A 115,343-nucleotide genomic window follows, 5' to 3' on the forward strand; every position below is an offset into this window, starting at 1 on the left:
GAAATTCCTTGTCGGGTAAGTTCCGACCTGCACGAATGGTGTAACCATGGCCACGCTGTCTCCACCCGAGACTCAGTGAAATTGAAATCGCAGTGAAGATGCTGTGTACCCGCGGCTAGACGGAAAGACCCCGTGAACCTTTACTACAGCTTGGCACTGAACATTGAACCTACATGTGTAGGATAGGTGGGAGGCTTTGAAGCAGAGACGCTAGTCTTTGTGGAGCCGTCCTTGAAATACCACCCTTGTAGTTTTGATGTTCTAACGTTGGCCCCTAATCGGGGTTACGGACAGTGCCTGGTGGGTAGTTTGACTGGGGCGGTCTCCTCCCAAAGAGTAACGGAGGAGCACGAAGGTTGGCTAAGTACGGTCGGACATCGTACGGTTAGTGTAATGGTAGAAGCCAGCTTAACTGCGAGACAGACACGTCGAGCAGGTACGAAAGTAGGTCATAGTGATCCGGTGGTTCTGAATGGAAGGGCCATCGCTCAACGGATAAAAGGTACTCCGGGGATAACAGGCTGATACCGCCCAAGAGTTCATATCGACGGCGGTGTTTGGCACCTCGATGTCGGCTCATCACATCCTGGGGCTGAAGTCGGTCCCAAGGGTATGGCTGTTCGCCATTTAAAGTGGTACGCGAGCTGGGTTTAGAACGTCGTGAGACAGTTCGGTCCCTATCTGCCGTGGGCGTTTGAGAATTGAGAGGGGTTGCTCCTAGTACGAGAGGACCGGAGTGAACGAACCGCTGGTGTTCGGGTTGTCATGCCAATGGCACTGCCCGGTAGCTACGTTCGGAACTGATAAGCGCTGAAAGCATCTAAGCGCGAAGCAGGCCTCGAGATGAGTTCTCACTAGACTTTTAAAGTCTCTGAAGGGCCGTTGAAGACTACAACGTTGATAGGCAGGATGTGGAAGTGGTGCGAGCCATTAAGCTAACCTGTACTAATTACCCGTGAGGCTTAACCATACAACGCCAAACGCGTTTTATGACAGCGTAACAGACAGAAGTTAAGAAACTAAAGTAGACATTTACTGATATCAGAATTCCAGATTTATTAATTTGCTCAAAAGAGCGAATTAAAACCAAATTTGCTTGGTGACAATAGCGTTTTGGACCCACCTGACCCCATGCCGAACTCAGTAGTGAAACGAAACAGCGCCGATGATAGTGTGGCATTTGCCATGTGAAAGTAGGACATTGCCAGGCTCCAAATTAAAGAAAGCCCGATTCGAAAGAGTCGGGCTTTTTTGCGTCTGGAGCTGTCAGCTTTCAGCCGTCAGACGTCAGCTGAAATGTGGGGTTGTATAGTGCAGAGACTCCCTCAGCAACAAAACGTGTAGGAAGTACGTCAGTGCCGAATCTAGGCCGTAACAAACACATTCATGGCTAAAGCCATTCCTACAACGACACTCTTCCTAGAACCTAGCAATTCTTAGTGCCTCCGGCGGGATCTTATTGCTTAGGGGAGACTCTGACCAAAACACCTCCACCGAGCGGCTGAACGCTGAAAGCTGATAGCTCTGTGTTGGGTTTCACTTCGCTCTACCCAATCTACCAGACCTTAAAACGTTACCCTTTTTAACTTTACTCTCGAAACTCGCGAACTAAAAAAGCCCAGCAGGCTTCCCTGCTGGGCTTCTTAATGTATAAGCAGTTGTTGACTATTGAATCATGCTGTAAATAAGCGCAAATACAGCAAGAGAGCCAACTGTTAATACGAACAGTGTGCTCAAGCGGTTTCTGTATTTGTGTAAGCTAGGTACTTTATAAACGGCAATCATTGGCATGATGAAAAGTATCATGGCAATGATTGGGCCTGATAACTGATCCATCATGTCTAAAATACTTGGGTTGATCACTGAGCAATACCAAATAGCGAAGAACATGATAACAGTGCCAATCTTATCAACGAGTTTAGGGTTCATATGTGCTTGCTTACTAACAAGACCGTTGAAGCTTTCACGGGCACCTAAGAAGTGACCTAAGAATGAAGACGTAATCGCAATAAAGGCAACTAATGGTCCTAAGGTCGCAATAAATGAGTTATCAGTGATATTGGCAAGGAATGACAAGATAGAAACGTTATCAGCTTTTGCTTGTACCATTTGTTCAGTAGATAGTGACAGCACACACGAGAATACAAACAGTAAAACAAACACAATTAATAGTAGGCTGGTACGCTTCAGAATTGCTTCTGACTTCATTTTAGCATTGTTGCCGTAGTGAGCACGCTGTACATGCACAAAGCTTGATATTGCAGCTGCATGGCTAAATGAAAATACAATAATAGGTATTGATAACCAAAGTGTTTTCATGAAGCCCGAAAACTCAGGTACAGATACATCTGGCATTTGCCAGCTTGGGATTAAATAAATCGATAAGAAAAACAAAATAGCGACAAGTGGATAAACAAGTATCGAAAAAGCACGTAACATCAATGCTTCGCCACCCAGCATTAAGCTGATCATACCGCCAACGAGTACACCAGATAACAACACGCGTGGTGGCGACTCCATGCCTAACTGATTAACGATAAAGCTATCAACGGTATTTGTTAGGCCAACACCATAAATAAGTAAGATAGGGAAGATAGAGAGAAAATACAGTAAAGAGATCAAGCGCCCCGCATTTATGCCAAAGTGCTCTTCTACTACATCAGTAAAGTCAGCTTCAGGCTTTTTTGATGATAAAACAAATCGGGCTAAGCCTCTGTGGGCTAAGTAGGTCATCGGAAAAGCAAGGCATGCCATGATAATCAATGGCCAAAATCCGCCGATGCCGATATTAATTGGTAAGAATAAAATCCCAGCACCGACTGCGGTGCCAAATAAACTTAACACCCATTGGGTGTCATGAAGATTCCATTTTGAGTTACTACTTGTTGTCGATGCATCATACGGCATAGCATCTTGATGTGTGTTCATTAGCACTCCACTATTAGAATAATAATTGTCGCGCAGCATATAGAAAAGCGACTAAGAATGCATGTTTTAGCGTTGTGTTTAGATAACTATGCTGTAAGGAGAGACTTACAAAGGAAGAGAACTGGGCTCATTTAGAAAAGCCCAGTTGTGGTATTTATTCTGCTGCTGCAAGTGCGCGAGCTTTAATGTCTGCGGCGAATGCTAAACCTTTCTTAAAACGTGCCTCAGCTGCTGTGATTTCGCTTTCATCGCCATTAGCGGCAAGCACCCCTTGTGAAAGCGCTTTATATAGTGCGCTAATTTGTGACTCATAGCCGGCTTCAATTGCTTTTTCAACAGTCGTCATGGTTATTCCTTTAATAGATAAGATAGCAAAATACTATAGGAACAAGGACTTATTGGCTAGATAGGAGTGCCTATAAAGTAGGGAATATTAAAGTTTATGGCTCAATGCTGGGTTTCGCTGTGCTCTACCCAGCCTACGATATTTAACGGAAATCTTTAGTTCTGTAAGGCCGATACGACAAAAAACGGATTCAGATATTCTTCTTTACTGTTATACAGTAGTGGGCTGCCATCGAGTTTGCTAACCGTTGCACCTGCTATTTCGGCAATCGCATGACCTGCTCCCGTATCCCACTCACAGGTTGGGCCAAGGCGTGGGTATATATCAGCACTACCTTCGGCAACAAGACAAAGTTTTAGCGAGCTGCCTTTTGAAACCATTTCTACATCTTCAAACTGTTTTACGAATTCTGCTAAATCAGGAGAAGGGTGTGAGCGGCTTCCGACAACACGGATCAGCCCTTTATTTGGCTTACGGGTTACCTTAAGTTCGATACGCTCATCACCTTTATCTTTAAAGGCACCAATTGCTTCAGCAGCAATATACGACACACCTAATGCCGGTGCATCGACAACTGCCAATACTGGTTTACCTTTTTCAATCAAGGCAATATTCACGGTGAACTCGCCATTCTTTTTAATGAACTCTTTGGTGCCATCAATTGGGTCTACTAACCAGTAGCGTTGCCAAGTTTGACGGATATCCCAGCTAATATCAGCGCTTTCTTCGCTTAGAATTGGTACATCAGGGGTGAGGTGTTGTAAGCCATTCACAATCACTTTGTGAGCTGCTAGGTCGGCGTCGGTAACTGGGCTTTCATCAGCTTTGTACTCAACATTAAAGTCCTTTTCGTAAATCCCCATTATTGCACTACCTGCTTGGCGTGCGAGGAGTAATATTTCTTCTAGCAGTTCCGTTTGATTCATGACTTAACCTATAATTTGCTGTTGTTTTAAATACGCTACCAGTTCTTGCACCGATTGGTCTAGGGTGTTTTTGCTGGTATCGATTTTAATTTCTGGCGATGCAGGGATTTGGTAGTCTGAGTCTATACCGGTGAAGTGCTTAATTTCACCTGCACGGGCTTTTTTATAAAGCCCTTTAGGGTCGCGGGTTTCACACACTTCAAGCGGGGTATCTAAAAATACCTCAATAAACTCACCATCCTCTACTAAGTTTCTTACCATATCGCGTTCGCTTTGGAACGGCGAAATAAATGCGGTTAATACCACAAGACCGGCATCGACCATCAACTTTGCGGTTTCGCCTACGCGACGAATGTTTTCAACGCGGTCTTCATCAGTAAAGCCAAGATCTTTACACAAGCCATGACGCACATTGTCGCCATCGAGTAGGTAGGTGTGAACGCCTAATTGGTTTAATGCGCTTTCTAGTGCGTTTGCAACAGTGCTTTTACCTGAACCTGAAAAACCAGTGAACCATAGAATGGTTGGCTTATGCTTTTTTTGCTCACTACGCTGTGATTTGCTAATGGCGTAATTATGCCAAACGATATTTTCATCCATTGTCTTTACTCTCGTTATTGAAATGGGAATACCAGTGGTATGAGTGTTAAAACCGTAATCGAGTAAATAATCGATAAAGGTAAGCCCATGGCAATATAATCTTTAAGGCGGTAGTTTCCCGCGCTGTAAACCATCAAGTTAGTTTGATAACCAAATGGCGAAATGAAGCTAGCCGATGCACCAAATGCGACAGCCATAATAAAAGGCAACGGTGATACATCAAAACCAACGGCTAGTGCATACGCTACCGGAAACGAAAGCGCAGCAGCGGCATTATTGGTAATGAGTTCGGTAAACAAAACCGTCATTAAAAATATTGCGATAAATGCCCCGTAGGGCCCAAAGTCACCTAAAACGTATAACATGGCTGATGAAATTTCACCGGCAAGCCCTGTGCCTATCATGAGTTTGGCAAGGCCAATAGCACTACCCACTACTGCGAGTAACTCAATCGGAAAACGACGTTTTACTTCACTTAGCTTGATTGTGCCCGTTAGCATTAAACCGATAAGAAGAACGAGTAGGCCTTTCACTAAGGGAACAAGGCCAATAATACTTAACCCCAATACGGTTGCAAAACTCGCTAACACAATATTTGATTGCTTAGGTTTTAAATGGGTTTGTAAATCAAGACCTGAAATATAAACAAACTCGCGCTTTAAATTGGGTAGCGAGTAAAACTCTTTGCCAGGCGCAAGGATCAATGAGTCACCCGCTTGCAATTGAACTTTACCTAAGCCGCCTTGTAAACGGTCATGGCCGCGACGAATAGCAATAACGGCTGCATGAAACTGCTCACGAAAGCGAACTTCTTTAATTGTTTTACCAATGTATTTTGAAGAATGGCTAACAACAACTTCAACTAGGTGCTCAACGTCTTTCTCATGTTTGTCGTGCACAACTTTTAAGCCATCAAATTGGGTAAGCAGAGGCACTGACTTTATGTCACCTACAAACAGCAGTACGTCACCTTCTTTGATAACTTGTTTTGGTGTAACCGCGCAAATTCGTTTATCACCACGGATTATTTCGGCTAAGAACAAGTCTTTTAATTCACGAAGGCCATTCTCTTCAACACTTTTACCAATTAATTTCGAACCTGTTTCTACTTTACCTTCAAGGTAAAAGGGCACCACTTCTTGGTCGTTTTTACCGTTATCTGGTAAATACTTGAGCATCACCAAAATAGTGATAAGTCCGACGCTCAATGCGCCTAAACCAATCAAGGTAAAATCAAAAAAACCAAGGGGCTCCATTCCTGCTTCAACGGCAAAGCCATTAACAATTAAATTGGTTGAAGTGCCAATCAGCGTAATTGTGCCACCTAAAATGGCGGTATACGATAAAGGTAATAAAAGCTTAGAAGGTGAATGGGTCGGGCTTTCTTTTATTGCACTAATCAGTGATGCCACTACCGCAGTATTATTAGTAAATGATGATAAAAAGGCAGTTGATAAACCTAGTTTTGTCACCGAACTTGTCAGGCTGCCTTTCGAAAGAGACTGAGCAAGCTTTTGCACTAGCGTGGTTTTTTCTACAGCTATCGAAACGAGTACAAGTAGAATAAGCGTAATTAAAGAAGGGTTTGCATAGTTAATTAGCATATCTTCAAGACTGATCAGCCCTGCTAAATAACTAATACCAATAGCGCCGACAAATAACCATGCTGGTTTTAGTCGAGTGCCAAAAAGACACCCCACTAATACCAGCATAATGCCTGTTAATACCAGCTGTTGATACATGCTTTTTACTTCCTATAACAGGCGAATAATGATCATTTAAGCTTAGTTATATCAAGCGCTTGCCAATGAGGGAAGTGCTTGCGTACTAAAGCATTAAATTCAACTTCAAAGTCGCTAAAGCTACTTTGCTGCTCTTCAGTGCTAAGTAATTGCTCAATCATACCTGCCGCAACGGTTAAGTTTGATAGGCGATCAATTAAAATAAACGCACCTGTTTCATGGTTGTTGTGGTACTCATCGGCCAAAATTGTTTCAGTAAGCTCTAAGGTTACAATAGCAATTTCGTTAAGTTGTAATGAGTCAGCTTGACCATGCTCAAGGGTATTTACATCAATGGTGTGATCGATCTTTCTAACCACTGCTGAGGTGTTTTTGCTGCCTAACTTAAAGTTGTAGCTTTTACCTAATACTAACGGTGCTTCATGCATCCATACTAATTTAGCTTGAATACGGTTAGTAACAGCCGCTTTTGAAGCTGCTGGCACAATAACATCACCACGACTGATATCAATTTCATCATTTAACGTTAAAGTGATTGCTTGACCTGCTTCAGCCGTATCTAGGTTACCATCGAAAGTCACAATTTCTTTAATGCTTGAGCTTTTACCAGATGGTAAAACTTTTACTGCATCACCAACACTGAACTTGCCAGACGTTAAAGTGCCTTGGAAGCCACGAAAATCTAAGTTAGGGCGCACAACATATTGCACAGGAAGACGTGCTTCAAAACCGCTATCAATTTCAGCCGCTGGTGAGTCTTCAAGTAACTCAAGCAGTGGTTTATCTGTGTAGTAAGGTGTGTGTAGAGAGCGTGTTACTACGTTGTCACCCTTGAGTGCTGACATAGGTACAAACTTGATATTAGTAACATTTAGCTGCTCTGCAAATTTTAGATAATCCGCTTTGATTTTCTCATACACGGTTTCATCGAAATCGACGATATCCATCTTGTTGATTGCAACAACAAACTGCTTAATGCCGAGCGAATCGCAGATAAAGCTATGACGTTTAGTCTGCACTTGTACACCGTAACGAGCGTCGACTAAGATAATCGCCACATCGCTGGTTGATGCGCCGGTAACCATGTTGCGCGTGTACTGCTCATGTCCTGGCGTATCAGCAATGATGAACTTACGTTTTGCTGTTGAAAAGTAACGATAAGCAACGTCAATCGTAATACCTTGCTCACGCTCAGCTTGAAGGCCATCTACAAGTAGTGCTAAATCAAGCTCTTCACCCGCATTACCGACTTTTTCATTGTCTTTATGTAGTGCAGCAAGTTGGTCTTCATAAATTTGATGGCTGTCATGTAAAAGGCGGCCAATCAGGGTCGACTTACCGTCATCTACACTACCACAGGTAAGCATGCGTAAAAGGCTTTTGTCTTGCTGACGCGCAAGGTAGGCGTCGATGCCTAACTCTCTTACTTCATTAATTGTGTCGTTTGTTTTAGACATTAGAAATAGCCCTCACGTTTTTTCTTTTCCATTGAACCCGCAGAGTCGTGATCAATCACGCGGCCTTCACGCTCAGAAGAGGTTGAAAGCAGCATCTCTTCAATAATTTCAGTTAAGGTTCCTGCCGTTGATTCCACTGCACCTGTTAGCGGGTAACAACCAAGGGTACGAAAACGAACAGATTTCATTTGTGGTACTTCACCTTCTTCCAATGGCATGCGCTCGTCATCAACCATGATTAGCGTGCCGTTACGCTCTACAACAGGGCGTTCTTTAGCAAGGTAAAGTGGAACCATTTCAATGTTTTCTTGGTAGATATACTGCCAAATATCAAGTTCAGTCCAGTTAGATAATGGAAATACACGAATGCTTTCACCCGGGTTAACTTGGCTGTTGTACGTATTCCAAAGCTCTGGACGTTGGTTTTTTGGATCCCATCTGTGGTGCTTATCACGGAATGAGTAAACACGTTCTTTAGCACGAGATTTCTCTTCGTCACGACGTGCACCACCAAATGCAGCATCGAAGCCGTATTTGTCTAACGCTTGCTTTAAGCCTTGCGTTTTCATGATATCGGTGTGCTTTGCTGAGCCGTGTACAAACGGATTAATATCAATCTCTAACCCTTCAGGGTTTTTGTGGACGATTAAATCAAAACCATACTCTTTAGCTAGACGGTCACGAAACTCAATCATTTCCTTAAATTTCCAGTTGGTATCAACGTGTAAAAGTGGAAATGGAATTTTTGCTGGATAAAACGCTTTACGTGCTAAGTGTAATAACACTGATGAATCTTTACCGATTGAGTAAAGCATCACCGGGTTTTCAAACTCAGCAGCTACTTCGCGCATGATTTTGATACTTTCAGCTTCTAATTGCTGAAGGTGTGTTAAAGCCATTGTTAGTCGTCCTACTAAAATGATTAAAAGTTAAATTAAGCTACGCCAGTGATTGGCTGGGCAAAGCTGCTGGTTTGCTCGGTTTTACCAAACCATGCAAGCTGATGGTGCAATGATGCAACTTCGCCAATAATTAATAAGGCTGGTGAAATAATGCTATGGCGCGAAATCAAATCGGCCAGCTCACCTAATTGCCCTGTAACCACTCGTTGTTCTTTACGTGTGCCGTTTTCGATTATGGCAACGGGGGTGTCTGCACCGCGGCCGTGTTTCAATAATTGTGCTTGAATATGCGGTGATTTAATCACTCCCATATAAATTGCTAATGTCTGATTTGGCTTTGCGAGTGACTGCCAATCTAATTCTTGACCATCTTTTTTACAGTGACCTGTTACAAACTGAATGGCTTGCGCATGATCTCTGTGGGTAAGTGGAATACCAGCATATGCACTACAACCTGCAGCGGCAGTAATACCCGGTACAATTTGGTAACGTACTTGATTAGCGGCTAGCACTTGCACTTCCTCACCACCACGACCATAAATAAACGGGTCGCCACCTTTAATACGGCATACTTTTTTGCCTTGTTTGGCAAAATCGACCAGCATCTGATTAGTATCTTCTTGTGCAACACTATGATCGCCTAAACGTTTACCTACGCAAACTAAGTCGGCATCACGGCGTACTAAATCCATAATTTCATCAGAAACCAAGTAGTCATAAACAACGACGTCGGCTTGTTGCATTAATTGCAGTGCTTTTAGTGTTAATAACTCTGGGTCACCTGGGCCTGCACCAACAACATATACTTCGCCTTCAGGCTCTGGCTTAGCATCTAATAGTTGCTCTAATTGCGCTGAAGCAGCTTCGGTATTACCCGCTTGTACTTTGCTTACCACTGATGAATCAAATACGCCCTCCCAAAACTGGCGACGATCAGCAAAGTGTTTAAAGCGCTGTTTTACTTTATCACGGAAGCTACCTACTAATGTAGCGAGAGGACCAATATGTTGTGGAATAAGTGTTTCTAGTTTTTCACGTAAACGACGTGCTAAAACTGGTGCTGTGCCTGCACTTGAAATCGCAATTGTGATTGGATCACGGTCAACAATTGATGGAAAAATAAAGCTGCACTTAGGTTGGTCATCCACCACGTTAACGAAAATATTGCGCGCATTCGCAAGTTCGAAAACATCTTTGTTAACACTGTCTATATCAGTTGCGGCGATTACCAGCATTTGCTGATCCAGATACTGCTCTTTAAAAGTATCAGAAATCAGGTTTACTTCATCTTGCTTAGCAAGAGCGAGCAACTCATCGCAAAACTCAGGGGCGACTAGTGTCACATTGGCACGTGCTTTTAAAAACGCACGGCATTTGCGTAACGCGATATCTCCACCGCCGACTACCAGTACTGGTTTGTCGTCTAATTTGGTAAAGATTGGTAAATATTGCACTTTGTTCTCACCCCTAAAACACATCAACGAAACTGCTTATTGCAGGCAAGCAGAATATAGTGCTCTAAAAAAAGTAAAAAATAATTAAAACCAAGTTTATATAACTAAAAGTTATACCCGGTGGTTTGTTTTGGCTTAAGACTTAGTTAACAAGGGATTGCGACGAGTTACAAGTAAATAAGTAGCCTTATGGTGATTAGTTATGATTTATAGCCGAATGATAAAAATTTGCTACTATAGGTCACTAATATGGCAACACAAATATAAGAGCTATGACTAAAATGCAAACAAGCGCTGCCCAAGCGGTGGCACTGATGGACTTAACAACTCTGAACGACAGCGACACAACAGAAACCATTAATAACTTGGTTGCCAGTATTGAACCAAAGTTAGGTATTCCTGCTGCGGTCTGTGTGTATAGCCAGTTTGTAAGCGACGCTAAGCTTGCACTCGCTGAGCGTGAACTACAGCAAGTCAAAGTAGCTACAGTTACTAACTTTCCTAGTGGGGAGCAACCGTTAGAGCAAGTGATAAATGAAACGCTGTTTGCTATTGAGCGCGGAGCTGATGAAATTGATTTAGTGATCCCCTATAAAGCTTTAATTGCAGGTGATGAACGCAAAGTTTCAGAGTATGTTAAAGCGTCAAAAGAGGCATGTAGCAATAAAGCGCAACTCAAAGTAATTATAGAAAGTGGCGAATTAAGCGATGATCTCATCTCAACGGCCACTAAACTGGCAATTGAGGGCGGTGCTGATTTCGTTAAAACCAGTACCGGTAAAGTGACTGTTAATGCAACTCTAGCTGCAACAGATACCATGTTAAACACCATAAAAGCGAGTGGTAAAAAAATTGGTTTTAAGGCTGCGGGCGGAGTCAGAACAGTCACCGATGCTGCTGAGTATTTAGCGTTAGCTGAATCAATTATGGGTGAAGCGTATTTACAACCCGAGTTATTTCGTTTTGGCGCTTCAGGGTTATTAAAAGATGTGTATGCAACATTAAATGAATCGTGAAAGTGAACGAGAGAAAATAGCACTTGAGCATGGTGCAGCAAAGTTGTTTTTGCGCTGCTACGAAAAGCAGTTTGGTGTAAGCATGCGAAATATTTGGCATAACACACCGAGTAAGCCAGACGTGAGTTGTTATAAAGGTGATGAGCGGCTCGATATTGAAGTCGCCCATTTATATGCCAGTGAAACAGAAGCAATGGCGGTGTTAGGTAGGCCGCTGTCTATCTCAATGCAACGAGATCTTGCTGAAATGGCTTTAGCTCCAAGTAACGAGCGTCTGCACTGTGCTTTGCATCGGTTGTTGGCACAAAAAGCCAAGAAACATTACGAATCTACGCAGCCTTGGTTATTAATTCGAAATGCCAGTACTATATGGCATCTTGATGATTTTAAGTCAGTACTTACTCACCTTGATGTGCCTAAGTACCATCCATTTCAACAAATTTGGTTGTTATGTGATTTTTATCGTGGTGAGCTATTACAAATTTTATAACTAAGGTTTTAAACAGCCAGTGCTGGTACTGGCTGTTAGTTTGCTTAATTAAATTTAAAAATACTGCCAAGGCTTTCTAAACTTGATTTGTTCGTTTTGGCAATACACCCTGAATCATCAAGAGATTTTTTAGTCGTCTCATCCGCAAGGCCTGTCACTTTCAGCTTATTTTCTTGCTGATACTCAGTGAGTGCAATCACCGTTGCTTCATCGTACTCTACGTCTTCTACTTCATATTCTTCGTAGTGAGGCTGCCTTTTTAAATAACCTAAACAAACCAAGTTCAGTCGTGACATGGCTAAGTCTGTTTTTTCGTAGTAAGGCATTCTGTGAGTTGGAACATTAACCGATGCAACTGGCGCTTTAGCTGGTGCTGCAGCTGCGGTTACTTTTAGTGGTGCAGGTGCGGTATGGCCTGCTGCAATGGTGTTATCGCTATTATAGCGATAATAAGTTGTTGGTACTTTTGATTCCAAAAACTCAACGGCTTTGACGATGACTTCACGCAGTGCTTTTTCTTTTGGCGTGTTTGACCAGCTACTTAAGTTACCACCAACGAGTGCACCACCAAAGTTGGTAGCAGCTGATGTAAAGTCAAAATCTTTACTGCCACCCTCAACACTGGTAGCGGCTAAAATACGTGAAGTTCGCGTGTCGATCAAGCGCAAATCTATCGCCATGTGCGAACTTGAAAAACCCGCCGACACTGAGCTAAATACGTCACCGATAAAGCCACCACTGCCTACGCGGGTGCCCGAATTGTCATCATCGAATTCAGTAACAGCGGCAACTACGACAATTTCGGCACCTTCAATTTCACCATAAGCAGCACCTGAAGCTGCACTCACACGGCCTGATACAGCAAGGTCTTGTTCTGATAATACGGCATCAAGTGCTTGTCGTTCTAAGACAATAAAGCGATTGGTGCTAACTAATGCGGTTGTTAGTTGATCAGCCATACCTTCACCAATTTCTTTACGCCACCAACGTGAATCGTTTGATTTGTCAGTAAAGCGGGCAACAGCGATCCGAGCTTTTGGGCCATTGTATTGCTGCTGTGTCACTTCGTTTATATCTGGGCTATTGTTATTGCTTGTGGTGGTCGAAGTACTTTGGCATGCAGTCAGTGCCGCAGCAAGTAACGTAATCGAAATCGCTTTGTGTGTTTTGGTGAGCATATGACTTTCCTTAACTTATATCTCATGCAGTAAATAACGCCGCAATATGGGCTTTGTTGTTATTAATGTTTATATGGATAAGCTATAAAAATCAGTGTTTTATTGATAGCACTCAGACGAAAAGTTTATTCACTGATGCGAAATTCAACGCGTTTTTGATATTTTTCTCGGTACTGTTTTGGTGATAAGCCAACATAGCTCTTAAAGCTTCGCGCAAAATAGCTTTGCGAACTAAAGCCCGCTTGCTCTGCTACTTTACCAATCGCTAAATGGCCATCGACTAGCTGTTTCTTTGCAAACTCTAAGCGAGTATTGCGTAAATAGTCAGAGGGAGTTTGTGAATACAAGGCTTTCATTTTTAGTTGCAGAGCACGGGAGCTTAAACATAAGGCTGAGGCTAATTGCTCAACCGAAAAGTTTTCATCTTGATAATGGGCTTGTACTACTTGCTTGAGTTTTTCAGTGAAGGAATAATCTTTATTTTGTACTGTCACAGCGGCTGTATCACTATTCAGAGGAGCTGCCAGTTGTGCTGTTAGATGCTGGTTTAAAATTTGTCTAAGATTAAGCAATCCTTTTACTCTGCTTACTAGTAAAGTGGGCTCAAAAGGTTTGCTCAAAAAGTCATCGGCTAATAAATCAAGTCCTTTCAAGCGGCTGTGGGTATCTGCTTTAGCTGAAAGTAATAACACCGGAATATGGCTGGTGGCCGGGTTTGCTCTGAGTGCTGCTAACAGTTGATAGCCATTCATATTCGGCATCATTACATCACTGATAATGAGCTCTGGTAGGTCTGATTGGCATAAATCAAGCGCTTGCTGACCATCAGCTGCACAGATGCAGTTAAATTCTGCATTAAACAAAGCAAGTAGTAGTTCAGCCATTTCCTTATTATCTTCAACAATCAGTAATGTCTGTTGTGAGTCGCGTAGTTGCGTAATGCTATTAACCTGATTTTCAGCACACTCAACCATAGGCAATGACACAGTAAAGCAACTTCCCTCAGCAATTTTACTGCTTACGCTGATAGACCCACCGTATTGCTCTACAAGTTGCTTTACTAAGCTCAGGCCAATACCACTGCCAGGCTCTGATGATGCTACGCGGGTAAAGCGCTGAAAAATCGACTGTTGATGTTCACTGGCAATACCCACACCTGTATCAGTAATTTTAAAAATCAGTTGTTGCTGCACTTCATCAAGTTGAATATCGACTTTACCGCCGTTAGGCGTGTACTTAAGCGCATTACTTATCAGGTTACTGAAAATAGAATGAGCATGTTCGGGAGCAAGGTTAATCTTACATGTTGTTGAGGTAGTATCATCAAAGCTAAATTGCAGTTGTTTTTGCTCAAACAGAGCACTGAAATCTGCCACTAAGTCTGTTAAAAAGGTTGTAATGGAATAAGGGCTAACAGTGTAAATAGCTGTACTAGGGCGTTGACTCAATTGTAAAAGTTGATTGATCAGTTCAAGTAAGCGTTGGCAGTTACGTTTTATACTAGCCAGTTGATTTTGAGCTTGGGGGTCTGTATTACTTCGCTGTAACTGGCTGATCGGGGCAAGTATTAAACTCAATGGTGTTTTTAGCTCATGGCTAATGTTATCTAAAAATTGATCTTTTAATTTGTTTAGCTCAATCTCTGTTTGTTTTTCTTGCTCTGCGAGTTTGCGTTTGTACAAGGAATTTAAAAGAAGCCAGGTCAGTGATAAAGCACAAATAAAGTAAATAGCATAGGCTAATTTACTTTGCCACCAAGGAGGCACAACAGTTAATGTTAGTAGCTTTTTGCTGTCACTCCATTGCCCATATTGATCTTTCACTTTTATTAATAATTTGTAGTTCCCAGCAGGGAGCTGAGGGTAATTAATTTGTCTAAGGGATGCATCTGTATATAAAAATTGTTCATCAAAGCCAGCAAGCTTGTAGCCGTATTGGTAGTGCTTTGGTGTCGATCCGTTTTTTAATGCACTAAATTTAAAGCCGATAACGCCAGCAGATTTTGCAAACGCAAATGTCTGAGTTGCACTCGCAAGGGTATTTGCTTGCTTATCGAAGTGATTACTCTTAATGACTCTGTTGTTTAATAATAATTCGGTTAAAACAGGGGTAGGGGGAGAGTGCGATAACTTTAGTTGCTCAGGGTAAAAATGATTATAACCATTGATGCCACCAAAAAATAACTCGCCATCGTCTGCTTGAAAGCTCGCACCCAGTATAAAAGATTGGTGCTGAATGCCATCTTCTGGCAAAAACTGCTGCATTTGCTCTGTGGTGTGGTTATAGCGAGTGAGTCCGCCATTGGTTGCTAGCCAAAGCATACCTTGCTTATCGGCGAGAATGTCAAAAATGTTATCGTTCGCCAAACCTTGTTGCTCAGTAATTTGTTTCACCCTGAAGTTATGCTTATTAACTTGATTCAAGCCTTGCATGGTGCCAACCCAAACACTATCGCCATTCAATAATAAAGAGGTGACCATGTTATGGCTGAGCCCAGCTCCGTTAGAGCCTTGCTCATCTAATAAACTAAATTGCTTAGTAGTGATATCCAGTTTATTGAGCCCTGCTCGAGTGCCGACCCAAAGTGAGTGCTCTTCACTATCGTAAGCAAGAGTAAATACGGTGTTACTGGCAAGACTGTTTTGAGAATCACTATGTTTATAGTGAGTAACTTTGCCTGATTTTGGCTCAAAGCGAGTTAACCCTTGGTTACTCCCAAGCCAAAGAGCACCAACTTTGTCGCTAGTTATTGCATATACGCGGTCACTGGCTAGCTGGTGGCTTTGCATAGTGAAGGCTTTAAATTCATCACGACTATCTTGATACTTAATTAAGCCACCACCGTAAGTACCTATCCATAACTGCTTGTTAGCATCTTCATGAAGGGCAAATATATTATTATTTGGCAGGGCATTTTTATAATGTTGGTAACCAAACGCTGTTTGACGGTTGAGTCCGTCACGGGTGCCAATCCATACCTCGCCATTGGCTCTTTTTATTATTGAGCGAACAAAATTATGACTTAGTGAATTTGGCTGTGAGGTTTGTAACTGATGAGAAAACTGCTGTTGCTTAGGATCATAGCGATGCACACCATAACCATCGGTGCCCAACCACATAATGCCTTGTGAATCTTGATAAAGAGATAGGAGAAAGTCGCTAGTCAAGCCATTGGGGTTTTGCTTGTCATGGTCGTATCGAATGTATTGGTCTTGTAAGTCAGCATCTGCAGGTAAAAAGTATAGACCTCGCCCGTAGCTTGTAAGCCAAAGGTTTTGCTGTTGGTCAATAAGGCTGTCAGTGATCCAGACACCATTTAACTGTTCGATTTGCTCACTGGTTTGCGTAAGTAAATCTAATGAATATAAGCCTTGCTTTGCACCAATAAGCAGTTTTTCATGATTCAACAATTTTAGATGCCAGAGCGGTGAAGTGATTTGAGTATGTTGAGTAAATTGCTCTGTGCTTGGGTTAAATGAAATAAGTCCCATATCAGTGGCAAGCCAGATGAGTTCATCGGTAATAACAATGTCACGTACAAGCGGCAACTGCTGATCTATTTTGTATTGGAAATGTTCAAATTCTTGGTTTGATATATCAAAACGAGTTAACTTACCATGTTCGTGACCTAGCCAAAGAACATCACCTTTAGCCAGTACCATTGACCAAATTTTATCTTCACTTAGTCCTGCCTCATTAGAAGTCGAATAAACCTCAAATTGGCCAGTCTCAGGATTGAGTTTATTGAGTCCTTTGCTGGCGGTCGAAAACCACAGCTGATTATTACTGTCCTTGGCACAGCCTGTGATCCAATTTCCAGAAATACTTTTATTATTGCTGTTAGCTTTGAAGCGTTTAAATTCATAACCATCAAAGCGGTTCAAACCTCCCTGTGTGGCAAACCATAAAAAGCCTTGCTGATCAGTTATGCTGCAAGTGATAGAGTTTTGACTTAGACCTTGTTGGCTATTAAAAGTAGCTAGGTGTAACGAGCGAGCATTAGCCTGCTTACATATCAAGGTGACGAGGCATAACAGTACAATATTAAAAGAGAGTTTAAATGGCAGCACACTGATCCATGTAGTTTTTTAGTTCCTATATCGGGTTTATAATAAACTGCTTTTTAATCAATGTTAATATTGATTTTTAAACGAACTGATGAGATTTTAACTAATGGGTATCTTTTACTCTTGTGTTAATGAATTGCGTAAGTATAATAGGCATCCACTTTGCAGGGGCGTAGTTCCAATTGGTAGAACAGCGGTCTCCAAAACCGACGGTTGGGAGTTCGAATCTCTCCGCCCCTGCCACTTTTTAAACAATGTGTGTTGAGTCTGAATTTAAAAATCGGTTTAAACAAGTCAGTTTTTAAGTTTAGATTTTAATGGATTAACCCTGCCAGAGCGCAGGGTTGTTGTGTCTGTAGTTAAGGTAAAAATATTATGAGCACGAATGTAGAAACACCATCAAGTGCGATGGATTCAGTAAAGTGGATTGTAGCAATTGCGCTACTAGCAGGCGCAGTCGTTGGTAACCACATGTTTGCAGACCAATCTGTATTATTACGTGCTATTGGTGTAGTGGTTGCTGTTGCAGCTGGTTTAGGCATTGCCTCACTAACTGAAAAAGGTCGTACTTTTCTTGCGTTTGCAAAAGAGTCACGTATCGAAGTACGTAAAGTTGTGTGGCCAACTCGCCAAGAAACAACACATACGACATTAATTGTAATGGTTGCAACTGTGATTATGGCACTTATCCTTTGGGGATTAGATGGCATTTTGTTCCGCGCAGTAGGCTTTTTAACTGGATTGGAGATCTAATCCCATGTCGGATGAGAAGAACGAAAAGAAACTACGTTGGTACGTAGTGCAAGCTTTCTCTGGTTACGAGAAGCGTGTAGCACAAACTATTCTTGAGCACATCAAGATTGAAGGTTTGGAAGATAGTTTTGGTGAAGTATTAGTACCAACTGAAGAAGTTGTTGAGATGCGCGCTGGTCAAAAGCGTAAATCTGAGCGCAAATTCTTCCCAGGTTATGTACTAGTTCAAATGGACATGAACGATGCAAGCTGGCACTTAGTGAACAGCACAGCACGTGTTATGGGCTTCATTGGTGGTACGTCTGATCGTCCAGCTCCAATCAGCCAAAAAGAAGCTGATCGCATCTTGAACCGTCTGCAAGAGAACTCTGAAGCGCCTAAGCCTGCAACATTATTTGAACCAGGTGAAGTTGTTCGTGTTATCGATGGTCCATTTGCTGACTTCAGCGGTGTTGTGGAAGAAGTTGATTACGAGAAGAGCCGCGTAAAAGTGTCTGTTCTTATCTTCGGTCGTTCGACACCTGTTGACCTTGAATTCGGTCAAGTTGAGCAAGACAAGTAAGTAAGAAATTAAAGCTGCCAAAATTGTTTAATATTTTGGCAATAAGCTTGAAAAAGGCCGCTGATTAACTTATAATCAGCGGCCTTTTTGTGTTAGGGCAAGTTATAACTTGTTTTATCACTAAAAAGTGAGAACCAATTTTTAAACTGGGAAGCCGTTAGAGTACGCGTCCTCGCGCGCACAAGGCTATGACCCACCAAATGAGGTATTTATTATGGCTAAAAAAGTTGAAGCTATTATCAAGCTACAAGTTGCCGCTGGTATGGCTAACCCTAGTCCTCCAGTAGGTCCAGCACTAGGTCAACACGGTGTAAACATCATGGAATTCTGTAAAGCGTTCAACGCACGTACAGAGTCTATCGAAAAAGGCGCTCCAGTTCCTGTAGTGATCTCTGTTTACGGTGACCGTTCTTTCACGTTCGACATGAAAACTCCACCGGCTGCTTACTTACTTAAGAAAGCTGCAGGTATCAAATCAGGTTCTGGCCGTCCTAACACTGAAAAAGTGGGTACAGTAACTCGTGCTCAACTTGAAGAAATCGTTGAGACAAAACGACCTGACCTTACAGCGGCTGATATGGACGCTGCAGTTCGCACTATCGCAGGTTCTGCGCGTGCGATGGGCTTGAACGTAGAGGACTAAGATAATGGCAAAATTAACTAAACGTATGCGTACAATCCGCGAAAAAGTGGATGCGACTAAAGATTACGAAATCAACGAAGCAGTTGCTCTTTTAAAAGAGTTAGCGACAGCTAAATTCGTAGAAAGTGTTGACGTTGCTGTTAACCTTGGTATCGATGCTCGTAAATCTGACCAAAACGTACGTGGTGCAACTGTACTACCTAACGGTACTGGTCGTGAAGTTCGTGTTGCTGTATTCACACAAGGCGCTAACGCAGATGCTGCGAAAGAAGCTGGTGCTGAATTAGTGGGCATGGAAGATCTTGCTGAACAAGTTAAGAAAGGCGAGATGAACTTTGACGTTGTTGTTGCATCTCCAGACGCTATGCGTGTTGTTGGTCAACTAGGTCAAATCTTAGGTCCACGTGGTCTAATGCCAAACCCTAAAACTGGTACTGTAACGCCTAACGTTGCAGAAGCAGTTAAAAATGCGAAAGCAGGTCAAGTTCGTTACCGTAACGACAAGAACGGTATCATCCATACTACTATCGGTAAGGTTGATTTCACTGCTGAGCAACTTCAACAAAACCTTGAAGCTCTTATTGTTGCGCTTAAGAAGGCTAAACCTTCTCAAGCAAAAGGTACTTACGTGAAGAAAGTAACTATCTCTACAACAATGGGCGCAGGTGTTGCTGTTGACCAAAACTCTCTAAGCACAGTTGTTGCTTAATTAAGAGTTTACATGGCGCGAAATTTGAACTATAATTTTGCGCCATTTTGTTGAGAAAGTTAATTTCAAAACAAGTAAAGAATTCGGGTTGAAGTCCATAATTTCGTAATGCTCTCGGGTAAAAACGATAAATTGGGCTTCCGTCCAAGACCGTAGGCGGCTTCGGCCTTAATATTTTACCTACGTAGACGGTGTGAATCCCCAGATAGATTTTTCCTAATCTTCTGGCTCTCGCCGTAAAAAGCATCTCCATCTTAGATGGGGAAGAGTAGAACAGGGAAGCCAATTTCGGCAACCCATTAAACCAGGAGTAACACCCATGGCTTTAAATCTTCAAGGCAAAAAAGCAATTGTTGCTGAAGTCAACGAAGCAGCCACTGGTGCTCTTTCTGCAGTTGTTGCAGATTCTCGTGGTGTAACAGTTGGTGCTATCACTGCCCTTCGTAAAGAAGCTCGTGAAGCTGGTGTATGGATGAAAGTTGTTCGTAACACTTTAGCTAAACGTGCTATTGAAGGTACAGATTTTGAGTGCCTTTCTGACTCACTTGTTGGTCCAAGCTTAATCGCTTTCTCTTCAGAGCACCCAGGTGCTGCTGCGCGTATCTTCAAAGATTTCGCGAAGAAGAACGAGAAATTCGAAGTTAAGACGGCTGCATTTGAAGGTAACGTAGTAGACGCAGCTATGCTAGCAACTCTACCTACTTACGACGAAGCTGTTGCACGCTTAATGAGCGCTATGAAAGAAGCGTCTGCAGGTAAATTGTGTAAAACAATTGAAGCAGTACGTGTACAGAAAGAAGAGCAAGCTGCTTAATTTTAAGCTGTTTTTTTGTTCACTTTCGGTGTAATATTTTTTTTGGGCTATATTTAGTCCGTAATAATTAGGAAATTTGTAATGTCTGTAACTAAAGACCAAATCCTTGATGCTATTGCTGAAATGTCAGTAATGGACGTTGTTGCTCTAGTTGAAGCAATGGAAGAAAAATTCGGCGTAACTGCAGCAGCTGCTGTTGTTGCTGGTCCTGCTGCTGAAGCAGCTGAAGAAAAGACTGAGTTCGACGTAATCCTTACTGGCGCTGGCGCTAACAAGGTTGCAGCTATCAAAGCTGTACGTGGTGCTACTGGTCTTGGCCTTAAAGAAGCTAAAGCACTTGTTGAAGCAGCTCCTGCACCTATCAAAGAAGGTGTATCTAAAGAAGAAGCTGAAGCACTTGCAAAAGACCTTACTGAAGCTGGTGCTGAAGTTGAGGTTAAGTAATCTAGCTTACGCTAGGTTCGCTGCCTGAGTAATCAGGCAAGGGCTGGTGATTATTTAATCACCGGCCTTTTTGCGCTATGGAGCGATGCAATCCTGTAACGCAAATAAAATCTAATTTTCTCTTTACTTTCAAGTTGTTACCTTAATCGGTGTTGAAAGTGGCAGAGCAAAATAGAACAACAATTTAATGTTGTACATCTTGGCATAGATGCCAGTTAAGTCTGTTCTTACAAGAACAGGTCGGGTCAAAGATCAGCAAGCTGAGGAACCCCATGGCTTACTCTTATTCTGAAAAGAAACGTATCCGTAAGGATTTTGGTAAACGTCCACAAGTTTTGGATATACCTTTCTTACTGTCGACGCAGTTAGAATCGTTTAAAAAATTCTTAGTCCCTGACGCTGATGGCGATCACGGTTTGGAAGCTGCATTCCGTTCTGTGTTTCCTATCAAAAGCTACTCGGGAAATTCTGAGCTTCAATACGTAAGTTATCGTATTGGTGAGCCAGTATTCGATGTAAAAGAATGTCAAATTCGCGGTGTGACTTATTCTGCTCCACTTCGCGTAAAATTGCGTCTTGTGGTGATGGACAAAGAAGCACCAGGCACAGTTAAAGACATTAAAGAGCAAGAAGTTTACATGGGCGAAATTCCGCTCATGACTGATACCGGTACCTTTGTTATCAATGGTACAGAGCGTGTTATCGTTTCTCAGCTACACCGTAGCCCTGGTGTATTCTTTGATAACGACCGCGGTAAAACTCACTCGTCAGGTAAAGTGCTTTATAACGCGCGTGTAATTCCTTACCGTGGTTCATGGTTAGACTTCGAGTTTGATGCAAAAGATAACCTTTATGTACGTATTGACCGTCGTCGTAAATTACCGGCGTCAATCATCTTACGTGCACTAGAGTACTCAACGGATGAAATCCTAGAGATATTCTTCGATACAACTACGTTTGAAGTTGCTGACGGTAAAGTTCTTATGGAACTTGTTCCTTCGCGCTTACGTGGTGAAACTGCCGCTTTTGATATCAAAGGCGAAGACGGTGAAGTCCTTGTTGAAGCGGGTCGTCGTATTACTGCGCGTCACATCAAGAACATCGAGAAAAAAGGTATTAACCAATTAGAAGTACCGCATGAGTACATCATTGGTCGTGTTGTAGCTAAAAACTATGTTGATGAGTCAACAGGTGAGATCATCGCAAACGCGAATGACGAGCTATCACTTGAGCTAATGGCTGAATTGGTTAAAGCAGGTCACACTAAGATTGATACTCTATATATCAACGAAGTTGACAGCGGCGCCTACATGTCAGATACATTACGTATCGACACAACAAGCAACCGTTTAGAAGCATTAGTAGAAATTTATCGCATGATGCGCCCAGGCGAGCCACCGACGAAAGACGCGGCTGAAGCCTTATTTGATAACTTGTTCTTCTCTGACGAGCGTTACGATTTATCAACAGTTGGTCGTATGAAGTTCAATAGCCGTGTAGGTTATGACTCAGATACTGGCCCTGGCACATTATCGAAAGAAGACATCGTAGCTGTTATGAAAGTGCTTATCGCTATTCGTAACGGTGTTGGCGATGTTGATGATATCGACCACTTAGGCAACCGTCGTATCCGTAGTGTTGGCGAAATGGCTGAGAACCAATTCCGCGTTGGTCTAGTACGTGTTGAGCGTGCTGTACGTGAGCGTTTAAGCTTAGGTGACCTTGACGCTGTAATGCCACAAGATCTTATTAACGCTAAGCCTATTTCGGCAGCGGTTAAAGAGTTCTTTGGTTCATCTCAGTTATCACAGTTCATGGACCAAAATAACCCGCTTTCAGAAGTAACGCATAAGCGTCGTATTTCTGCATTAGGTCCGGGTGGTTTAACACGTGAACGCGCTGGCTTCGAAGTTCGAGACGTTCACGTAACTCACTATGGTCGTGTATGTCCAATCGAAACGCCTGAGGGTCCAAACATCGGTCTAATTAACTCACTGTCTACGTACGCACGTACTAATGACTATGGTTTCTTAGAAACACCTTACCGTAAAGTGGTAAACGGTGTAGTTACTGATGAAGTAGATTACTTATCAGCCATTGAAGAAGGTCAGTTTGTTATCGCTCAGGCGAACTCAAACTTGAACGAAAACAATGAGTTTGTTGATGAACTAATTCCATGTCGTCACAAAGGTGAATCAACCTTTATGGGCAAAATGGACCAACAATATATGGACGTATCACCACAACAGGTGATCTCTGTAGCGGCAGCACTTATCCCGTTCCTAGAACACGATGATGCTAACCGTGCATTGATGGGTTCAAACATGCAACGTCAAGCCGTACCAACTCTTATCGCGGACAAACCGCTGGTAGGTACAGGTATCGAGCTTACACTAGCGAAAGACTCTGGTGTAACTATCGTTGCTAAGCGTGGTGGTGAAGTAATGTATGCGGATGCAAGCCGCATCGTTGTAAATGTACATGAAGATGAGCGTGTTCCTGGTGAAGCGGGCATCGATATTTACAACCTTACTAAATACACTCGCTCAAACCAAAATACATGTATTAACCAAAAACCAACTTGTATGGTTGGTGAGCCGGTAACACGTGGTGACGTATTAGCAGATGGTCCTTCGACTGACCTTGGTGACTTAGCACTTGGTCAAAACCTTCGCGTGGCATTCATGCCATGGAACGGTTATAACTTCGAGGATTCAATCCTACTATCAGAGCGCGTAGTTCAAGAAGATCGTCTAACGACTATCCACATTCAAGAACTACAATGTATCGCACGTGATACTAAATTAGGTCCAGAAGAGATCACAGCAGATATTCCTAACGTAGGTGAATCTGCACTAGGCAAGCTTGATGAGTCAGGCGTTGTTTATATCGGTGCTGAAGTTAAAGGCGGCGATATCCTAGTAGGTAAAGTGACTCCGAAAGGCGAAACGCAATTAACACCAGAAGAAAAGCTACTACGTGCTATCTTCGGTGAGAAAGCGTCAGACGTTAAAGACAGCTCTTTACGCGTACCAAACTCTGTAACTGGTACTGTAATCGACGTACAAGTTTTCACCCGTGACGGTGTTGAAAAAGATAAGCGTGCGTTAGAAGTTGAAGACATGCAGCTTCGCGAAGCGAAGAAAGACTTCAACGAAGAGTTCCGTATCTTAGAAGCAGGCGTATTAGAGCGTGCTCGTAAGTTACTTGTTGACGCTGGTCTGAACGCAGATTCAATTGCATCACTAAATGCTGAAAAGCTGCTTACTCAAAGCCTTGCTGAAGAAGATAAGCAAGCTGAACTTGAGCAACTAGCCGCTCAGTACGATGAGCTTAAAGCTGAATACGATAAGAAGTTTGAAAACAAACGTCGTAAGATCACTCAAGGTGACGACTTAGCACCAGGCGTACTTAAGATTGTTAAAGTATACCTAGCTGTTAAACGTCGTATCCAACCGGGTGATAAGATGGCGGGTCGTCACGGTAACAAAGGTGTTATCTCGACTATCGTACCAGTAGAAGATATGCCATACGATGACAAAGGTCGTACGGTAGACATCGTTCTGAACCCGCTAGGTGTACCATCACGTATGAACATCGGTCAGATCCTAGAAACTCATATGGGTCTTGCTGCACGTGGTGTGGGTGAGCGCTTAGAAGAAATGATGAAAGAGCAGCGTGAACTGCACGAAATCCGTAGCTTCGTTAAGAAAGTTTACGAATTAGGTGATTGTCGTCAGAAAGTCGATATCGACTCGTTCTCTGATGATGAAGTTCGTCGCTTAGCTGAAAACTTGAAAGGTGGTTTACCGATCGCAACTCCAGCCTTTGATGGTGCTCGTGAAAGCGAAATCAAAGACTTACTTGAGCTTGGTGGTTATCCAAGAAGCGGTCAAGTTACACTTTATGATGGCCGTACTGGCGATCAGTTCGAACGTCAAGTAACTGTTGGTTACATGTACATGTTGAAACTTAACCACTTGGTTGATGACAAGATGCACGCACGTTCAACTGGTTCTTACAGCCTTGTTACTCAGCAGCCGCTGGGTGGTAAAGCTCAGTTCGGTGGCCAGCGTTTCGGTGAGATGGAGGTGTGGGCACTAGAAGCTTACGGTGCTGCATATACTCTACAAGAAATGCTAACAGTGAAATCGGATGACGTGAACGGTCGTACTAAGATGTATAAGAACATCGTAGATGGTAACCATAAGATGGAACCAGGTATGCCAGAATCGTTCAACGTATTGTTGAAAGAAATCCGCTCACTGGGTATCAACATCGAGTTGGAAGAAAATTAAGCCATTTAGGTGCGGCGTAAGCCGCATCTGTTAGGCCGAATAGAATGTAGGGGCGATTGTTTCGCCCTCAAGATTAACCTCCGACAGGAGAGCTAAGGTGAAAGACTTACTTAAGTTTCTGAAGCAACAAAATAAGACCGAAGAATTCGATGCAATTCGCATTGGTCTTGCTTCGCCAGATATGGTTCGTTCATGGTCATACGGTGAAGTAAAGAAACCTGAGACAATCAACTACCGTACTTTCAAGCCTGAGCGCGACGGCTTATTCTGTGCCCGTATTTTCGGCCCAGTGAAAGATTATGAGTGTTTATGTGGTAAATATAAGCGCCTTAAGCACCGTGGTGTTATTTGTGAAAAGTGTGGCGTTGAAGTAACGCTAACTAAAGTGCGTCGTGACCGTATGGGTCATATTGAGCTTGCGAGCCCAGTTGCGCACATTTGGTTCTTAAAATCATTACCGTCACGTATCGGCTTAATGCTAGACATGACACTTCGTGACATCGAGCGCGTACTTTACTTCGAATCATTCGTAGTAACTGAGCCTGGTATGACAACGCTTGAGCGTGGTCAGCTTTTAGGTGAAGAAGAGTACTTAGATGCACTTGAAGAGCACGGTGATGAGTTTGAAGCGAAGATGGGTGCTGAAGCAGTATTAGACTTGCTTCGTGAACTTGATCTTGGCCAATTAATTGCTGAAATGCGTGAAGAGTTACCAACAATTAACTCTGAAACTAAGCGTAAGAAGATCACTAAACGTCTTAAATTAATGGAATCTTTCCACCAATCAGGTAACAACCCTGAGTGGATGATCATGACAGTACTTCCAGTACTTCCGCCTGATCTACGTCCATTAGTACCTCTAGACGGTGGTCGTTTTGCGACTTCTGATCTGAATGACCTTTACCGTCGTGTTATTAACCGTAATAACCGTCTTAAACGTCTATTAGATCTAGCAGCACCAGACATTATCGTACGCAACGAAAAACGTATGTTACAAGAAGCGGTAGATGCGCTACTTGATAACGGTCGTCGCGGTCGTGCGATTACAGGTTCTAACAAACGTCCTCTGAAATCGCTTGCTGATATGATCAAAGGTAAGCAAGGTCGTTTCCGTCAGAACTTACTTGGTAAACGTGTAGATTACTCTGGCCGTTCTGTAATCACAGTAGGTCCTACGCTTAAACTACACCAGTGTGGTCTTCCTAAGAAGATGGCACTTGAGCTATTCAAACCATTTATCTACGGTAAGCTAGAGCGTCGCGGCATGGCTACGACTATCAAAGCTGCTAAGAAGATGGTTGAGCGTGAAGTAGCAGAAGTATGGGATGTACTAGACGAAGTAATTCGTGAGCATCCAGTATTACTGAACCGTGCACCAACACTTCACCGTTTGGGTATCCAAGCGTTCGAACCTGTGCTTATCGAAGGTAAAGCGATTCATTTACACCCATTAGTTTGTGCGGCATACAACGCTGACTTCGATGGTGACCAAATGGCGGTACACGTACCGTTAACGCTTGAAGCACAATTAGAAGCACGTGCTCTAATGATGTCTACTAACAACATCCTATCTCCAGCGAATGGTGAGCCAATCATCGTTCCTTCACAGGACGTTGTATTAGGTCTTTACTACATGACTCGTGATCGCATCAATGCGAAAGGCGAAGGTATTGTATTTAAAGATCCTAAAGAAGCTGAAAAAGCATACCGCAGCGGTAACGCTGAGTTACATGCACGCGTAAAAGTACGTATCAGCGAGACAATCAGTAATGAAGATGGTGAAACAGTTGAGCAAGTATCTATTGTTGAAACAACAGTAGGTCGTGCGATCCTTTCACTAATCCTACCTAAAGGCATGCCGTTTGAGTTAATCAACCAAGCCCTAGGTAAGAAACAAATTTCTGGCTTATTAAACGAGTGTTACCGTCGTCTAGGTCTTAAAGATACAGTTATCTTTGCTGACCAAGTAATGTACACCGGTTTCCACTACGCAATGAAGTCAGGTGTTTCAATCGGTATCGATGACTTAGTTATCCCACCGGTTAAAGCAGAAATCATTGAATCAGCGGAAGCTGAAGTAACTGAAATCAACCAACAATTCCAATCAGGTCTTGTAACGGCTGGTGAAAAGTACAATAAAGTTATCGATATCTGGTCACGTGTAAATGAAAACTTATCACGTGAGATGATGGCAAACTTATCAAAAGACACTGTAATCAACGCTAAAGGCGAAGAAGAAGAGCAATCTTCATTCAACTCAGTGTTTATGATGGCAGACTCAGGTGCACGTGGTAGCGCCGCTCAGATCCGTCAGTTAGCGGGTATGCGTGGTCTAATGGCACGTCCAGATGGTTCAATCATCGAGACACCAATCACGGCGAACTTCCGTGAAGGTCTAAACGTACTACAGTACTTCATCTCAACGCACGGTGCGCGTAAAGGTCTTGCCGATACAGCACTTAAAACAGCAAACTCGGGTTACTTAACGCGTCGTCTAGTAGACGTTGCACAAGATTTAGTAATCAATGAAGACGATTGTGGCACAGAAGATGGCTTAACAATGAAACCGCTTATCGAGGGTGGTGACGTTGTAGAAGCGCTTCGCGAACGTGTTCTTGGTCGTGTTGTTGCTGAAGATGTATTAATTCCAAATACTAACGAAGTACTTGTTGAGCGTAATATCATGCTTGACGAAAAACTGTGTGACCTTCTAGAAGAGCATTCAGTAGATGAAGTACGCGTTCGTTCAGTAATCACTTGTGATAATGACTTTGGTGTATGTGCTAAGTGTTACGGTCGTGACCTTGCACGTGGCCACATCATTAATCCAGGTGAGTCAGTAGGTGTTATCGCGGCGCAATCAATCGGTGAGCCGGGTACACAGCTTACGATGCGTACCTTCCACATCGGTGGTGCAGCATCTCGAGCGTCTGCTGAAAATAGTGTACAAGTTAAAACTAACGGTACATTGAAGTTACACAACGCGAAGTACGTATTAAACACAGACGGTAAGATTGTTATCACGTCTCGTTCAACAGAGATCACTATCATCGATAGCTTTGGTCGTGAGAAAGAGCGTTATAAAGTACCTTACGGTGCGGTGTTATCTGTACAAGATAATGCAGAAGTTCAAGGTAACGATATCGTTGCAACTTGGGATCCGCATAGTCACCCAATCGTTCTTGAGCATAAGTCAAAAATCTCGTTCAGCGACATTGATGACTCAAATACCGAAGCACAAACAGATGAGTTAACTGGTTTAACTCGTGTTGTTGTTAAAGACTTAGGTAAAGCAAATGCGAAAGAACCTAAACTAATCATCGAAAGCGATGAGCGTGGTCTGCAAGAAACACGTCTACCTTCATTCACAACGATTGAAGTAACCGACGGTGCAACTGCAAACCCAGGTGACGTACTTGCACGTATTCCGCAAGAAGGTTCGAAGACTCGTGATATCACGGGTGGTCTACCTCGCGTAGCTGACTTATTCGAAGCACGTAAACCGAAAGATCCTGCAATTCTTGCAGAAATCACAGGTACTATCAGCTTCGGTAAAGAAACAAAAGGTAAGAAGCGTCTTGTAATCACTCCAGCTGAGGGTGACGCATACGAAGAGATGATTCCTAAATGGCGTCAACTTAACGTGTTCGAAGGTGAGCAAGTGTCTAAAGGTGAGGTTATCGCCGATGGTCCAGAGTCACCACATGACATCTTACGCTTACGTGGTGTAACTCATGTAGCTAACTACATCGTTAACGAAGTGCAAGAGGTTTACCGCTTGCAGGGCGTTAAGATCAATGACAAGCACATTGAGACAATTATTCGTCAGATGCTACGTAAATGTATCATCCTTGACGGCGGTGACACTGAGTTCTTAGCCGGTGAACAAGTTGAAGTGGCACGCGTTAACATCGCGAACCGTGAACTTGAGAAACAAGGTAAGATCCCAGCGAAGTTTGAAATCCAGTTAATGGGTATCACTAAAGCGTCACTTGCAACAGAATCTTTCATTTCTGCAGCATCATTCCAGGAGACAACTCGTGTCCTAACTGAAGCAGCTGTAAATGGTAAGAGCGATGAACTTCGTGGTCTGAAAGAGAACGTAATCGTGGGTCGTCTGATCCCAGCTGGTACAGGCTTTGCGTATCACCAAGACCGTTTGAATCGTCGCAAGCAAGGTGAAATCGTTGAAGAGCAAACAGTAAGTGCTGAAGAGGCGACTCAAGCACTAACTGACGCACTTAACGCAGATATCTCTGGAAACCAATAATCTCAGCTTAATCAATAGATTAAGAAATCGTAAGGCAGTTATCTTCTGCCTTACGATGAGTTAAGGTTGACAGGTTAAACTTTGCTCATTAAAATTCCGCCACCCATTTGCCTGCACGTTTTGTAACGAGCATGTAAACAGGGCGGATTTTTTTATTTTTTCAGTAGTAATTTTAATTTCAGGAGCTATTTAAATGGCAACTATTAACCAGCTAGTGCGTAAGCCACGTCGTAGCAAAGTTACTAAAAGTAACTCAGCTGCACTTAAAGCTTGTCCGCAAAAGCGTGGTGTATGTACTCGTGTATATACAACTACACCTAAGAAACCAAACTCTGCATTACGTAAAGTAGCGCGTGTTCGTTTAACTAACGGTTTCGAAGTAACATCTTACATCGGTGGTGAAGGCCACAACTTACAAGAGCACAGTGTAATCCTTATCCGTGGTGGTCGTGTTAAAGACTTACCAGGTGTGCGTTTCCACACTGTACGTGGTGCACTTGACTGTGCAGGCGTTAGCGACCGTCGTCAAGCTCGTTCTAAATACGGTGCTAAACGCCCTAAGGGCTAATGGTTCTCCGTTAGTAAGGCCAAGCACTAAATTTTTAAATTAATTGTTTTGGGTATTGACTCTAAAAGAGCAAACCTGAAGATACCGGAGATACAAAATGCCTAGAAGACGCGTAATAGGTCAACGTAAAATTCTTCCAGATCCTAAGTTCGGATCGGAACTTCTTGCTAAATTCGTTAACGTAGTAATGTTAGACGGCAAGAAATCTACTGCTGAAAAAATCGTTTATGGTGCGTTAGACGTGGCTGCTGAGAAATCAGGCAAGTCGCACCTTGAAATCTTTGAAGCTGCACTTGAAAACGTTCGCCCACAGGTAGAGGTTAAATCTCGCCGTGTTGGTGGTTCAACGTACCAAGTACCAGTTGAAGTACGTCCAGTACGTCGCAACGCATTAGGTATGCGTTGGTTAGTAGACGCTGCACGTAAGCGTGGCGAAAAATCTATGGGCTTACGTTTAGCTCAAGAAATCGTTGACGCTGCTGACAACAAAGGCACTGCGGTTAAGAAACGTGAAGACGTTCACCGTATGGCTGAAGCGAATAAAGCATTCGCTCATTACCGTTGGTAATCTGCCCTTAACCTTTAAGAGGATCATATGGCACGTACAACTCCACTTGAGCGCTATCGCAATATCGGTATTTGCGCTCACGTAGATGCAGGTAAAACCACCACAACAGAACGTGTTCTGTTCTACACAGGTCTTTCTCATAAGATCGGTGAAGTACATGATGGTGCTGCAACTATGGATTGGATGGAGCAGGAACAAGAGCGTGGTATCACAATCACTTCTGCTGCAACAACGTGTTTCTGGAAAGGGATGGACGCTCAATTTGACGACCATCGCATCAATATCATTGATACTCCAGGACACGTAGATTTCACTATCGAAGTAGAGCGTTCTTTACGCGTACTAGATGGTGCGGTAGTTGTTCTTTGTGCTTCATCTGGTGTACAGCCGCAAACTGAGACAGTTTGGCGTCAAGCGAACAAATACGAAGTTCCTCGCATGATCTTCGTAAATAAAATGGATCGCACTGGCGCTGACTTCTTAACTGTTGTGGACCAGGTGAAATCTCGTCTTGGAGCAACGCCTGTTCCAATTCAGCTACCAATTGGTGCTGAAGACGACTTTAAAGGTGTTATTGACCTTATTAAGATGAAAGCCATTAACTGGAATGCCGAAGATCAAGGCATGACTTTCTCTTATGAGGCCATTCCGGCAGAGCTTCTGGAACTTGCAGAAGAATGGCGTTCTCACATGGTTGAGAGCGCTGCTGAAGCATCAGAAGAACTAATGGACAAATATCTAGAAGGTGAAGACCTGACTGAAGCTGAAATTAAAGCAGCTTTACGTCAGCGCACATTAGCTAACGAAATTGTTCCAATGACGTGTGGTAGTGCATTTAAAAATAAGGGCGTTCAAGCTGTGCTTGATGCTGTTATCGAATATATGCCTGCTCCAACACAAGTGAAACAAATCCAAGGTATCGTTGAAGATGGTACTGAGGAAGAACGTCCTGCTGATGACAACGCACCGTTTGCCGCACTTGCTTTTAAGATTGCGACAGACCCGTTCGTTGGCACCTTGACCTTCTTCCGTGTTTACTCTGGTACTGTTAAACAGGGTGACGCGGTATACAACCCAGTTAAAAGTAAGCGTGAGCGACTTGGTCGTATCGTTCAGATGCATTCAAACTCACGTGAAGAGATCAAAGTAGTCTACGCAGGCGACATCGCAGCGGCTATTGGTCTTAAAGACGTAACAACAGGTGAGACACTGTGTGATCCGAACTCAGTCATTACGCTTGAGCGTATGGAGTTCCCTGAGCCAGTTATCTCTGTTGCGGTAGAGCCTCGCACAGTAGCTGACCAAGATAAGATGGGAATCGCGCTAGGTAAACTAGCGGCAGAAGATCCATCTTTCCGAGTACAAACTGACGAAGAATCAGGCCAGACTATTATTTCTGGCATGGGTGAACTTCACCTTGATATCATTGTCGACCGTATGAAGCGTGAATTCAGTGTTGAATGTAACGTTGGTAAGCCACAGGTAGCATACCGTGAAGCTATCCGTTCAGCTGTTGAAGTTGAAGGGAAGTTCGTACGTCAATCAGGTGGTCGTGGTCAATATGGTCACGTCTGGCTTAAACTTGAACCGATGGATATTTCGGAAGATGATGCGCCAATTTATGAGTTCGTTAACGAAATCGTTGGTGGTTCTGTTCCTAAAGAATACATCCCTGCGGTAGACAAAGGTATCCAAGAGCAAATGACTCAAGGTGTACTGGCAGGCTACCCATTACTTGGCGTTAAAGCGACTCTGTTTGATGGTTCATTCCATGATGTAGATTCGAATGAAATGGCATTTAAGATTGCAGGTTCAATGGCGATGAAGAAAGGTGCGCTTGAAGCAAACCCAGCTCTTCTAGAACCAGTAATGAAGGTTGAAGTTATCACTCCTGAAGAAAACATGGGTGATGTAGTTGGTGACTTAAACCGTCGCCGCGGCATGATCGAAGGCATGGAAGAAGCATTCGGTGGTCTTAAGCAAATTAATGCGCAAGTACCACTTTCTGAAATGTTTGGTTATGCAACTGATCTGCGATCTGCAACACAAGGCCGTGCATCATACTCTATGGAGTTTTTGAAGTATGCAGAAGCCTCTAAGAATGTTGCAGATGCAATAATTGCAGCTCGCGCTGTTATATGATTTAGCTTGTCTGGCCCAATAGTGGGTCAGGCGTTAATTTCTTTATAGGAATTTTTTAAGATGGCAAAAGAAAAGTTTGAACGCGTAAAACCGCACGTAAACGTTGGTACAATCGGCCACGTTGACCACGGTAAAACAACTCTAACAGCAGCAATCACAAACGTACTTGCAAAAGTATACGGTGGTGTAGCTAAAGACTTCGCATCAATCGATAACGCTCCAGAAGAGCGTGAGCGTGGTATCACAATCTCAACTTCACACGTTGAGTACGATACTCCTACTCGTCACTACGCACACGTAGACTGTCCAGGACACGCCGATTATGTTAAAAACATGATCACTGGTGCTGCTCAAATGGACGGCGCAATCCTAGTAGTTGCTGCGACTGACGGTCCTATGCCACAAACTCGTGAGCACATCCTACTTTCTCGTCAGGTTGGTGTACCTTACATCATCGTATTCATGAACAAATGTGACATGGTTGACGACGAAGAGCTACTTGAGCTAGTTGAGATGGAAGTTCGTGAACTTCTTTCAGAGTACGACTTCCCAGGTGATGACTTACCACTAATCCAAGGTTCAGCGCTTAAAGCGTTAGAAGGCGAGAAAGAGTGGGAAGACAAAATCGTTGAGCTTGCAGAAGCACTAGATTCTTACATCCCAGAGCCAGAGCGTGACATCGATAAGCCATTCATCATGCCTATCGAAGACGTATTCTCAATCCAAGGTCGTGGTACTGTTGTAACTGGCCGTGTTGAAGCTGGTATCATCAACGTGAATGACGAAGTTGAAATCGTAGGTATCAAAGAAACTACGAAGACAACTTGTACAGGTGTTGAGATGTTCCGTAAGCTTCTAGACGAAGGTCGTGCGGGTGAGAACATCGGTGCACTTCTACGTGGTACTAAGCGTGAAGACGTTGAACGTGGTCAAGTACTAGCTAAGCCTGGTTCAATCACTCCACACACGAAGTTCACTTCAGAAGTATACGTACTTTCTAAAGATGAAGGTGGTCGTCACACTCCATTCTTCAAAGGTTACCGTCCACAGTTCTACTTCCGTACAACTGACGTAACAGGTGACGTACAGTTACCAGACGGCGTTGAAATGGTAATGCCTGGTGATAACATCAAGATGACTGTAGAACTAATCTGCCCAATCGCGATGGACGAAGGTTTACGCTTCGCTATCCGTGAAGGTGGCCGTACAGTTGGTGCTGGTGTTGTTGCAACTATCGTTGAGTAATATCAACAGATAGAGCTTCACAGCTTATAAAAAGGTCGCCTAGGCGGCCTTTTTTAATATCTGTAGAAAAGCTATCAGCTGTCAGCTTTCAGACGTCAGTTCACACAGATTGGTGGGGTTTTTTAGTGTGGTGTCTCACTCATCATTCGGCCTGTTCATTCTTTGGGTAGGTTGGTTTGAGCGAAGCGAAACCCAACACAATCCATGCAAACCTGTTCTTTTATAAACCCAAACCATCATAAAGCACTCCCAAGGTTATACTTGACCTAGAACCTAGAACCTAGAATCTTTTCCCTCGCTAACTCACACCTAGCAACTAGCCCTATTATTTCCCCTAAAACTAAATACTTACCTTCTTGCATTGCTTGTGCTGTTTCACCATTTCGTCATGAAAAGTCACTTTTTTAGTAACAATGCGTTCTTAGTATTACTGCGCTAATTATCCAAGTGCAGCTTAGTTAGCACTCAAATTCTTAAAATAATGTACTAACGGAACGTAACGATGAAAATTAATAAAATTGCTACTGCAATTGGTTTAACGTTGGCATTGTCAGCCACGGCCAATGCAGGTGTGTTACCAGACAGTCAAAAACAAAATGATTGGTATAGTGCTGCTGAAATAAAATTAACAGAAAAAGAAGCGGCGGCCCAGGTTGAGCAAACGTTTAAAGCTAAAAATGTCATTCTATTTGTTGGTGATGGTATGGGTATTTCAACGCTTACTGCATCGCGTATCATGGCGGGTCAAATGGAAGGTAAGTCGGGCGAAGAAGGCTTATTAAGCTTTGAGGAGTTTCCTTACTCTGCGCAAATCAAAACGTATAACGTTGATGCGCAAACACCTGACTCAGCAGGCACAATGACAGCAATTATTTCAGGCGTTAAAACTGATGTTGGTGTAATTGGTGTGAACGAAAACATCGAGCGTGGCAAGTGTGCAACAGTTGTGGGTAACGAATTAATTACTGCTACAGAGCTTGCGGAAATCAAAGGTCTAGCAACAGGCGTTATCTCAACGGCGCGCATTACACACGCAACACCTGCAGCAACGTATGCAAAATCAGCCGATCGTAACTGGGAAGATGTATCAGACATGCCAGCTGATGCCGTAGAAGCTGGCTGTGAAGACATTGCATCGCAACTCGTTAATTTCGAGAAGAACCTTGAAGCACGCTTCGTAGGAACCGACGTTGATGGTCTTGAGGTGGTGATGGGCGGTGGTCGTCGTCACTTTTTACCGAAAGACGCAGCATTCAACTCAGCTGATGCAGTCAGTGAAGTGGAAGGTGACCGTACGGATGAGCGTGACCTAACGGCGGAATGGCAAGAAATGTACCCTGATGGCAAGTACGTGATGGACCAAGCAGGCTTTGATACGCTTAATGCTGATACAAAACGTGTATTCGCATTGTTCAATGAGTCACACATGCAATATGAAGCTGACCGCGCTAACGATGTAGCGGGTGAGCCGTCATTATCTGAAATGACGGGTAAAGCGATTGATATCTTAAAGAGCAATGAAAAAGGCTTTTTCTTAACCGTTGAATCTGGTCGTATTGATCATGCTCACCATGCGGGTAATGCTTACAACGCGCTAAACGATACTGTTGAATTTGCCAAAGCTGTGCAAACAGCTGTAGAAAACACCAATCCAGAAGAAACTCTTATCCTTGTTACCGCTGACCACAGTCATGTATTTACTATCGCAGGTTATCCAAAGCGCGGTAACCCTATCTTAGGCCAAGTAGTTGCAATAGGTAGCGAAGAGCCAAGCCTTGCTGCTGATGGTATGCCTTACACTACAGTGGGTTATGCAAATGGTTTAGGTTTCCGTGATTTAGGCGATGAGACAGATGCAGATGTATCTTATAACGAAGCAGCATTGGCTGGTCGTGTTGATTTAACGGGGGTTGATACAACGACACCTGGTTATCACCAAGAAGCCACTGTGCCATTAGGTTCTGAAACTCATGCGGGTGAAGATATTTCACTTCATGCAAAAGGTCCAGGTGCGCAACTAGCACAAGGCGTTGTGGAGCAAAACGTAATTTTCCACATCATTAACCAAGCTCTAGAACTAATTGAAGAATAATGGCGACGACGATGAAAAAACTAAATTTAATTTCTCTTGCTGTAGTAGTGGCATTAGCGGGTTGTTCTGATGACAATGACAACTCACCAAAAACATTAACCGTTGAAAATACATTAGCTGTTGGTTCTGAGCAGTGCGTAAACGGTGGTACAGCAACCCTAACAGGTGCAGATAGCAATGATAATGGTCAGCTAGACTCAGCAGAAGTAACGGATACAAGCGTTGTATGTAATGCACCGGCAACGTCGTTAACAGCATCGCAATTAGCGCCGTTGACTGATAATGAGTGGTTTAAGTCAGCACAAGTTAAAGTCGCTAACAGCGAAGAAAACATTGCTGCAGTTGTAAAAGAGTCAGGTAAAGCGAAAAACGTGATCCTATTCGTGGGTGACGGCATGGGTATTTCAACGGTCACTGCTGCACGTATCATGGCGGGTCAGCTAGAAGGTAAGCTAGGTGAAGAGCATCAGCTTAGCTTTGAAACACTACCATTCTCAGGTTTTGCTAAAACTTATAACGTAGATGCGCAAACACCTGATTCAGCGGGTACGATGACAGCAATGGCATCGGGCGTAAAAACGGATGCTGGCGTTATCGGTGTTGATGAAGACATCGAGCGCGGTAACTGTGCAACGGTTGCAGGTAATGAGCTAGTAACAGCCACTGAGCTTGCTGAGATTGCAGGTAAGTCGACAGGTATTGTTTCTACAGCGCGGATCACTCACGCAACGCCTGCAGCAACATATGCTAAATCGGCTGACCGTAACTGGGAAGACGTATCAGATATGCCTGAAGCTGCAGTCACCGCTGGCTGTGAAGATATTGCATCGCAATTAATTAACTTTGAAGCGAACCTAGAAGCACGCTACGAAGGGCTAGATGTTGATGGTTTAGAAGTTGTCATGGGCGGCGGTCGTCGTCATTTCTTACCGAAAGACGCAGCTTTTAATTCTGCTGATGCTGTGAGCTCAGTAGAAGGTGACCGTACAGATGGTCGTGACTTAACTGCGGAGTGGAAAGCCAAATACCCTGCAGGTCAATATGTGATGGACCAAGCTGGTTTTGATACGATCGATGCAGATACAACTGAGCGTGTATTTGGTTTATTCAATGAATCACACATGCAATACGAAGCAGACCGCTCGAATGACGTAGCAGGTGAGCCGTCACTTTCTGAAATGACCGCAAAGGCAATTGATATTTTAGATAACAATGCAAATGGCTTTATGTTAACAGTTGAAGCGGGACGTATTGATCATGCCCACCACGCAGGTAATGCCTATAACGCATTGAGCGACACTGTTGAGTTGTCAAAAGCTGTGCAAGTTGCCCTTGATAAGACTAGCATTGAAGACACACTAATCATCGTAACTGCTGACCACAGCCACGTATTTACCATTGCAGGCTATCCAAAACGTGGTAACCCAATTTTAGGTAAAGTAGTACCAGTGGGTAGTGATGAGCCATCACTTGCTGCAGACAATATGCCATACACAACGGTTGGTTATACCAATGGTGGCGGCTTCCGAGATTTAGGCGATGAGACTGATGCTGATGCAGGTTATAACTTTGCGCCAGTAACAGGGCGTGTTGATTTAACTGATGTTGACACAACAACACCAGGCTTCCATCAAGAAGCTGTTGTACCACTAGGCTCAGAAACACACGCAGCAGAAGATGTTGGTGTGTATGCAGTAGGCCCAGGTGCACATTTAGTAACAGGTACTAATGAGCAAAGCCTTATTTTCCATGTTATGGATTATGCCGCTAACCTTGTTAAACAAGCCGATGCTAAATTAGCACAATAATGAGTGCTTGGGAGGCTCTAAGCCTCCCTTACTCAATTAGTTATAAAGTAAACCAAGATAAAAAGAGAATCCCGTGAAAGCAGCCATCTTACTTGCCTCATTACTTAGCCCACTTGCTGTTGCAGGGCAATGCGATATGAACACCAGTTTTACGCAAGCAGACTATAAAGTCACAACAGATATAGTTGCTAATAAGCAGCATACTGAAAACACCTTTACCCTTTGGCGTACGCCTCATCAGGTGGCTAAGCAGAATCCACAGTTTATTGAGCTATGGCAGCAGTTGCGCAATCAACAAATTCGCCCAATTCGTTATTTTCAGCATGCGCAGCGTGGTATTGAATATCAACCATCGGAAGTGCAAGGTGAACAAGATTGGAGTAGCAAATATCAGCTAGTAAGCGATAAATTCCTAGCCTCTATGACGCACCAAAAAAGCGCAGGAGAAGGCTGTGAGCTAACGGATTATTACACACAACAGCAGGGTGATAGCAAAATAGAGTTAAGCTGGCTTGCCAATCAAAAGTTACTCAAAGCAATTCGTATTTCAACACCCAGCTATAGCCGTGAAATTGTTTTAACAGCCAGCCATCACAATCAGCAAAAAGTGCAGGTAGAATTTGCGAAATGGGATAACTATCAAACGACCGATTACGCAGATATCGGTGATAATGAAAGCGACCCGTTTTTAGCTAAAATGATCAACTTAGGGTTTGTTGAGCATGGTGCAAGCGGATTTTATGATGCGCAAGGTAATCAGCTCAAAGGTGAGCATGGGCATCATCACTAATTAAATATCGTAATGCCGCTTTTTTAACGGCATTTTTGTCTCTGTAACTCAGCGTTGCTAGCGCTACTCATTGCCCTTTTCAGCTAAGATAAAATTATGTGCTTCAACGAAGTGTTGCAACTATTGTCTGGTTTGATTGGTAAATTTTGCGATTGTTGCTTAAGTTTAACCAAGGAGGAACAGCCATGACAAAAATAAATACAAAACACCCCGCAGGTACTTTCTGCTGGGCAGAGTTATGCGCGAAAGACTGGCTAGCTGCGAAGCAATTTTATACGCAATTATTTGATTGGGATTTTGACGACCAACCAATAGGCGAAGATATGTTTTACACCATGCTGCAAAAGCAAGGTGATGATATTGCCGCTATGTATCAACTGCCAGCAAGTATGAGCGAGATGCCAACCCATTGGTTATTGTACATTGCTGTTGATGATGTTGATCAAAGCACAGAGCAGGCAAAATCATTAGGTGCAACTGTTTTGGCAGGGCCGCATGATGTAATGAAAGCAGGTCGCATGGTGATGCTACAAGAGCCAGGCGGTGCAACATTTGCCTTGTGGCAAGCTGGTGAGCATATCGGGGCTAAACGAGTGCAAGAGCTTAACCTGCCTTACTGGTTTGAACTTGTGTCGAAAGACATGCAAAAAAGTCGCGACTTTTATTGTCAGTTATTTGGATGGCAGTTTGAGGTGAAACCCATGGAGGGCATGGACTACATCTTATTCACCATTGATGAGCAACCGATAGCAGGCATGCTTGAAATGACCAATGAATGGCCAGATGACATTCCACCCCATTGGATGCCGTATTTTGCCGTAGCAGATTGCGATCAGGCGGTTGCCAAAGCAACGCAGCTTAATGGGGTTATTTGTGTGCCAGCGACAGACATCCCAGATGTTGGGCGCTTTAGTGTTATTACCGATCCACAAGGGGCTGTATTTTCAATTCTTAAATCAACCATTGATGAATTAACTTAACATCTTGGTTTTTGTTAATCTGTCCCAAGGTATATATACACCCAAGCCACCTCAAGATGTTGAAACTCGCACCTTGAGGTGGTTTGGATATAGAAAACCCAACTAAGGAGCAGATTGATGACTAAGCATGTGGTGGTTACAGGGGCCAATAAAGGTATTGGCCTTAATTTTTGTAAACAGTATTCAGCCCAAGGTTACCGTGTTACTGCAGTGGTTCGCACGCCAAGCGAAGAGCTCCAAGCACTCGATGTGAAAGTTATTAGCGACATTGATGTATCTAACGCCGGTGATGTTGCAACACTTGCCAATTACTTACACGGCGACAAAATTGATATTTTGATTAATAACGCCGGTATTTTTCATAACGAAACTTTAGCTGACATGGACTTTGCTGCCATCGAAAAGCAAATAAGTGTGAACAGTATCGCGCCTATTCGTATTACTCATGCGTTACAGCAAAACTTAGGTATTGATGCAAAAGTGGCGATGATCACATCGCGCATGGGTTCAATTACTGATAATGGCTCGGGCGGTTACATCGGCTATCGTATGTCAAAAGCCGCGCTTAATGCAGCTAGTGTTAGTTTAGCCCATGAGTTAAAAGATAAAAAAATTGCCGTAGGGTTATTCCATCCGGGCTTTGTACAAACGCAAATGGTTAATTTTGCAGGAGATATCAGCCCTGAAACTGCTGCAGAGCGGCTCATCAAACGGATTGATGAATTAAATCTTAGCAACACAGGTGGGTTTTGGCATTCAAACGGCGAAACGCTACCTTGGTAATTCTTTTTTCTAGGTTTTTATAACTCGGCTAGTTAGCAGCTAAAAAGCAGCTAACGGCTGATAAGTTTCGCTAATTATTGAACTTATAGTTTGCTATACTCGTACAATTAAAAGTCATTTTGATGTAGAGAACAGCACATGGAATTAGAGCAAAATAGCGATTTAACCCTTCCTCTTTTTTATTTCGATGAAAATCTTCATAGCCGTGACATCGAGTCTCCAGATTTACTATTGCATGTAACGCTAAGCGAAGAGTTACTCGCACAGCTTTGCCAAAACCCAGCTGTTGATAGCAGTGTCGCAATTGCTATTAATGAATACCGTCTTGAAGTGTTAAATGATGACTATCAAGCATTGAATGATGGCGAGCACGATGCGCAACTGACTTTAGTTCGTGGGCCACTATTAAGCGCTATGCTTAGCTGCGACAATGACCAAACCTTTGTGTCGCCTCAAGTTGATATGATGCCGACCTTTGATTTAGGTGATGACGTTGAAGATATCGAGGAGGAAGGATGAGAAAACTCCTCACGACCGTATTTGGCCTCATTTTATTAAGTGGCTGTGCTTATCTAGGTGCAGCTCATTACGATGAACTGTTTGGTGAAGAGCAGCCAAGAGAGCGTGTTGTTGCCGCATCAACTTTAGAGGGGGCAGAGTTTTTAAACGATGTAAAACCTGTTCTCGATACTCGTTGTGTTGTTTGTCACGGCTGTTATGACGCACCTTGTCAGCTTAAATTATCTTCAGTTGAAGGAATTGACCGAGGTTTAAGTAAAGAGCTTGTCTATGATGGTACTCGGTTATTAGCGCAAGAGCCAAGCCGCTTACTATTTGATGCGACAAGTACCGCTCAGTGGCGTGAAAAAGGTTTTACCCCAGTACTAAATGAGCGTGCACAAACAGAAGAAGCTAATCTTGCTGGAAGTGTGCTTTACAATGCTTTAGTGCTTAAGCAAAGCAGCCCACTGCCTAAGCAAGCTATTTTAGGCGATGAGTTTGATTTTTCACTCGATCGTGAACAAACATGTACCACGATGAACGAGTTTGACTCATTTGCTAAGGATAATCCTCACAGTGGTATGCCTTATGGTTTGCCTGGTATCTCAAGCGAAGAATTTCAGCACCTTGCTAAATGGCTTAAAAAGGGCGGTTACCTTGCTCATATTGAGCCTCCTGAAGAAGGAGTGCTAAAACAAGTCGAACGCTGGGAAGCTTTCTTAAACCAAGATGGTTTAAAGCATCAACTAGCGGCTCGCTATATCTATGAGCACTGGTATTTAGCACATATTTACTTCCCTGAGCATGGCGATAAACACAGTTATTTTAAGCTAGTACGTTCTTCGACTCCGCCGGGTGAAGAGATTAAATATATTAGTACACGTCGCCCTTATGAAGATCCTAAGGTTGAGCGAGTTTACTACCGATTGATGCATGACCGTTCGACTATCTTAGCGAAAACACATTTACCTTTAGCATTAAATGACGAAAAGCTAGCGCGCATAAACTCGCAATTTATTGAGGCTGATTACCAAGTAAATAAACTACCAAGCTATAAACCAGAAGTCGCATCAAACCCATTTAAAGCGTTTGCTGCAATCCCAGTAAACTCACGCTATCAATTTATGCTTGATGAAGCTGAGCTGATTATTATGGGCTTTATTAAAGGGCCTGTTTGTCGTGGTCAAATTGCGTTAAACGTGATTAACGATCAGTTCTGGGTTGGCTTTGCGAAACCTGAAATGGCGGCGACACCAAAAGTGGGTGAATTGTTGTTACAACATGAAGATGCCTTAGCATTACCAGCTGAAGAAGAAAGTAATGCCTTGCCGATTTCTAGTTGGGTGAAGTATTCAAAACGCCAAAACAAATATTTGTCTGCTAAAGTTGCACTGGCAAATAAAATGTTTGAGAACGGTCAGCACCTAACAACAGATTTACTTTGGCAAGGTGATGGTCATAACCAAAATGCAGCACTTACGGTGTTTCGTCATTTTGATAGCGCAACGGTTGTTAAGGGCTGGATTGGCCAGCAACCAAAGACCGCTTGGATACTTGATTACGCATTATTTGAACGTATTCACTACCTGCTGGTGGCGGGCTTTGATGTGTATGGCAACATTGGTCATCAGTTGTTAACTCGCTTGTATATGGACTTTTTACGTTTAGAGGGTGAAGCAAACTACCTTGCCTTGTTACCAGAAGCTAAGCGTAAAGAAATTAAAGCCCAGTGGTATCGTAAATCACCACCTAGCTTAACGAGCTTCTTTGAAGATGAATTGTCATTTAGTCAACCTACAGGCATTGAATACAAAACCAAGGACCCTCAATCTGAGTTGTTCAATATGCTTAAAGATAAACTGAAGCCCATTTTGAGCCCTCGCTATGACTATACCAAAGTGCCTGAACCATTGGCTAAAATTAACGATCTTCCGGTTAAAGCCGTTAACTTGCTGCCGCAAATTTCATTTGTGTTAGTCAAAGGTAGCGATGATAAACATAAGGCATACACCCTGATCCACCATAATGCTCATTACAATATTTCAAGCTTACTGAACGAAGAGGGTCAGCGTGCTTATGATGAAGATACAGTGACGATTGTGCCTGGATTTATAGGTGATTACCCAGAAGCAATTTGGTATCTACACAACGAACAGCAGATTGCTGCATTTGCAGCTGGGCTTGCAAAAGCAACAGATGAAGCAGCCTACAGAGATCTGAAAAGCGAGTTTGCAATTCGCCGTACGCATCCGCAGTTTTGGCAATATAGTGATATTTTACACCGTGTAGCAAAAGAATATCGTGGCGTCGAGTTTGGTTTGTTTGATTATAATCGATTGGAAAATAGATAAATTTCTGTTGAGTGTCATCTTTAAAGCCCACTTCAAGTGGGCTTTCTTGTATTCTATGAACTACAATTATTTTAAAAAAAATAATGAGTAAAGCACGTTGCAGCTAATCATAGATATTAGAAAACGATATCGCTGGGGATTATTGGCGATTGCTATATTGATCTCTGTATCAGCTATCTTGATACAGAGCCTTTTGTATATCCAAAAGGGTGATGCCAAAGTCATTAATATTGCCGGTAAGCAACGCATGCTGTCACAAAAAATAGCCTTGTATGGCAATGCACTTACCAATCTTGAATCCGAACATTTTCAACAGCAACACCGAAGGCTATTGCAACAATCCGTTGAGCAGTTCATTGCAGGGCATCAATTTTTAATTCAGCAAGATGAGCAAGGTCACTATATTCATTTGAATGAGGCGCTTGAGGCTCATTACTTCTCGCCGCCTACTGCATTAGATGAGCACGTGAAGCGTTATGTTAGTAAAGCGCAGCTATTACTCAACAATACCGATGGTTTTGGCTATGTGGATCGCCCAACATTTGTTAGCAACCAGCTTGAGGCGCTGCTAACTAAACTGGACCAAGCGGTTAAATTACTTGAGCAAAAATCAGTTCAAAAAGTGACATTTTTGGCGGTTTTAGAGTTGTTGTTTTGGCTCACAACCATAGCGTTATTAGTCGCTGAGCTATTTTTCATTTTTAAACCTATGGAGAAACTGATCACTAACAACATTGCTAAGTACAAGGAGCAAAAAGAGTTTGCTGAGCGTGTAAATAAAAATAAAGAGCGTTTTATTGCCCGCACCAGTCACGAGTTTAGAACACCATTGCAAGGATTAACTGCATCAATCGAAGCCCTTGATATTAGCGACAGTCAGCAGCTAACTAAACAGCAGGCGCTTTATTGCGTTAACAGGTTGGTGGCAATGCTAGATGAGCTAAATGACTTACATCAGCTTACCTCGGGAGAATGGCAGTTAAGCTTTACTAGCAGCAATTTGTTATCAACATTAAAGCAAGCTATCTCACCGTTTGGATATGCCTGTAATGATAAAGGTATTACCTTGAGCGTGAATTTAGCTGAGTCACTCAATAAAGAGGTAATCACTGACCATGCTAGGCTGACTCAAATCGTTGCTGAAATTATTAATAATGCCGTTAAATTTACTCCAAGCCAAGGCCGTATTGCCGTAACAGCAGCGTGTCAGGGTGAGCGGCACTTTGTAATGGAAATACAAGATAACGGTAAAGGCTTTGAAAAACCGCCGACAGACTTACTTAGTTACGAAAATGACTTTGAACAACATTTCCAAGGGTTAAAAACTGGGGTGCTACGGGTTATGCACATTGTCAAAGCATTAAAGGGAGAGATCCAATTTCTTAATGCCGAGCCACAAGGTGCGAAGGTGGTGATGAATTTAGAGCTAGAGTGTGCAACCACACCTGCAATGCCTGAGTCAATTCCGCAATCTTTACATTGTTTAATCGTCGAAGATAACCCACTTAATGCCACTATTTTAGGACGTATAGTAAGTCATTTAAATTACAGTTTTGATGTGGCTGAAAATGGTTTAATCGCCACAGATAAAACGTCAGATAAGCACTATGATTTAATCTTTATGGATTTGAATATGCCGGTTATGGATGGCTTTAAAGCAATTGATATTATTCGCAATGAGCAGGGCCAGCAGGTGCCTATTTTGGTGGTAACTGCCAATACATCAAATGATGATTTGCAACGAGTGTATGAGCTTGGGGCAAACCTGCACGTATACAAACCTATCACCCTAGATTCGGTGCAAAAAGCTCTCAGCATTTTATTTACTGAGAGCTCACAGGGATAACCTAAGTATTAAATTAGTGTGTTACCTTGATGTCGCCAACACCCACTTCTACTTCAATATCGTATTGGCCGTTGCCACGATAGCTTGAGTGCGAGCTAACAACTTTTCGGCTGGTATTACCGTCATTTTTTAAGCCGCGAATTTTGGTGTCGCCCACACCGGTATCAAGCTCTATGTGTTTGTAGTCATCAAGCGCACTATCAATTCTTACCGCGCCCACACCTAGTTCAATATCAACCGAATTACTCGCATCGTTAATTTCGATATCGCCAACACCTAGTTCGACATCAATTGCCATCGATTTAGGCATTTTTACATGCCAGTCTTGTTGAATGTCATCGTTATCTAATTTTAAGTTAAGTGAGCTAGCACTTTGCGAATGGCTTAATTCAATATCTGATAAATCAACATCAGAGCTGAACCAGCTATTGTCATTCTTTGGTTCAATGCGTACCGTAACTACGACTTCGCTGCCGTCATAGCTTTCAACTTCTAAGCTGCCTACCGGAAAATCAATATCAAGCTGGCTTGCGCCATTAATTGCGAAGTTGTGACTTAGTTCGCGTGAATCTTTTGCCATAGCGTATGACGTTGTCAGTGCTAGGCCTATTGCTGCTACACAAAGTAATTTTTTCATAGTCTGTTTCCTGTTGATGACCTTTTATACCTTAGTCGCAGCTGTGTTCAAAAAAGGTTTAAACGAATTTTATTTTTTTATCGAATGCGGTAACGTCAACCTAACGGTAACTTAGAATGAGGATTCAAAGTGCAACAAGTACAGTTGGTTAATGTTAAAGCCAGCCTAAAGGGGCAGGGTAATGACGTTTATTATTTAGATGATCTCAATATCAATGTATCGCCATTGCAGCAATGGGTTTTACTAGGCGCTAATGGCGCGGGAAAATCGGCCGTGGCTGCTGCCATTGCAGGTTTTGCGAAAATAGAGCAAGGCCACTATGAGAATCGCTTTGAGCGAATTGCGTTAGTTTCCCCTGACAGTCAAAAGCAACTCCTCGCAACTGAGCTTACAAAAGATCTAGATGATATTATTGATGGCGTAACTACTTTTAGTACGGTTTATGAGCTTATAATTGCTGGTCGGGACGAACATCAGCTTGATAGCGAGTTGCTTCAGCAGTTAATTAGCCTATTTGATTTTAGTGACAAAGTTAGCAAAGCATTTCGCGATTTATCAACCGGTGAAACCCGCAAACTTATGCTGATTCGAGCATTAATAGGTCGACCAGATTTACTTGTACTTGATGAGCCTTTTGATGGTTTAGATGTCACGGCCATGACTGAGCTCAATCAGTTACTAGCTAAGTTTAGTAAAACAACGACCCTCATTTTTGTGCTCAATCGGTTAACGGAAATACCAGATTTTGTTGATCACTACGCCTATGTTAAAGAGGGCCATGTGATTCAGCAATTAGCAAACCCCTCCCCTGAGCAGCGCGATGACTTACTAAAGTTATTACATCTCACTCATACTCAGTTACAGATACCTGAGGCTGATATTGACCATCAAGCGCCTCCGCTCGATGACTCTATGCTGGTAAGACTCAATAACGCAGCAGTGGGCTATGGCGGTGAGGTCGTTTTTGAAAAACTAAACTGGCAAATAAACCAAGGCGAGCATTGGCAGTTAACAGGCAAAAATGGTTCAGGTAAAACCTGTTTGCTGAACCTTATCACTGGTGATAACCCACAGTGTTATAACAATGATATTAAGGTGTTTGGCTATCAGCGCGGAAGTGGTGAGAGTATTTGGCAAATTAAACAGCACATTGGTTATATTTCTAACGCGCTGCATATGGATTATCGGGTCAGTATCTCGGCGCTCAATACGGTAGTTTCGGGCTTTTATGACAGCATTGGTCTTTATCAAAAAGCCACTGATAAACAGCTAACCATTGCTAAAAAGTGGTTGGCTTTATTAGGTTTAAGTGATAAACAAAGCAGCTCATTTAGTCAGTTGTCTTTTGGTGATCAACGCTTGCTGTTAATTGCACGAGCTATGGTTAAGCACCCTAATTTATTGATTCTTGATGAACCTTGCTTAGGTCTCGATGAAGCAAATAGGCAGCGAGTTTTATTACTGATAGAAAAGATCTGCGCTGCAGGTACCAGTACCGTGGTTTATGTTAATCACCACGCGAGTGATAAAATTGTAGGTATCGAAAACTATTTAGAGATGTCTGATTTCACAAAAAAAGCGCCATAAAGCGCTTTTTATATTCGGATTACTTAACTTATATACGGGTAATGGTAAAACCTTTATCTGTTAGTTGTTTTAACAATCCGTGTTGCTCAGGTAGGTGTAAAGCCCCGACAGCAATAAACAGCTTTTCTTTACCGATGCGAGCAGATAGTTGATTAACCCAATTGTTGTTACGGTCTATCAACATAACTTGCTCACTTAGCTGACCATATTGAGAGTCATCAAAACTTTCGTTGTAAAACTGCGTAAGTGTTTTCATATCGCCCGATTTCCAAGCCTTAATAAGACCAAAAAAGTAGGTATCTACATCAGCAAGTTGGTCGAATGTTTCTTCGATCATTTTGTCATTCATAATTGCTAAGTGTTCAAACATTTCCATTTGGTGTTCTAGGGTTTCTAGCTCACCTACTGATATGTCATGCTGTTTAGCATAAGCAAGTACTTGCTTGTCGATGCCGTACGGATCTGAAAAACCAACACTTTGGAACTCCATTTGCATCATGGTGACCATTACCGCCCACGGTGCTAGGTTTTTAAACATCGCAATATCAATTGATTTATCAGCAAAGTATTTTTGTAATTTAGTGTAGTTTTCTGGCGATAACTCTGACTGTAAGGTTTTACCATTTTTCAGCATCATAAATGGCAATGACCGGCGCTGCATTTCCATGGGGGAAATCACGCTGATATCGACTTCAACGATGACTTTATCTGAGTTATCGAGTGCTTTAGTTACCTTGCTTGGTAATCCTTTCATGCTTTTATCACCAACATGGACAGTACCAAATAAATAAGAAGTAACTCCGTTTTTCTCTACTTTCCATAATCCCGGCTCTGCGAGTACATGTTGGCTGAAACCAAGCAGTAGCAGCATAAAAAACAGGGCATTTATACGCTGGACGAACTTCATAACTTTCCTTTTCATAACGTGGTTATTTTCAATACTAAACTAATTTTTCAGAGGCGTTAAAATAAATCAGCTTAAAGCAAAGAAAATTGCATGTTTTTGATAAAAATTAATCAATCATAGAATAGTGAATAACGAGGTATGAAATTTCGATATATAAAAAATAGTGAAATATAAATCTCGATATTTTCATTTGTTAGATATTTATTTCTTTAATTTTGCTTTTTAGACTGTTTTTTGAATTGATTTTTATGTTGACTTACAGGCCCTAGCGCGGTACTAATAGAAAAAGGCAGCGGGATGGCTAGATATCCGCTACAAATGAACAAATTTTGGTTACAGATAAATGCTTACAAACAAACTTTCTCTAATTCTAATTAACGTCGTGGTGATTATTATCACCGCGGGGGCTAGTTAGTGCTTAGAGAAAAGTAAAGCATTTAAAAGCCCCCCGCACTTAACAGTTCGGGGGGCTTTTTCGTTTTAAGGTTTGAGTCGCAGCAAATACACAATGTCACTGAGGAATGAGGATTTACGATGACAGGCGCAGAGTTAACAATCGATTTATTAGCTAAACATGGCGTTAAGGATGTTTTTGGTTACCCGGGTGGTGCCATTATGCCTATTTACGACGCTTTGTACGGTGCGCCAGTCAAACATTATTTGACCCGTCATGAACAAGGGGCTGGCTTTGCCGCTGTGGGTTTTGCGCGAAGCACAGGTAAGTTAGGCGTGTGTTTTGCTACTTCCGGCCCTGGGGCGACCAACTTAATCACAGCCCTTGCCGATGCGATGATGGATTCAGTGCCATTACTTGCTATCACAGGTCAAGTACCAACCGCAGCGATAGGCTCCGACGCCTTTCAGGAAGTGGATGTGTTAGGCATGTCGTTATCTTGCACCAAGCATAGTTACATGGTTGAAAGAGCTGAAGATTTAGCCGAAATATTACAAGAAGCCATCCACTTAGCGCAAAGCGGCCGTCCTGGTCCTGTGTTAGTAGATATTCCGAAAGACATCCAAATGGCGCAAGTACCATTTCATCCTTGGTTAGCTGCCGAAGATCACTTACCAAAATTAGACTCAAACCAAGTTGCTATTGCCAATCAAATCTTAAGTGAAGCCCAGCGCCCTGTAGCGTATATCGGTGGTGGTGTACAAGCTGCCAGTGCACAAGATGAATTAATGCAGTTTTTAGAAAAAACACATATGCCTGCAGTATCAACGTTAAAAGCGTTAGGTAGTGTATTACCTGATTATGAATATGACCTAGGAATGCTAGGTATGCATGGTGGTAAAGCGGCTAACTTAGCGGTGCAAGAGTGTGATGTTTTGGTCTGTATTGGTGCCCGCTTTGACGACCGTGTCACTGGAAACTTAAGCAAGTTTGCGGCAAAAGCAAAGGTTATTCACCTTGATATTGATGCCGCAGAGATTGGTAAACGTAAGCCTGTAAAAGCGTCATTAGTGGCAGACTTAAAAACTTCATTACCGCAACTAGAGTGTTTTGTAACTCCAGATGAGTGGCTAACGCACATTGCAAGCATGATGAAAGAGCATGCATGGCGCTATGACTACCCGGGTGAAAAAGTATTCGCACCTTATTTATTGAACCAGCTAAGCCAAAAAATGCCATCAACTGGTGTGGTGTGTTGTGATGTGGGTCAGCATCAAATGTGGGTTGCGCAGCACATGAAATTTAGTCACCCAAGCAATCATTTAAGTAGTGGTGGTGCAGGTACCATGGGCTTTGGTCTACCAGCAGCCATCGGTGCACAAGTTGCTCGCCCAAATGATTTTGTGATCACAGTGTCGGGTGATGGTTCAATCATGATGAACATTCAAGAACTGGCAACGATTCGTCGTAACAATCTGCCAGTTAAAATTTTAATCTTAGATAACCAACGTTTAGGCATGGTACGTCAATGGCAGCAGCTATTTTTTGAAGGTCGTTATTCTGAAACAAACCTTTCAGATAATCCTGATTTTGTGCAGTTAGCAGCAGTGTTTGGTATTCCAGGTCAAACTATCACTAAAGCAGATGAAGTTGATGCTGCGGTTGATGCGTTAGTAACTAGTAAAGGTCCATACATTCTCCATGCCTGTATCGATGATAAAGAAAATGTATGGCCGCTTGTACCGCCTGGTGCAGCCAACGATGAAATGATGACGGAGACAGTAAAATGAAACACACCCTAACGATTGCACTAAAGAATCAAAGTGTCGCTGTAGAGCGCTTTTTACGCGTTGCGCGTCATCGCGGCTTTGACCTAACAACAATGAATTTAGAAATGGCTGATGAAGCGTTTCACGTCACCATGACAGTAGACAGCGATAAGCCGATTTATCTACTAACATCACAGTTGAGTAAATTGGTCGATGTAAAACACGTCAATGTTGAAAACCAATTTCAACAACAAGCAATCTAGTATAAATCAACAGGTAACTAGAGCAATCAAACTGATGCTTTAGTGAGTAATAAATTAGGAATGAGGAAGTCAGTGGCATGCCACTGCAAAAACTGAGGTAATTATGGCTAAATTAAGAAGTGCAACAACAACAGAGGGTCGAAAACGTGCAGGAGCGCGTGCTTTATGGCGTGCAACAGGAATGACAGATAAAGATTTCGGTAAGCCTATTATCGCTGTTGTAAACTCGTACACTCAGTTTGTACCGGGTCATGTTCACCTTAACCAGCTCAGTGAGCTGATGGCCGAAACCATTACCGAAGCGGGTGGTGTACCAAAAGAATTTAATACTATTGCAATCGATGATGGTATCGCGATGGGTCACGGCGGAATGCTGTATTCACTCCCATCGCGTGATTTAATTGCTGACTCAGTTGAGTACATGGTAAATGCCCACTGCGCTGATGCCATGATCTGTATTTCTAACTGTGACAAGATCACTCCTGGAATGATGCTGGCAGCACTTCGTTTAAACATTCCTGTCATTTTTGTATCAGGTGGTCCAATGGAGGCGGGTAAAACACGCCTTGCTGATATCGACATCAAACTTGATTTAGTTGATGCCATGGTTAAGGGTGCTGATACTTCAGTAAGCGATGAAGACTCTGAAAAAGTTGAGCGCTCGGCATGCCCTACCTGTGGTTCATGTTCGGGTATGTTTACTGCTAACTCAATGAACTGTTTATTAGAAGCGATTGGTCTGGCACTACCGGGTAACGGTACTACACTTGCGACCCACAAAGACCGTAAACAACTGTATGTTGAAGCAGGTGCACGCATTGTTGATTTATGTCGTGAGTATTATCAAAAAGATAATGCAGCAGTGTTACCACGCGCTATTGCCAATCGTACCGCTTTCATGAATGCAATGGTGGTTGATATTGCTATGGGTGGATCATCAAATACGGTTTTACACTTACTAGCAGCAGCGCAAGAAGCGGGTGTTGATTTTGATATGTCGCATATCGATGAGCTTTCTCGCAAAACACCATTCTTATGTAAAGTGGCACCAGCGACAAACAAATACCATATTGAAGATGTACATCGCGCTGGTGGCATGATGGCTATTATCCGTGAGTTAGGTAAAGCAGGCCTTGTCGATTTATCTGTTGATCATGTGGCGGGTCATACAATGGCTGAAATGGTAACTAAATGGGATGCGACTGATCCAAGTAATGAAGTAGCGCAAAAATTTTATAAAGCAGGCCCTGCTGGTATCCGCACAACAAAAGCAATGAGCCAAGAATGCCGCTGGCCTGAACTGGATAATGACCGTGAAAATGGTTGTATCCGCAGCGTTGAAAATGCGTTTCGTCAAGATGGTGGCTTAGCGGTGCTATCGGGTAACTTAGCCCTTGATGGTTGTATTGTTAAAAGTGCTGGTGTGGTTGAAGAAATGCTGCATTTTGAAGGCCCAGCAGTCGTTTACGAATCACAGGATGACTCGGTTGAAGGCATTCTTAACGGTGAAGTAAAAGCGGGTGATGTTGTTGTGATTCGCTACGAAGGGCCAAAAGGCGGCCCAGGCATGCAAGAAATGCTGTACCCAACCAGTTATTTAAAATCAGTTGGCTTAGGTGAAAAGTGTGCGCTGATCACTGATGGTCGTTTCTCAGGTGGTACATCGGGTTTATCAATTGGTCACGTTTCCCCAGAAGCGGCAAGCGGTGGTGCAATTGCCTATGTTGAAAATGGCGATAAGATAGTAATTGATATCGCAACTCGCGAAATCACATTAGCTCTTTCTGATGAAGAGCTTGAAGCTCGTAAGCAAAAGCAACTTGCACGCGGGAAAGATGCTTACAAACCTCTAGATCGTGACCGTTATGTTTCATCTGCACTTAAAGCCTATGCCTTACTAGCCACCAGTGCAGACAAAGGAGCTGTGCGTGATTTAGCTAAACTTGAGGAGCTTAGTTAATTATGGTTTCTCAAGAGCTCGATTATTTTCGCGCTATCATTCAAGCGAACATGGAGCCGCTTGCAAAAGTCACTGAGGTTAGCGAAATGGCTGATCTTAGTGCTCGGCTAGGCAATCATGTGTGGTTAAAGCGTGAAGACCAACAACCTGTTTATTCATTTAAACTACGCGGTGCATTTCATAAATTGAGCAAATTGCCAAAAGGTTCTGATGTGATTACAGCATCGGCTGGTAATCATGCGCAAGGCGTAGCTCTAAGTGCTTCATTTTTAGGGCATAAAGCAACTATTGTTATGCCTGTTACAACACCAGAAATTAAAGTGAATGCAGTGCGTTCTTTAGGTGGTGAAGTGGTATTACACGGCCATCATTTTGATGCTGCAAAGGCTCATGCTCTAGAGCTCACAGAGCAGCGCAATGGGGTGTTTGTACCACCGTTTGATGATGCAGATGTGATTGTTGGTCAAGGTACCGTTGCTCGTGAATTAATGCAGCAACTCAATGATCTTGATGCAGTCTTTATTCCTGTAGGCGGAGGTGGTTTACTTGCAGGCATGGCAGTGTACATTAAGTCGTTACGTCCTGATATTAAAGTCATCGGTGTTGAAGCCGATGAGAGTGCCTGCTTAAAAGCAGCCCTTGAAGCAGGTAAGCCGGTTGAGCTTGACCGTGTTGGTAGCTTTGCAGATGGTGTAGCAGTAAAAGTCATCGGCACAGAAACGTTTCGTTTAGCACAAAAGTTTTGTGATGAAGTGGTGACTGTAACGGGCGATGAAATCTGCGCAGCAATGCAAGATATCTTTGTTTCGACTCGCGCTATAGCTGAACCTTCAGGGGCATTATCAACAGCTGGCTTGAAAAAATGGTGTCAACAAAATGGAGTGAAAGGTTTAAATGTAGCCGCGATTTTATCGGGTGCAAATTTAAACTTCGACCGCTTACGTTATGTTGCTGAACGAACAGCTCTTGGCGAAAAGAACGAAGCATTGCTTGCCGTGACTATCAAAGAAGAGAAGGGCAGCTTTAAGCAGTTTTGTAACTCGTTAGGTGGCAGAGCTATCACCGAATTTAATTATCGCTATGCAGGCCCTGGCGAAGCACAAATCTTTGTAGGTATTGCTTTAAGACAAGGCCAACAAGAGCTTGATGAGCTAAAAGCGACACTGACAGAAAACGGCTATACGTTTTGTGACCTATCAGATAACGAGCTGGCTAAATTGCATATTCGTTATATGGTTGGTGGTAAAGCGCCAGCTCAACTTCATGAGCGTTTATTACGCTTTGAGTTTCCTGAATACCCAGGCGCACTGGCACGATTCTTAGATACCCTTGGTAGTAACTGGAATATTACTTTATTCCATTACCGCAACCATGGTGGATCGATTGGTAATGTGCTGGCGGCCTTTGCTATTGAACCGAGTGATTATGAGGTATTCAATGAGCATTTGAACCGTTTGGGATACAACGTTCAAGATGAAACGAACAACCCATGTTTCACCCAGTTCTTAACTAGCCAAGGTCAAGAACTTAGTGAAGTTAAAGCGGCAAATCAGTAGCTTAATATAATCAAGACTGTTCACTAGCAGTCTTGATTTTTCCTCTATTTTTCCTATAGTTAATGCACGGTTCTCGAGCAAGGATGATGCGTGCAAGGTATAAAAAGCCTACTAGGGTTAATCTGTTTAATGCTCTCTATGAGCGCACTGTGCGCTGATAAAGTTAGCTTACAATTAAAATGGACTCACCAGTATCAATTTGCAGGCTATTATATGGCTGCAGAAAAAGGCTTTTATAAGGAAGCGGGCCTTGATGTCTCTATTATACCTGCCGATCCAAACCACCCAGATACCTTCCCTAAAGTGTTAAGCGGCAAAGCTGACTTTGCTATTACTCACTCAGGCATATTACAAAAGCGCCAGCAAGGCGCACCGGTTGTTGCCCTTGGGGCAATATTGCAGTTTTCGCCTTATTGCTGGATGGTAAAAAATAACTCAGATATTTTTCAGCCTAGAGACTTTGCTGGTAAAAAGCTAAGTAAAATCGGTTCAATAGAAAATGCTGAGTTACTGGTGATGTTACAGCGTGCAGGATTGAGCCTAGAAAGCTTGATGGCAGCTAGCCATGAAGGAGGCGTTAAAGAGTGGCTCGCCGGTGATATAGATGCGGTGCAAGTTTATGTCACTAATGAGCCTTACACGATGACATTGCAAGGAGTAGGTCACCGACTCATTTGCCCGCAAAAGTTTGGTTTGAATGTGTATGGCGATATTTTATATACCTCTGAGCAATTTTTAGCGAAAAAGCCAGAGGTTGTTGAGCGCTTTTATCGTGCCAGCTTAAAAGGGTGGCGTTATGCCTTATTACACTTAGAAGAAAGCATCGATGTAACCAAGCAGCACTATGCTACCCAGAAAAGCGTACAAGAGCTGGCCTATGAAGCGCATGTTTTAAAAAGCTACATCCAACCTCCAGGAATTAATCTAGGTAATATGTCGATGGCAAAGTGGCGCTTGATTGCAGATTTATATGGCTTAGATCAGGATGAGTTTGATCAGGCTTTTGAAGGCTTTATGTATGATCAACAGCAAACAGAAGGGTTTGAGCTATCTTGGATGCTGATCCTTGCAATCATTTTAAGTATTGCATGTGTGCCATTGTACATTCGCTTGATCAGCAGTAACCGACGTTAAATAAGATAAAAACTGTTATACTGCTTTTTATTTCTTGTCGCTAAGTAGTTATGACACTTGCCGAGCACTTTGCTGCCTTAGATGCACTGCTATTTTCAACCCGCCAATACTGGCAATGTACCGCATTTGATTTTGATGATCTTCCTTGGCCTGAATTAGCCCACTTATTATGGGCGCTGGATGACCAACAAGTGAGTGAACTAGATGCCGATCAGCAAGCTTTATATCGTTATTTTGCTGATGAAATTGAAAACATTGAACAGCTGGCTGAGTTGTGTGAGTTACCTGCTATCAATTTGGCTCGTAATGAGTTTCCGTTTTGGATAAGTAATGGCATTAAAGGCCGTAAATTTGAGCAATTACAAGACTTTGTTGCAGCTGTTAGTCAGCAGTCATTTAACCAGCCCGTTTTAGAATGGTGCGCAGGTAAGGGGCATTTAGGTCGTATGTTGGCATTTAATGGAGCGCCAAGTGTACATAGCATTGAGCTACAACAACACTTGTGTGATCAAGGTCAGCACAGTGCTAAGCAACAGCAATTGGCAATGCAATTTTCACAAGCTGATGTATTAACCGACGACACCGATGGTTTTTTTGAGCGCCAGCAGCATGCAGTTGCTTTACATGCCTGTGGTCGTTTGCATCAAACATTTATGCAGCAAGCGAGCAAAGCGAAAACCCAGCAAATCAGCTTTTCACCATGTTGTTATCATTTATTCACAGATAACGCCTATCAAGCAATGAGCGAGCCTGCAAAACAAAGCCAGCTTGCGCTTACTCATCGCGATTTAAAACTAGCGCTGCAAGAAACTGTGACCGCACCAAGCCGAGTTGATAAGGTAAGAAAAACAGAAGTTGAATGGCGACTTGGATTTGATGCATTACGTAAATCACTCACTGGTGAAATGCACTATGTAAGTGTGCCATCAGTGAACAAAGCTATTTTTTCTGATTCTTTTGGTTCATTTTGTTTATGGGCTGCTGAGAAAAAATCATTATCACTGCCTGAAGGTATTGATTACAATAAGTTTTTAACTATAGGTAAAAAACGCAAAAGGGTTACTGAGCGAGTTGAACTCGTCCGACATGTATTCAGAAGGGCAATTGAAGTTTGGCTCGTGCTCGATCGTGCTTTATATTTGCAACAACAAGGTTATCAAGTAACAGTTAGTACGTTTTGTGAAAAGCAGCTGACACCAAGGAATATCTTGATCCAAGCTAATTATTAAATACCGTAAAGAGGCGCAATGAGAAAGTTAAAAAATTTATTCGAAAATAATAGACGTTGGGCTGCGCGTACGAGTGAAAGTGATCCTGAGTTTTTTAAAATTCTATCAATGCAGCAAAATCCAGAGTACCTGTGGATCGGTTGTTCTGATTCACGTGTACCTGCAAATGAAATAGTAGACTTGCTACCTGGAGAGTTATTTGTTCATCGAAACGTAGCAAATGTCGTTGTTCATACTGATCATAACTGTCTTTCGGTGATGCAATATGCCGTTGAAGTACTTAAAGTGAAGCACATAATGGTCGTTGGCCACTATGGTTGTGGTGGTGTACAGGCGGTATTGAACGGAGCGAGTTTTGGTTTAATTGATAACTGGCTTCGTCATGTAGGTGATGTAAAAGAAAAACACATTGAACAACTCAACTCATTACCAGAACAAGAGCGTTTAAATAGCCTGATAGAACTCAACGTTATTGAACAAGTACGTAATGTTTGCCGTACTAATATCGTCCAAGATGCCTGGGCAAAAGGTCAAGATTTAACAATCCATGGTTGGGTTTATGGTTTAGCCAATGGCCACCTTAATGATTTAGAGTCGGTAGTAACTTGTGCTGAAGAAGCCAGTGATACATACGGAATTGCGGTTAAGCGTGTTTTCGAACGCGTTGCCGAAAAAAGTTAATACCGAATATGGTAGAAAAAAGGAGAGCTAATTAGCTCTCCTTTTTTATTGTTCGTCTTGTTTGCTAGCAAGTTGCTGCTCAAGTAAAGCAACTTTCTCTTCAAGCTCAGTGAGTTTCTCACGAGTACGAATAAGTACTTGGCTTTGAATATCAAACTCATCACGGCTTACAAAGTCCATCTCAGCAAGTTTGTTTTGAATAGCTTGCTTAGTCTTGCCTTCGACTGTTTCGGCAAGGTTTTTCACGCCTTGTGGCATGTTATCAGTGATTTGCTTAGCGATTTCTTCAAGTTTTGCTGGGTTAATCATCTTCGTCCCTTGAGTCACGTAAAAAAACAATCTTACCTTATTGGCTAGGCGTAGTGTAGTGATTACGGTAAAATTGCCCGTCCTATCTTTGGATAATTTCTTTAGGGGCTTATGAAACTCAACCCAAAACAAGATGAAGCGGTAAAATATATCAGTGGACCGTGTCTGGTATTAGCCGGTGCGGGTTCAGGTAAAACGCGTGTTATTACTAATAAAATTGCTTACTTGGTGCAAAAGTGTGAGTACCAAGCACGTAATATTGCCGCAGTTACATTCACCAATAAAGCTGCAAAAGAAATGCGTGAGCGTGTAACGCAAACACTGGGCAAGCAAGAGTCGAAAGGCTTATGGGTTTCAACGTTTCATACGCTTGGGCTTGAGATTATCAAAAAAGAGTTAACTACTTTAGGTTTTAAACCTGGTTTTTCGTTGTTTGATGACCAAGATACCAACCAGTTATTAGCTGAGCTGACCGAAGAAGAGCTTAAAAAGGACAAAGATTTACTTAACCTGCTGAAGATGCAAATAGGTAGTTGGAAGAACGAATTGATTCTACCTGAGCGTGCTGTTCGCGAAGCCCGTGAGCCGCAAAAAGCGTTATTTGCTCAGTTATATGCTCGTTATCAAAATCAACTGCGCGCCTATAATGCCCTTGATTTTGATGATCTGATCATGATCCCAACTTTATTGCTTAGTCAAAATGTCACGGCACGTGAGCGCTGGCAACAGCGTTTTCGTTACTTGCTGGTGGATGAGTATCAAGATACGAATACTAGTCAGTATCAGCTAGTTAAGCTATTAGTGGGTGAACGAGCCCGGTTTACCGTGGTAGGCGATGATGATCAATCTATCTACTCATGGCGTGGTGCAAAGCCACAAAATCTGGTGCTATTGAGTAAAGATTTTCCGGGCTTACGTTTAATTAAGCTAGAACAAAACTACCGAAGTGCTGGACGAATTCTTAAAGCTGCAAATATTCTGATTGCTAATAACCCGCATGAGTTTGATAAAAAGCTATTCAGTGAACTTGGTTATGGTGAGCCCATTAAAGTAATTGGTTGCCGAGATGAAGAGCATGAATCTGAGCGAGTGGTTGCAGAGATCATTTCTCATAAATTCATGAAGCGCACTAGTTATAAAGATTATGCGATTTTATACCGTGGTAACCACCAAGCGCGAGTGTTTGAAAAAGCACTCATGAGTAACCGTATTCCTTATAAAATCAGCGGCGGTATGTCGTTTTTCTCTCGCTCAGAAATCAAAGATATCATGGCGTACTTGCGCTTATTGGTGAATCAAGACGACGACAACGCATTTTTACGTATTGTTAATACGCCACGTCGTGAGATTGGTACTGTCACACTGGAAAAGCTAGGTACCCTTGCTAATGAAAAGCATATCAGCTTATTTGCTGCATGCTTTGAGCCTGAGCTTGCGCACCGATTAAAAGGGCGTGGCTTTAATGCCTTAGCTGGCTTTGCCCGTTGGGTAGTTGAGCTATCTGATAATGCAGTTCGGGGTGATACCCTTGAAGCAGTAAAAGAACTAGTTAGACAAATTAATTACGAAGCTTATCTATATGAGTCATCACCGAGTGCAAAAGCTGCTGAAATGCGCATGAAAAACGTCTCAGAGCTATATCGTTGGATCACCGATATGCTGACAGGTGATGCAGATAACCCACCGCTGAACCTTGCTGAGGTGGTTAGTAAACTGACCTTGCGCGATATGCTTGAGCGTAACGAAGAAGAGGACGAATCTGATGCCGTGCAATTACTAACATTACATGCTTCAAAAGGCTTAGAGTATCCGTATGTGTTCATGGTTGGCATGGAAGAGGGCTTATTACCGCACCAAGTAAGTATTGATGAAGATAACGTTGAAGAAGAGCGTCGTCTTGCCTATGTAGGAATTACACGCGCCCAGCAAGAGCTAGTAATGACCTATGCTAAAATACGTCGTCAGTTTGGTGAAACCTCAGACACAGAGCTAAGTCGCTTTGTGCAGGAGTTACCACAAGATGACTTAGCCTTTGAAGCGAAGAAGCCACCTTCCTCACAAGCTGAGCGTATGGAGAAAGGCCAGGCACGAGTGGCTAATTTAAGAGCGATGCTTAAGAAGTAATGAATTGTGCGCTAGGTGCTTCGTGCTCGAAGGGAGCCAGCGCATGCTGTTTACCAATAAACAGCGATAATCCGTGCTTATCTAGCAAAGTGCGGTAGTTAAAAATCGACGGACCTTTAGCTATTACTTGGATATTTTGCAGCTTAGTGATAGCTAAAACACCTTGTAGTTGCAAATGATAATTCTCTTGCTGTAGAACACGCTTACTGAATGTTGAACTCAACAATAAGTAATCGAACTGGAACTCAGTTAATAAGTTTAACTCACAGCGATCTTTAGCAAATTCATTTAAACCAATCGAAAACCCTTGTGCGACCAAGCTTTTTAAGTTTTCAATTTGTATCGCTGAAGCGTAACGAATTTCTTGTTCGTTGAACAATAAACACATTCTATTTGAATCGTGTGCGTTTAATAACTTACACAGTGCCTGAAAGTTAATACGCTCTAAAACTAATCCTGAACAAGAAAACAGTACTTTTTCGAGTTGGCTGTTACTTGCTAGGGAAAAGGCTTGTTTTAGTAGATTAAGCTCAACTTCGAAGTGCTGAACACGATCGGTCGCAAATTTTTTGAGGACTTCAAAGCTAGTGCTACCAAGCACAGGGTGCTCACCAAATGCTTCTAGTAAAGACTCAGCGTGAGTTTTTTCATCCAAGGTAATGATTTCTGCACATCTAAAGTGCATAGGCAAATCATCTAGGTGATGCATATTCTCTACATCATGCTGTACATTACTGGCATTAAGCAGTGGATGAAAACACTCAAAGCGATTTCGGCCTGCATTTTTGGCGTAATACATCGCGGCATCTGCATCGCGAATAATTTCATCAGTGTGTTTGTAGCTTGGTTTTGAGTAGGTGATACCAATACTGGCACCACTTTGAATACATTGACCTTTCATACAGAAAGGTTTTTTCATAATTTCGATGATACGTTTTGCAACATCTTGGGCTTGCTGTTGTTCAGTTAAGTGAGTTAGCAATACCACAAATTCATCACCACCTAAGCGTGCGAGTAGATCATGCTCACGAATACAATGCGAGAAAGACTCTGCAACACCAATTAAAAATTGGTCACCTGCCTGATGACCAAGGTGATCGTTTATATCTTTAAATTTATCAAGGTCAATAAATAGCACCGCAAATTGCTGCTCTGGGTAGCGCTGGTAATGCTGCAATGTTTTTTCAAGCTGAGTTAAGAACAAACTGCGATTAGGTAAACTAGTTAATGAGTCGTGGTGTGCATCGTGATACAACTGTTGTTCTATTTTTTTTCGCTCTTCAATTTGCATTTGCAGGTGCATATTAGCTTGGCGAAGCTCTTTAGTTTTTTCAGTGACTCGATGTTCCAATTTTTGGTGACTGAGCTTTAACTCTTGGTTGGCTAGATGAGTTTGGATAACGTTAGCAATTTGATGTGATACAAATGTAATTAGCTCACAATCATCCTGACTAAACTCATGTTTATTATTATAAGCTTGGCAAACAATGAGACCTATAACACCTTGCGAAGTTTTGAGCGGAGCACCTAACCAACTAGTCGCAGTGCGCTCTGATGGAACATTAACAGGCCTCTCTACAACGCCAAGTTTGATGAGCTCTTTTGCTCTTTCACTGTCTATGACCTGGCACTTTTCAGTGCTGAGAACCAGTTCACTGTAGCCTTTAGCAAATGGTCGTGGTTTGCCATTATCGTTAAACTCATCGACGCAATAAGGAAAACTCAACCAATGAGATTGTTGGTCATACAATGCGATGTATAAGTTATCTGCATAGGTAATATTTTTGATAATGCTATGAACATGCTGATATACATCGTCAAGGTTTTTACTTTGCGTTGCCAGCTCTGATATTTTGAATAGCAGTTGTTGGCGTTCGAGAGCATTTTTGCGCTGTTGAATTTCGTCGTTAAGTGCTTGGTTACTTTGAGTTAATGCACGGGTTCGAATTTTAACTTCAGACTCTAGTAGTTCACGCTTTTTCACTCGTTCAATTGCTGTTGCTAAGTAAAGTGACATAGCTTCTAGCAATTCAATTTGTTGCTCTGAATAGCATTGGTTTATGTCGTAGCTTTGCGCAACCATTACGCCAATAATGACTTTTTCACGGTAGACGGGTACGCCCACCCAGTGCTCTGCAGGTGTACCAAAACATTTAAGTAAGCCTTGTTCAACAGCTTGCTCAGTCTGTTGTTTGGTAAAGTAGCTGGTTTTACCTTGCTTGAATACATAACCCGTTAAGCCTTCTTTGAAGTACTGCTCATACTTTAATGGTACAGAAAGACCATCTTTTTCATCAGCGAAATAAGACAACTCAAGAGTATCGTAAACCGGGTTATGCAATACAACGAAGAAGTTTTTACTCGGAATATAGTCTTGTAAAATATTATGAATAGCGGGATAGAGCAGGGTTAATTCGGCAACAGTACTTGCTTGCTCTGATAATTGTAAAAGAGCATTTTGCAAGTGATGTGATTGCTTATACTTTTGTAAAAGCGATTTTAAGCGAGCATTCTTACGGGCTAGCTTATCAATGTGTGTTGCTGAATCTTCCAATGATTTAGAACCAGAACTTATTGTTGTTTAAATTTCGTCCTATATAGTTCCACTTTTTTATTAGATCGTCAAGTAACAGATGTTAACAAAATGGTAATTTATTATGGGTCTGAATTGGCTACAGAGCTAGCTTAGCGCTTTAAAATAGACATAAAAAAAGGGCCTAATAAAATTAAGCCCTTAGTATTAGTTTTAAAACTATTATTTGCTAGTCATGAAATCGATAGCAGCGCTGATTTCATCTTCAGAACAATCCATACACGTACCTTTAGGAGGCATTGCGTTGAAACCGTTAAGCGCGTGATCTAAAAGTGTATCTTTACCTTTAGCGATACGAGGAGCCCAATCATCAGCTGATTTAGGAGCACCTAGTGCGCCAGTACCATGACAAGCAAAACAAGCTGCTTGGTAAACTTGCTCACCAGAACGAGGACCTGTAGGCTCAGCAGCGGCCGCAGCTTTATCACCTTCTAGATATACAGAACCAATTGGCGCTAGACGCTTTTTAATTGCATCTTCAGTCAAAGAGTTGTCATACGCTTGTGCATATGCCGTTGTTGCTAGCAGTAATAATGCAGCTGATAGTTTTTTCATTTTGCCTTGCTCACTTCGGTTTGAACGTGATCAATCACGATATCTGACGGAAATTAGAACGATTATAACGCTAAGCCACAATTTATAAAATGATCTAAAAGGCTTTTTCTATAGAAAAACCTTCATTTTTTGCGTTAGCGCAAGAAAAGCCTGCATTAGATGCTGGCTATTTGCCCGATTATTAAGCGAGTTCTAATACTTTTTTTACTAATTTTTCGATACCTGCGTCAGCATCTAAAATGCTTTGTGCCAACATATAAGCAGGGGTTGTGACCACTTTATGCTGCTGATCAACAACGATCTCATTAACTGCACAGTTTCTGATGTGCACCGCCAAGCTGCTCGATAGCTGCTGCTGTATCAGCGTCGTTACCAATGGTGGTTTTGACACCCTTGCCATATATAAGTGGAAGCATCGCAGGGGCAATGCAAATATACCCAGCCGCTTTATTGGCCTCGACAAAGGCTTTCGCTGTTGTAAGTACATCACTTTGAACTTGGGCATCTACGCCCTTGACTGCAAAATCTGATAAGTTTTTCGCGGCACCAAAACCACCTGGTACAATCAAAGCGTCGAATTCATTTACATTTAGCTCTGTAAGGGCTTTAATTTCACCACGTGCAATGCGAGCAGCTTCAACTAACACATTACGGTTAGGTGCCATTTCTTCACCTGTTAGGTGATTAATGGTATGCATTTGTTCAATATCAGGTGCGAAGCACTCATAGCTCGCGCCTGCTTTGGCTATATGTAATAAAGTTAATACTGACTCATTGATCTCTGCGCCGTCGTAAACGCCGCAACCTGCTAAAATAACTGCCACTTTTTTCATTTTTGAACTCTCCTTAATGCGATTAGCTTTAGTTTAACAAGGATACGAGTCAGCCGACAAAATAAAAAATTTTTGTAGCTCGATAACTCGCAAAGCGTTATGAATAGCTGTTTATGCCTTTTTATAAATTACTAACGAAAAAAAAAGTATAAAGGATCGCTATGATCTTTGATCCATTATGCTAGAATACTCCCCCGGTTATGAAAAGGGATGTTAATTCGGTATCGAATAAGCAAAAGGTTATCGCTACTAAAACCGTTTTCCACATCGGACTAAAATAATAAAAAAAGAACGTCGTAATATCTTTTTTAAATCAAAACATGAACTTACTAAAATTTCCTAAATGTTTTTTCATTTTGGGAGAATTAACTCTGTCTGTTATCTACAAAGTTATCCACAGCTTGCTCTTTAATAAACCTCTATTGGTTAATAATTCACAGTCGTTTTCTTGATGGCCTTATGGCATGCTTACAAACAATTTAATGTTATTCAATTAGGATCCAATTTCACCATGGCTCAGATCCCTGAAAATCCACTTATTCTTGTTGATGGTTCTTCTTATTTATTCCGTGCATATCATTCGCCACCACACCTTACTAACTCAAAAGGTGAAGCGACAGGCGCAATCTATGGCGTAGTTAATATGCTTAAGAGTTTGATCAAGCAATATGATCCATCACACATGGTGGTGGTATTTGATGCCAAAGGTAAAACCTTCAGAAATGACATGTATAGCGAATATAAAGCTAATCGCCCACCAATGCCGGATGACTTACGCACTCAGATCGCACCATTGCATAACATTATAAAAGCAATGGGTTTTCCGCTTATTAGTATTGAAGGTGTTGAGGCTGATGATGTCATTGGTACGTTTGCGCGTATTGCTTCAGAGCAGCAACGTCATGTACTGATCTCTACCGGCGATAAAGATATGGCGCAGCTTGTTAATGAGCATGTCACGCTTATTAATACGATGACTGATAGCATTTCAGATCCAGACACTGTGGTTGAGAAGTTTGGTGTTGGCCCTGAGCTGATCATTGATTATCTTGCCTTAATGGGCGACAAAGTCGATAACATTCCAGGTGTTGATGGCTGTGGTCCAAAAACAGCGGTGAAATGGCTGCAAAAATATGGATCATTGCAAGGTGTAATTGATCATGCTGGTGAAATTAAAGGCAAAATTGGTGAAAAGCTTGCTGCAGCACTTGATCATCTGCCACTTAGCTATGAATTAGCAACAATTAAGTGTGATGTTGACGTTGAGTCGGATCTAGAAAGCTTTAAGCTGCAAGAACCTAATCGTGACGAACTTATCGCACTCTATGGTGAGTGTGAGTTCCGCCGCTGGTTAGCTGAACTACTTGATAACCCTAAAGATGCTGACACTCATTTAGATGTACCAACAGAAGCTAACGAATTACCAAAAGTTGCTGATGCGCATTATGAAACAATTTTAACTGAAGAACAGCTTGATACCTTAGTGACGCAGTTAAATGATGCCGAACTTTTTGCTTTTGATACTGAAACAACCAGCCTCGATTATATGCAAGCGCAATTGGTCGGTATGAGCTTTGCGGTTAAAGCAGGAGAAGCAGCGTATTTACCGGTAGCACATGATTATCCAGATGCGCCAGATCAATTAAGTTTAGAAACTGTAATGGCAAAAATTGGCCCAATCTTAGCTGACGAAAACAAAGCGAAAGTTGGACAAAACTTAAAATACGATAAAAGTGTGTTAGCGAATGCTGGCTACGAGCTAAAAGGCATTAAGTATGACACTATGCTGGAGTCGTATGTATTTAATAGTGTAGGTAGCCGTCATGATATGGACTCACTGGCACTTAAATACTTAGGCCACAAAAATATTAGCTTCGAAGATATCGCTGGCAAAGGTAAAAAGCAGTTAACATTTAACCAAATTGAGCTTGAAAAAGCGGCACCGTATGCCGCTGAAGATGCAGATATAACACTTCGTCTTCACCAAGTTTTATGGCCAAAAATTGATGCAGATAATCAGCTAAAGTCGGTATTTGAAGACATAGAATTACCTCTCGTTTCTGTGCTTTCTGATATTGAACGTACAGGTGTTGCAATTGATAGCAACATGCTGGCAGCTCATAGCCAACGTTTGGGTGAACGCTTATTAGAACTTGAGCAAGAAGCCTATGATATTGCAGGTGAAAAATTTAACTTAGGCTCGCCTAAGCAGCTACAAGCGATTTTGTTTGAAAAGTTAGAGCTTCCTGTTATCAAGAAAACACCAAAGGGTGCACCTTCAACTGCAGAAGAAGTGCTGCAAGAATTAGCTCATGATTACCCATTACCTAAGGTGATTATTGAGCATCGTGGTTTGTCAAAACTGAAATCAACGTACACAGATAAACTACCGCTAATGGTTAATGAGCGCACTAAGCGAGTGCATACTTCGTATCATCAAGCAGTAACAGCAACAGGGCGTTTAAGCTCAACTGATCCTAACTTACAGAATATTCCAATTCGTTCAGAAGAGGGACGTCGTATTCGTGAAGCCTTTATTGCTGCTCCTAGCCATAAAATTGTGGCGGCCGACTACAGCCAAATTGAATTACGTATCATGGCGCATTTATCACAAGATAAAGGCCTACTCACTGCATTTGCAAATGGCTTAGATGTTCATAGTGCAACAGCAGCAGAAGTTTTCGGGGTAAGTCTTGAAGAGGTTACCAGCGATATGCGCCGTAAAGCAAAAGCGGTTAACTTTGGCTTAATTTATGGCATGTCGGCATTTGGTTTATCACGTCAATTAGATGTGCCACGCCATGAAGCACAACATTATATTGATAAATATTTTGAGCGTTTCCCAGGCGTACTTGAGTACATGGAAACAACTCGTGAAAAAGCAGCAGAGAAAGGCTATGTAGAGACGATTTTTGGTCGTCGCTTACATTTACCAGAAATCAATGCACGTAACGGTGCTCGTCGTAAAGCTGCAGAACGTGCTGCTATCAATGCACCCATGCAAGGTACGGCCGCAGATATTATCAAAAAAGCGATGCTTAAAGTTCATCAATGGGTGAATGCACAAGCTGAAGGTTCAGTGAAGCTTCTAATGCAAGTGCACGATGAATTAGTTTTTGAAATTAAAGAAGAGTGTGTTGATGAGTATAAAGCTGAAATATGTAAGTTAATGTCTGAAGCTGCTACTCTCGATGTGCCATTGATTGTTGAAGCCGACAGTGGTGACAACTGGCAGCAAGCTCACTAATAGTCGCAATAAATGAGAGCTGTCAGCTATCAGCCGTCAGCTTTCAGACTAAAAGTTAGCGATTTGCTTGACCGTTATACCGTATTTATCTCGAATCTAGCTTCCAATTTAAGGGTCGCGGCATAAAGCCGCTGCTACAGGTAGGCGTGAAACTTGTTTCGCACGTCTGACCGCTGAAGGCTGATCGCTTCTATATAGAACATCGCTTCGAGCGACCCTACTTAACCAAAAATAAATCATTACTCGTTAACTATAACCCCAACTCCCGCAATCTCTTTACGTGTTGACGATAAAGCTCAATAGGGTCAACTTCACGAAAATTGTGTAAACCAATAAACTGATTAATCTCATCTAAGTGGTTCATTTCATAATTATCTTTAATTACATAGCCTAAATGACTACTACAGCGTGATATAAGGCCATCATCTTTTCCTAAAATGAGTAATGAGCCAAGTAGCATGGGCAAATCAGTTAGATCCAGTATATTAGTGAGTGCTGCTGTACCACTCCACGAAAAATAGTACACACCATTTTCGGCAACTATCTGACCTTGCTCGCATTTATTTACCGGTAAGCCTTCAGGGTATTTTTGATTAAATGCGTTCGCACCCTGAGTACTTAAGCTATTTAATGCACCAAGTGTGTTTTGTGGTAATTCACTGTTACCTGATAGTAGTGAAATAACACCACCAAGCGCATCAAATATTAACTGGGCTGCATGTTGTGCTTGAGAGTTTGCTGGCAGTTTTTGATTAATAAGATCAATAATTTCACTACCATAATTTGCCCCTCCGATACTGGTTACGGAGGCAATAAGATCAGGTCTAGTTGATGCAACGTAGCGCACTGTTTGCGCACCTTGGCTATGGCCAATCAAGTTTACTTTTTTGGCGCCAGTCAGTGCTAAAATTGTTTCGACTTGAGTGAGTAATTGTTCGCCTCGTATCTCAGAGCTATTTATAGCAGAGACCGCTGGTGTGAACACCAAGGTACCATCTTGGTTGAGACTGGTTGCAACATTATAAAAATAATCGAGGCCGAGTAAATTATCAAAACCCATTAGCCCGTGAACTAAAACAACAGGATATTGTGTCGTTGTTTTTTTTGCATGACAGCAAGGATTCATGAAAAAAAGTAAGGTAACAAATAAAAATAGGGGGATTTTCTTCATACCTTTTACTCTTCTACTGCAATTTTTATCACTAACAAGCCTTAAAAAAGTCTGATTTTAGCGTGCTTTAAATTCACTTTACCCTAAATTACGGCTCGCTGTAATGTTAATTTAAGGTAAACAAGAAAAGATGGTTTTAGTGTTTCGTTATATCTTTATCAATTTGTGTTGTTTCTGCGGTTGTGCAATTTATTTTTAATCTGGTATTTGCTAAAGTCCGCGCCGTCCTCATCCTGTAGGACATCCTGTTGATGATGCATCTGAAAGGATGCAACGTATTGATAGCTTCTCCCCAGTTTGCTATAACGACTCACTCCTTGTTGAGTGAGTCGCTTTTTCTTTCTCTTATCATACAATTCATTGCACAAATCAACGCAAGTGATACCATCAAAGTGATTCTTATTTACTTTCGAAGGAATGCGTTATGTTTAAATCTATGGCAATTGCTGCCTTTTCATTATCGAGTATTTTAGTTGCCCCTTTAGCCAGCGCAAACTGGCAAGTTAATAATGAGCAAAGCAACGTGAGCTTTGTGTCTATCAAAAAGAACTCAGTTGCAGAAGCGCATCATTTTAAAAAAGTATCTGGAACACTAGATGAGCAAGGTCAATTTAAGTTGATGATCGACCTGGCATCGGTTGAAACACTGATCCCTATCCGCAATGAGCGCATGACTAAGCTGTTATTTGAAACGGCTAAATTTCCTAATGCTGTGTTAACTGCTGATTTAAGCAAAACATTGTTAAAACTTGAGCCTGGTCAACATGTACTTAAAGGTTTAAAGGCTGAGTTAGACTTTCATGGCAATAAAAAAGACCTAACAATTGATGTGCTTGCTAATATGTCACCGAAAGGCGATGTAACCGTATCATCTTTTACACCCGTTATTATTAATGCGAGTGATTTCAAAGTAACAGAAGGTATTAGCGAACTGCAAAAGCTTGCAGGTCTACCATCTATTGCAACAGCTATACCTGTGACATTCTCTTTGACGCTTGATAAAGATAAATAATGCAATCACTTGCCGAATTAGAAGCCGCTCTTCAGGCTCCCGATAAACCCTTTGATCAATGGCAGCCACAAAATTGTGGGCAATTGCCAATGACGATTGATGCGCAAGGGCGGTGGTTTTATGCCGGCAGTGAAATAAAACGCGAGGCAATGGTTAAGCTCTTTGCCTCAGTTCTTTGCAAAGAAGTTGATACTTATTTTTTAAAAACGCCGGTCGAGAAAATGGCCATTACAGTCGATGATGTGCCTTTTGTTATTATTGATTGGCGTTTTGAAGACACAGAGCAAGGTCCTGCGCTTTGTTGTGTCGATAATTTGCAGCGTGCATGGCTCGTATCAGCAAAGCAACCATTGGTATTACGTGAATTTGAAGGTGTCAGTGTGCCTTATCTTCAATTAGCACATGGCTTGGCTGCGCGGGTATCGAGAAATGTTTATTATCAGTGGGCCGAAATAGCCTGCTCAGACGAGCAGGGCTATTACTTAGAATCATTAGCCAAGCGTTATTACTTGGCCTAAGTGTTTAAGCTTCTGGTTGTTCGTCAGACTCAGGAGCTTCAACTTCAATGGGTCCTAAAAACCACTCATCTAGCTTTTTAGCAACTTCAGGTAAGCCTGTGCCTTTTAATGAAGAGAAGGCATGAACTGTAATATCACCATCTAAGCTACTTAACTCACGGCGAACTTGTAAAACTTGCGCTTTACGTGCGCCTTGTTTGAGTTTGTCGGCTTTAGTTAATAGTGCCAGCACTGGAATTTCACTACCAACGGCCCAGTCGATTAAGTCACGGTCTAAATCTTTTAACGGATGGCGAATATCCATTAAAACAACGATACCTTTTAAGCTTTGACGCTTTTGTAAGTATTCACCTAGCGATTTTTGCCATTTTTTCTTCATTTCGATAGGTACTTTAGCGAAACCGTAACCCGGTAAGTCGATAAGGCGTTTATCGGCATCAAGTTCAAAGGTATTGATCAGCTGAGTACGACCTGGTGTTTTAGAAGTTCGAGCTAACTTTTGATCAGTCAAAGTGTTTAGAGCACTTGATTTACCAGCATTAGAGCGACCAGCAAACGCGACTTCAATCCCCGTATCAGCAGGTAAGCGTGAGATATCAGGTGCGCTGGTAACAAAGGACGCAGTGTTGTATTTGATACGAGATTTGAGCACAGGCTCTCCTAGTCTTTTATAAAAAATAACAAGCAGTGGCTAATTTCCACTTAAGGCACGTATTTTATACTATTAAAGCAGCATTCAAAAGCGTATTTAAGCGTGCTAAATTGGCTTTAAATTAGGAAAATTACTAAGTAGAAACTTAATCTAAGTCAAATCCCTATAAATTATGAGCTTAATGTGGGCAGAAAACGTGCCAGAGAATTTATTATCGTGTAGAATATAGAAATCACAACATCCATATTGTAGATGATACAGGGTCGGAAACAGAGAATTCACCATGAAAAAAATAGCACTATCTTTAACTATATTGCTTGGTACGTTGTCAGCAAGCAACGCAACAGCATTTGATGGCGATGTAAACGCAGGTAAAGAGAAATCGGCAACGTGTGCGGCTTGTCACGGCCCAGACGGTAATGCACCGGTTAATATCTACCCTAAAATTGCAGGCCAACACGCAGATTATATCTATAAACAATTACAAGAGTTTAAATTAGGTATGACATCTGGAGGCAAAGAAGGTCGTATGGATCCAGTAATGAGTGGTATGGCTATGCCGCTTAGCGATCAAGACATGAAAGACCTAGCTGCTTACTTCTCTTCTTTAAATATGTCTGAAGGTACAACACCTAAAGATGTAGTGGAAGTGGGTCAACAGCTTTATAAAGCCGGTGATGCTGAGCGCGGTATTCCAGCATGTGCTGCGTGTCACGGTCCACGTGGCAACGGTACATCACTAGCAAAATTTCCGAAAGTTTCGTTCCAACATCCAGAATACATCAAGTCACAACTTGAAAAGTTCCGTGATGGTACGCGTAATAACGACTTAAACGGTATGATGCAAGATATCGCTAAAAAGCTAACAGATAAAGACATCGAAGTACTTTCAAAATACTTAGGTGGCTTACACTAAAGTCTGATTGCGGATAGAAATACTCCGTATTAATATGTGATTAGTGTGAAAAAAGCAGCGCAAGCTGCTTTTTTTGTATTTAACACATGTCGAAATCTCCTACTCTCGTGTGAGACATTGTCCATAGTGAGCTGTAAGCTAAATCCTATTTTTATTTCTATTTTTAGCATAACTCTTTGTTATTAAATGGATTGCACTTGTTGCAATATCTTATCTGTAAGAAAAATTATATAAATTAGTTGTAACAAAATTATTAATGAGTAAATTAACCACTGTCGCTGAGACATCAAAAACAACATGGACAATGTAATAAGGAAAGTGATTGCGGCAAGTCTTTAGGGGTTGACACTGGTTAGGTGTCCTAAAGGAAATAACAAAAAAGCGTCAGGATTGACCGAGAATAATAAAAGCTCATGGAAGTTTAATAATAAAAACAAAATGGAATGCTACACGGAAGGTTAAAAAAATAACAAAATGGATAAACAATAATAATAAAAATAATAAAGACTAAAAAGTCGAAGGGAGAAGTGTCCAGATAATTGGCGCTCAGATTAGTAGGCGGTAGAGATGTTTTCTCTACCGCCTTTTTATTTGTCCTGTTACAATAGCCACCGTTTGTACTAAAAGTATAAAAAGTGCGCAGTTCGTCAAGTTGACCAACCACATCCGCACATCGAATTCTTCTGGTTATGCCAGCATTACAATGCCACAAAGGCGTTGTGCACAACCTCTTAAGTGAGATGATCAAGATATGAGTAGAAAGAAAAAGTCGCGTAAAATTCCATCAAATGGTCCTGTACGTTTAAGCAAAGAAAAGCTTAAAGAAATGCGCGCGTTAAAAGAGCAGCGAGTTAAAAAGACCAAAGGCGCTAAACCAGGGTCTCGAAATGCACCTGATGTACTAAGCGCAGAAAACGCAGCAGCGAACAATCAACCGAAAGATAAGCGTGTTGGTAGTAAAAAGCCTATTTCTTTAGTTGCCCCTAAGGCCGAGCCGAAAGTTGAAATGAAACGCAACTTGAAACCAATGGTTGAGCTTAAAAAAGTGGCTGAGCCTGAATTAACGCCAGAGCAAGAGTTAGAAGCGCTAGAAAATGACGAGCGTCTACTGAAGTTGGTTGAGCGTCATGAGCGTGGCGAGTTATTAACTGGTAAAGATGCTAAGTACTTTAATAGTCGTATTGCTCGTCATCAGGCTTTATGCGAGCTATTAGGTATTGAAGATGAAGACGAGTACGAAGATGACTTTGAAGATGATTCATTCGATGAAGGTGAGTCTGACTTCGATAAGTACTTATCAGATGACTTAGCCAACGAATGGTTTGATGACGAAGATGAGGATGAGCGATGAGCACAACCTTGATTATTGCCATAGTAATTGGTGCGGCAATTATCGCAGGGCTTGCGTTTTATGCAGGACAACTTCTTTATAAACTAAAAGAGCAAAATAAGCTTATCGCCAAGAAGCAAGCTGAGCATGAGCAAAAGCTTGCAGCATCAAAAGCAAAACGTAATGCAAAGTTAGCCGATAGCATTCATTTAATTGCCCGTGCAATGAATGAAGAGCAATGTGAGTTCTCTGAAGGCTGCTTACGCATTTGGGTGCTGATCTCTCAATACAGCTTTGCAGAAGAGTTTGAGTTAAGTGAGCGTTACCCTGGCATCTTTAAAATGTACGAAGTCGTAAAAGATATGCCAACGCACGATGCTCGAAAGAAATACTCTAAAAAAGAGGTTTTCAAAATGGACACCGTTCGCTGGCGTGCTGAAGAGCAGCATAGCGATGAGATTAAAGCAGATTGCGCCCGCATAATTGAAGAGTTTAAAGCCGCGCCAGGCAGCGAAAACGTAGTATTCAATTAAGCAGAAGTTGTGATTTAAGCAAAATAAAAAGCAGAGCCTAGGCTCTGCTTTTTGTTGGGCTAGATAACTCGTGAGAAACGAGTTTGCTTGATTTGTTGTTGTAGGTGCGCATCAAAGCACATACAAATAATACGAATAAATAAATTACCGCGGGCTGTTACTGTGATCTTATCTTGGCTAACAGTCACCAAGCCATCAGCAAGCAGTGGGTCGAGTGCTTTTAGTGCCTCACAGAAGTAGCTAGCGAAGTTGATATTAAATTGTTCTTCGATTGCTGGAATATCAAGCTCAAACTGGCAGATCAATTGTTTGATTACTGCGGCACGTAAAGTATCGTCATCAGTTAGAGCGACACCTTTACATACTGCACTGCCAAACCCTTCTTGCACAGCTTTGTAATAGTGCTTTAACTCTTTTTCGTTTTGTAAAATAGCATTGCCAATTTGCGAAATAGACGACACGCCTAAACCTAATAAGTCACACTGTCCATGCGTTGTGTAACCTTGGAAATTACGATGTAATTGACCTGCGTTTTGCGCAATTGCCAGTTCATTGTCTTTACGGGCAAAGTGGTCCATACCGATAAACTGATAACCCGCCGCTAACATCTGCTCAAGTGTATTTTTGAACATAGTGAGCTTATCGCCAGCAGATGGTAAGTCAGCGTCTTTAATCTTGCGCTGTGCTGCGAATCTATCTGGTAAGTGAGCATAGTTAAATACCGAAACGCGATCGGGGTTTAGTTCAATAAGCTGTGCAATCGTCTCTTTGAAGCTCTCAGGCGTTTGCAAAGGTAAACCGTAAATCATATCGGCATTAATAGATTTAAAGCCAAGCTCACGAGCTTCACTAATCAAGCCTTTTACAGATTGCACGCTTTGTGGACGATTAACTGCCAGTTGCACATCATCATTGAAATCTTGAATTCCAAACGAGACACGATTGAAGCCAAGCTTACGTAGGTGAACTAGCATGCCATCAGCTAAAGAACGAGGGTCAATCTCAATACCACGCTCGGCATCATCAGCAAAATTAAAGTGCTGTTCAACTAACGTCATTAAGCGGCTCATTTGTTCTGCCGATAAAAAAGTTGGCGTACCACCTCCTAAATGCAGTTGCTCAACTTTATAATCAGCAAAAAGCGTTGCTTGCTCAGCAATCTCAAGCGCTAAATTATCTAGGTATAAATCGGCTTTGGATTGATGACGTGTGATCACCTTGTTACAGCCACAGTAATAACAAAGCTGACTGCAAAAAGGGATATGGATATACAGCGATAAAGAACGGCTTTTCGACGCTGCAATCGCGTTAATCATATCTTGTTGGTTATAACCATCAGCTAAAGACAATGCCGTTGGGTAAGATGTATATCGAGGCCCAGAAATATTGTACTTGTTGATCAGAGATTGATCCCAGCTTGGTAAATTTATCACAGTCAGCACTCCGCAATTGATTGAGCGGCTATTTTAACGAGTTTACTGATCTAGCTATTTGATCTAGAACAATGTCGGAAGCTAGAAACTAATCGGCATGCTTTAAGGTTGTTGTAAAAACAAAAAGTTTACTATTTGAGCAATTGAATTAGTGATTGTTAAAATAAAGGGTTTTGCTAGTGACAAGGTTACAAAAACTTTTTATACTGCATCCCGCTTTAGTCAGTTAAACCTGCTAAACGCATCAAAAATTTAGCTTTCGCTAATACATTGGCCCCTTAGCTCAGTTGGTTAGAGCACACGACTCATAATCGTTAGGTCCCCAGTTCAAGTCTGGGAGGGGCCACCATTTTCTTTATATTAAAACTTGTAAATCAACGCTTTACACCAATCTTTAACAGTTTTGTTCCACTTTTGTTCCACCCATGTTTTTATCCTTAAAATTCAACCAAATAAAATTATTTTTAATTTTTTAAAAATATTTTGTCAGGTTTTTTGAGTTTGTCTCGTCTATAGCTGCAAATGACACGAAGTTGTTCTATTCGGTGGTAGCGATAGGCAGTGTCTTATGTATCTATTTTTACGAAAAGGACAAGCTCATGACGACTACAACATCAACTGTGAATACGCTAAAACTTGATTCAACGAATGCACCATTTAGTGATGCTGCTCTTTGGTTAAAAGAAGGTTGGGGGCTATTTAAAAAGGCGCCGTTTAAACTTTTCTTACTAATGACACTGTTCGCTATTTTGCCTGGGCTAGTGCAACTATTGCCAGCACCTATAGGTTTAACATTATCGAAATGGTTAGCGCCTATGTTAATGGCAACCGTGTGGCCTTTATTGTTTAACCTAAATAGTAATCAAGGCTTTTCATTTCGACACAATACAACATGGGCGAAGTGGGGACGAGTTGCGGTTTGGTCAGTAGTGGGTATTTTACTCGCGCTGGTGCAACTTGCTGTAGGGAGTACTTTGATTGGAAGTGAGCAGTTATCGGCATTATTATCTGGTCAGTTTGTTGATGTTGAGCGTTGGCGCGTAGGAGTTATGTTTGTATCAATTGTTCCTATGAATATGCTGCTTATATTTGTGGTACCTCTGTTACTTTTAAGTAATTCTTCACTTAGTGCAGCTGTAAAAGAAAGCCTTGCAACAGCACTAAGAGTGATTAAACCGCTAAGCGTGCTTTGTTTGATTAATATGCTTGTTACCTTTGCTGCACCGTATAGCCTTTTACCTATGCTACTGATGGGGCCTGTATTAGCGTGTACTTTCTTTTGTGCCTATAATCGTTTGTTCAAATAATAATAAAAACATGGAAGTACAGTGAAAGCTGATGTTCAAATAAACACATTGCTGAATGAATACGCGCCGCTGTTGGCGCGTGTTGCTGCAACCTACGAGATCAATCAAGCGTTACAAGATGAGCTAATTCAAGAGATGTCATTGGCGCTTTGGCGCGCATTTGAAAGTAATGAATCATCACCAGATATTGCCTTTCGAGGCGATGCTAGCGTAAAAACCTATATCGCCCGAATAGCTCACAATAAAGCAGTTGATCATGTGATTAAAGAGCAAAACCGTAAAGAGGTTGCAAGCTCTGAGAGTGTTGATTACACCCAAGCTTTAAGTGCACACAAATCACAAGACGACAGTTTAGATTTAATGGCTGCCCTGCGTAAATTAACGCTGAAATATAGGCAGGTGCTTGCTCTACAGCTTGAAGGGTTTAATCAAAGTGAGATAGCCGAAACACTGGGTCTGTCTGAAGATGCTGTTGCGAAACGTGCAAGTAGAGCAAGGCAACAACTTGCAAGCCTAATGGAGTGAATGAAGTGGATAAATTCGAAGCAGATGATCAATTAGCTAAGTGGCAGCAGGCATTCGTGCAGGCAACGCCGAAAGTGGATAGCGCTGCATTAATTGCACAAACACAAAAGTCGCGAACTAAATTAAAGCTAAAAGGTTTAATAGACTCTTTATTAGGTGTTGTGGTAACCGTGTTTTGTATTTACGCCATGTTGTTTGAGGCAAAACATACTTATGAAACCTTCATGTTTGCACTATTAGTGCCTATTCCACTAGGTTTTGGCGTTTGGTCTTACCGTTTAAGACGAAAGCTTTGGCGGGCTGAAACGCTAGACGTAAACGCGATGCTCAACTTTAAAGAAAGCCAGCTGAAACACCAAGTTCATTACTGGTATGTGAGCTTTATTGGCTGTGTTGCTCTTTGGTCCGCTCTGCTAATTGTTGCCTTGTTTAACATGGTTATGTTTAAAACATACAGCCTATGGCTTATCCAGCTTGGTATCAATGGCATTATAGTGTTCGCTGTTTATATGCGTCATAAAAAACTAAAATCACAGCTTGCTGCAGCGCTAGAGAGTATTCAAGCGATGCGCTGATATTGCTACTTGACGGGCTGTTCCTAAAACTTATATAACTTGTTATTCAAATAATAATAAAGGATATAAAGATGGAAGTTTTATACAGTATTTTGTTTTGGGGATCGCCAGTCGGCTTAGGGTTGTTCTTTTTCTTATCCTGCACTGGGGCTGGGGTACTTTTCTGGGGGATTGCGCAGCTTAAGAAAGCCTCATCAAATTAAAAAGCCGATGTGTGAACATCAGCTTTTTAATTTTAGACTTTGACTATTTGTAACCGTTAGGGTTATTACTTTGCCAGCGCCACGTATCTTGCATCATTTCATCGATGCCTCGTTCAGCTTGCCAGCCAAGCTCTTTTAACGCTTTTTCTGGTGCTGCATAGCAAGCTGCAATGTCGCCTGCTCTACGCGGTGAAATTTGATATGGGACAGCTTGACCGCTGGCTTTTTCAAAAGCGGTAACCATTTGCAGTACTGAGTAACCATTACCTGTGCCAAGGTTAAATACGTGTGCACCTGTATCAGTTGCAATACGGTTAAGTGCTTTTAAGTGACCTAATGCTAAATCGACGACATGGATATAATCACGAACACCTGTACCATCTACAGTATCGTAGTCATCCCCAAATACACCTAGCTTTGCTAGCTTACCCACTGCGACTTGCGAAATATAAGGTAATAAGTTGTTAGGTATACCATTCGGGTCTTCACCAATCAGGCCGGATTCATGCGCGCCGACAGGGTTAAAGTAACGTAAGATAACAAAGGCAAAGCGTTCATCTGATTTTGCGATATCTTGTAGCATCATCTCAACCATAAGCTTTGATGTGCCATATGGGTTGGTCGTACCGCCAACCGGGAAGTCTTCACGAATTGGCAAGCTTGCAGGGTCACCGTATACAGTTGCTGATGAGCTAAATACTAACTTAAATACGCCAGCGTCACGCATGGCATCAACCAAAGTCAGTGTACCTTGTACGTTGTTTTGGTAATACTCAATAGGCTTTACAACCGATTCACCAACCGCTTTTAAACCAGCAAAGTGAATAACACTATCAATTGCGTGTTCACGGAATATTTTGTCTAGGCAGGCTCTATCTAAAATATCACCTTGATAAAACGTGACGTCTTTGCCAGTGATTTGTTTTACGCGAGCCAATGACTCATTCGATGAATTACTTAAATTATCAAGAACAACAACGTCAGTGCCTTGTTGTAATAATTCTAAAACGGTGTGAGAACCGATGTATCCGGCTCCGCCGGTGACTAAAATGGTCATAAAATATCCATGAACTATACCTGGTTGAATTAGCCTTATTTCAGCACATTTTGCGTTAAATTACATAAATAAATTGTGATTCATAACAATAAAGCAAAAACATGAATCGCTTGTTTTTGATTACATTTTGCACCATATTGGTTACACCTAAGTGTTTAGATATTAAGCTATAGTTAATTGTCAGCAGCTAAAATTTAATCATTAGCTATACCTGTTAAGTGGAGAAACAGATGAATACAGTAAAAAAAATTGCCTTAGCAATGGTTATTGCACTACCTGCTTTTGCTCATGCAGGAGAGGCAAAAGTTAAATGGCATGACTTTAACGATTACCGTGATGTAGAACCTGGCAACAATTCACCAAAAGGTTCATTTCATAAAAATGTGGCGAAAAATTTTGAAAAACACTTCAACAAGCTTGCCGAAAAGTTACCTGAAGGCTACACCTTTAACGTTGAAGTGACAGAGCTTGACCTAGCCGGTGATGTGCGTTTTGGTACCATGAATGAGTTACGTATCATCAAGCCAATTTACTTCCCACGTATCGACCTAAATTATTCGATTACCGATAAAAACGGTAAAGTGATAAGCGAAGCAAATGATATCAAGCTTAAAGATATGGGATTTATGGATCGCATGAAAATGGGGCGCGATGAAGCCTACTACTACGATAAGCGTTTAATCACTGATTGGTTTGAAGATGAGTTATTGCCGTCGTTAAATTTGGGTGAATGATAGCTGTCAGCTGTCAGCTGTCAGTTTAAAGTTGAACTGTGTTGTTTGTAGGTCTTGTAAAAGACCTATATCGTGGGAGGCGTTTTAACGCCGAAAAACAATTAACGGCTAAAGCTGCTCCCACATGTTGGCGTGAAATTTATTTCGCACGAAAATATTTGCACAAAGATAAGTGAATGAGGAAGTGATGATAATACTTTTTTGTTTCTCTCTAAAGCGTAGCGCCTCTGTGTTCTCTGTGGTTCAACATGTTTTTGCACAAAAAGAAGTAAACGAGAAGAGAAAGAATAAACTAAAAAAGTATCTTAATTTAGCACCTCTTGAGCGCAGCGTCTCTTATCTCTCTTTGTGAGATTAAATGCCTTTGGTGTAGGCGTGAAATTTATTTCGCGCGTAAGCCTCTATAAAAATAGAGGCTTCTACGTTACTTAAACGTCGCTAACAGTTGTAGTAACTGTTGCAGTTTAATAACGGTTTTTTTCAGTTTTTCTTCGTCCATACCGTCGTTGCTTAAGCTTTCTACATCAGCAGCAACATCGAGAACGTAAGGTTTAAAGCGTTTTGCTTCAAAATCAAAGCCAGCATCTTTTGCAAATAAGGCTTTGAATTTACCATGGCCTTGCTGCTGTAAGTCATCTAATTTTTTATCAGCATCAAGTGCCTGACGATAAACGATTTTTAGGTTAGCATTGAGTTGTTCAATAATTGAATCCATTTTTTTCCTAAAGCTTTAGACTGCAATGCCGATATAGTACGTGGATTGTCATAAAAAGTCAGGTAATGAACTATGAATATATCAGGATCAAGCTTACCAGCGATGAGTGGCGGTGGCGAAAGTGCAGAAGTTTACAGCGCATCGCTTGCTAAAAAACAGCAAAAGGCTGATGGTGCTGCGGCACTTGCACTTATCGAAGGCGCAGCAACATCGAGTGCTGCAGCGCAAACACCTGCTAAGTCGGTAACTGCGACACTAGGTAACAACGTAAACGTATACGTTTAGTTGTTAAACTAGATAGGGCGTGTTGACCCTTTATGATTAATTTTGCAGCAGTGTGTTTGGTATTTAGGCAAGGCAGAGCCTATGCAGTGTGGTTGTTCCACATAAATAGGCGATAACGCAGCATCAATGCCAAACACGCGCTGCCCTTCGGGTTCTTCCTAGGGGCGATTAACTCTTTGTTGCTCGATTTTTACTTAGCCCACTAGGTTACAAATCTCGCGCCGCGATTAAATCGCCCCTAGAGTGAACAAATTTCAATCAACAAAGGTCAACACGCCCTTAGATCGATAGGCGTTTTACTTTGCTCGCCACCGATCTCGCGCACCAGCTTAGGAACCAAGAATCCCGGCAATGCTGCCAGCATAGCCGTCACGATTTCCCGTGCCTGACTCTCAGCTATATCAAAATGGCTGGCACCCTCAACTTTATCTAGTAGATGTAAGTAGTAAGGAAGTATATCTGCCTCAAATAGTGCTTCACTTAGTGCAACTTGTGAATCAACAGAATCATTCACATCTTTCAGTAATACCGCTTGATTTAATAACGTAACCCCCGCGACTTTTAATTTTTGCATAGCCGCTTTAAATTCATCATCAATTTCGTTGGCGTGATTGATATGGTTTATAAACACCACTTTTAAAGGCGATGCAGCAAAGCGCGAACATAGCTCATCGGTAATTCTTGCTGGGATCACCACAGGCAAGCGGCTATGAATACGCATGCGTTTAATTTGCGGTAGCTGTTCGAGCTCATCCATAAACCAACTAACAGCATCGTCCTTGGCCATCAATGGATCACCACCACTCAAAATGACTTCGTTGATGTTGGCGTCGGCTTTTATATATGCCAGTGCCTCAATTAAACTGCGTTTGTTTAATTGGTTTTCTTGATAAGGAAAATGACGTCTAAAACAATAGCGGCAATTTACAGCACAACCGGTTTTAAACATCACTAAAACGCGAGAGCGATACTTGTGTAATAAGCCCGGTTGATTATTATCTTGTTCTTTTAGAGGGTCTTTATCGTAACCTGTTTTTGCTAAAAACTCTTGGTGTTTTGGCATCACTTGCAGCAAAAGAGGGTCGTTTATGTCGCCATAACGCATTTTTTTGATAAAAGGCAGTGGCACACGGACAGGAAAAAGACTGCGTGCTTTGAGGTCTTTTTCGTCTACTTTGCTTGATAATCCTAGCATTTCTAGCAAGCGTTCAGGACAAGTGACAACATTTGCCAATTCTTTTTGCCAGTTTTTATGCAAATTTACTTCATTTCTTTGTATCATTGACACGTAGATTACTCGAAATTATTTAGACAGAGGAAACGATGGCGAATTATAGCACCAATGAGTTCAAGGGCGGCCTAAAAATTATGTTAGACGGCGAACCTTGCAGCATCTTAGAAAATGAAATGGTAAAACCAGGTAAAGGCCAGGCGTTTAACCGTGTTCGTATTCGTAAACTTATCACAGGTAAAGTACTAGAAAAAACATTCAAGTCAGGTGAATCAGTTGAAGGTGCAGACGTAATGGATACAGATTTAGCGTATCTATACACTGACGGTGAGTTCTGGCACTTCATGAACAACGAAACATTTGAGCAAATCGCTGCTGACGAAAAAGCGCTTGGCGACAATGCAAAATGGTTAGTTGAAAATGACGTTTGTACAATCACGCTTTGGAACGGTAGCCCAATCGCTGTGACTCCACCAAACTTCGTTGAATTAGAAATCACTGAAACAGATCCAGGTCTAAAAGGTGATACAGCGGGTACTGGCGGTAAACCAGCAACATTAAGCACAGGTGCTGTTGTTCGTGTTCCTCTATTCGTACAAATCGGCGAAGTGATCAAAGTTGATACACGTAGCGGTGAATACGTGAGCCGTGTTAAGTAACAGGCTTTGTTAATACCAATTCGCAATAATACTTAATCATTTTGAGGGATTAAACCTGTCGCTAGCAAGGTTTTATTGCCTCAAAATAGACCACTTAATTAAGCGAGTTGGTATGAATTATTATAAAATCCCAGCTTCTGCTGGGATTTTTTTTGGGAAACACTATGTCTAATGTCCTTTGGCAACCAAGCGCCGATATTGAAACTTTACGCCACCGTGCCGCTATCATCCGCCGTATTCGCGAGTTCTTTTATGCACGTGATGTTATGGAGGTTGAAACGCCAAGCTTAAGTGCGGCCAGTGTAACCGATGTGCATTTAGCGACATTTAGTACCGAGTTTGTTGGTCCTGGTCATGCTGGTGGCTTACCACTTTATTTGCAAACGTCACCTGAGTTTGCCATGAAGCGTTTACTTGCTGCAGGCTCTGGGGCTATTTTCCAGCTATGCAAAGCCTTTCGTAATGAAGAGGCGGGTAGTCATCATAATCCTGAATTTACAATGCTTGAGTGGTATCGTCCGGGTTTTGATGAATTTGCCCTTATGGATGAAATGGATGAGCTTATGCAATTAGTGCTTGGCGTAGAAAGCGCAGAGCGACTAACTTATCAACAAGCTTTTATGAACGCCTTAGGTGTTGACCCTTTAACCGCTAATATCAGCACTTTGCAGCAACTAGCAACGGAGCAGGGCTTTGCCGATATTGCTGCGCATGAAACGCACCGAGATACCTTGTTGCAGCTATTATTTTGTATGAAGGTAGAGCCAACGATTGGCCAAAAAAAGCCTTGTTTTGTTTATCATTTTCCAGCTTCGCAAGCGGCTCTTGCCCAAATTTGCCAACATGATGAGCGAGTCGCAGGGCGCTTTGAGTTATATTTCAAGAATATGGAGCTGGCAAACGGCTTTAATGAACTAACAGATGGCAAAGAGCAAGCAGCTCGCTTTAGTGAAGACAATCAATACCGTGAAGCGAATGGTTTAAAGCAAGTGCCAATGGATGAGCGCTTAATCGCAGCGCTAGAGCATGGCTTACCACAATGTGCGGGTGTAGCGCTGGGTATTGATCGACTCATTATGCTGGCAACGAATAAGCAAAAGATTAAAGACGTACTCGCCTTTGATGTTGAAAGGGCTTAACTTATTTGGCTCTAGGCTCTAGGCTCTAGGTGTTTGGGTGCTAGATAAAAAACCTAGCACCCTATTGCTTATAACTCGTAAATAAATGTCACACCGGCAACCATAGGTTCGCCAAGCTGTGTGTATGTATGAGTGGTGTAACCATCTAATGGGTCGTTACCAAACTCAAAACCACGAGTTGGTACGTCTTCGTCAAATAAGTTACGTGCCCATGCATTAATGCTCCAATTATCACCTTCATAACCAAATGAAGCATTCACTAAATTCGTGCTTGGTGCTTTTGAGTTATGGCTATCAGAGAAGTAATAATCGTCTTTACCCTCTAAACCAATCGATGCATAAAGTGCAGGCGTAAAGTTATAACGCGCAGTGAATGCATATTGGTACTTAGGTGCTTGTGCTTGGTCGCGACCATCTTGATCAAGACCTGATTGAGCCACAAAGTCATTGATTTCTGTATGTAGATAACCTGCACTACCTGTTAGTAGTAAATTGTCAGTTGCTTGGAAGCTACCTTCAATTTCTAAACCGTAGTTTTCGCCAGAGCTGGCGTTATCGATATAGCCTGTGAACTTTTGACCTTCAACTTGCCACGATTTTAGCTGCATATCTTCTCGATACATATAAAAGGCGGCTAGACGTAACACAAATTTATCGTCTAGAGAGCTGCCTTTAACACCAAACTCACCGCTCCATAAGTACTCAGGGGCAAATGATGTGTGATTAGCAAAAAAGTCAGCATCGAGGTTTAAGCCTTCGTCTTTTGCTTTTGCTAAAGCTTCAGAGTTAATACCGCCAGCTTTATAGCCACGGGTGATGCTGGTGTAGATCATGGTGCGATCAATGACTTGATATTCAAGCGCAAGCTTACCACCGACCATGACATCATCAGTTTCTTCAATAAAACCGTTATTGTCGGTGTAGTCGCCTTGGTACTGTTCAACGCGCAGACCTGTAATTAAGGTTGTTTTTGGGCCAATAGGTGTAGCTAACTGCCCGTATGCAGCAATATTGCTGGTTTCATAATTTGATGCAAAAGGTTGTGCCAGCCAAGTGTATTGGCGCTCTAAATCGACTTCGCGGCCTTGGTAATAAATACCTGCCACCCAATCGCCCGCTTTGCCATTAAATTGTAGCTCGGCTGCTTGATCTTTTCGGTCGCGTAAATAGGTATCTGTTGAGCTATAACCCCACTCATGTAGGCCTGCAGCACATAGTTCAGGCTGAGCTTCATCGTTACATACCCAATCTTCGTCGAAGCTGTATAGCAGCTCGCTGTCGATCCCTGAAACATTTAGGCTTACATCAAACCAATCGAAGCCGGTGTAAATGTTTGCAAGGCCAACGGCGATACTTTCTTGATTATCCTCACCAGGCTCATCAGCAACGCTATTACGGCTATTATCGAGCGTGAAAGCATCATAACCGTTATTAATATCAATATAATGAACGTTAAGTTCTGTGCGTAAGTGGCTAGTTAATTGGCTGTGCAATTTAAAGCGAGAAACGAGCTCGTCTTGTTGTTGGGTATCTTCACCTAAATAACGGTTTTCTACATAACCATCAGACTCGCGTTGATAAACACTGGCACGTACTGCAGTATCATCAGTAATACCAGTACCTGCTGCAATACCTGCTTCGTAGCTATTGTAGTTGCCCGCACCCAGTTGCACTTTAACGCTTGGATCAAAGGTTGGCGCAGCTGATTCCATTTGAATCATGCCAGCTAAAGCATCAGCACCAAAGCGAGTTCCTTGTGGACCGCGATAGATTTCAACTTGGTCGATATCAAATAATAGCGAACTGCCACCTAAACCAGAGTAGTTAATGCCGTCAATAACTAAGCCAACCGACGGGTTAATAGGATCAACAAATTGCGAGCGTAATCCAACACCACGAATTTGCACGAAACGACCACGAGATGCGCCTGAGGTAAAGTTTACGTTGGCAGCGCTAGCTAGCATCTCATCTAAAAACTTTGCACCACGTTGATTGATTTCATGGTCTGAAAACAAGCTTGCACTGGCACTTAAAGTTTGAATGCTCTCTTTTTGGAAATCACCGGTAACTACAATTGTTTCCAGCTCACCGTCTTCAGCGTAAGCAATCGAAGATGCTGCGAATAAAGGCAGGATGGCAGCAGATAATAATGATAAACGTCGTTTCATGCGGGTTCTTAACTCCATTTTAGGGACTGCTATTCTAGCAACCTAGCTAGCCAAATGGCTATAAATACCAATTCGCAATAATACTTAAGCATTTTTGACGGGTTATACCTAGCATTACCTGCGAGGCTTGCTTGCCCAAAAATAGAACGCTCAATTAAGCGAAATGGTATAAATCAATTTTTATGGTATAAACGCAGGCAATTATACGTAAATTGATTAGGAATACGACTATGACCTTTAGAGTAGACTTTAAAGTGCGTGATTATGAGTGTGATTTACAAGGAATTGTAAATAACAGTGTTTATTTTAATTACTTAGAGCATGCTCGTCATGAGTTTTTACATGCCCAAGGTGTCGACTTTGCAAAGCTAGCAAGAGAAAAAGTAAACCTTGTGGTGCTTCGCAGCGAAATGGATTACAAGGCATCACTTGTGCCTGGTGATGAATTTTATGTTGCTGTTGAGCCTGAGCGAATTAGCCGCTTAAAGTTTGCGTTTAGACAAACGGTATACCGTAAACATGACGATAAAGTAATGCTTCAAGCTTTGGTCATTGGCACATCAGTTAACGAAAAAGGTCGTCCTTTTTTACCAGAAGAAGTCGATAACTTATTCAAATAGTCTGCGTTGTTCTTCGAAAAGCTAACTTAGAACAATTTTTTACAGATAAAACATGTTTTTTTAACGATCAATTGCGTTAAATGTTGTTATTATTACTACATTGAAATTTGAGTCGTAAAAAAATATGAAGTTAGTAGCCTTGCCTCTTCTTTTAGTACTATTTTGCATGGGTTGCTCATCGACCGGTACTGTATCGAGTGAGCAATTAAAATATACACAGTGGCAATTATCAAAAGTGAATGGTTTAGCAATTCCTGTATCCCAAACTGCCTCTATACGGTTTATTGAAGCGATGCAGGTTAATGGCTTCGCTGGTTGTAATAAATTTTTTGGTGAGGGTGCGCTAAACGAAGATATGCTAACAGTCAATAAGTTAGGTATGACACGTAAATCGTGTGGCGAGCAAATTGATGATCTTGAGCAGCAATTACTTTCAACGTTGAAGGAAGGTGCAGCCATTAATTTAAATGGTGAGCAACTAACCTTGCAAGGCGAGCATCACTTTACCTTCATTGCAAAAAACTAAAGTTGCTGAGCTTGCAGCAATTTTTTAACTGACGTACACTCAGGGCGTTTTATAAGAAACGAATTTATACTTGTCGGAGTGCCTTTAACAAGGCTGAGATCGCGAAAGCGGGATCCGTGAACCTGATCAGGCTAACACCTGCGTAGGGAACAAGCTGCCTCAATGGGCGCTTGTGCGCCAAATTTCTGGGGCATAAGCGGCGCAGGCTGCACTAGTAAGCATTAGCTTATTAACAACGATCCAATGGCGTTAGCCACTCTCTATTGCTTTTGCAATATCTGACAAGACAACCCTTAAAGTAATGAGGTAAGTCATGTCAAATACAACAACTAAACCATCTCGCCGCGAAGTGCGTGCGGCAGCATCTGATTATATTTATAACTTAACTGGGCAACCCTTTCCTAATTCTCATAAAGTGTATGTGGAAGGCACACAAGATAATGTGCGAGTAGGGATGCGCGAAATCACCCTTAGCGATACCTTTATCGGTGGCACTGAAGAGAACCCAGTGTTTGAACCTAATGCCCCAATTCGCGTTTACGATACATCAGGCCCTTACACTGACCCTGATTTTAAGCTTGATGTGCGCAAGGGACTTGAGAAATATCGAGAAAAGTGGATTGAGAGTCGCGGCGACACTGAAGTCTTAGACTCAGTCACTTCGCAATTTTCTCAGCAACGTATGGCGGATGAAGGCTTAGATCATATTCGCTTTGAGCACTTGCCAAAAATCCGCCGTGCTAAAGCGGGTAAAAATGTGACGCAAATGCATTATGCGCGACAAGGCATTGTGACTCCAGAAATGGAGTATGTGGCAATTCGCGAAAACATGGGACGCGCTAAAATTCGTGAAGAGTTACTTGCAGCGCAGCATAAAGGCGAATCGTTTGGGGCCAGCATTCCTGATTTCATTACCCCTGAATTTGTGCGTGATGAAATTGCACGTGGCCGTGCGGTGTTACCGAATAATATCAACCACCCGGAAACCGAGCCAATGATCATTGGCCGAAACTTTTTAGTTAAAGTGAACGCGAATATTGGTAACTCATCAGTCACCTCATCAATCGAAGAAGAAGTTGAGAAGATGGTGTGGTCAACGCGTTGGGGCGCCGATACGGTAATGGATTTATCAACAGGCCGCTATATTCATGAAACCCGTGAATGGGTGGTACGTAATTCACCAGTACCAATTGGTACTGTACCTATTTATCAAGCGCTTGAAAAAGTAAACGGTGTTGCCGAAGACCTTACGTGGGAGATTTTCCGCGATACCTTGATTGAACAAGCTGAACAAGGTGTTGATTACTTTACCATTCACGCTGGAGTATTACTTCGTTATGTACCTATGACGGCAAAACGTGTTACCGGTATTGTGTCGCGCGGCGGTTCAATCATGGCCAAATGGTGTTTAGCACACCATAAAGAAAACTTTTTATACACTCACTTTGAAGAGATCTGTGAAATTTTAAAACAGTACGATGTGTGTTTTTCACTGGGTGATGGCTTGCGTCCAGGTTCTATTGCAGATGCCAATGATGAAGCCCAGTTCAGTGAGTTACGTACTTTAGGTGAGCTGACAAAACTTGCTTGGAAACATGACGTACAAGTATTCATTGAAGGCCCAGGCCATGTGCCGATGCATATGATCAAAGAGAACATGGAAGAGCAGCTAAAACACTGTGAAGAAGCACCGTTTTACACCCTCGGCCCACTGACAACGGATATTGCACCGGGGTACGATCATTTCACATCGGGTATTGGGGCCGCGCAAATTGCCTGGTATGGCTGTGCCATGCTTTGTTATGTAACACCTAAAGAGCATTTAGGTTTACCAAATAAAGAAGACGTTAAAGAAGGCCTTATTACTTATAAAATTGCCGCCCATGCCGCTGATTTAGCAAAAGGCCACCCTGGGGCGCAAGAACGCGATAACGCATTATCAAAAGCACGCTTTGAGTTCCGTTGGCACGACCAATTTAATCTAGGTTTAGACCCTGAACGCGCTCGTGAGTATCACGACGAAACACTGCCACAAGAATCAGGAAAAATTGCACATTTTTGCTCTATGTGTGGCCCTAAATTTTGCTCGATGAAGATTACTCAAGAAGTACGTGATTATGCAAAAGATCTTGAGGCTAGAGGCATTGATCCGAATAACGTGGGCGATGCTATCGAAATCAAAATGGTCGATGTTGAAGCCGAAATGAAAGCAAAGTCAGACGAGTTCAAAAAAACAGGCTCTGAGATTTACCACAAAGCAGTTTAATTTATGGAGCTAGGCATAGCGATAGGTTCTGGGTTTTTACCTAGAGCCTAGCGCCTAGAAAGTTTATGTCTTTAAAGATAGCGATACTTGGTTTTGGCTTAACGGGTCGTTTGACTGCACTAGCACTTGCCAAAGAGCATCAGCTAAGTGTGTTTGAGCAGGATGATCAACATGCTAGCAATAGTGCTGGCAGTGTTGCCGCAGCGATGTTGGCACCACTCGCTGAATCAGTACTGTGCGAACAGGATCTAGCATTACAAGGGCTTAATAGTATTTCACGTTGGCAGCAAATCTTAAGCGAACTTGATGAACCTGTATATTTTCAACAAGCAGGCAGCTTAGTGGTTGCTCACCAGCAAGATAAGGGCGATTTACAAAGTTTTGTGAGCCGTTTAAAGCCCCTTGGTAGTAATCAAGCGAAATCTTTGTCGAGTATTCAAATAGCCGAACTTGAGCCTGAGCTTGCGGGGCGTTTCCATCAGGGGGTGTATTTACCCTGTGAAGGGCAGCTAGATAATCAGGCATTTTATAGCGCCAGTTTTAAAAAGCTTACATCGCAAGGAGTTCAATTTAAATTTGCTTGCAAAGTTGAGCTGAATGGTCATCAAGTGAATGGTCAAAGCTTTAATTATGTATTTGATTGCCGAGGCTTAGGTGCTAAACAGAATGAGCCTTTACTTCGCGGAGTACGAGGTGAGGTGGCGCGTTTATATGCACCAGAGGTGAATCTTACTCGACCTATACGACTGATGCATCCGCGCTACCCAATTTACATTGCACCAAAACCAAACCACCAATTTGTGATTGGTGCTACGGAGATTGAATCGCAAGACACAGGCAAAGTCACAGTGCGCTCTGCACTTGAGTTATTGTCTGCTGCTTATACGGTGCATAGCGGTTTTGCTGAAGGGCGTATCGAGAGCTTGCAATCGGGGCTTCGTCCTGCGTTTGCAGACAACCGCCCTAAAGTCATTATACAAGATCGAGTTATCAGTATTAATGGCTTATACCGGCACGGTTATTTACTTGCGCCTCTGGTGGTTGATGAAGCTGTTAGCTTAATTGCTTAAGGATAAAAATGAATATTTTAATTAATGGTCAGTCAGTTACAGTGAGCGATGATACATCTCTCACTCAGGCCTTGAATCAATTTGGCGCTAGACCCCCATTTGCGGTTGCTGTTAATGGTGACTTTGTACCTCGCAGTCAGTGCGATGCTAAAATCCTCAACGAAGGCGACAGCATTGAGTTATTGTCGCCGATTCAAGGAGGCTAAGATGGATAGTTTTTCGGTTTATGGTGAGCAATTTAGCAGTCGTTTACTGATTGGCTCTGCACTCTATCCTTCGCCAAGTGTTATGCAGGATTCGATAGTGGCCTCACAGGCTGACATTGTCACCGTTTCATTGCGTCGTCAGCAAAGCGTTGCAGCGGGTGATGATTTCTGGCAATTGATAAAAAACACTGGCTTAAAGGTGCTACCAAATACTGCGGGTTGCCACAGTGTGAAAGAAGCGGTGACGTTGGCGCAAATGTGCCGCGAAGTGTTTGCTACTGATTGGATCAAATTAGAACTAATAGGTGATGAATATAATTTACAGCCTGATCCAATTGCACTGCTCGAAGCCACTAAAATTTTATTGGCTGATGGCTTTAAAGTTTTACCTTATTGCACCGATGATTTAGTGCTGTGTCAGCGTCTAGCTGATTTAGGTTGTGAAGTATTAATGCCTTGGGGCGCACCGATTGGAACAGGTAAGGGTTTGCTGAATCCTTACAACTTAAAAATGATCCGTGAACGTTTACCTAACCATACTTTAATAGTTGATGCGGGTTTAGGTTTACCATCTCATGCCTGCCAAGCGCTTGAATTAGGGTATGATGCCGTATTATTAAATTCGGCAATTGCAGGTGCTGGTTGCCCTGTAACTATGAGTAAAGCGTTTAGGAATGCTGTTGAGGCGGGGCGATGTAGCTATTTGGCTAAAGCGATGCCTGAAAAAGACGTAGCAAGCCCATCAACGCCGACGCTCGGTATGCCATTTTGGCATCAAGAATAAAATGTGAGGAATAACATGAATCAGGTTGTATGGACCATAGCAGGCTCAGATTCGGGCGGCGGCGCAGGCATTCAGGCCGATATCAAGGCAATGCAAAGTTTTAATGTACATGGCTGTACGGTTATTACTGCTTTAACGGCACAAAACAGTTTAGGTGTAGAAGCACTAAACCCGATTTCAACAGAGGTTATTGAATCACAATTACTCGCGTTAGCCAGTGATATGCCTGCCAGCGTTATTAAGATTGGCATGCTTGCAAATGTGCAGCAGATACAGCTTATTAGTGAACATTTAAAACATTACAAAGCAACTTGGGCAGTGCCGCCTTTGGTTGTTTATGATCCGGTTGCTATTGCTTCAAGTGGTGATTTATTAACAGAAGAAGATACTGTTAGTGCCATCAAAGAGTGTTTATTGCCATTAGTCGATGTAGTAACACCGAACACGCACGAAACGCAGTTATTAACCGGTGTTTATTTGATTGGCCCAAGCGCAGTGAAAGAAGCCGCTGAAAAGTTAACAAGCTATGGTGCAAAAGCGGTGATCATTAAAGGTGGTCATTGGGATTACCCAAGTGGCTATTGCATTGATTACTGCGTGCAAGGCGAACAAGCATATTGGCTTGGCAACGAAAAAATTCAAACTCCGCATAGTCATGGCACTGGATGTAGTATGGCGTCGGTAGTTGCTGCTTGCTTAGCAAAACAGTACCCACTTAAAGATGCCTTCATTTTAGCAAAAGCCTATATAAACCAAGGTTTAAAAGCGGCTGTCCGCTATGGTGAAGGTATTGGTCCTGTTGCACATACTCGCTTTCCAACAACGCTGGCGGATTACCCACAAGTAATCGAAGCGGGGAGTTGGTTAGGTGATGAGCTCGACTTTGATTGCCCGGTTAATTTTACCATGGCAGCAGGCTTTGCAGAATGTGACTCGAAACAGCTTGGTTTATATGCCGTTGTAGATACCGTTGATTGGTTGGAGAAGTGTTTAGCCGAAGGGATTAAAACTGTTCAATTAAGAATGAAAAATGCAGACGATGCTGCACTCGAAGATGCGATTGCAAGTGCAGTTATGCTAGGGCAGAAATACGGTGCGCAGGTGTATATCAATGATTACTGGCAATTGGCGATTAAGCATGGTGCTTATGGTGTGCATTTAGGGCAAGAAGATTTACAAGCCGCTAATTTAATTGCCATAAAAGAGGCTGGGTTACGTTTAGGTGTTTCGACCCATGGTTTTTATGAGATGCTACGCGCGCATAATTACAGACCAAGTTATATGGCGTTTGGCGCTATTTACCCAACCACCACCAAAGACATGACAGGGCAAATTCAAGGCTTAGAAAAGCTCGAAAAATTCGTACCTTTAATGGCTGATTACCCAACAGTCGCAATTGGTGGGATTGATTTATCACGTGCAGAGCAAGTGGCGAGCACAGGTGTTGGTAGTGTTGCCGTAGTACGTGCGATTACTGAAGCCGAAGACTACCAAGCAGCCATTGCCAAGTTAAAACACGTGGTCGAAGGTCAGCCTTAATATGAGCGCGTTAAGCGACAAAGAGCAAATTCGTTATAGTCGCCATTTACTAATAAAAGAGGTGGGGCTTGCGGGTCAGAAAAAGTTAAAGTCTACACATATTGTGGTCGTCGGCGCTGGTGGGCTTGGCTCACCGGCATTGTTTTATTTAGCGGCTGCAGGTATCGGAACGCTCACTTTGATAGACGATGATAAGGTTGAGCTTTCAAACCTACAACGACAAATACTGTATAAAGTAAACCACATGGGGCAGGCAAAAGCGCAGGCGGCTGCTAAGGTGATAAGCAGTTTAAATAATCAAATAAAGGTTAATCCATTATGCCAAAAACTTGATGAAACTAACTGTTCCGAGCTTCTTAAGGGTGCTGACATCATCCTAGATTGCAGTGATAACTTTACTACCCGCTATTTGGTTAATCGCTATTGTTTAGCTAGGTCTATTCCACTTGTTTCAGCTGCAGCTATCGCAACACAAGGGCAGGTGATGAGTTTTGATTTTCGTGATGAAAATAGCCCTTGCTATGGTTGTGTATTCCCGCAAACGGATGAGCAAACTGCACTTAATTGTGATAATGCTGGGGTATTGAGCCCGTTACTCGGGGTTATTGGGAGCATGCAAAGTTTATTGGCTATCAATATATTGCTTGGCCATAAAGCGGGCAGTGAGTTTATTCAATTCGATGGGCTAACACTACAACAGCAGCGCTTCAGTATACAAAAAGATAGCGAATGCTCAGAATGTAATAACAGTCTGTGGACACGTTGTTAGCAAACCACTTTTTAGCGAAAGTGGTTTGCTTGGGTATATTAGTCGTTAATTTTCGCAAATGGTGTGCCCATGCGCGTCACTGTTTCAGGGTGTTGATCTGATAAGAACTCAGCTTGATTTGCACCCCAAGCTAATATAACAGTAGAGCCTAATTTAAAGCGGCCCATTTCTTCACCCTTCTTAAGGGTAATTGCATTGTCACCTTCAGTTGGGTAATTCCAACTAAATACATCTTTACCCGCTGGTGGCGTTACTGTGCCTGCCCAGATAGTCTCAATGCTAGCAACAATTGTCGCACCAACAAGTACCATAGCTAGCGGACCAATTTCGGTCTCGAATATAGCCACGACACGCTCGTTACGAGCAAATAGGTTAGGAACATTTTGTGCTGTTAACGGGTTAACCGAAAATAAATCACCCGGTACGTAGATCATTTTGCTCAGCGTACCATCAACAGGCATGTGAATACGGTGGTAATCTTTAGGTGCTAAGTAAATAGTCGCAAACTTACCGCCTAAAAACGGCGCAGTGTCTTCTTCATTGCCGCCAAGTAACGCTTGTAAGCTGTAGTCATGACCTTTGGCTTGAATGATTTGACCGTCTACTACATCGCCTAATTGGCTTATTGCACCATCAACTGGGTGAGCAACAATGTCGCTTTCCTCAGCAAGTGGACGAATACCTTCTGTTAATGGGCGAGTGAAAAACTCATTAAAAGTTTTGTAATGAGCTGGATCTGGGTATTTAGCCTCACTCATATCAATTTTGTATTGTTTGATAAACAATTTAATCAAGGCCGTTGTTAAGCCACCCGCTTTTGCTGCTGCTAACTTGCCAACCATGCGCGAAATGAAATGTTTTGGCATGGCATATTGCATAGCAATTTTGAATTTATCTAAACTCACTTGTTATTTCCTAAATAGTTATACGCGAGGAGCGCGTGCACCAGCACGGCCGTCGGCCATAGTTTCTAAAATTCGGTGGTAACTGTCAAAACGAAGTTCTGAAATTTCACCATCATCAACAGCTTGGCGAATTATACAGCCAGGATCGTTTAAGTGCTTACAATCACGAAAACGACAGCCACCAATAAAATCACGGAACTCTTTAAAGCACCAAGTAACGCGCTCAACATCTAAATGCCATAAGCCAAACTCACGAATTCCTGGTGAGTCGATAAGGTTACCGCCACTTGGTAAATGGTGTAATCGCGATACGGTGGTTGTATGCTGGCCAAGGCCACTGTTTTCAGAGACTTCTTGAGTTAAAATTTCAGCGTCGGGTAGCACTGTATTGACTAAGGTTGATTTACCCACACCGCTTTGACCAACAAAAATACTGTTTTTATCTACCAGCTTTTGTTTTAGCTCATCTATGCCATGACCTGTTTTATTACTGACTAACAGTACTTGGTAACCAAGGTCGCGATAGATATCGAGAATTTCATCAATAAAAGCAAGGCCTTCATCGTCTATTAAATCTATTTTGTTAAGTACCAAAATAGGCTCAATACCCATGTCTTCACAGGCAACTAAATAACGGTCAATAATGTTTGGCGTAAACTCAGGAAGCACAGCTGAGACCATTAAAATTTGGTCGATATTTGCAGCGACTACTTTGACACCGTCATAAAAGTCGGGGCGTGTCAGTTGTGAGCGGCGCTCATGAGTTGCTTCAATAACGCCAGCTAAGTCGCCTTCGCTGACTTTTGCACGGCGAAAAATAACCTCGTCACCACAGACAAGGCTTGATACTGTTCGCCGTATATTACAACGTAATACTTCACCTGACTCGATTTCGATGTCGGCATGTTGACCAAATCTACTTATTACAACTGCATTTTCGGCAGGGCCTAAATTATCATTTTGCCATTGCACTGCAGCCCCTTTCTGTTGCTTTTTATCTGCATTAGAGAGGCGTTTTTGGTGATTGGCCTTAATTCGACGTGATTGGCCTTTACTTAATTTCTTTTGTTTTGCCACTTTTGGCCCATAACTTGATTAAATGTCGGGCTTTTTGAAAAAAAAGCTTTAGGTCGACTGATGATACTAATATGATATATCTAAATGCGTTGGATCTAAAGGAAAGCACCGCTAAGGTAACTATGTCTTTTCATAAATCAAATCTTATCTGGCTCGACCTGGAAATGACTGGCCTCGAACCAGCAACAGATAAAATACTCGAAATTGCCACTGTTGTCACCGACAGTGATTTAAACATCTTGGCTGAAGGCCCTGTTATTGCTATTCATCAAAGTGATGAACTGCTTAATGGCATGGACGAGTGGTGTACGACTCAGCACGGACAATCAGGTTTAACAGCTCGCTGTAAAGCCAGCACATTCACTGAACAAGATGCTATTGATCAAACATTGGCATTTTTAAAGCAATGGGTACCTGCGGGTGCTTCGCCTATGTGTGGTAATTCTATCGGCCAAGACCGCCGCTTTATGAATAAGTACATGCCTGAATTGGAAGACTACTTTCACTACCGTAACCTTGATGTGAGTACCGTTAAAGAGCTTGCACGTCGTTGGAAACCTGACGTACTAGCGCAAGTGAACAAAAAAGGTTCACATCTAGCCCTCGACGATATCAAAGATTCGATCATGGAATTAAAGATTTACCAAGAAAAATTCTTTAATTTGTAAAAAACATTTGCAAACACATCGGATTATTGTAGAATCCTGCCCCGCTTAAGACGTTAACCCCCGCGGGGTTGGTATGTCTTTAAGTAATTGAATACGGCACTAGCTCAGTTGCCAGAACGTTTCACCGCAACCTTCAGGTTGTGCGACAACGGACAAATTACTGACTACTTAAAAGCGGCACTAGCTCAGTTGGTAGAGCGCAACCTTGCCAAGGTTGAGGTCACGAGTTCGAGCCTCGTGTGCCGCTCCAATTTCTCACCAAAAGAAATTGGCTTAAGTTTCGAGGGGAAAGTTGAAAGCACCAAGCTATTCCAACTTTTAACTTGAGTCTTATAACTAGTAACTTATTGTGCGGCACTAGCTCAGTTGCCAGAACGTTTCACCGCAACCTTCAGGTTGTGCGCCAACGGACAAATTACTGACTACTTTAAAGCGGCACTAGCTCAGTTGGTAGAGCGCAACCTTGCCAAGGTTGAGGTCACGAGTTCGAGCCTCGTGTGCCGCTCCAATTTCTCACCAAAAGAAATTGGCTTAAGTTTCGAGGGGAAAGTTGAAAGCACCAAGCTATTCCAACTTTTAACTTGAGTCTTATAACTAGTAACTTATTGTGCGGCACTAGCTCAGTTGGTAGAGCGCAACCTTGCCAAGGTTGAGGTCACGAGTTCGAGCCTCGTGTGCCGCTCCAATTTCTCACCAAAAGAAATTGATATAAGTTTCGAGGGGAAAGTTGAAAGCATTAGCTTGAAACTAGAAACTTGTAGCTTATAGCTCATTGTGCGGCACTAGCTCAGTTGCCAGAACGTTTCACCGCAACCTTCAGGTTGTGCGACAACGGACAAATTACTGACTACTTAAAAGCGGCACTAGCTCAGTTGGTAGAGCGCAACCTTGCCAAGGTTGAGGTCACGAGTTCGAGCCTCGTGTGCCGCTCCAATCTCTAATAAATCCCCAAACACTTTTTAAAAAAATTAGAAGTTAAGACATGCTTGCAGCTTACAGCTAGTTTTAGATCTGACCTTGAATCGTGGCGACAATGCGTCTAGTACCACCATGGTCTCGGTGTTCACCTAAATAGATACCTTGCCAAGTGCCTAGCATTAAACGGCCTTGGTTAATTGGAATAGTGAGTTCTGCACCTAATGTGCTGCTTTTTATGTGGGCAGGCATATCATCATCACCTTCATAATCATGGCGATAATAACTTTGTCGTTCTGGCACAAAATGATTGAAGTGACTTTCCATATCCATTCGTACAGTAGGATCTGCATTTTCGTTAATAGTTAAGCTTGCAGAAGTATGCTGAATGAAAAGGTGTAATAAGCCTACTTTGTATTGCGTTATTTCAGGAAGTTGACGAAGTAGCTCGTCATCAATGATGTGAAAGCCTCGCGAACGAGGCTTCAATTGAATGATTTTTTGCTGCCAGCTCATAGTTTATCAAAGCTAACTTCAATATTGGCGTTACCATCAGCAGAAGTGAATGGAATTAACACCTTGGCACCTTCACATTTATGAGCGATTGTATGTCCTTTACCAGACACGACAACTGGCGTAGCCATATCAAACTCATAGCCTTTTTCGCCGAGTAAGTTTTTAGCTCCACCTGTCACCATGTTAGTAATTTCACCTACCATGTCGGTTACTTCTTCGTTCACCGTATCAGGGCGTTCACCTAGCATTCTTTCCATAATGGTTAGTGCCAGATTTTCATCAAAGGTGATTGAAAGTGAACCTTTAGTTTGTGGGCCAACCATACCAATCAAACCTGATACATCGCCACGGGCTAATTCATCTTTTTTTAAACTAGGTTTGCCCGGCTTTAATTCTGTTTGAGCCATGGTGCTCAATACATTTAATAATGATGATAAAAAAGGGTTGATGAACTCCACATTCATTATTTAATTTCCCTTAGGTTTCGAAATGCCATTAATCATACTTTAAGTGTAGTGGTTGTTTCAAACACCGCACTTATTCTTTGCACTTTTCGCACTTGCCATGTGCTTCGATAGTTTGTCCTGAGACAATAAATCCACTTTCTGCAGCTAAGTTATTAAGCTCATGAGATATTACTGTTGAATGTAATTCTTTTACATAACCACAGCTGTCACAAATTAATAATTGTACAGGGTGAATGTGATCAAAATGATGGCACAACATAAATGAGTTGGTGCTTTCAATTTTATGAATAAAGCCAAGTTCCGATAAGAAATCGAGCGCTCGATAAATAGTGGCTGGTTTTGCGCCTGACTCAGTTAATTTGAGTTGTTCTAATAAGTCATAAGCACCGACACCACCCTGCGCACTAGCTAATAGGCGGAATACTTTTTCACGGATAGGTGTGAAACGTGCACCACGATTATCGCATACTTGTTTTGCTTTACTGACGAGTGATTCTATATTCATCTTCTCTTATCCTTACGCTACCGTGATATACTAACATACTGTATTGTAGTTGCAGTGTTTTTATTCGCTAACACGTTTCAAGGGAGTTTTCTTAATGAATGAATTGTTAGCTGCGTTCATTTTCTTTTTTGCCGTCATTGATCCGATCGGCACTGTGCCCGTTTTTATTGCAGTTACACGCTGGGATGATGCTAAATTTAAGCGCAAAGTTGCGTTAAAAGCTGTTGGTGTTTCGGCACTGGTTTTATTGTTTTTCGTTGTGGCTGGTGAGTTACTTTTAGACGCGATAAATATTCCGCTTTCGGCGTTTCAGATTGCCGGAGGTATTGTTTTATTACTTTTTGCTTTATTGATGATATTCGGTGAAAGTAAACCAGAAACAGAGATCAAAAGCGTTCGAGATAGCACTGAAACCGCTATTTTCCCATTGGCGATACCTTCAATTGCCAGCCCAGGTGCCATGCTAGGTGCGGTATTGATGACCCGAAATACCGAATACACTTGGTATGAGCAACTTATAACCTCATCGATCATGCTTTCTGTATTAGTAATCGTGCTGGTTTTATTACTGCTTGCTACACATGTTCATAAGTTAATTGGTGATAGTGGCGCGAGTATCATTAGCCGGGTGATGGGCTTAATTTTATCGTCAGTGGCGGTTACTAATATTTTAGGCGGTATTGCTCACTACTTTGGTTTAAGTGTTGTCGGCTAGTTTTAATTTAAAGTGCATTTTCAGTGATTTAAACTTTGAATAATTGCCTTCTTTTATCTAACTTTAAAGAAGGCAATATAAAATTTAAGGAACAAAGAATGCTAATCAAAAATGTCGTCTTATCTGTTTTTCTGATTTTTAGTTTAGGTGCTTGCATGGAGCCGACCTATGATAGTGGTAAGCTAAAAGTCATCGAAGTAACAGATCATGATTTTAAAATTAATGGTGAAAGCGCAGTAACCGTGATTGTTGGTCATGCCAATGTGGCGGAATACAGCTTCTCACTTCGTAAAAGTGATTTAAAGAAAGGCACGCTTCTGCAGTCTGTGTCTGACAGTAATCCAAATGTACGTGCTGATGGTACCTTCTTTAGTGAATATTATGTGCAATCAAAAGATCATGATACGCGCGCATCAATTGAAATTGTAGAAATGGATCCTGTTGAGAAAGTAGCGCGAATTGCAGTGGGTGCTAAGCTCGTTAACCTGAAAAACGAAGACTACAAAGAGCTTGAAATCACGGTATTGGAGCTTACAGGACAAAACCTTGAGCATCTTCTAAATGAAGTGAAGATGTAACTTTTCTATTTTTGCTTATTCATCAAAGAAGTGAGTTTGCAGTACACTTCTTCACCTCTTTTCATCATCTGATCTTTGATTAAGCCATGCCGTGAGCTTGCTTCGGTGGTATAATGGCTGCAATTTTTCATTTTGGTGCATACCAATGGGGTATGTGTCATCGCTATTTTTAGCGTTCATCGTATTAGGTAATTTAAGTTGCAAGTAAATGCATTGATCTTAAAAGGGGCCATGTTATGAGCACAACGACATTAAACCGCCGTTTTTCCGTGGCACCCATGCTGGATTGGACTGATCGTCACTGTCGAACCTTTCACCGTAAAATGACTAAGCACGCTGTGCTTTACACTGAGATGGTGACAACAGGCGCTATTTTATTTGGTAAAGGCGATTACTTACACTTTAATGAGCATGAAGGGCCAGTCGCATTGCAACTTGGTGGATCAGATCCTGAAGCTTTGGCTAAGTGTGCAAAATTAGCGGCAGAGCGCGGCTATCATGAAGTTAATTTAAATGTGGGCTGTCCGTCTGATCGCGTGCAAAATGGTCGTTTTGGTGCTTGTTTAATGGCTGAGCCTAAACTGGTTGCTGACTGCGTTGCTGCAATGAAGGCCGAAGTGACTATTCCTGTTACGGTTAAAACTCGTATTGGTATTGATGAGCAAGATTCGTATGAGTTTTTATGTGCCTTAATAGAAGCAAGTCATGATGTTGGTTGTGATGACTTTATTATTCATGCGCGTAAGGCATGGCTAAATGGCTTAAGCCCAAAAGAAAATCGTGAGATCCCACCTCTTGATTATCCTCGCGTTTATCAGCTGAAAAAAGATTACCCGCAACTTCACTTAAGTTTAAATGGTGGCGTGAAAACAATTGCTGATAGCGTAGCTCACCTTGAGTATGTTGATGGCATTATGATTGGTCGTGAGGCGTATAGTAATCCGTTTATTTTGTCTGAGGTTGACGAAAACATTTATGGTGATGAAGCCTTTACGCTAAGTCGTCATCAGGTTGTACGCTCGATGTACGACTACATTGAAGATGAAATGAGTAAAGGCGCTAACTTTTGGCATATTGCTCGCCACATGTTGGGGATTTTCCAAGGCCAACCTGGGGCGCGTGGTTTTAGACGCCACCTTTCAGAAAAGGGTCATGGTAAAGCGGCTGATTTATCTGTTATGGATAAAGCCTTGAGTTTTGTCCCAGAAGCCTAATCAAATATCCTATTAAAAAGCCACATTTCGTGGCTTTTTTTGATCCTAAAATTTAGTGAAAAAGTTAATTTTTTAGTCAAATTAGTTATTTTTCATTCAGTCACTAGTCAGCCAAAATCTCAATAAGTCCACTTCAACTGATTGTATTTAAATAATAAATTTTGTTTATTCGTTAGTTGGCACAAGAATTGGAATCTCCTAGCTGTATTAACCCAATAATCAACAGGAGAGTCACATGGGTGTATTAAATCGCGTAAATGACATTATTCAGGCAAACCTTTCTGCAGCATTAGATAAAGCTGAAGATCCTGAAAAGTTACTTAATCTACTCGTGCAAGAAATGCAGGATGCACTGACTGAATGCCGTGCAACCGCTGCGACATTTTTAACGCAAGAAAAGCAAATGAAGCGCGAAATCGCAGCTAAACAAGCGAAAGTAGCTGACTGGCAAGCTAAAGCAGAAAAAGCACTAAGTAAAGATCGTGATGATCTTGCCAAAGCTGCGTTAGTTGAAAAGCAGCGTTTAACGACAGAAATCGAAGCGCAACAAGCTGAAATGGATAAAGTTGCTGAGTCACTCGCAAAATTGACAGAAGACTGCCAGCGTTTACAAAACAAGCTTGCGGATGCAAAAGCCAAACAGCTGACTTACATGCAAAAAGAACGCGTTGTTACAGCACGTTTAAAGGTTAAAGAGCAGCTGCATAGCAGTAAAGTTGAAGATGCATTAGCACGTTTTGACTACTTAGAGCAGCGCGTTGAAAACATTGAGTCACAAGTTGAAGCGTATGAACTTACGCAAAGTGATGCCGCAAATTCAACAGCAGCGCAAATCGCTGCCCTTGAGAAAGATGAAGCAATCGATAAACAGCTTGCTGATTTAAAAGCAACGATGAAGCAGTCGGCTTAGGAGGTTTATGATGAATACTTATCACACATCGACACGTTGGTACCGTGATCTGAGTAACAAAAAGATCTCGGGTGTGTGTAGCGGACTCGCTGCACGCTTAGGCTTCCCTGTGTGGTCAACCCGTTTGGTAATGATCATACTACTTATTCAAATGCCGCTGTTAATTGGCGTGGGTTACTTAGTGGCTCATTGCACTTTACCAGTAAAAGGCTACTAGGAGTCGATCATGAAAACGTTAGCTATCATCGTTCTAGCAATGTTACTACTATGCACTGATGTAGTTTCATTTGTATCGTTTGACTCATGGCAGTTGCCCTTATCAATTGCTGATATGAGTTGGGCGGGCCTTGAGGTCATCGGAGCAATTGTAGCTGTGATTGCTGTCGTTGCTGGTGTTGCGCTATTCACTATTGGTCTACTTGGCGCAGGTGTTGTTGCTCTGATTGGTGTTGTGCTTGCGTTTTTATTTGGCTCAGTAATGATTGCATGGCCTCTTTTATTGATCGCAGCATTGTGTTGGTTGATCGCCGATAACAAAAAATCACCAGCTTAAGGTACTATTAAACTGCCTTAATACATAAAATATGCTAAATTTAGCGGGTAAGTTAATGTCTTAACAAGGATTAAAACATAATGAAACTATGGCCCGCACTCTCTTTTCTTACCGCAAGTTTAATCACGAGTACCTTTTCATTTGCCCATAGTGGCCATGACCATAACGATGTTGCTGAAGTAACCGTAAGCAACGCGCAGGTACGTGAGTTTTTACCAGCCAGTAAAGCAAGTGTTGCTTATTTAACTATTACCAACCCAAGTGAGCATGCAACAGTACTAACTAAAGCGGAACTGGATGGTTTAGGACGTGTTGAAATCCATCAGCATACCCATGTTGATGGCATGATGAAAATGGAGCAGGTTTTATCATTAAAGATCGATGGTCATAGCAGTGTTGAGTTTAAACCAGGTGGTTATCACTTAATGGTGTTTGAACCTGAAGATCAACTAAAAGCAGGGCAAGAGCGTAAACTCACGCTATATTTTAATGATGGCAATCGAGTTTTCACCCAAGCCAAAGTTGTGTCTTTACAAGAAATGTCTGAACAGGCAGCACAAAAAAGTAAAGAGCACTCACATCACTAGGAGGTATTATGTCTGAGCATAAAGGAAAAATAGCCAGTGCATTACTTATTGTATTAATTATTTTTTACGCGATTGCTGTTTACTGGAGTAGTGAGCCGGATCGCATGGATGTTGTTAGCAAGGCAAAACAAGAAGCGCAACTGCGTGGCGAAAAGTTTGTCACTGGCTACACAACAACGTCAACACTGATTGATGTTGCAAGTACATTGTTAAATAAGCCTGGTGGTTATTTATCAAATGATATGATGCCACCTAGTGTGATGATGGATAATATGCCTGCCTGGGAATACGGCGCACTTGAGATGACCCGTGATTTAGTGTTGTCTATGCGTAAAGACTTCAGCCGTTCACAATCGCAATCTACTGAGCATGAAGCTCTAAAAAAAGCCCAGCCACAGTTTAACATTAGCTCTGTTGCATGGGCATGGCCGAGTGCTGAAACAGAGTATCAAAAGGGCATTGATTTATTGGTAGTGTACCGTACTCAAATAGCGGATCAGAACGATCGTGATAGCCAGTTTTATGCCCGTGCTGATAATTTACGCAGCTGGTTAAAAGAAGCTGAAAAGCGACTTGGCAGCTTAAGTCAGCGATTAAGCGCGAGTGTTGGTCAAGACCGTTTGAATACAGATTTAGCTGGCGACACTGCAGCTCATCAAGCAACTTATACACCTTTGCAAAACCAAGTGAAAACATCTTGGTGGCAAATTGATGATGTGTTTTATGAATCTCGTGGTGCAACGTGGGCATTACTGCACTTTTTACAAGCGGTTGAATATGATTTTGCTGATGTATTAGAAAAGAAAAATGCTCGTGTTAGTCTGCAACAAATTATTCGTGAATTAGAGGCCACACAAGAAACAGTGTGGAGCCCAATGATTTTAAATGGCAGTGGCTTTGGTTTTGTAGCTAACCACTCATTGGTCATGGCGAATTATATTTCTCGAGCCAATGCGGCTCTAATTGAACTTAGCGAACTTTTAGCGCAAGGATAAAATGATGAAAAAGTACTGTTTAGCAGCAGCCCTTTCAATGGCTTGTTTAGCCCCAACAGCGCAAGCTGATACATTATTAGGTTTATACTTAGGTGTTGATGGCTGGCAATCAGATAACAGCGGTAGCTTTGCTCAAGACGGAAACTTACAAAGCTTTAAATTTGATGATGAAACGTTTACGAGCTACTACGCAGCGCTTGAGCACCCAGTGCCGTTAGTACCAAACATTAAACTAAAATACACTGAGCTTGAGTTAAATGGTGATACCACCCTAGATGAAACCTTTAGCTTTGGTGGTTCAGATTACGTTGTAGGTACGCAAGTAGGCACTGTCAGCGATTTATCACACATCGACTATATTCTCTATTACGAAATCTTTGATAATGATTTAGTTTCTATTGATTTAGGTGTGAATGCGAAACAATTCGACGGTGAAATTACGGTAACGGGTACATCGCAAGATGGTGGCCAAAACACGACTGAGCGAGTTGATTTCTCTGGTTTCGTACCTTTAGTTTATGGCCGTGCTGAAGTTGGCTTACCATTAACGGGTTTAAGCGTATTCTTTGAAGGTAGTTTACTTGCTATTGACGATAGCAAAATTCAAGACTATCAGGCGGGCATTGCATACGCTTTACTTGATAACTTAGCAATTGATATGGATATTAAAGCCGGCTACCGCTCAATGACATTAGAGCTTGATGATATTGATGATATCTACACAGACTTAGATGCATCAGGCCCATTTGCGGGTATTCAAATCCACTTCTAATCGAGCCATTCGATTTATACTAAGCTGGCTGCTTTATTTTAAAGCTTGCCAGCTTACTTCAAATTCATCTTCTAATGCTGTTGATAATATTTGCTTATAAGCTTTGTTTATTGGCGATGCAATTAACTTTCGTAACTCATCACCCGTTTGAGTAAACTTATAATAACTGAGTACCAAGTCATTACTTTTCGCTATTAGAACTAAGCGTTGATTCATAAAGCTCAGTACTAGTTCTTGGCCAGCTTTTAAAACGGCTGATTCGATTTCTTTTCGGTATAGTAAGTTAATATCCATTAAGGTAAGAATATCAGGAAAGCTAACGGGAGTTTTTCCTAAGTTAAATGACACTTTGTTACCCTTTCTGAGCAAATCAAACAGCGATGGTTTTTTATAAAAGCCGAGTAAAATTAAGTGGCTGTTGTCTTTTTCATTAAAGCCACACAGTGATGTACAGCGTTGAAGGGCATCAGCTTCTCGCTGAGTCATGTGTTTAAGTGTTTGCAGGCTTTTAATTGAAAAGGTACCCGGTGAGACTGTTTCACCTGCTAGTATTTTCGCCCACAGTTTCTGCATTGATGAGTTCGCTGTGTCTTCACATAAACTAATAAAACGCTCTATCCAATCAAAATCGGGCTGTTGTTGACCAGTAACATCCGGGCAAAAAGCCATGGCCATCGACATAATGGTTTCGATATTTTCTTGGCGCTTTATAAATTGAATTTCTTGGCGAGTTTGGGCGCGCTCTAAAAGGCTGGCTTGAGCTCTTATTTGATAGGCTAGCTGTTGCTGACCTTGTGCTGAGTAGCTGTCATTATCAGCATGGTTAATCCTAGCCGATGGGGCTTTATGAATTGGATAGCCGAGCTGATTTTCTATGATATTAGCAAGATTAACTCTCGCTTGAGCTGCTTTCACTGTCATCGGTAGCAATCGCCTTGTCTTTTGTTGCTAACTGCGCATGGGTTTTGATGTTATTGAGCGCCAGCTTTACTGTGTTATTGAGAATATACTGGCTTAATAAAGCAAGGTAGCCACCAATAATTGGGGTATTAACCTCACCATTTAGTGAACACTCAATATTAACGTTATCGCCTTCAGGTAAATAGCGGATAGTGCCTTGGGTAATGTGTTCTTTATTAAATAATATATTAAATGAAAGCTGAGTATTGTCGAGTTGGGTGATGGTCATTTCACCTTCGCCAAAGCGACTTTGCCAAAATTGATGTGCACCAACGCCCTGACTTGGCTCAGCAATGATAAATTTAATGCTCGGGTCCACTGCCTGCCATGGTTGCCACTTTGGCCATTGACTAAAGTCGCCAACAAGACTCGCAATCTCGGCGCTGCTTGCGTTCACTTTAATTGACTTGTGAACTGTATATTGCGGTGAAAGCATCAGTCCAATGACAAGTGAGATCAGAATGCCGATAAAAATCGCTTTTAGGGTAAAAATGAGTATTTTAATAGTCTCACCTCAGGCAATTGTTTTATAACTTTCATAACATTATACGTAACATAGACTATAATCTGTTTGATACTATATAAGCTATCACTAATGTATCATAGTTAAATAAGTGATAGAATTTTGAGCGTCGCTGTAAAATGGAGTGGAACCATGGTTACAGTATTATGGGCATCACTCTAAGGAATTATTAATGGCATCAGAGAGTAACGACTTTTTGTTTAGTGACCAAGATGACGAACAGTTAGTGGATGAAACTGTCTCTGATTTTTGGGACGTATTAATTGTCGATGATGATCCAGAAATACATTCAGTGACTAAGCTTGCTCTTTCAGGGGTTGAGTTCTGGGACAAAGGCTTGCGGTTCCACCATGCCTATTCAGGTGCAGAAGCACTCGAATTACTTAAAAATGACCATTCGATTTCGGTGATTTTACTTGATGTAGTCATGGAGTCAGATGATGCTGGCTTAAAAGTTGTAAAGCAAGTTAGAGAATGCCTCAAAAATCACAACGTGCGAATTATTTTACGAACCGGACAACCAGGTTATGCACCTGAAGAAAAGGTTATCCGCGAATACGATATAAACGACTATAAAACCAAAACAGAACTAACACGCAGTAAGCTTATTACTGCACTTGTTACTGCTATTCGCTCATATGAGCAAGTTTGTCAGCTAGAATTTCAAAGCCGCGCTTTAAATAATATTTTGTATGCATCAAAAGCCATTCTTGGTTTTACCGATATCAAAGCTTTTTCGATGGCGGTTATCAAACAGCTTTCAATTATTTTGGATTGTGAACCGCAAGGCTTACTGTGTGGTTCAATCGAAGATGATAATCAGGTTTATGTTTTAGGCGGTTGCGCTCAATACAATGATTTTATAGGTCAAGGTGTTGAGCAACTTGATGATGGTCGTATCATCATGCAAGTGAATAATTGCTTGGCGCAAGGTGAACATCAACATACGGATATTGACAGTACATACTTACTCAAAAGTAAAAATCGCCAAGCAGCTATTTACTTAGAAACCGAGCACACGCCAAGTCCTTCGCAATTACAATTTGCCGAGATATTCCTGACTAATGTCAGTGTTGGTCTTGATAATGTTAGATTGTTCAACCGTTTACGCGATGCTGCATATAAAGATATTTTAACTGGCTTATCGAATCGTAATGATTTCATGAATAAAGTTGAGCGTTACTATCAACCGGGTAAAAGTGATTTTGTATTTTTATTAATTGATGTTGCGCAATTCTCTGATATTAATAACGGCTTAGGTCAAGAGATCGGTAACTTATTACTGAACGCAATTGTCGATAGGTTACAACAAGAGTACCCTAATGCTGAGTTGCTCTCACGTATTGGTGCAGATGTGTTCGGTCTATTGTTACCAGTTAATGAGTGTGATGTTGAGCTACTTCGCGAGCATTTAAGTTTGCCTTTTAATACGGGCGAACACATTTTGCCAATCAATTTTAACATCGGTTTATGTTATCAAGGTGACTTTCAAAAAGCGGGAATTGAGACATTAAAACTGGGATACATTGCTCTTAACCAAGCTAAAAAACAATCTTCTGAAATGGTGGTGACTTATACCCCAGATATGGAAGAGAAAATGGCGTGGCGTTTAGGTATCATCAGACAACTTCGCCAAGATTTCGAACAACGTAAATTAGAGGTTTGGTTTCAGCCGCAACTTGATTTAAATACCCTTGAGATTATTGGCTGCGAAGCGCTGCTTCGTTGGCCTTCGGGTAATGGTCAGTATATTTCACCGGCGATTTTCGTTCCTATGGCTGAAGATGCAGGCTTAATTGTTGATATAGGCCAGTGGGTGCTAGAGCAAGCATGTTTGCAGCAAAAGCGCTTAGAAGCATTAGGCTTTTCAATAAGTATTGCTGTGAATGTGTCGGTGCCACAATTTAAAGTTAAAGGCTATGCACAGCAAGTTAAAGACACTTTAACAAAATACAATGTAGAGCCGCAGTTTATCGAACTTGAAGTAACCGAAAGTGTGGTTATGGATGAACTAGCTAATGTGATCACGACATTAAAAGAGCTTAAAGAGTTTGGCATTGAGATTGCGATTGATGACTTTGGTACAGGGTTCTCGTCGTTGAGTTATTTGCAAAAATTGCCGCTTGATAGACTTAAAATTGATCGTGCTTTTATTAAAGATTTACCAGGTCAAGATTGTCAGGCGATTGCAGCGTTAATTATTTCTCTTGGTGCAAGGTTAGGCTTAAAAACTATTGCAGAAGGGGTCGAAACACAAGCGCAAGCAGATTATTTAGCCCAGCTTGGCTGTGATGAAGTGCAAGGCTTCATGTACGCTAAGCCTATGCCAGAAAAAGAGTTAATTACCTACCTGCAAGCTAAGCAATAGCTAGTTACAGTAAGTGCATATGAATTAAACAGCGCCCTTCCACGTGAAGGGCGTTTTGTTTTCTATAATAATGCATAAGAGTGGGGTATAATACCAACCCGCGATAATACTTAGTCATTTTGAGAGATTAAACCTGTCGCTACCTGCGTTAAAAATTTCTGATTTAGAACAACTAAATAACGAAATTTTTGCCTTGTTATCAACGAGGTTTTATTGCCTCAAAATAGACCACTTAATTAAGCGAATTGGTATAATTCGCCCCTTTTGTTAGCAGAGTACACTTTATGAGCGCATTAAAAGCCGAGCGAGGCCTGTTTTCTTACCCTAAGTATTGGGCTGAATGCTATGGCACGGCGCCATTCTTACCGACCACTCGTGCAGAAATGGACGCGTTAGGCTGGGATAGCTGTGACGTGATCATTGTCAGTGGTGATGCATATGTTGATCACCCAAGTTTCGGTATGGCTGTGATTGGCCGCATGCTTGAATCGCAGGGTTTTCGCGTTGGTATTATTGCGCAGCCTGACTGGAACTCGAAAGATGCCTTTATGGCGTTAGGCAAGCCTAACTTATTCTTTGGTGTTACGGCGGGTAATATGGACTCGATGATCAACCGTTATACCGCTGAAAAGCGTATGCGTCATGATGATGCATACACGCCAGGTAACATAGGTGGTAAACGCCCTGACCGTGCGGTGGTTGTATATAGCCAACGTTGTCGCGAAGCTTATAAAGATGTGCCGCTGATCATCGGTGGTATTGAGGCGAGTTTACGTCGTATTGCTCATTATGATTACTGGCAAGAAAAAGTACGCCGAAGTGTTCTGTTTGATGCCAAAGCCGACATTTTAATTTACGGTAATGCTGAGCGTCCACTTGTTGAAGTGGCTCACCGTATTGCCGCAGGTGAGTCGGTCGAGACAATTCAAGATATACGTGGTACCGCGGTAATTCGTAAGGAACCATTGCCGGGTTGGCGTGGTAGTGACTCTACAGCTATCGATAAAATCGGTAAGATTGATCCAATTCCAAACCCGTATGGCGCAGATGATGTAGGTTGTAGTAAATCCGAGTTTAAAAAAGCGGGTATTGATCTAAGTGCTGAAGCAGCCAAACCAATAACTGTTCAGCCTGCACGTCCTAAACCATGGGAAAAGACCTACGTTAAACTGCCAGCGTTTGAGCAAGTGAGTGTGAATAAGCCGCTTTATGCCCATGCGTCGCGTATTTTGCACCAAGAAACAAATCCAGGCTGTGCACGTGCGTTATTTCAACGTCATGGCGACCGTTCTATTTGGGTAAATCCGCCAGCATTTCCACTAGAAACAGAAGAAATGGATGGTGTATTTGGTTTGCCATACCAACGTATTCCGCACCCAAGTTATGGTGATGACAAAATCCCTGCGTATGAAATGATTAAAACCTCAGTGAACATTATGCGTGGCTGCTTTGGTGGTTGTTCTTTCTGTTCGATCACAGAGCACGAAGGGCGTATTATTCAAAGCCGTTCAGAGCAATCAATTATTGATGAAATTGAACAAATTCGTGACAAGGTACCGGGCTTTACAGGGGTTATTTCTGACTTAGGTGGACCGACTGCGAATATGTATAAGTTGCGCTGTAAGAGTAAAAAAGCAGAGAGTACTTGCCGTCGTTTATCATGCGTTTATCCTGATATTTGTAAGCATATGGACACGGATCACACGCCAACCATTGAGCTTTATAAAAAAGCCCGAGATGTGAAGGGTGTGAAGAAAATCTTAATTGCTTCAGGCGTACGCTATGACTTAGCAGTTGAAGATCCACGCTATGTAAAAGAGCTGGTTACCCATCACGTAGGCGGGTATTTAAAAATTGCCCCTGAGCATACCGAAGATGGCCCATTATCTAAGATGATGAAGCCGGGTATGGGTGCTTATGATAAGTTTAAAGAGCTATTTGATAAATACTCAAAAGAAGCAGGTAAAAAGCAGTATCTGATCCCGTACTTTATTTCTGCTCACCCAGGAACTAAAGATGAAGACATGGTTAATATGGCGCTTTGGTTAAAGAGTAATGACTTTAAGCTTGATCAAGTACAAAACTTTTATCCGTCGCCAATGGCCAACGCAACGACGATTTATCATACTGAGATGAACTCGTTACGCAATATTAAAAATAACACTGAGCAAGTGCCTGTACCAAAAGGCGCCCGCCAGCGTCGTTTACACAAAGCGATTTTACGTTACCATGATCCTGCTGGTTGGCCGATGATCCGTGAAGCGCTAAGAAAAATGGGCAAAGCGAATCTAATCGGTAAGGGGCCAAACTGTTTGGTACCGGAAGAAGGTCGCAACGAGAAAGCAGCTAAAGGGAAGGGCGGTAAAGGCCGCGCGGCACTGACTCGTCATACCGGTTTTAGCCAGTTTAAAAAGGGCAATACTAAACCAAGAGTTGGTAAAAATAAGCAGCGTGCAAGTAAATAGAAATAAATACGGCCCTTAAAGGGCCGTTTTCAGATTAGATTAATAACCACGTTGCAGTACCTAAGAAGGCAAAGATACCGACAATATCGGTAACGGTTGTTAGTACCACACTGCCAGCGAGGGCAGGGTCAATTTTCATTTTCTTGAGAATTAATGGAATGCTTGCACCCGCAATACCTGCAGCAACCAGGTTCATAAACATTGCAAAGGCTAATACTGCACCGAGCTTAAAGTCCCATTGCCATAGGGCAACAACACCGGCAATTAATATCGACCAAATAACGCCATTCAGTGCGCCAATCGCTAATTCCTTGAGTAATAAGAAGCGTTGGTTAGTTTGATTAATATGGCCAACGGCTATACCACGAATAACCAGTGTTAAAGTTTGACTGCCTGCAACGCCACCCATTGAAGGTACGATACCATTGAGTACTGCCAAAATAGGCAAAATTGCTAAGGTATTTTCAAAAAAGCTTGCCACAATTGCCGCTAGCAATGCGGTTAATAAGTTAACTCCAAGCCAAATAGAGCGACGTTGCGAACTTTTTAGCACTGGCGCAAAGGTATCTTCTTCGTCATCAAGACCAGCGAGGCTTAGCATGCTATGTTCAGCATCTTCGCGGATTACGTCAACGATATCATCGATGGTAATACGACCTAGCAAGTGTGCGTTGTCATCAACAACCGGGGCTGAAATCCAGTTATGACGTTCGAAAAGTTGTGCTACATCACTTTCATCCATTGAAATAAGTATAGACTCACAATCTTCATCCATTAAATCGCGAACAATTTTATCAGATGGGCTTGTCAGCAGTGTAGTTAACGAAAGTGCTCCTAGGAAGCAGTTATGCTTATCAACAACGTATAAGTCATCAGTACCTTCTGGTAGCTCACCTCGTAGGCGTAAATAGCGTAGCACTACATCTAAAGTAACATCTGGGCGAATTGTTACTGTATCGCTGTTCATCAAGGCACCGGCAGAGCGCTCTTGATAAGAAAGTGCCTGAGTAGCCCTTTCTCTATCTTGCGAGTCCATTGCACTAACTACGTCTTGATATACGGTATCAGGAAGGCTACGTAAAACCTCACCTAAGTCATCGTCGTCCATGTCCTCGGTGGCGGCAGCAATGTGCTCAGGTTCCATCTGCGCAATAATACCAAGACGTACATCTTCAGACAGTTCTTCTAGAACATCACCACGCACATCTGGATCAACCAGCTGCCAAAGCATACGACGAATTTTATGGGGAGAAGACTCAAGTAAAAGGGCTGTATCACAAGGCGCCGTTTTGGCTAACATACCGCGCACTTGAACAAATTGACCACTATTGAGTGACTTGGTCACTTGTTTGAGTTGTTGTAGTGGGTAATCTTGTTCAAAGGCTTCTGGCATTGGCGTCCTTACAACTGAAAAAAGTTTATATAGGCTGAGCAAATACAGCATAGTTGCTTTGTGGTGTATTTGCAGAGATATCGTCGCACTGTGATAAATTTATTAAGAGTTTTGCAACTTAGAAAAGCGAGCGATATAAAAGTAGGATATTTAAAGGGAATTTCAAATATCCTAATTAAGTTTACCGTAAATCTTGAAGGCTTAGCAAATGCTATTCTTGCTCGTGAAAGCGCTGTGCGATTAATTCACCGATTGCAGTTAATGCTGCATCAGCATCAGGGCCTTCACAAACGACTCTAACTTCTTTACCTTGACTGCTTTCAAGTAGCATTAACGCCAATACGCTGTCACCTTCAGCTTCTTTATCGTCTTGATAAAGCGTAATTTTAGCATCAAATTGTAGTGCTAATTGGGCTAAAACAGTGGCTGCGCGAGCATGTAAGCCGAGTTTGTTTTGAATTAAAAAGGTATCTTCAGCGCGCATTATAATAGTGCCTAATTAAATGTCTTGTTCACGGTGGCGAATTTTTACATTGTCATGGCTTTTAGCAAAACTCTCACCAATTGTTTGCGCTAAGTAAACAGAGCGATGTTGGCCACCAGTACAACCAATGGCAATGGTAAGGTAACTTCGGTTGTTACGCTCTAAATGTGGTAGCCATGTTTGCACAAATGTTTGAATTTGCCATGTGAACTTTTGCACTATGCTGTGGCTAGCTAAATAATCTTTTACTGGTTGATCTAGACCCGTTAGCGGCTTCAAATCAGGTTCCCAGTGTGGGTTAGGTAAAAAACGTGCATCAAATACGTAATCAGCTTCTTTTGGAATACCGTGTTTAAAGCCGAAAGACATAAAAGTGATAATCAGTTTTTTATCCTTTTTACCCAAAATCTTTTCGCGAATTGATTCTGCTAACTGATGAACACTGAGATCTGTGGTATCAATCATAAAATCAGCACGAGTGATCAACACATCGAGTAAGACTTTTTCTTGTTTAATAGCCAGATCAAGTGGCAAAGAATCAATGGATAATGGGTGTAAACGACGAGTCTCTGAAAAGCGTTTTATCAGGGTTTGGTCATCACTGTCTAAGTAAAAAAGTGTTGGATTTGCGAAACCAGGAAGGTACTCAAGAATATCATTAAATTCTTGCTGCTCTTTTGGAAGGTTACGCACATCAATACTGACCGCTATTTTATCGTAGTTATCTGATACGCTACGCACGAGCGAAGGCAGTAAATTGACTGGAATATTATCAACGCAATAATAACCTAAGTCTTCAAGTACTCGTAAAGCGACCGATTTACCTGAGCCTGAGCGACCGCTGATAATGATTAATTCCATTTATGCCTCTGCTGATATAACCTGAAACAGTTGCTGATCGGTAGTAGCACTACGCAGCTGTTTACAAAACTCTTTATCTTTAAGTCTATCAGCAATTGTTGATAAGGTCTTTAGATGAAGCTGAGAGTCACCATCTGGTACGATGAGTGCTACGAAAATGTCAACAGGGCGATTATCAATTGCATCAAAATTGATTGGGGATTCACTCACTATGACAAACGCCTGAGGTTCATCGGCGCCACTCATTCGGCCATGTGGAATAGCAATACCTCGGCCAATACCAGTGCTACCTAGCTTCTCTCGGTTGAGTAAAGCATTTAGGATATCTTGTTGAGATAAATGAGGAAGCTGCTGGTGAGCCAGTTCGCTGATATATTCAAGAATTCTTTTTTTGCTATTAAAAAGGACCGCAGCTTTGCTGCAGTCCTGATTAGTAAGTGAACTTAGTTTCATAATTTAATGTCGAGCTAATTTCTCTTTGTGTTTAATGACTTGGCGATCAAGCTTATCGATCAACGAGTCAATGGCTGCGTACATATCTTGATGTTCTGTAGAAGCGAACAATTCGCCTCCGTTTACATGTAAAGTTGCTTCTGCTTTTTGGCTTAATTTTTCTACATCTAGAATGACATGAACATTATTAATATGGTCAAAATGCCTTTCTAGTTTCGCAAACTTGTTGTTTACATAGTCTCTTAATGAATCAGTGATTTCTACATGACGACCAGTTAAATTTAGTTGCATAAGCATTTTTCCTTCTATGTAAAACGTCTAAATCAAACTCTTACGCTGATTAGACGGAGGTATTGCTAGAGACTCACGATATTTTGCAATTGTACGTCTAGCTACTTTAATTCCTTGCTCAGCCAATATATCTGCAATTTTGCTATCACTCAATGGTTTAGCCGAGTTTTCTGCAGCGACTAACTTCTTGATTAAAGCGCGTATTGCTGTTGAAGAACACTCACCACCATTTTCAGTGCTGACATGGCTTGAGAAGAAATATTTCAACTCAAAAATACCCCTAGGGGTATGCATATATTTTTGCGTTGTTACTCGTGAAATCGTCGATTCATGCATTTCGACCATTTCAGCAACATCATTTAGCACCATCGGCTTCATTGCTTCTGGGCCATGCTCAAAGAAAGCTTGTTGTTGTTGAACGATACAGTTGGTCACTTTTAATAGTGTATCGTTACGGCTTTCTAAGCTCTTAATAAACCACTTTGCTTCTTGTAAGTGAGAGCGAATAAATTGGCTGTCGCTACTTGATTTAACAGAGCGAGACATAGCCGCATATTGGCTGTTCACTCTAATCTTTGGCATACTATCTGGGTTTAACTCAACCACCCAGCGACCTTTTACTTTTTTCACTGATACATCAGGTATGACGTACTCAGACTCTTCGCGTACTATGCTATCCGCAGGCTTAGGGTTTAAGCTGTGAATTAGCGTCATTACTTCTTTAAGCTCATTTTCTTTAAGCTTAGTCTTTTTCATCAAAGTTCGATAGTCGCGACTCGCTAATAATTCGATATGCTCAGATAAAACCATTTTAGTTTCAGCTAAATATGGCGTGTTTGCATCGAATTGGCGAAGTTGAATACACAGGCATTCCTGTAAACTACGCGCCCCAATACCGACAGGATCAAACAATTGAATTCTCTTTAGGACCGCTTCGACTTCATCAAGTTCGATTTCTTCTTCATCACTATTTTGATTAAAGCTCTCGACGATATCTTCACAGCTTACCGTTAAAATACCAGAGTCATCGATAGCCTCAACAATTGCCACAGCAATCGCTTCATCAGTCGGACTAAAGGGAGTTAGCTGTAATTGCCACATAAGGTATTCGTGAAGGGTTTCGGTCGATGCACCTTGATAAATAGATTCATCTTCTGGCATTGGCCCTGATGAT

Annotated in this window: 99 protein-coding genes, 6 tRNA genes, 2 rRNA genes, 1 pseudogene and 1 riboswitch (2 of these 109 running past the window's edge); of the genes and pseudogenes, 72 read left to right on the plus strand and 36 right to left on the minus strand. The window is 42.1% G+C overall.

All coding sequences use genetic code 11. From position 1 onward, the window contains the following. Both HYD28_03785 and rrf read left to right on the plus strand, forming a co-directional pair. Positions 1-988 (plus strand): 23S ribosomal RNA (locus HYD28_03785); it begins 1,921 nt to the left of the window's first position. Positions 989-1,095: 107 nt separating this feature from the next. Then, positions 1,096-1,210: ribosomal RNA gene (rrf, locus tag HYD28_03790) — 5S ribosomal RNA — on the plus strand. Between the two features lie 455 nt (positions 1,211-1,665). Here the strand turns inward: rrf and HYD28_03795 are convergent. The 8 genes from HYD28_03795 to cobA form a co-directional block, all read right to left on the minus strand. Then, the gene (locus HYD28_03795) at positions 1,666-2,928 is read right to left on the minus strand and encodes an HAAAP family serine/threonine permease (protein QLE08153.1); all 1,263 of its coding nucleotides are present in this window, start codon (positions 2,926-2,928) and stop codon (positions 1,666-1,668) included. A gap of 154 nt (positions 2,929-3,082) precedes the next feature. Continuing rightward, positions 3,083-3,274 carry a hypothetical protein gene (locus HYD28_03800; protein ID QLE08154.1) on the minus strand — a complete coding sequence of 64 codons (192 nt, stop codon included), beginning with the start codon at positions 3,272-3,274 and terminating at the stop codon, positions 3,083-3,085. A 155-nt stretch (positions 3,275-3,429) separates the two neighbouring features. Then, positions 3,430-4,200, minus strand: a complete 771-nt coding sequence (gene cysQ / locus HYD28_03805) for a 3'(2'),5'-bisphosphate nucleotidase CysQ (GenBank protein ID QLE08155.1) — start codon at positions 4,198-4,200, stop codon at positions 3,430-3,432. A gap of 3 nt (positions 4,201-4,203) precedes the next feature. Beyond that, positions 4,204-4,800, minus strand: a complete 597-nt coding sequence (gene cysC / locus HYD28_03810) for an adenylyl-sulfate kinase (GenBank protein QLE08156.1) — start codon at positions 4,798-4,800, stop codon at positions 4,204-4,206. Between the two features lie 14 nt (positions 4,801-4,814). Next, complete coding sequence (locus HYD28_03815) at positions 4,815-6,542, minus strand: SLC13 family permease (GenBank protein ID QLE08157.1); 1,728 nt, start codon at positions 6,540-6,542, stop codon at positions 4,815-4,817. Between the two features lie 32 nt (positions 6,543-6,574). Next, on the minus strand, positions 6,575-7,999 hold the full coding sequence (gene cysN / locus HYD28_03820; GenBank protein ID QLE08158.1) for a sulfate adenylyltransferase subunit CysN: 1,425 nt from the start codon (positions 7,997-7,999) through the stop codon (positions 6,575-6,577). Further along, positions 7,999-8,898, minus strand: coding sequence for a sulfate adenylyltransferase subunit CysD (gene cysD, locus HYD28_03825; protein QLE08159.1), 900 nt, complete (start codon positions 8,896-8,898; stop codon positions 7,999-8,001). The genes cysN and cysD overlap by 1 nt, the downstream gene beginning before the upstream one ends. 35 nt (positions 8,899-8,933) lie before the next feature. Next, positions 8,934-10,355, minus strand: a complete 1,422-nt coding sequence (gene cobA, locus HYD28_03830) for a uroporphyrinogen-III C-methyltransferase (protein QLE08160.1) — start codon at positions 10,353-10,355, stop codon at positions 8,934-8,936. A gap of 272 nt (positions 10,356-10,627) precedes the next feature. Here cobA and deoC point away from each other — a divergent pair, with 272 nt between their 5' ends. Continuing rightward, positions 10,628-11,371 (plus strand): deoxyribose-phosphate aldolase, encoded by a 744-nt coding sequence (gene deoC, locus HYD28_03835; GenBank protein ID QLE08161.1) that lies wholly within the window; start codon positions 10,628-10,630, stop codon positions 11,369-11,371. Continuing rightward, positions 11,361-11,861: a hypothetical protein gene (locus HYD28_03840; GenBank protein QLE08162.1), complete on the plus strand. Its 501-nt coding sequence runs from the start codon at positions 11,361-11,363 to the stop codon at positions 11,859-11,861. The genes deoC and HYD28_03840 overlap by 11 nt, the downstream gene beginning before the upstream one ends. A gap of 44 nt (positions 11,862-11,905) precedes the next feature. Here HYD28_03840 and HYD28_03845 read toward each other — a convergent pair whose 3' ends face one another. Together HYD28_03845 and HYD28_03850 are read right to left on the minus strand one after the other, a co-directional pair. Continuing rightward, positions 11,906-13,039 (minus strand): peptidoglycan-binding protein, encoded by a 1,134-nt coding sequence (locus HYD28_03845; protein ID QLE08163.1) that lies wholly within the window; start codon positions 13,037-13,039, stop codon positions 11,906-11,908. Positions 13,040-13,164: 125 nt separating this feature from the next. Beyond that, positions 13,165-17,109, minus strand: coding sequence for a response regulator (locus tag HYD28_03850; GenBank protein ID QLE08164.1), 3,945 nt, complete (start codon positions 17,107-17,109; stop codon positions 13,165-13,167). A 163-nt stretch (positions 17,110-17,272) separates the two neighbouring features. On the opposite strand from HYD28_03850, the gene HYD28_03855 reads away from it, so the two are divergent. The 21 genes from HYD28_03855 to HYD28_03955 all read left to right on the plus strand — a co-directional run bounded on the left by HYD28_03855 (position 17,273) and on the right by HYD28_03955 (position 45,273). Continuing rightward, positions 17,273-17,349, plus strand: a tRNA-Trp gene (locus HYD28_03855). Between the two features lie 132 nt (positions 17,350-17,481). Further along, positions 17,482-17,859, plus strand: a complete 378-nt coding sequence (gene secE, locus HYD28_03860) for a preprotein translocase subunit SecE (GenBank protein QLE08165.1) — start codon at positions 17,482-17,484, stop codon at positions 17,857-17,859. A 4-nt stretch (positions 17,860-17,863) separates the two neighbouring features. After that, positions 17,864-18,421, plus strand: coding sequence for a transcription termination/antitermination protein NusG (nusG, locus tag HYD28_03865; GenBank protein QLE08166.1), 558 nt, complete (start codon positions 17,864-17,866; stop codon positions 18,419-18,421). A gap of 214 nt (positions 18,422-18,635) precedes the next feature. Continuing rightward, positions 18,636-19,064 (plus strand): 50S ribosomal protein L11, encoded by a 429-nt coding sequence (gene rplK / locus HYD28_03870; protein QLE08167.1) that lies wholly within the window; start codon positions 18,636-18,638, stop codon positions 19,062-19,064. Positions 19,065-19,068: 4 nt separating this feature from the next. Further along, positions 19,069-19,773, plus strand: a complete 705-nt coding sequence (rplA, locus tag HYD28_03875) for a 50S ribosomal protein L1 (GenBank protein QLE08168.1) — start codon at positions 19,069-19,071, stop codon at positions 19,771-19,773. Positions 19,774-20,092: 319 nt separating this feature from the next. Beyond that, positions 20,093-20,587 carry a 50S ribosomal protein L10 gene (gene rplJ, locus HYD28_03880; GenBank protein ID QLE08169.1) on the plus strand — a complete coding sequence of 165 codons (495 nt, stop codon included), beginning with the start codon at positions 20,093-20,095 and terminating at the stop codon, positions 20,585-20,587. Between the two features lie 81 nt (positions 20,588-20,668). Next, on the plus strand, positions 20,669-21,031 hold the full coding sequence (rplL, locus tag HYD28_03885; GenBank protein ID QLE08170.1) for a 50S ribosomal protein L7/L12: 363 nt from the start codon (positions 20,669-20,671) through the stop codon (positions 21,029-21,031). A 272-nt stretch (positions 21,032-21,303) separates the two neighbouring features. Then, positions 21,304-25,329, plus strand: a complete 4,026-nt coding sequence (rpoB, locus tag HYD28_03890; GenBank protein QLE08171.1) for a DNA-directed RNA polymerase subunit beta — start codon at positions 21,304-21,306, stop codon at positions 25,327-25,329. 97 nt (positions 25,330-25,426) lie between these two features. After that, the gene (gene rpoC, locus HYD28_03895) at positions 25,427-29,599 is read left to right on the plus strand and encodes a DNA-directed RNA polymerase subunit beta' (GenBank protein QLE08172.1); all 4,173 of its coding nucleotides are present in this window, start codon (positions 25,427-25,429) and stop codon (positions 29,597-29,599) included. 193 nt (positions 29,600-29,792) lie between these two features. Continuing rightward, the gene (rpsL, locus tag HYD28_03900; protein QLE08173.1) at positions 29,793-30,167 is read left to right on the plus strand and encodes a 30S ribosomal protein S12; all 375 of its coding nucleotides are present in this window, start codon (positions 29,793-29,795) and stop codon (positions 30,165-30,167) included. A gap of 97 nt (positions 30,168-30,264) precedes the next feature. Then, the gene (gene rpsG, locus HYD28_03905; protein QLE08174.1) at positions 30,265-30,735 is read left to right on the plus strand and encodes a 30S ribosomal protein S7; all 471 of its coding nucleotides are present in this window, start codon (positions 30,265-30,267) and stop codon (positions 30,733-30,735) included. A gap of 27 nt (positions 30,736-30,762) precedes the next feature. Further along, entirely contained in the window at positions 30,763-32,877 is a 2,115-nt protein-coding gene (gene fusA / locus HYD28_03910) for an elongation factor G (GenBank protein QLE08175.1), read from the plus strand. 60 nt (positions 32,878-32,937) lie between these two features. Further along, a complete protein-coding gene (gene tuf, locus HYD28_03915; protein ID QLE08176.1) occupies positions 32,938-34,122 on the plus strand; it encodes an elongation factor Tu in 1,185 nt (394 codons plus the stop codon). A gap of 502 nt (positions 34,123-34,624) precedes the next feature. Next, the gene (locus tag HYD28_03920; GenBank protein QLE08177.1) at positions 34,625-36,214 is read left to right on the plus strand and encodes an alkaline phosphatase; all 1,590 of its coding nucleotides are present in this window, start codon (positions 34,625-34,627) and stop codon (positions 36,212-36,214) included. An 11-nt stretch (positions 36,215-36,225) separates the two neighbouring features. After that, positions 36,226-38,022, plus strand: a complete 1,797-nt coding sequence (locus tag HYD28_03925; GenBank protein ID QLE08178.1) for an alkaline phosphatase — start codon at positions 36,226-36,228, stop codon at positions 38,020-38,022. A gap of 73 nt (positions 38,023-38,095) precedes the next feature. Further along, positions 38,096-38,812: a hypothetical protein gene (locus HYD28_03930; protein QLE08179.1), complete on the plus strand. Its 717-nt coding sequence runs from the start codon at positions 38,096-38,098 to the stop codon at positions 38,810-38,812. 185 nt (positions 38,813-38,997) lie between these two features. Next, positions 38,998-39,792 (plus strand): VOC family protein, encoded by a 795-nt coding sequence (locus HYD28_03935; GenBank protein QLE08180.1) that lies wholly within the window; start codon positions 38,998-39,000, stop codon positions 39,790-39,792. 117 nt (positions 39,793-39,909) lie between these two features. Next, positions 39,910-40,575, plus strand: coding sequence for an SDR family oxidoreductase (locus tag HYD28_03940; protein ID QLE08181.1), 666 nt, complete (start codon positions 39,910-39,912; stop codon positions 40,573-40,575). Positions 40,576-40,713: 138 nt separating this feature from the next. Beyond that, positions 40,714-41,094 carry a hypothetical protein gene (locus HYD28_03945; protein ID QLE08182.1) on the plus strand — a complete coding sequence of 127 codons (381 nt, stop codon included), beginning with the start codon at positions 40,714-40,716 and terminating at the stop codon, positions 41,092-41,094. Then, positions 41,091-43,427, plus strand: coding sequence for a fatty acid cis/trans isomerase (locus HYD28_03950; protein QLE08183.1), 2,337 nt, complete (start codon positions 41,091-41,093; stop codon positions 43,425-43,427). The genes HYD28_03945 and HYD28_03950 overlap by 4 nt, the downstream gene beginning before the upstream one ends. 97 nt (positions 43,428-43,524) lie before the next feature. Further along, entirely contained in the window at positions 43,525-45,273 is a 1,749-nt protein-coding gene (locus HYD28_03955; protein QLE08184.1) for a response regulator, read from the plus strand. Positions 45,274-45,286: 13 nt separating this feature from the next. Here the strand turns inward: HYD28_03955 and HYD28_03960 are convergent, their stop codons facing one another. After that, on the minus strand, positions 45,287-45,910 hold the full coding sequence (locus tag HYD28_03960; protein ID QLE08185.1) for a hypothetical protein: 624 nt from the start codon (positions 45,908-45,910) through the stop codon (positions 45,287-45,289). Positions 45,911-46,039: 129 nt separating this feature from the next. Here HYD28_03960 and HYD28_03965 point away from each other — a divergent pair, with 129 nt between their 5' ends. After that, positions 46,040-47,497 carry an ATP-binding cassette domain-containing protein gene (locus HYD28_03965; GenBank protein ID QLE08186.1) on the plus strand — a complete coding sequence of 486 codons (1,458 nt, stop codon included), beginning with the start codon at positions 46,040-46,042 and terminating at the stop codon, positions 47,495-47,497. 28 nt (positions 47,498-47,525) lie between these two features. On the opposite strand, the gene HYD28_03970 is transcribed toward HYD28_03965, so the two are convergent. Next, positions 47,526-48,404, minus strand: a complete 879-nt coding sequence (locus tag HYD28_03970; protein ID QLE08187.1) for a TraB/GumN family protein — start codon at positions 48,402-48,404, stop codon at positions 47,526-47,528. Between the two features lie 534 nt (positions 48,405-48,938). Between HYD28_03970 and HYD28_03975 the strand changes: the two genes are divergently transcribed. The 7 genes from HYD28_03975 to can all read left to right on the plus strand — a co-directional run bounded on the left by HYD28_03975 (position 48,939) and on the right by can (position 57,390). After that, complete coding sequence (locus HYD28_03975) at positions 48,939-50,588, plus strand: acetolactate synthase 2 catalytic subunit (protein ID QLE08188.1); 1,650 nt, start codon at positions 48,939-48,941, stop codon at positions 50,586-50,588. Further along, the gene (gene ilvM / locus HYD28_03980; GenBank protein ID QLE08189.1) at positions 50,585-50,830 is read left to right on the plus strand and encodes an acetolactate synthase 2 small subunit; all 246 of its coding nucleotides are present in this window, start codon (positions 50,585-50,587) and stop codon (positions 50,828-50,830) included. Before HYD28_03975 ends, ilvM begins: the two co-directional genes overlap by 4 nt. 103 nt (positions 50,831-50,933) lie before the next feature. Beyond that, positions 50,934-52,790 carry a dihydroxy-acid dehydratase gene (gene ilvD, locus HYD28_03985; protein ID QLE08190.1) on the plus strand — a complete coding sequence of 619 codons (1,857 nt, stop codon included), beginning with the start codon at positions 50,934-50,936 and terminating at the stop codon, positions 52,788-52,790. 2 nt (positions 52,791-52,792) lie between these two features. Continuing rightward, entirely contained in the window at positions 52,793-54,346 is a 1,554-nt protein-coding gene (ilvA, locus tag HYD28_03990; GenBank protein ID QLE08191.1) for a threonine ammonia-lyase, biosynthetic, read from the plus strand. Between the two features lie 129 nt (positions 54,347-54,475). Then, positions 54,476-55,480, plus strand: coding sequence for an ABC transporter substrate-binding protein (locus HYD28_03995; GenBank protein ID QLE10479.1), 1,005 nt, complete (start codon positions 54,476-54,478; stop codon positions 55,478-55,480). 50 nt (positions 55,481-55,530) lie between these two features. Then, the gene (locus HYD28_04000; GenBank protein ID QLE08192.1) at positions 55,531-56,709 is read left to right on the plus strand and encodes a methyltransferase; all 1,179 of its coding nucleotides are present in this window, start codon (positions 55,531-55,533) and stop codon (positions 56,707-56,709) included. A gap of 18 nt (positions 56,710-56,727) precedes the next feature. Next, positions 56,728-57,390 (plus strand): carbonate dehydratase, encoded by a 663-nt coding sequence (gene can / locus HYD28_04005; protein ID QLE08193.1) that lies wholly within the window; start codon positions 56,728-56,730, stop codon positions 57,388-57,390. 45 nt (positions 57,391-57,435) lie between these two features. On the opposite strand, the gene HYD28_04010 is transcribed toward can, so the two are convergent. Further along, positions 57,436-57,699 (minus strand): accessory factor UbiK family protein, encoded by a 264-nt coding sequence (locus HYD28_04010; protein QLE08194.1) that lies wholly within the window; start codon positions 57,697-57,699, stop codon positions 57,436-57,438. 111 nt (positions 57,700-57,810) lie between these two features. On the opposite strand from HYD28_04010, the gene rep reads away from it, so the two are divergent. Next, on the plus strand, positions 57,811-59,823 hold the full coding sequence (rep, locus tag HYD28_04015; GenBank protein ID QLE08195.1) for a DNA helicase Rep: 2,013 nt from the start codon (positions 57,811-57,813) through the stop codon (positions 59,821-59,823). On the opposite strand, the gene HYD28_04020 is transcribed toward rep, so the two are convergent. The 3 genes and pseudogenes from HYD28_04020 to elbB form a co-directional block, all read right to left on the minus strand. Then, entirely contained in the window at positions 59,813-62,377 is a 2,565-nt protein-coding gene (locus HYD28_04020; protein ID QLE08196.1) for a diguanylate cyclase, read from the minus strand. The two genes, rep and HYD28_04020, sit on opposite strands and share 11 nt — an antisense overlap. Positions 62,378-62,578: 201 nt before the next feature. Next, positions 62,579-62,971, minus strand: a complete 393-nt coding sequence (locus tag HYD28_04025; protein QLE08197.1) for a cytochrome c5 family protein — start codon at positions 62,969-62,971, stop codon at positions 62,579-62,581. A 181-nt stretch (positions 62,972-63,152) separates the two neighbouring features. After that, a pseudogene (gene elbB, locus HYD28_04030) lies at positions 63,153-63,804 on the minus strand (isoprenoid biosynthesis glyoxalase ElbB). 511 nt (positions 63,805-64,315) lie between these two features. Here elbB and polA point away from each other — a divergent pair. Next, positions 64,316-67,051, plus strand: a complete 2,736-nt coding sequence (gene polA / locus HYD28_04035; protein ID QLE08198.1) for a DNA polymerase I — start codon at positions 64,316-64,318, stop codon at positions 67,049-67,051. Positions 67,052-67,301: 250 nt separating this feature from the next. Here polA and HYD28_04040 read toward each other — a convergent pair whose 3' ends face one another. After that, entirely contained in the window at positions 67,302-68,222 is a 921-nt protein-coding gene (locus HYD28_04040) for a triacylglycerol lipase (GenBank protein ID QLE08199.1), read from the minus strand. Positions 68,223-68,646: 424 nt separating this feature from the next. Here HYD28_04040 and HYD28_04045 point away from each other — a divergent pair, with 424 nt between their 5' ends. Together HYD28_04045 and HYD28_04050 are read left to right on the plus strand one after the other, a co-directional pair. Further along, positions 68,647-69,234 carry a YceI family protein gene (locus HYD28_04045; GenBank protein QLE08200.1) on the plus strand — a complete coding sequence of 196 codons (588 nt, stop codon included), beginning with the start codon at positions 68,647-68,649 and terminating at the stop codon, positions 69,232-69,234. Beyond that, the gene (locus HYD28_04050; protein QLE08201.1) at positions 69,234-69,752 is read left to right on the plus strand and encodes a DUF1285 domain-containing protein; all 519 of its coding nucleotides are present in this window, start codon (positions 69,234-69,236) and stop codon (positions 69,750-69,752) included. Before HYD28_04045 ends, HYD28_04050 begins: the two co-directional genes overlap by 1 nt. A 4-nt stretch (positions 69,753-69,756) precedes the next feature. Here HYD28_04050 and HYD28_04055 read toward each other — a convergent pair whose 3' ends face one another. Beyond that, positions 69,757-70,404, minus strand: coding sequence for a YihA family ribosome biogenesis GTP-binding protein (locus HYD28_04055; GenBank protein QLE08202.1), 648 nt, complete (start codon positions 70,402-70,404; stop codon positions 69,757-69,759). A 283-nt stretch (positions 70,405-70,687) separates the two neighbouring features. Here HYD28_04055 and HYD28_04060 point away from each other — a divergent pair, with 283 nt between their 5' ends. The 3 genes from HYD28_04060 (at position 70,688) to HYD28_04070 (ending at position 73,183) form a co-directional block, all read left to right on the plus strand. After that, complete coding sequence (locus HYD28_04060; GenBank protein QLE08203.1) at positions 70,688-71,320, plus strand: cytochrome c4; 633 nt, start codon at positions 70,688-70,690, stop codon at positions 71,318-71,320. 751 nt (positions 71,321-72,071) lie between these two features. After that, positions 72,072-72,671, plus strand: a complete 600-nt coding sequence (locus HYD28_04065; protein QLE08204.1) for a GTPase-activating protein — start codon at positions 72,072-72,074, stop codon at positions 72,669-72,671. Then, a complete protein-coding gene (locus HYD28_04070) occupies positions 72,668-73,183 on the plus strand; it encodes a DUF2489 domain-containing protein (GenBank protein ID QLE08205.1) in 516 nt (171 codons plus the stop codon). The genes HYD28_04065 and HYD28_04070 overlap by 4 nt, the downstream gene beginning before the upstream one ends. Before the next feature lie 59 nt (positions 73,184-73,242). On the opposite strand, the gene hemN is transcribed toward HYD28_04070, so the two are convergent. Then, on the minus strand, positions 73,243-74,616 hold the full coding sequence (gene hemN / locus HYD28_04075) for an oxygen-independent coproporphyrinogen III oxidase (GenBank protein ID QLE08206.1): 1,374 nt from the start codon (positions 74,614-74,616) through the stop codon (positions 73,243-73,245). A gap of 272 nt (positions 74,617-74,888) precedes the next feature. Between hemN and HYD28_04080 the strand changes: the two genes are divergently transcribed. The 4 genes from HYD28_04080 to HYD28_04095 all read left to right on the plus strand — a co-directional run bounded on the left by HYD28_04080 (position 74,889) and on the right by HYD28_04095 (position 77,023). Continuing rightward, positions 74,889-74,965, plus strand: a tRNA-Ile gene (locus tag HYD28_04080). A 250-nt stretch (positions 74,966-75,215) separates the two neighbouring features. After that, positions 75,216-75,923 carry a hypothetical protein gene (locus HYD28_04085; GenBank protein ID QLE08207.1) on the plus strand — a complete coding sequence of 236 codons (708 nt, stop codon included), beginning with the start codon at positions 75,216-75,218 and terminating at the stop codon, positions 75,921-75,923. A gap of 21 nt (positions 75,924-75,944) precedes the next feature. Continuing rightward, positions 75,945-76,448, plus strand: a complete 504-nt coding sequence (locus tag HYD28_04090; protein QLE08208.1) for a sigma-70 family RNA polymerase sigma factor — start codon at positions 75,945-75,947, stop codon at positions 76,446-76,448. 5 nt (positions 76,449-76,453) lie between these two features. Then, complete coding sequence (locus tag HYD28_04095; GenBank protein QLE08209.1) at positions 76,454-77,023, plus strand: hypothetical protein; 570 nt, start codon at positions 76,454-76,456, stop codon at positions 77,021-77,023. 246 nt (positions 77,024-77,269) lie between these two features. On the opposite strand, the gene galE is transcribed toward HYD28_04095, so the two are convergent. Continuing rightward, positions 77,270-78,283, minus strand: coding sequence for a UDP-glucose 4-epimerase GalE (gene galE, locus HYD28_04100; GenBank protein QLE08210.1), 1,014 nt, complete (start codon positions 78,281-78,283; stop codon positions 77,270-77,272). A 230-nt stretch (positions 78,284-78,513) separates the two neighbouring features. Here galE and HYD28_04105 point away from each other — a divergent pair, with 230 nt between their 5' ends. Continuing rightward, entirely contained in the window at positions 78,514-79,017 is a 504-nt protein-coding gene (locus HYD28_04105; protein ID QLE08211.1) for a DUF3016 domain-containing protein, read from the plus strand. A 424-nt stretch (positions 79,018-79,441) separates the two neighbouring features. Here the strand turns inward: HYD28_04105 and HYD28_04110 are convergent, their stop codons facing one another. After that, positions 79,442-79,732, minus strand: a complete 291-nt coding sequence (locus HYD28_04110; GenBank protein QLE08212.1) for a prephenate dehydrogenase — start codon at positions 79,730-79,732, stop codon at positions 79,442-79,444. Between the two features lie 72 nt (positions 79,733-79,804). On the opposite strand from HYD28_04110, the gene HYD28_04115 reads away from it, so the two are divergent. Further along, on the plus strand, positions 79,805-80,017 hold the full coding sequence (locus tag HYD28_04115; GenBank protein QLE08213.1) for a hypothetical protein: 213 nt from the start codon (positions 79,805-79,807) through the stop codon (positions 80,015-80,017). Positions 80,018-80,285: 268 nt separating this feature from the next. Here HYD28_04115 and epmB read toward each other — a convergent pair whose 3' ends face one another. Further along, positions 80,286-81,299 (minus strand): EF-P beta-lysylation protein EpmB, encoded by a 1,014-nt coding sequence (epmB, locus tag HYD28_04120; GenBank protein QLE08214.1) that lies wholly within the window; start codon positions 81,297-81,299, stop codon positions 80,286-80,288. A 41-nt stretch (positions 81,300-81,340) separates the two neighbouring features. Here epmB and efp point away from each other — a divergent pair, with 41 nt between their 5' ends. Continuing rightward, entirely contained in the window at positions 81,341-81,907 is a 567-nt protein-coding gene (gene efp / locus HYD28_04125) for an elongation factor P (GenBank protein QLE08215.1), read from the plus strand. 164 nt (positions 81,908-82,071) lie between these two features. Beyond that, positions 82,072-83,046: an elongation factor P--(R)-beta-lysine ligase gene (gene epmA, locus HYD28_04130; GenBank protein QLE08216.1), complete on the plus strand. Its 975-nt coding sequence runs from the start codon at positions 82,072-82,074 to the stop codon at positions 83,044-83,046. 68 nt (positions 83,047-83,114) lie between these two features. Here the strand turns inward: epmA and HYD28_04135 are convergent, their stop codons facing one another. Next, positions 83,115-85,214, minus strand: a complete 2,100-nt coding sequence (locus HYD28_04135; GenBank protein ID QLE08217.1) for a TonB-dependent receptor — start codon at positions 85,212-85,214, stop codon at positions 83,115-83,117. A gap of 230 nt (positions 85,215-85,444) precedes the next feature. Here HYD28_04135 and HYD28_04140 point away from each other — a divergent pair, with 230 nt between their 5' ends. The 8 genes from HYD28_04140 to HYD28_04175 all read left to right on the plus strand — a co-directional run bounded on the left by HYD28_04140 (position 85,445) and on the right by HYD28_04175 (position 92,994). Further along, positions 85,445-85,834 (plus strand): acyl-CoA thioesterase, encoded by a 390-nt coding sequence (locus tag HYD28_04140; GenBank protein ID QLE08218.1) that lies wholly within the window; start codon positions 85,445-85,447, stop codon positions 85,832-85,834. A gap of 124 nt (positions 85,835-85,958) precedes the next feature. Then, complete coding sequence (locus HYD28_04145; GenBank protein ID QLE08219.1) at positions 85,959-86,360, plus strand: META domain-containing protein; 402 nt, start codon at positions 85,959-85,961, stop codon at positions 86,358-86,360. Positions 86,361-86,424: 64 nt separating this feature from the next. After that, positions 86,425-86,526: riboswitch (TPP riboswitch) on the plus strand. A gap of 207 nt (positions 86,527-86,733) precedes the next feature. After that, a complete protein-coding gene (thiC, locus tag HYD28_04150; GenBank protein QLE10480.1) occupies positions 86,734-88,626 on the plus strand; it encodes a phosphomethylpyrimidine synthase ThiC in 1,893 nt (630 codons plus the stop codon). Between the two features lie 65 nt (positions 88,627-88,691). Further along, a complete protein-coding gene (locus HYD28_04155) occupies positions 88,692-89,696 on the plus strand; it encodes an FAD-dependent oxidoreductase (GenBank protein QLE08220.1) in 1,005 nt (334 codons plus the stop codon). A gap of 8 nt (positions 89,697-89,704) precedes the next feature. Beyond that, entirely contained in the window at positions 89,705-89,902 is a 198-nt protein-coding gene (gene thiS, locus HYD28_04160; protein QLE08221.1) for a sulfur carrier protein ThiS, read from the plus strand. Between the two features lies 1 nt (position 89,903). Continuing rightward, the gene (locus tag HYD28_04165; GenBank protein ID QLE08222.1) at positions 89,904-90,686 is read left to right on the plus strand and encodes a thiazole synthase; all 783 of its coding nucleotides are present in this window, start codon (positions 89,904-89,906) and stop codon (positions 90,684-90,686) included. A gap of 15 nt (positions 90,687-90,701) precedes the next feature. Beyond that, positions 90,702-92,225, plus strand: coding sequence for a thiamine phosphate synthase (gene thiE, locus HYD28_04170; protein QLE08223.1), 1,524 nt, complete (start codon positions 90,702-90,704; stop codon positions 92,223-92,225). Between the two features lies 1 nt (position 92,226). Continuing rightward, positions 92,227-92,994 (plus strand): HesA/MoeB/ThiF family protein, encoded by a 768-nt coding sequence (locus HYD28_04175; protein QLE08224.1) that lies wholly within the window; start codon positions 92,227-92,229, stop codon positions 92,992-92,994. A gap of 38 nt (positions 92,995-93,032) precedes the next feature. Here HYD28_04175 and psd read toward each other — a convergent pair whose 3' ends face one another. Both psd and rsgA read right to left on the minus strand, forming a co-directional pair. Then, a complete protein-coding gene (gene psd / locus HYD28_04180; GenBank protein ID QLE08225.1) occupies positions 93,033-93,899 on the minus strand; it encodes a phosphatidylserine decarboxylase in 867 nt (288 codons plus the stop codon). Between the two features lie 18 nt (positions 93,900-93,917). Then, positions 93,918-94,976: a small ribosomal subunit biogenesis GTPase RsgA gene (rsgA, locus tag HYD28_04185; GenBank protein QLE08226.1), complete on the minus strand. Its 1,059-nt coding sequence runs from the start codon at positions 94,974-94,976 to the stop codon at positions 93,918-93,920. Between the two features lie 122 nt (positions 94,977-95,098). On the opposite strand from rsgA, the gene orn reads away from it, so the two are divergent. From orn to HYD28_04210, 5 genes are all read left to right on the plus strand, one after another. Further along, positions 95,099-95,644, plus strand: a complete 546-nt coding sequence (orn, locus tag HYD28_04190) for an oligoribonuclease (GenBank protein ID QLE08227.1) — start codon at positions 95,099-95,101, stop codon at positions 95,642-95,644. A 174-nt stretch (positions 95,645-95,818) separates the two neighbouring features. Beyond that, positions 95,819-95,894: transfer RNA gene (locus tag HYD28_04195), tRNA-Gly, on the plus strand. A gap of 182 nt (positions 95,895-96,076) precedes the next feature. Continuing rightward, a tRNA-Gly gene (locus HYD28_04200) sits at positions 96,077-96,152 on the plus strand. Between the two features lie 101 nt (positions 96,153-96,253). After that, a tRNA-Gly gene (locus HYD28_04205) sits at positions 96,254-96,329 on the plus strand. Between the two features lie 172 nt (positions 96,330-96,501). After that, positions 96,502-96,577 (plus strand) — tRNA-Gly (locus HYD28_04210). Positions 96,578-96,649: 72 nt separating this feature from the next. Here the strand turns inward: HYD28_04210 and HYD28_04215 are convergent. The 3 genes from HYD28_04215 to HYD28_04225 form a co-directional block, all read right to left on the minus strand. Continuing rightward, entirely contained in the window at positions 96,650-97,075 is a 426-nt protein-coding gene (locus HYD28_04215) for a YjbQ family protein (protein ID QLE08228.1), read from the minus strand. Continuing rightward, a complete protein-coding gene (locus HYD28_04220; GenBank protein ID QLE08229.1) occupies positions 97,072-97,539 on the minus strand; it encodes a chemotaxis protein CheX in 468 nt (155 codons plus the stop codon). The genes HYD28_04215 and HYD28_04220 overlap by 4 nt, the downstream gene beginning before the upstream one ends. 73 nt (positions 97,540-97,612) lie before the next feature. After that, entirely contained in the window at positions 97,613-98,047 is a 435-nt protein-coding gene (locus HYD28_04225; protein ID QLE08230.1) for a transcriptional repressor, read from the minus strand. Positions 98,048-98,141: 94 nt separating this feature from the next. Here HYD28_04225 and HYD28_04230 point away from each other — a divergent pair, with 94 nt between their 5' ends. From HYD28_04230 to HYD28_04270, 9 genes are all read left to right on the plus strand, one after another. Then, positions 98,142-98,762 (plus strand): MarC family protein, encoded by a 621-nt coding sequence (locus tag HYD28_04230; protein ID QLE08231.1) that lies wholly within the window; start codon positions 98,142-98,144, stop codon positions 98,760-98,762. A gap of 98 nt (positions 98,763-98,860) precedes the next feature. After that, the gene (locus tag HYD28_04235) at positions 98,861-99,340 is read left to right on the plus strand and encodes a hypothetical protein (protein QLE08232.1); all 480 of its coding nucleotides are present in this window, start codon (positions 98,861-98,863) and stop codon (positions 99,338-99,340) included. 236 nt (positions 99,341-99,576) lie between these two features. Then, positions 99,577-100,554 (plus strand): tRNA dihydrouridine(20/20a) synthase DusA, encoded by a 978-nt coding sequence (gene dusA, locus HYD28_04240; GenBank protein QLE08233.1) that lies wholly within the window; start codon positions 99,577-99,579, stop codon positions 100,552-100,554. A 235-nt stretch (positions 100,555-100,789) separates the two neighbouring features. Next, the gene (locus HYD28_04245) at positions 100,790-101,464 is read left to right on the plus strand and encodes a PspA/IM30 family protein (GenBank protein QLE08234.1); all 675 of its coding nucleotides are present in this window, start codon (positions 100,790-100,792) and stop codon (positions 101,462-101,464) included. 10 nt (positions 101,465-101,474) lie between these two features. After that, positions 101,475-101,681: a PspC domain-containing protein gene (locus tag HYD28_04250; protein QLE10481.1), complete on the plus strand. Its 207-nt coding sequence runs from the start codon at positions 101,475-101,477 to the stop codon at positions 101,679-101,681. Positions 101,682-101,690: 9 nt separating this feature from the next. After that, positions 101,691-102,017: a hypothetical protein gene (locus HYD28_04255; protein QLE08235.1), complete on the plus strand. Its 327-nt coding sequence runs from the start codon at positions 101,691-101,693 to the stop codon at positions 102,015-102,017. A gap of 80 nt (positions 102,018-102,097) precedes the next feature. After that, on the plus strand, positions 102,098-102,604 hold the full coding sequence (locus tag HYD28_04260; GenBank protein QLE08236.1) for a copper chaperone PCu(A)C: 507 nt from the start codon (positions 102,098-102,100) through the stop codon (positions 102,602-102,604). An 8-nt stretch (positions 102,605-102,612) separates the two neighbouring features. Beyond that, on the plus strand, positions 102,613-103,599 hold the full coding sequence (locus HYD28_04265; protein QLE08237.1) for a DUF2333 family protein: 987 nt from the start codon (positions 102,613-102,615) through the stop codon (positions 103,597-103,599). A 4-nt stretch (positions 103,600-103,603) separates the two neighbouring features. Next, positions 103,604-104,371, plus strand: a complete 768-nt coding sequence (locus tag HYD28_04270; protein QLE10482.1) for a TIGR04219 family outer membrane beta-barrel protein — start codon at positions 103,604-103,606, stop codon at positions 104,369-104,371. Positions 104,372-104,404: 33 nt separating this feature from the next. Here HYD28_04270 and HYD28_04275 read toward each other — a convergent pair whose 3' ends face one another. Together HYD28_04275 and HYD28_04280 are read right to left on the minus strand one after the other, a co-directional pair. Continuing rightward, entirely contained in the window at positions 104,405-105,292 is an 888-nt protein-coding gene (locus HYD28_04275) for a TIGR03899 family protein (protein ID QLE08238.1), read from the minus strand. Next, positions 105,261-105,767: an SRPBCC family protein gene (locus HYD28_04280; protein ID QLE08239.1), complete on the minus strand. Its 507-nt coding sequence runs from the start codon at positions 105,765-105,767 to the stop codon at positions 105,261-105,263. The genes HYD28_04275 and HYD28_04280 overlap by 32 nt, the downstream gene beginning before the upstream one ends. A 259-nt stretch (positions 105,768-106,026) precedes the next feature. Between HYD28_04280 and HYD28_04285 the strand changes: the two genes are divergently transcribed. Together HYD28_04285 and HYD28_04290 are read left to right on the plus strand one after the other, a co-directional pair. Then, complete coding sequence (locus HYD28_04285; protein ID QLE08240.1) at positions 106,027-108,222, plus strand: EAL domain-containing protein; 2,196 nt, start codon at positions 106,027-106,029, stop codon at positions 108,220-108,222. Between the two features lie 284 nt (positions 108,223-108,506). Next, entirely contained in the window at positions 108,507-110,687 is a 2,181-nt protein-coding gene (locus tag HYD28_04290) for a YgiQ family radical SAM protein (protein QLE08241.1), read from the plus strand. A 34-nt stretch (positions 110,688-110,721) separates the two neighbouring features. Here the strand turns inward: HYD28_04290 and mgtE are convergent, their stop codons facing one another. From mgtE to HYD28_04320, 6 genes are all read right to left on the minus strand, one after another. Continuing rightward, on the minus strand, positions 110,722-112,080 hold the full coding sequence (gene mgtE / locus HYD28_04295; protein QLE08242.1) for a magnesium transporter: 1,359 nt from the start codon (positions 112,078-112,080) through the stop codon (positions 110,722-110,724). Positions 112,081-112,291: 211 nt separating this feature from the next. Continuing rightward, entirely contained in the window at positions 112,292-112,564 is a 273-nt protein-coding gene (locus tag HYD28_04300; GenBank protein QLE08243.1) for an HPr family phosphocarrier protein, read from the minus strand. Positions 112,565-112,579: 15 nt separating this feature from the next. Further along, complete coding sequence (rapZ, locus tag HYD28_04305; GenBank protein QLE08244.1) at positions 112,580-113,425, minus strand: RNase adapter RapZ; 846 nt, start codon at positions 113,423-113,425, stop codon at positions 112,580-112,582. Further along, positions 113,426-113,878, minus strand: coding sequence for a PTS IIA-like nitrogen regulatory protein PtsN (ptsN, locus tag HYD28_04310; GenBank protein QLE08245.1), 453 nt, complete (start codon positions 113,876-113,878; stop codon positions 113,426-113,428). It abuts the gene before it with no gap. A 3-nt stretch (positions 113,879-113,881) separates the two neighbouring features. Continuing rightward, the gene (gene hpf / locus HYD28_04315; GenBank protein ID QLE08246.1) at positions 113,882-114,169 is read right to left on the minus strand and encodes a ribosome hibernation promoting factor; all 288 of its coding nucleotides are present in this window, start codon (positions 114,167-114,169) and stop codon (positions 113,882-113,884) included. A 27-nt stretch (positions 114,170-114,196) separates the two neighbouring features. Next, positions 114,197-115,343 carry the 3' portion of an RNA polymerase factor sigma-54 gene (locus tag HYD28_04320; GenBank protein QLE08247.1) on the minus strand. 350 nt of this gene lie beyond the right edge of the window, so the window shows 1,147 of its 1,497 coding nt (coding positions 351-1,497); its start codon lies off the right edge, out of view — the gene reads right to left on this strand; its stop codon occupies positions 114,197-114,199.

This window comes from Pseudoalteromonas shioyasakiensis (assembly GCA_013391845.1).
Taxonomy (GTDB): Bacteria; Pseudomonadota; Gammaproteobacteria; order Enterobacterales; family Alteromonadaceae; genus Pseudoalteromonas; species Pseudoalteromonas apostichopi.

Coding starts and splice junctions, on each gene's coding strand:
- HYD28_04230 (QLE08231.1), top strand. CDS start 98,142: ATGAATGAATTGTTAGCTGCGTTCATTTTCTTTTTTGCCGTCATTGAT.
- HYD28_04250 (QLE10481.1), top strand. CDS start 101,475: ATGAATACTTATCACACATCGACACGTTGGTACCGTGATCTGAGTAAC.
- rplL (QLE08170.1), top strand. CDS start 20,669: ATGTCTGTAACTAAAGACCAAATCCTTGATGCTATTGCTGAAATGTCA.
- HYD28_04220 (QLE08229.1), bottom strand. CDS start 97,539: ATGAATGTGGAGTTCATCAACCCTTTTTTATCATCATTATTAAATGTA.
- HYD28_03970 (QLE08187.1), bottom strand. CDS start 48,404: ATGAAGTTCGTCCAGCGTATAAATGCCCTGTTTTTTATGCTGCTACTG.
- mgtE (QLE08242.1), bottom strand. CDS start 112,080: ATGCCAGAAGCCTTTGAACAAGATTACCCACTACAACAACTCAAACAA.
- rplA (QLE08168.1), top strand. CDS start 19,069: ATGGCAAAATTAACTAAACGTATGCGTACAATCCGCGAAAAAGTGGAT.
- HYD28_03945 (QLE08182.1), top strand. CDS start 40,714: ATGGAATTAGAGCAAAATAGCGATTTAACCCTTCCTCTTTTTTATTTC.
- HYD28_04280 (QLE08239.1), bottom strand. CDS start 105,767: ATGCTTTCACCGCAATATACAGTTCACAAGTCAATTAAAGTGAACGCA.
- HYD28_04270 (QLE10482.1), top strand. CDS start 103,604: ATGAAAAAGTACTGTTTAGCAGCAGCCCTTTCAATGGCTTGTTTAGCC.
- HYD28_04085 (QLE08207.1), top strand. CDS start 75,216: ATGACGACTACAACATCAACTGTGAATACGCTAAAACTTGATTCAACG.
- secE (QLE08165.1), top strand. CDS start 17,482: ATGAGCACGAATGTAGAAACACCATCAAGTGCGATGGATTCAGTAAAG.
- HYD28_03950 (QLE08183.1), top strand. CDS start 41,091: ATGAGAAAACTCCTCACGACCGTATTTGGCCTCATTTTATTAAGTGGC.
- thiS (QLE08221.1), top strand. CDS start 89,705: ATGAATATTTTAATTAATGGTCAGTCAGTTACAGTGAGCGATGATACA.
- HYD28_04175 (QLE08224.1), top strand. CDS start 92,227: ATGAGCGCGTTAAGCGACAAAGAGCAAATTCGTTATAGTCGCCATTTA.
- ilvD (QLE08190.1), top strand. CDS start 50,934: ATGGCTAAATTAAGAAGTGCAACAACAACAGAGGGTCGAAAACGTGCA.
- HYD28_04140 (QLE08218.1), top strand. CDS start 85,445: ATGACCTTTAGAGTAGACTTTAAAGTGCGTGATTATGAGTGTGATTTA.
- cysN (QLE08158.1), bottom strand. CDS start 7,999: ATGTCTAAAACAAACGACACAATTAATGAAGTAAGAGAGTTAGGCATC.
- HYD28_04245 (QLE08234.1), top strand. CDS start 100,790: ATGGGTGTATTAAATCGCGTAAATGACATTATTCAGGCAAACCTTTCT.
- HYD28_04285 (QLE08240.1), top strand. CDS start 106,027: ATGGCATCAGAGAGTAACGACTTTTTGTTTAGTGACCAAGATGACGAA.
- can (QLE08193.1), top strand. CDS start 56,728: ATGAGAAAGTTAAAAAATTTATTCGAAAATAATAGACGTTGGGCTGCG.
- rplJ (QLE08169.1), top strand. CDS start 20,093: ATGGCTTTAAATCTTCAAGGCAAAAAAGCAATTGTTGCTGAAGTCAAC.
- deoC (QLE08161.1), top strand. CDS start 10,628: ATGACTAAAATGCAAACAAGCGCTGCCCAAGCGGTGGCACTGATGGAC.
- rep (QLE08195.1), top strand. CDS start 57,811: ATGAAACTCAACCCAAAACAAGATGAAGCGGTAAAATATATCAGTGGA.
- galE (QLE08210.1), bottom strand. CDS start 78,283: ATGACCATTTTAGTCACCGGCGGAGCCGGATACATCGGTTCTCACACC.
- HYD28_03960 (QLE08185.1), bottom strand. CDS start 45,910: ATGAAAAAATTACTTTGTGTAGCAGCAATAGGCCTAGCACTGACAACG.
- ilvM (QLE08189.1), top strand. CDS start 50,585: ATGAAACACACCCTAACGATTGCACTAAAGAATCAAAGTGTCGCTGTA.
- HYD28_04105 (QLE08211.1), top strand. CDS start 78,514: ATGAATACAGTAAAAAAAATTGCCTTAGCAATGGTTATTGCACTACCT.
- HYD28_03935 (QLE08180.1), top strand. CDS start 38,998: ATGACAAAAATAAATACAAAACACCCCGCAGGTACTTTCTGCTGGGCA.
- HYD28_04265 (QLE08237.1), top strand. CDS start 102,613: ATGTCTGAGCATAAAGGAAAAATAGCCAGTGCATTACTTATTGTATTA.
- HYD28_03840 (QLE08162.1), top strand. CDS start 11,361: ATGAATCGTGAAAGTGAACGAGAGAAAATAGCACTTGAGCATGGTGCA.
- HYD28_03925 (QLE08178.1), top strand. CDS start 36,226: ATGAAAAAACTAAATTTAATTTCTCTTGCTGTAGTAGTGGCATTAGCG.
- HYD28_04040 (QLE08199.1), bottom strand. CDS start 68,222: ATGAAGAAAATCCCCCTATTTTTATTTGTTACCTTACTTTTTTTCATG.
- HYD28_03795 (QLE08153.1), bottom strand. CDS start 2,928: ATGAACACACATCAAGATGCTATGCCGTATGATGCATCGACAACAAGT.
- fusA (QLE08175.1), top strand. CDS start 30,763: ATGGCACGTACAACTCCACTTGAGCGCTATCGCAATATCGGTATTTGC.
- hpf (QLE08246.1), bottom strand. CDS start 114,169: ATGCAACTAAATTTAACTGGTCGTCATGTAGAAATCACTGATTCATTA.
- HYD28_04290 (QLE08241.1), top strand. CDS start 108,507: ATGAGCGCATTAAAAGCCGAGCGAGGCCTGTTTTCTTACCCTAAGTAT.
- orn (QLE08227.1), top strand. CDS start 95,099: ATGTCTTTTCATAAATCAAATCTTATCTGGCTCGACCTGGAAATGACT.
- cysQ (QLE08155.1), bottom strand. CDS start 4,200: ATGAATCAAACGGAACTGCTAGAAGAAATATTACTCCTCGCACGCCAA.
- HYD28_04110 (QLE08212.1), bottom strand. CDS start 79,732: ATGGATTCAATTATTGAACAACTCAATGCTAACCTAAAAATCGTTTAT.
- cysD (QLE08159.1), bottom strand. CDS start 8,898: ATGGCTTTAACACACCTTCAGCAATTAGAAGCTGAAAGTATCAAAATC.
- rpoB (QLE08171.1), top strand. CDS start 21,304: ATGGCTTACTCTTATTCTGAAAAGAAACGTATCCGTAAGGATTTTGGT.
- HYD28_04255 (QLE08235.1), top strand. CDS start 101,691: ATGAAAACGTTAGCTATCATCGTTCTAGCAATGTTACTACTATGCACT.
- HYD28_04260 (QLE08236.1), top strand. CDS start 102,098: ATGAAACTATGGCCCGCACTCTCTTTTCTTACCGCAAGTTTAATCACG.
- HYD28_04115 (QLE08213.1), top strand. CDS start 79,805: ATGAATATATCAGGATCAAGCTTACCAGCGATGAGTGGCGGTGGCGAA.
- HYD28_04060 (QLE08203.1), top strand. CDS start 70,688: ATGAAAAAAATAGCACTATCTTTAACTATATTGCTTGGTACGTTGTCA.
- HYD28_03845 (QLE08163.1), bottom strand. CDS start 13,039: ATGCTCACCAAAACACACAAAGCGATTTCGATTACGTTACTTGCTGCG.
- HYD28_04235 (QLE08232.1), top strand. CDS start 98,861: ATGCTAATCAAAAATGTCGTCTTATCTGTTTTTCTGATTTTTAGTTTA.
- epmA (QLE08216.1), top strand. CDS start 82,072: ATGTCTAATGTCCTTTGGCAACCAAGCGCCGATATTGAAACTTTACGC.
- HYD28_03975 (QLE08188.1), top strand. CDS start 48,939: ATGACAGGCGCAGAGTTAACAATCGATTTATTAGCTAAACATGGCGTT.
- nusG (QLE08166.1), top strand. CDS start 17,864: ATGTCGGATGAGAAGAACGAAAAGAAACTACGTTGGTACGTAGTGCAA.
- HYD28_03800 (QLE08154.1), bottom strand. CDS start 3,274: ATGACGACTGTTGAAAAAGCAATTGAAGCCGGCTATGAGTCACAAATT.
- HYD28_04275 (QLE08238.1), bottom strand. CDS start 105,292: ATGACAGTGAAAGCAGCTCAAGCGAGAGTTAATCTTGCTAATATCATA.
- HYD28_03920 (QLE08177.1), top strand. CDS start 34,625: ATGAAAATTAATAAAATTGCTACTGCAATTGGTTTAACGTTGGCATTG.
- HYD28_03940 (QLE08181.1), top strand. CDS start 39,910: ATGACTAAGCATGTGGTGGTTACAGGGGCCAATAAAGGTATTGGCCTT.
- HYD28_03995 (QLE10479.1), top strand. CDS start 54,476: ATGCTCTCTATGAGCGCACTGTGCGCTGATAAAGTTAGCTTACAATTA.
- rplK (QLE08167.1), top strand. CDS start 18,636: ATGGCTAAAAAAGTTGAAGCTATTATCAAGCTACAAGTTGCCGCTGGT.
- HYD28_04215 (QLE08228.1), bottom strand. CDS start 97,075: ATGAGCTGGCAGCAAAAAATCATTCAATTGAAGCCTCGTTCGCGAGGC.
- HYD28_04070 (QLE08205.1), top strand. CDS start 72,668: ATGAGCACAACCTTGATTATTGCCATAGTAATTGGTGCGGCAATTATC.
- efp (QLE08215.1), top strand. CDS start 81,341: ATGGCGAATTATAGCACCAATGAGTTCAAGGGCGGCCTAAAAATTATG.
- HYD28_04225 (QLE08230.1), bottom strand. CDS start 98,047: ATGAATATAGAATCACTCGTCAGTAAAGCAAAACAAGTATGCGATAAT.
- HYD28_04155 (QLE08220.1), top strand. CDS start 88,692: ATGTCTTTAAAGATAGCGATACTTGGTTTTGGCTTAACGGGTCGTTTG.
- rapZ (QLE08244.1), bottom strand. CDS start 113,425: ATGGAATTAATCATTATCAGCGGTCGCTCAGGCTCAGGTAAATCGGTC.
- thiE (QLE08223.1), top strand. CDS start 90,702: ATGAATCAGGTTGTATGGACCATAGCAGGCTCAGATTCGGGCGGCGGC.
- rpsG (QLE08174.1), top strand. CDS start 30,265: ATGCCTAGAAGACGCGTAATAGGTCAACGTAAAATTCTTCCAGATCCT.
- tuf (QLE08176.1), top strand. CDS start 32,938: ATGGCAAAAGAAAAGTTTGAACGCGTAAAACCGCACGTAAACGTTGGT.
- rpsL (QLE08173.1), top strand. CDS start 29,793: ATGGCAACTATTAACCAGCTAGTGCGTAAGCCACGTCGTAGCAAAGTT.
- HYD28_04065 (QLE08204.1), top strand. CDS start 72,072: ATGAGTAGAAAGAAAAAGTCGCGTAAAATTCCATCAAATGGTCCTGTA.
- HYD28_03815 (QLE08157.1), bottom strand. CDS start 6,542: ATGTATCAACAGCTGGTATTAACAGGCATTATGCTGGTATTAGTGGGG.
- ilvA (QLE08191.1), top strand. CDS start 52,793: ATGGTTTCTCAAGAGCTCGATTATTTTCGCGCTATCATTCAAGCGAAC.
- HYD28_04165 (QLE08222.1), top strand. CDS start 89,904: ATGGATAGTTTTTCGGTTTATGGTGAGCAATTTAGCAGTCGTTTACTG.
- HYD28_04050 (QLE08201.1), top strand. CDS start 69,234: ATGCAATCACTTGCCGAATTAGAAGCCGCTCTTCAGGCTCCCGATAAA.
- HYD28_04300 (QLE08243.1), bottom strand. CDS start 112,564: ATGCGCGCTGAAGATACCTTTTTAATTCAAAACAAACTCGGCTTACAT.
- ptsN (QLE08245.1), bottom strand. CDS start 113,878: ATGAAACTAAGTTCACTTACTAATCAGGACTGCAGCAAAGCTGCGGTC.
- HYD28_04000 (QLE08192.1), top strand. CDS start 55,531: ATGACACTTGCCGAGCACTTTGCTGCCTTAGATGCACTGCTATTTTCA.
- HYD28_04025 (QLE08197.1), bottom strand. CDS start 62,971: ATGAAAAAACTATCAGCTGCATTATTACTGCTAGCAACAACGGCATAT.
- HYD28_04145 (QLE08219.1), top strand. CDS start 85,959: ATGAAGTTAGTAGCCTTGCCTCTTCTTTTAGTACTATTTTGCATGGGT.
- epmB (QLE08214.1), bottom strand. CDS start 81,299: ATGATACAAAGAAATGAAGTAAATTTGCATAAAAACTGGCAAAAAGAA.
- polA (QLE08198.1), top strand. CDS start 64,316: ATGGCTCAGATCCCTGAAAATCCACTTATTCTTGTTGATGGTTCTTCT.
- HYD28_04045 (QLE08200.1), top strand. CDS start 68,647: ATGTTTAAATCTATGGCAATTGCTGCCTTTTCATTATCGAGTATTTTA.
- cysC (QLE08156.1), bottom strand. CDS start 4,800: ATGGATGAAAATATCGTTTGGCATAATTACGCCATTAGCAAATCACAG.
- HYD28_04010 (QLE08194.1), bottom strand. CDS start 57,699: ATGATTAACCCAGCAAAACTTGAAGAAATCGCTAAGCAAATCACTGAT.
- dusA (QLE08233.1), top strand. CDS start 99,577: ATGAGCACAACGACATTAAACCGCCGTTTTTCCGTGGCACCCATGCTG.
- HYD28_04135 (QLE08217.1), bottom strand. CDS start 85,214: ATGAAACGACGTTTATCATTATTATCTGCTGCCATCCTGCCTTTATTC.